Origin of the sequence: Streptomyces sp. NPDC003720, from assembly GCF_042875075.1 — a bacterium.
Classification (GTDB): domain Bacteria; phylum Actinomycetota; class Actinomycetes; order Streptomycetales; family Streptomycetaceae; genus Streptomyces.
In genome coordinates this window covers 1-111059 of record NZ_JBIANZ010000003.1, presented here as the reverse complement: position 1 = coordinate 111059, position 111059 = coordinate 1, and the positions used below count along the sequence as shown (strand labels likewise).

Below are 111059 nucleotides of genomic sequence, written 5' to 3'. Positions count from 1 at the left end.
ACGAGGACGGCGCGTACACGCTCGGCTTCCGCCAGGACGAGCAGGGCAAGGACTTCGAGATCCGCTCCGAGGGCCTGGTGCTGGCCACCGGCTACCACTACCGGCCGCCGGCCTTCCTCGAGCCGCTGCGCGAGCGCCTGCGCTTCGACGGCCACGGCCGCTTCGACGTCGCCCGCAACTACACCGTCGACGTCACCGGACGCGGAGTCTTCCTGCAGAACGCCGGCGTCCACACGCACAGCGTCACCAGTCCCGACCTGGGCATGGGCGCGTACCGGAACGCGTACATCATCCGGGAACTGCTCGGCACGGAGTACTACCCGGTCGAGAAGACCATCGCCTTCCAGGAGTTCGCCGTATGACCAGCGACACCATGACGTTCACCCTCCGGCCGCTCGACCCGCCGGAGGACGCCGGGCTGCTGCACCGCTGGGTCACCCATCCCAAGGCGGCGTTCTGGATGATGCAGGACGCGAAGCCGGAGGACGTCGAGCGGGCCTATCTGGAGATCGCGGCCGACGAGCACCACCACGCGCTCCTCGGGCTGCGCGACGGGGAGCCCGTCTTCCTGATGGAGAAGTACGACCCGGCCCACCGCGAGCTGGTCGGGCTGTACGAGCCGCGGCCGGGCGACGTCGGCATGCACTTCCTCGTCGCCCCCACGGACACCCCCGTGCACGGCTTCACCCGGGCCGTCATCACCGCCGTGATGACGCACCTCTTCGAGGACCCGGCGACCGAGCGGGTCGTGGTCGAGCCCGATGTCCGCAACAAGGCGGTGCACGCCCTGAACGAAGCGGTCGGATTCGTGCCCGAGCGCGAGATCCGGAAGCCGGAGAAGCGGGCCCTGCTGAGCTTCTGCACGCGCGAGCGGTTCCTGAAGGCGGTGTCCGCGTGACCCCCGCCGACGCCGTCGCCCACCTCTCCCCCGAGCGCTGGGAGCGGGCCAACCGGCTGCTCGTGCGCAAGGCGCTCGCGGAGTTCGCCCACGAACGGCTGATCACCCCGCAGGAGGACGGCGACCACTACGTCGTCCGCAGCGACGACGGGCTCACCCGGTACCGGTTCACCGCGGTCCGCCGCGCCCTGGACCACTGGCAGGTCGACGCCGAGTCCATCACCCGGCACCGCGAGGGCGCCGGACTCCCCCTCGACGCGCTGGACTTCTGCATCGAGCTGAGGGACTCCCTGGGGCTGAGCGACGAGATCCTGCCGGTCTACCTGGAGGAGATCTCCTCCACCCTCTCCGGCACCTGCTACAAGCTCGCCAAGCCCCGCGTCACCTCCGCGGAGCTGGCCCGCGGCTCCTTCCAGGACATCGAGACCGGGATGACCGAGGGCCACCCCTGCTTCGTCGCCAACAACGGGCGGCTCGGCTTCGGCGTCCACGAGTACCTGGCGTACGCCCCGGAGACCGCGAGCCCGGTCCGGCTGGTGTGGCTGGCCGCGCACCGGTCGCGGGCCGCGTTCACGGCGGGCGCCGGAATCGAGTACGAGTCCTTCCTGCGGGCCGAGCTGGGCGAGGAGACCCTGGAGCGGTTCCGCGCCACCCTGACCGGCCAGGGCCTCGACCCCGCCGAGTACCTGCTCATCCCGGTGCACCCCTGGCAGTGGTGGAACAAGCTCAGCGTCACCTTCGCCGCCGAGGTGGCCCGCCGGCATCTGGTGTGCCTGGGCGAGGGCGACGACGAGTACCTGGCCCAGCAGTCCATACGGACCTTCTTCAACACCTCCGACCCGCGCCGGCACTACGTGAAGACGGCCCTGTCCGTCCTCAACATGGGCTTCATGCGCGGTCTCTCGGCCGCCTACATGGAGGCGACGCCGGCGATCAACGACTGGCTCGCGAAGCTCGTCGAGAACGATCCGGTGCTGAGGTCCACCGGCCTGTCGATCATCCGGGAGCGGGCGGCCGTCGGCTACCGGCACCTGGAGTACGAGCGGGCCACCGACCGCCACTCGCCCTACCGGAAGATGCTGGCCGCGCTGTGGCGGGAGAGCCCGGTGCCGTCCCTGCGCGAGGGCGAGTCACTGGCCACCATGGCCTCGCTGCTGCACGTCGACGACGCGGGCGCCTCCTTCGCGGGCGCGCTGATCGAACGCTCCGGCCTCCCGGCCGCCGAGTGGCTGCGGCACTACCTGCGGGCCTACCTGACCCCGCTGCTGCACAGCTTCTACGCCTACGACCTGGCGTACATGCCGCACGGCGAGAACGTCATCCTCGTCCTGCGGGACGGGGTGGTGCGGCGGGCGGTCTACAAGGACATCGCCGAGGAGATCGTCGTCATGGACCCCGACGCGGTGCTCCCGCCGGAGGTGGCGCGGATCCGCGTCGAGGTGCCCGAGGACCAGAAGCTGCTGTCGGTCTTCACGGACGTCTTCGACTGCTTCTTCCGGTTCCTCGCGGCGAACCTCGCCACCGAGGGGATCCTGGCGGAGGACGGCTTCTGGCGCACGGTCGCCGAGGTCGCCCGCGAGTACCAGCGCTCGGTGCCCGAACTGGCCGACCGGTTCGAGCGGTACGACCTGTTCGCCCCCGGGTTCGCGCTGTCCTGCCTCAACCGGCTCCAGCTCCGCGACAACCGGCAGATGGTGGACCTCGCCGATCCGTCCGGCGCGCTGCAGCTCGTGGGGCGGCTGGACAACCCCCTCGCCGGGTTCTGACGCCCCGGCGGACGGACGGGCACCCCGCGGTACGGTCCCGCGGGGTGCCCGTCGTGCTGTGCTCAGCCCGCCGGCCAGGGGACCTGGGGCGACTTGTAGTAGCTCATCCCGAGGGCGTCCCAGCGCGGGGCCTGGGCCGCGAGCCGGACCTTGTAGACGTCCCAGTCGTGGGTGGCCGCCGGGGACCAGCCCAGCTCGGCCGCGCCGGGCAGGCGCGGGAAGGCCATGTACTCGATGTCGGAGGACTTGGTGAGGGTCTCCGACCACAGCGGCGCCTCGACTCCCCGGACCGCCGAGGCCGGCGCGCCGGGCAGGTAACTTCCCGGGTTCCAGTCGTAGGAGCGCCGCACCTCCACCAGGCCCGCCCACTTGGTGCCCAGCCTCGTGCCCGCGGTGTACTTCATGTCGAGGTAGACCCGGTCGGCCGGGGACAGGATCAGCCCGGTGCCGTTCTGGGCGGCCTTGGCCACCTGGGCCTTCTCCGTCGCGCTGGTCCCCTCCACGCCCCAGTACTGGGCGAGGGCGCCCGGGGCGGGGGTGGCGCCGGTGATCTGGTGCCAGCCGATGACCGTCTTGCCGTACTTGGCGACGACGGGCTGCACGCGGTTCATGAACGTCACGTAGTCGGCGTGGCTGGTGGAGTGCGCCTCGTCGCCGCCGATGTGCAGATAGCGGCCGGGCGTGATCGCGGCCAGTTCGCGGATCACGTCGTCCACGAAGTCGTACGTCACCTGCTTCGGCACGCACAGCGAGCTGAAGCCGACCTGGGTGCCGGTGTACAGCGGGGGCGCGGTGCCGTCGCAGTTGAGCTGCGCGTAGGAGGCGAGGGCAGCGTTGGTGTGCCCGGGCATGTCGATCTCGGGCACGACCTCCAGATAGCGGGAGGCTGCGTAGCGGACGATGTCCTGGTAGTCGGCCTTGGTGAAGTAGCCGCCCTTGCCGCCGCCGACCTGGGTGGAGCCGCCGTAGGTGGTCAGGCGGGGCCAGGAGTCGACGGCGATGCGCCAGCCCTGGTCGTCGCTGAGGTGCAGGTGCAGGGTGTTGATCTTGTACAGGGCCAGCTCGTCGATGTAGCGCTTGACCTGACCGACGGTGAAGAAGTGCCGGGAGACGTCCAGCATGGCGCTGCGGTAGGCGTAGCGGGGGCGGTCCTCGATGGTGCCGCCGGCGATCCGCCACGGGCCGGGCTGGACGCTCCTGCGCTCGACGGCCGCCGGGAGGAGCTGACGCAGCGTCTGGACACCGTGGAAGAGGCCGGCGGGGGCGCTCGCGGTGACGGTGACGCCGGTGGGCCCGCTGGTCAGCCGGTAGCCCTCGGCGCCGAACCGGTCCCCGGACAGGCGGAGCCGGATGCCGCCGGCGCCCTGGCCGGTGACCGGCACGCGGTAGCCGGTGGACGGGCGCAGGATGCCGGCGAGGTACTCGCCGATCCGGCGGACCTCGTCCGGGCCGTCCACGCGGACGGCGGTGGCCGGGGTGACCCGGTACGGACGCCCGCCGGGCTGGGCCTGGGCGGGCGCCGGGACCACCCGGGCCAGTGGGGTGGCCGCCGCGGCCGCCGCCGGCGCCGGGGCCGCGCCGACGGCGGTCACGCCCGCCGCCGCGACGAGCAGCAGGGACCCGAGGACGCGGGTCAGCCGGGGAGTCGTGCTGTGGTGCCGTCTCACATGCGCTCCCTTCACGAGTGGTAAAGACCACTCTCCCGCAGATCCGCCGAATCAATCCCCGCCCTGCGGAAATCATCCGCACGGACGGCGGTCGGCTCATCAGTGCGGACGTCCGGCCCCTACTCGGCCCGCCGGGCCCTTACTTGGCGGTGCGGGCCACCGTGAAGTGGTCGATGCGGCTGCCGGTCTCGGCGATGCCGGACACCGTCAGCGTGGTCCGGCGGCCCTTCGCCGCGGGCGTGACGTCCACGCGCAGGAAGGAGTAGTCGAGGTAGCGCACCCGGGACCAGGCGACCGTCTCGTTCCGCTTGCCGTCCTTGGTGTTGACGAAGGAGGCGACCGAGTCCACCTCGTGCTCGTGGCCCTCGTAGGAGTCGGGCGCCGAGAAGGCGTACAGGCTGCGGCCCGCCGCGCCGGCCGTGACGTAGACCACGCCGTCGGTTTCGGGATGCGCGGTGCCGCCGATCGGCAGCTTCTTGGTGACCTGGCCGCCCTTGATGACGTCGGTGCGCTCGTACTGGTGGTTGTGGCCGTTGATGACCAGGTCCACGGTGTACTTCTCGAACAGCGGCACCCACTCCTGGCGGACACCGCCCTCCGAGGCGTGCGCGGTGGAGGTGCAGTAGGCGCAGTGGTGGAAGAAGACGACGACGAAGTCGACGTCCTTCGCGGCGCGGAACCTCTTGAGCTGCGCCTCCAGCCAGGTGGTCTGGGTCCCGCCGGAGATGCCCAGGTTCGCGGGGATCTCGAAGGAGATGTCGTTGGCGTCGAGCGAGATGACGGCGGTGTTGCCGTAGACGAAGGAGTAGACGCCGGGCAGGTTCTCGCGGTCCGGGCCGTTGTCGGGGAGCGTCCAGCGGGCGTCCTCGCCGCCGTAGCCGTTGGGCGAGTACCAGGCCTCCATGTCGTGGTTGCCGTAGGCGGGCATCCAGGGGACCTGCTTGGCGACCGACTCGGTCTGGTGCAGGAACTGGTCCCAGGTGCGCGAGTCGAAGCCGGTGTCGCCGGTCTTGCCCTGGCCGGCCGGGTCGCCGTAGGCGATGTCGCCGGCGTGCAGGTGGAAGGCGGGGTTCTGGCCGAGGATCAAAGCGTTGTTGGCCAGGCCGTGGTAGCCGACCCCCTCGTCGCCGAAGGCGGTGAAGGTGAAGGGCGCCTTGTGGGCGGGGGCGGTGGTGAACGTCCCCAGGGTGCCCAGCAGGTGGGGCTCGGCCGGGTCGAAGCCCTCGTGGCCGACGCCGTAGTAGTAGGTCCGGCCCGGACGCAGGTGGGTGAGCTTCGCGTGCAGGTAGTACTGGGTGTGGTCGCCGCTCGCGCCGACGCCGGCCGGGGTGTGGAGGGTGCGGACCTCGGCGTCGATCCGGCGGGAGAGGTCCGTGGGGTGGGCGCCGACGCGGATGAAGGGCTTCTTCACCGCGACCGGGACCTGCCACGAGACGCTGACCTCGGTGCGCGGGTCGTTGCCCCAGGCGAGGTGGCGGCCGAAGGGGGCGACCAGCGAGCCGTCGACCCGCTCGGCCGCCGACGCGGTGCGCTGGGTGGGAACCGTGGCCCCGGCGGTGGCGCCCGGCACGAACGCGCCGCCGGTGACGGCGCCGAGGGTGACGGCGCCGCCCCTGATCAGGGTGCGCCGGGAGAACCTGGAGCGCAGGTACTCGTGCTGTTCGGCCATGCTCAGGCGCGCGGCCAGCTTCTCGGGTACGCCCATACGAGGAATGTCCATGACGTCTGAAACTCGTCCTCTTCGGCAACGAGGCGCGGGACGCAGGATGGACAGCCCGCAAACAGAGCGCCATAAGACTTCCAACAGCGCCTCCACCAGCGCCCTGCCCGGAATCGGGCAGGATTCTTGCGAAACTCGCGCTCTTACCTCAGGATCTACCGGGTGCACGAGGAACTTGTCGATCACCTGACGCGGTCCACGCCCCTCAGCAAAGGCGAGGCGCTGCGGGTGGTGCAGGACGTGCTCGCCTTCTTCGACGAGACGACGCAGGACTACGTCCGTCGCCGCCACCGCGAGCTGCAGGCCCAAGGCCTGACGAACACGGCGATCTTCGACCGGATCGAGGCGGACCTGAAATACCGGGCGGTGGCGCCGCCGGAGCTGACGCTCAGGCAGCTGCGCCGCATGGTCTACGGCTGAGACGCCAGACTGAGAGATACCTGTATATGTGCGGAATTGTCGGATACATCGGCAAGCGTGACGTGGCTCCGCTGCTCCTCGAGGGCCTGCAGCGCCTGGAGTACCGCGGCTACGACTCGGCGGGCATCGTCGTCACGTCCCCGAAGACGGCCGGCCTGCGGATGGTCAAGGCCAAGGGCCGGGTGCGCGACCTCGAGGCCAAGGTCCCGGCGCGCTTCAAGGGCACCACCGGCATAGCCCACACCCGCTGGGCCACCCACGGCGCCCCCTCCGACGTGAACGCTCACCCGCACATGTCGGCCGACAGCAAGGTCGCCGTCGTGCACAACGGCATCATCGACAACGCCGCCGACCTGCGCCGCAAGCTGGAGGCGGACGGTGTCGAGTTCCTCTCCGAGACCGACACCGAGGTCCTCACCCACCTCATCGCCCGCTCCACGGCGGAGAAGCTGGAGGACAAGGTCCGCGAGACCCTCCGGCTGATCGAGGGCACGTACGGCATCGCGGTGATGCACGCCGACTTCAACGACCGCATCGTGGTGGCCCGCAACGGCTCCCCGGTGGTCCTCGGCATCGGCGAGAAGGAGATGTTCGTCGCGTCGGACATCGCCGCCCTGGTCGCCCACACCCGGCAGATCGTCACGCTGGACGACGGCGAGATGGCCACCCTCAAGGCCGACGACTTCCGCACCTACACCACCGAGGGCACCCGTACCAGCGCCGAGCCGACCACCGTGGAGTGGGAGGCGGCGTCGTACGACATGGGCGGCCACGACACGTACATGCACAAGGAGATCCACGAGCAGGCCGACGCCGTGGACCGGGTGCTGCGCGGCCGCATCGACGAGCGGTTCTCCACCGTGCACCTGGGCGGCCTCAACCTGGACGCCCGCGAGGCGCGACGGATCCGCCGCGTGAAGATCCTCGGCTGCGGCACCTCGTACCACGCGGGCATGATCGGCGCCCAGATGATCGAGGAGCTGGCGCGCATCCCCGCCGACGCCGAGCCGGCCTCCGAGTTCCGCTACCGCAACGCGGTCGTGGACCCCGACACGCTGTACGTGGCCGTCTCCCAGTCCGGTGAGACGTACGACGTGCTCGCCGCCGTTCAGGAGCTGAAGCGCAAGGGCGCCCGGGTGCTCGGCGTGGTCAACGTGGTGGGTTCCGCCATCGCCCGCGAGGCCGACGGCGGCATCTACGTGCACGCCGGTCCCGAGGTCTGCGTCGTCTCGACCAAGTGCTTCACCAACACCACGGTCGCCTTCGCCCTGCTCGCCCTGCACCTCGGCCGCACCCGCGACCTCTCGGTGCGCGACGGCAAGCGGATCATCGAGGGCCTGCGCCGGCTGCCGGAGCAGATCACCGAGATCCTCAAGCAGGAGGAGGACATCAGGCAGCTCGCGGAGAGCTACGCCGACGCCCGCTCCATGCTCTTCATCGGCCGCGTCCGGGGCTACCCGGTGGCCCGCGAGGCTTCCCTGAAGCTCAAGGAGGTCTCCTACATCCACGCCGAGGCCTACCCCGCCTCCGAGCTGAAGCACGGCCCGCTGGCGCTGATCGAGCCGGCCCTGCCGACGGTCGCGATCGTCCCCGACGACGACCTGCTGGAGAAGAACCGCGCGGCCCTGGAGGAGATCAAGGCCCGCAGCGGCAAGATCCTCGCGGTGGCCCACCAGGAGCAGGAGAAGGCCGACCGGACCATCGTGGTCCCGAAGAACGAGGACGAGCTGGACCCGATCCTCCTGGGCATCCCGCTCCAGCTCCTCGCCTACCACACGGCGAAGGCCCTCGGCCGGGACATCGACAAGCCGAGGAACCTGGCCAAGTCCGTGACGGTGGAGTAGCCGCCCGGACGCGCGAAGCGGACCCCTGCGTAGCCACCTCGTACGCGGGGGTCCGCTCTCGTGCCGCTGTGCTCGGCCGGCGGCCGTCACCCGCCGGCGCGCGGCACGCCTCGGTGCGATGACCGATGTATGCCCTTCACAAGGGCACAAACACCTCTACGCGCGAGTAGTTTCGCGCTGTGCAAAGGGAATTGACGGGCCGTCGGCAGAAGGAAGCCGTCAGGGGATGACGATGACCGGCCGCCGCGCCCGCTTGGCGAGCCGCCCGGCCACGGAGCCGAAGATCCGGCCCACGATGCCGTGGGTGGTGCCGACCACGATCGCGTCGGCCTCGTACTCGCGTCCCACCTCTTCGAGTTCGTGGCAGATGTCACCGCCGCGCTCGACCAGGATCCAGGGCACCTCGGCCAGGTAGTCCGCGCAGGCCAGTTCGAGACCGAGCACCTCGGTGCGGTGGTCCGGCACGTCGACGAAGACGGGCGGCTCGCAGCCGGCCCACACCGTGGTGGGCAGCCGGTTGGCCACGTGGACGATGATCAGCCCCGAGCCGGAGCGGTGGGCCATGCCGATCGCGTAGGCGAGGGCGCGCTCACTGGACGTCGAGCCGTCGAAGCCGACGACCACACCGTGCAGGAAGGCGGGGTCGCAGGGCGGGCGTGGCTCTGGCACCGCCAGGGGATCGGCCGCCGTGGGATCGGCGACGGGCCGCTTGCGGTCCGCGGGTTCGAAGAATTCGTGACCGGCCATGACTGTCTCGGCGTTGTGATCCTTGTGTGGTGGGAGTGACATCGAGCGGCGGAGCTGTGTCCGGGATTAGTCTTCCCAACCCCATACCCCCAAGGGTACGGCGGCACGCCTCCTCCGCCCATTTCCCGCGCACGCTCCGTAAGCGGGGCCCCCGAATGTCCGTGGGGGTTCCCCGGAGCATGCACGAGCCGCGCCCGTAACGCAATGGTTGCTGCCTCGTACAGGCGGTTTGCACAGCATGAACGGAGCAGCGGCCGGTGACCGACGGACCGGACGGGCGTTGATCTCCGTGAGCCACCGCCCCAGGGAGTACGAGTTGCCCGGACCGAGATCCACCACCGACCCGCGCCCCGCCCCGGACACCACGAGCGACGTGATCCGCTGGGCGGCCTTCAGCTGCGTCCTCGTTCCCGTGGTCCTCCTCTGGTACGGCGCCTCGTTCGCCGGCGCGGCCGGCACCGCCTTCGGGCTCGCCGCCGTCACGGCCGCCTGCCGGGTGCTGTTGCGGCGCTCCGAACGTTGCGCCGCGCAAAGAGGCGGACGTCACACCAGGGGAGAGACACCGGTCGACTGACCGGTTTCCGTACCCTCGAGCGCTTCTTTTCGGCCAACTTCCGGATACCGCCCAAGAGGGGTCCCGACCACCCCCGAACCCCCGTTCCACCTGCACGGAAAGGGTCCGGGCCGGCCTCCGCACCCTACGCGGTTTGGCCACTGCGACAAGGCGCACTTCCCTGCACGCCCCACGAGTGCAACGCTTCGTGATCGAATGCTTCACGCCAAGTTGTCATGTCGACAATGTCCGGCGTGTCGAACTGGCCACCGTCAGACCGCGGTAGCCAGTAGATTCGATCTTGACTGTCTTACGGCGGGGGACTCGTGCAGGACCGAGGGGAAACGTGCAGGAGCGACACAACCGAGGAGCCGCGACCACCGAGGGGGGCTTAGCAGGATGAGCCACGACTCCACTGCCGCGCCGGAAGCCGCGGCCCGGAAACTGTCCGGGCGCCGCCGCAAGGAGATCGTCGCGGTGCTGCTGTTCAGCGGCGGCCCCATCTTCGAGAGTTCCATACCTCTATCGGTGTTCGGGATCGACCGCCAGGACGCCGGAGTGCCGCGGTACCGACTACTGGTGTCCGCCGGCGAGGAGGGCCCGCTGCGGACCACAGGGGGCCTGGAACTCACCGCGCCACATGGGCTCGAGGCGATCTCACGCGCCGGGACGGTCGTCGTGCCGGCCTGGCGCTCGATCACCTCGCCGCCACCGGAGGAGGCGCTCGACGCACTGCGCCGGGCCCACGAGGAGGGCGCCCGCATCGTCGGGCTGTGCACGGGCGCGTTCGTCCTCGCGGCGGCCGGCCTGCTGGACGGCCGCCCGGCGACCACCCACTGGATGTACGCGCCGACGCTGGCCAAGCGCTATCCGTCGGTGCACGTGGATCCGAGAGAGCTGTTCGTCGACGACGGCGACGTCCTGACGTCGGCGGGCACGGCGGCCGGGATCGACCTCTGTCTCCACATCGTGCGGACGGACCACGGCAACGAGGCGGCCGGCGCGCTCGCCCGGCGCCTGGTGGTCCCGCCGCGCCGGTCGGGCGGCCAGGAGCGCTACCTCGACAGGTCTTTACCCGAGGAGATCGGCGCCGACCCGCTCGCCGAGGTCGTCGCCTGGGCGCTGGAACACCTCCACGAGCAGTTCGACGTGGAGACCCTGGCGGCACGCGCCTACATGAGCCGCCGTACGTTCGACCGCCGGTTCCGCTCGCTCACCGGCAGCGCGCCGCTGCAGTGGCTGATCACCCAGCGGGTGCTCCAGGCGCAGCGGCTGCTGGAGACGTCGGACTACTCCGTGGACGAGGTGGCGGGCCGTTGCGGCTTCCGCTCCCCCGTCGCGCTGCGCGGGCACTTCCGCCGCCAGCTCGGCTCGTCCCCGGCCGCCTACCGCGCGGCCTACCGGGCCCGCCGGCCGCAGAGCGAGCGGCCCGGTGAGACGGAGATCCCGTTGCAGCCCGGACCGGGCGGACCCGGCCTGGCCGGCCACGGGCCGGTCGGCCACGCGCCGCCGGTGTTGCACCCGGACCGCGAGAGCGGGGTGCCGATGCAGAGCCGCCGGCAGGCGGCGGGCGCGGTGAGCCTGCTGCCGGGGCCGCGCAGCGGGAGCTGAGCGAGAAGCGCGAGGAGAGGGGCGGAGCACGGCTCCGCCCCTCTTTCGCCGTCGCCCTTCTGTGTGCACACCGACAAGGTCGCCGCACGCCCGGTCCGGCCCGGGGCGGCGCGCCGTAAGGTGAGACACATGAACGATCGCATGGTGTGGATCGACTGCGAGATGACCGGCCTCTCGCTGTCCGACGACGCGCTCATCGAGGTGGCCGCCCTCGTCACCGACTCCGAGCTGAACGTGCTCGGCGAAGGGGTGGACATCGTCATCCGCCCGCCGGACTCGGCACTGGAGACCATGCCGGAGGTGGTGCGCGAGATGCACACCGCGTCCGGGCTGCTGGAGGAGCTGGCTGGCGGCACCACGCTGGCCGACGCCGAGGCGCAGGTCCTCGCCTACGTCCGCGAGCACGTCAAGGAGCCGGGCAAGGCCCCGCTGTGCGGCAACTCCGTCGGCACCGACCGCGGCTTCCTGCTGCGCGACATGCCGACCCTGGAGAACCACCTCCACTACCGCATCGTCGACGTCTCCTCGATCAAGGAGCTGGCCCGCCGCTGGTATCCCCGGGCCTACTTCAACAGCCCGGAGAAGAACGGCAACCACCGCGCCCTCGCCGACATCCGCGAGTCGATCGCCGAACTGCGCTACTACCGCGAGGCCGTCTTCGTCCCGCAGCCCGGCCCGGACTCCGACACCGCCAGGGCGATCGCCGCCAAGCACGTCCTGCCCGCGCAGTAGGCCCCCGGGGCCGACGCCCCGGCGCCCCGGGGTCCGCTCGGGGCCCGCGCGAAAACCTGTGCGCGAGCACCCCTGCGGACCCTGTAGACTTCTTCTCGGCCGGTCGGGGAGAGCCTCCTCGGACCACCGGTCATGGTGGGTGTAGCTCAGCTGGTAGAGCACCTGGTTGTGGTCCAGGATGCCGCGGGTTCGAGTCCCGTCACTCACCCTGGGTAATCAGCCGGTGACTCCGTCGAAAGACGCGGTCACCGGCTGATTCGTTTTGGCGGCCGTCTCCCGGGACCGGGGCGACCGCCGCGGGCGGGCGACAGCCGTCACCCGCCCGCGAGGGCCGTCACGACGACGCCCGTTCCACCAGTTCGGTGGGCAGCACCGTGTGGCGGGGCTGCGGGTCGCGGACGGGAGCCGGGCGGCGGCCGGCGATCTCGCTGAGGAGCAGGTCGATCATGGCGCGGCCCATCTCCTCGATCGGCTGGCGGACGCTGGTCAGCGGCGGGTCCATGTGCCGGGCGACGGCCGAGTCGTCGTAACCGACCAGGGCCACATCACCGGGGATGCTCCGGCCGGCCTCGCGCAGCACCTGCCGGGCGCCCGCCGCCATCACGTCGGAGCCCGCGAAGACCGCGTCCAGGTCCGGGTGGCGTCCGAGCAGGGTCGTCATGGCCCGCCGGCCGCCCTCGTCGGTGAAGTCGCCGGGTTCGATCAGCCCCTCGTCCACGGGCAGGCCCGCGTCGCGCAGGGCGTCGCGGTAGCCGTCGACACGGCGCTGGGCGCCGTAGACGTCGAGGCGGCCGGTGATGTGGGCGATCCGGCGGCGGCCCCGGGACATCAGGTGCTCCACCGCGGAGCGGGCGCCGCCGTAGTTGTCCGAGTCCACCGAGGTCAGCGTCTCGGCGGCGGAGCGGGGGCCGCTGATCACCGCGGGGATCTCCAGCTGGGACAGCATGTCCGGCAGGGGGTCGTCGGCGTGCACCGAGACCAGCAGGACGCCGTCGACGCGGTGGGCGGCCAGGTACTGCGCGAGCCGCTGCCGCTCGCGGTCGCTGCCCGCGAAGATGAGCAGCAACTGCATCTCGCTGTCGGAGAGTTCCGCGCCGACGCCGCGCAGCATGTCGGAGAAGTACGGCTCCGAGAAGAAGCGGGTCTCCGGCTCCGGCACCACCAGCGCGATGGCGTCGGTGCGGTTGGCCGCGAGGGCGCGCGCGGCGGTGTTGGGCACGTAGCCGAGTTCCGCGACGGCCGCCTCCACCGCGGCCCGGGTCGCCTCGCTCACCCGGGGCGAGCCGTTGATCACCCGCGAGACCGTGCCTCTGCCGACACCGGCACGGGCGGCGACCTCTTCCAGCGTCGGCCGCCGACTGCTCCGGCTCCGCTCTCCGTTGACTGGCATGGTCTCCGCCTCCCGCTCACATCCGACCGGCCGGGGGATTGTCCGCTACCGTCCGGCCAGGAATGTAACCGGGATCCCACAGCACCCGCTCTCATCATCCCGCGCCCGCGGTCCCCGCGGTGCCGGGCCCCCGGCGGGCGGCCCGGGGGACGCCGCCATGGCGGGCGTCCCCGGGGCCGGGCGGAGGTCACATCCGCGGGCCGGGCTCCGGCAGCGCGTTGCGGCGGATCACGTCGGCGTACCAGTGGGCGCTGGCCTTGGGGATGCGGCGCTGGGTGCCGTAGTCGACGTAGACGGCGCCGAACCGCTTCGAGTAGCCGTAGGACCACTCGAAGTTGTCCAGCAGGGACCACAGGAAGTAGCCCCGGACGTCGACGCCGTCGGCGATGGCGCGCCGGACCGCCTCCAGGTGGCCGCGGAGGTAGGCGATCCGCTGCGGGTCGTTCACCTTCCCCTCGGGCGAGACGTAGTCGTCGAAGGCGGCGCCGTTCTCGGTGACCATCAGCGGCAGCCCGGGGTGCGCCGCCGCCATGCCGGCCAGCAGGGTGTGCAGGCCGTCCGCGTCGATGGCCCAGTTCATGGCCGTCAGCTCGTCGTTGGCGAGGTGGAAGGAGACGTCCTCGGAGCCGGTCCACGGCGAGTGGTCGCTGGCTCCGTGACCGTCGTTCTTGGTCGCGCCCGCGCCGTCGGCGGGCAGCGAGACCACGGTCGGCGAGTAGTAGTTGACACCGAGCACGTCGATCGGGCGGGAGATCTCGGCGAGGTCGCCGGCGTGCACCAGCTCGTCCCAGTCGACGATGCGGGCGGTGTCCGCGAGGAGGTCCTCCGGGTAGGCGCCGTCGAGGATCGGGCCGGTGAAGATCCGGTTGCCGACCGCGTCGATGCGGCGGGCCGCCTCCGCGTCGCCGGGGGCGTCCGTGAGCGGGCGCACCTGGTGCAGGTTGAGGGTGATGGAGAGCTGCGCGGAGCTGGGCAGGACGGAGCGCAGCGCCCCGACCGCGCGGCCGTGCGCCAGGTTGAGGTGGTGGGCGGCGCGCAGGGTGGCGGCCGGGTCGGTGCGGCCGGGCGCGTGCACGCCGGAGCCGTAGCCGAGGAAGGCCGAGCACCACGGCTCGTTGAGCGTGGTCCACACCCCGACGCGGTCCCCGAGGGCCCGGCCCACGGCCTCGGCGTACTCGGCGAAGCGCTGCGCGGTGTCCCGCTGCGGCCAGCCGCCCGCGTCCTCCAGCTCCTGGGGCAGGTCCCAGTGGTAGAGGGTGGCGACGGGGGTGATGCCGGCCTCGAGCAGCTCGTCGGTGAGCCGGCGGTAGAAGTCCAGGCCGCGTTCGACGGCGGGGCCCCGCCCGGTGGGCTGCACCCGGGACCAGGAGACGGAGAACCGGTACGCCTGCAGGCCGAGGTCCTTCATCAGCGCCACGTCGTCGCGGTACCGGTGGTAGTGGTCGGCGGCGATGTCGCCGGTGTCGCCGTTGCGCACCCTGCCGGGCGTGTGGCTGAAGGTGTCCCAGATGGAGGGCGTGCGTCCGTCCTCGGCGGCCGCGCCCTCGACCTGGTAGGCGGCGGTGGCCGCGCCCCAGACGAAACCGGGCGGGAAGGAGAGGTCCGCGGCCGGCCGGGTCGTCGGCTCGGGTCGTACAGCGGTCATGGTGAGAGCGCTCCCAAAGTGGCGTGTGTAGAGGTCGGTTCGCTTGCCCGGGACGGCTGTGCCGTCAGCCCTTGACGGCGCCCGACATGATGCCCCCGACGATCTGCTTGCCGAAGACCACGAAGACCAGCAGCAGCGGAAGCGTGCTGATCAGCGCGCCGGCCATGACGATGCTCTGGTCGGGGGTGTAGGAGGCGCTGAGCTGGCCGAGCGCCACCTGGATGGTGGGGTTCTGCTGGTTGAGGGCGAGGAAGGGCCAGAAGAAGTCGTTCCACGCCTGCACGAAGGTGAGCATCCCGAGCACCATCATGGCGGGCCGGGCCACGGGCAGGACCACGCTCCACACGATGCGGAAGTTGGTCGCGCCGTCCACCTTGGCCGCCTCGATCAGCTCGTAGGGCAGGGCCTCCAGCAGGTACTGCCGCATGAAGAAGACGCCGAAGGCGCCGACGAGGGTCGGGAAGATCACCGACTCCAGCTTCCCGCCCCACCCGATGTCCGACATCATCATGAACAGCGGGACGACGCTGAGCTGCGGCGGGATGGTCAGCGTGGCGATGACGGCGGTCATCAGGAAGCCGCGGCCGCGGAAGCGCATCTTGGCGAAGGCGTAACCGGCCAGCGTGCAGAAGAACAGGGTCGCCACGGTGATGCAGCCGGCCACGATGACGCTGTTGACGATGGCCTTGCCCAGGTGGGCCTGCTCCCAGGCGGCCTGGAGGTTGCTCCACAGTCTGCCGCCCGGCAGCAGCGGCGGCGGGCTGTCCAGGACCCGCTGCTGGTCGTGCGAGGCGGCCACCAGGGTCCAGTACAGCGGGAAGATCGATCCCAGGCCGACGACGACGAGGGCGACGTAGGTGAAGGGGCCGCCCTTGAGCTGCTGGCCGGCGCCGAGCTTGAGGCGGGCGCGGCCGCCGCTGCCGGGGGCGGACGGGCGGGCCGGGGTGAGGTCGGCCGCGGTCTTGAGGGGACTGGTCGTGGTCATCGAAGTCGCTCCCGTCAGGCCGCGCTCTTGCGCACGAACCGGCCGACGATCCAGTTGATCAGGGCGATCAGCAGCAGCAGGACGAGCATCGCCCAGGCCACGGCGGCGGCCGGACCCAGGTGCCCGAGCTTCCAGCCGTAGTTGAAGAGGTAGATGCTCAGGGTTTCGTACTGGTGCTCGCTGCCGCCGATGGACCCGAGCGTTCCGCCCTGCAGCAGCAGCGGCTCGCCGAACAGCTGCATGGAGCCGATGGTCGAGATGACGATGGTGAACAGGATCGTCGGCCGCAGCGAGGGGATCGTCACCTTGCGGAACTGCTGCCACCGGGAGGCGCCGTCGATCGAGGCGGCCTCGTAGAGATCGGTGGGCACGGCCTGCATGGCCGCGAGATAGATCAGGGCGTTGTAGCCGGTCCAGCGCCAGATCACGATGACCGAGATGGCGATCTTGGACGTCCACTCGCCGTTGCCCCAGTCGATGTTGTCGATGCCGGCGAAGTGCAGCACCCAGTTGAGGATGCCGCCGTCCGCGCGGAAGACGAGGGCGAAGACCAGCGCCGCGGTCGCCACCGAGGTGGCGTACGGGGTGAGGATGAGGGTGCGCCAGAACGTGCTGGCCCGCAGCTTGTAGTTGAGCAGGTGGGCCAGGCCCAGTGCCACGAGGAGCTGGGGAACGGTCGATATGACGCCGATGACGAAGGTGTTGGCGACGGCGGTCCAGAACTCCGAGTCCTGGAGGATCCGGGAGAAGTTGTCCCAGCCGACCCACTCGGACTGGCCGAGGCTGGTCATCTCGACCCGGTGCAGGGCGATCCAGCCGGTGTAGATCAGCGGGTAGAGCCCGAAGGCGCCGAAGATCAGGAAGAAGGGCGCGATGTAGGCGTAGGGCGACGCCAGGTCGTCGAAGCGCCAGAGCCGGCTGCGCCAGGTGCGGGTGCCGGGCCCGTCGGACACGGTGCCGCCGGGCGGCGGGCTGTACGCGCCCCGGGTGGGGGTTGTTGTTGCCACGGAGGAGTCCTTATCTGCAGGGTTTCGGCCGGATACGGGGCGGGCGCGGCGTCCACCGGACCGCGCGCCGGCCCCCGTCCCGCGCGCCACGGCGGCCGGTACGGTACCGAGCCCCCGGCCTCGCGGCCAGAGCCGGCGTCCCGGATCCGGTCCGCCGGGCCCGGTCCGCCGGGTACGGCTCACGGGCCGGGGGGCCGGGGGTGCGGCCCGCCGGCCGGCGCCGCCGGGGCGCCGGACGCCGGGCGCCACCGGGCCGGCGGTGCCGCGTCGCCGCCCGTTCACCGGTGGGCCCTCGCGGTCACGGCACCGGCGCGGCGGGGACCCGGCCGGACGCGCGGGCGCGGGGCGGGCGGTCCGAGGGACCTGCCCGCCCCGGCGCGCGTCAGCCGATCGCCTTGTCGATCGTCTCGGTCGCGGCCTTCCATGCGTCGGCGGGCTTGGTGCCCCGCTGCTCCATGTTGTTGATCTGCGTCGAGATCGTGTCCTTGATGACCGCGTCCTTCGGGCCGAGCACCGCCTCGGGGATGGACTTGGCCTCGTCCGCGTAGATCTCGCCGATCGGGGCGTTGTTGAAGTACGGGAGCTTCGCGCTCTTCACGTCGGCCAGGTCGTAGGCGCCCTTGTTGGACGGGAAGACGCCGATCGCCTTGAACACGGCGGCCTGCTGCTCGGGCGCCGTCAGCCACTTGACCAGCTCGGTGGCCTCCTTGACGTGCTTGCCGCCCTGCGGGACCGCGAGGAAGGAGCCGCCCCAGTTGGCCGCGGTGGAGCCGGGCGCGCGGGAGATGTCCCACTTGCCCTTGTAGGCGTCACCGGAGTTGGTGGAGATCTGGCCGGCCATCCACGCCGGGCACGCCACCGTGGCCACGCTGCCCTTGCGCAGCGCCGCCGTCCAGGCGTCGGTGAACTGCGGCAGACCGTGGGTCAGCTTCTTGGACGCGGCCTCGGCGGAGAGGTCCCAGCCCTGCTGCACGGAGGCGCTGTCCTTGTAGACCGGCTTGCCGGAGGTGTCGTAGTACTGCTTGTCCGAGGAGCTGACGACCGCGTTGAACATGGCGCTCGCGGAGTCCATGAAGTAGGTGCCGGACGGCGCCTTCTTCTTGTACTGCTCGCCGAGCTTCAGGTAGTCCTCCCAGCCGCCGGCTATGGCCTTGGCCACGTCCTCGCGGTCGGTGGGCAGGCCCGCCTTCTCGAACAGGTCGCGGCGGTAGCACAGCGACATCGGGCCGATGTCGGTGCCGGCGCCGACCACCTTGCCGTCCTTCGTGGTGGCCTGCTTCTCCTTCCAGGAGACCCAGTTGTTCACGTCGATCGACTTGCTCAGGTCGGCGAACTTGTCCGCCTGGGTGTCGACGACCTCCTTGATACGGCCGACCTCGATACCGGTGACGTCTCCCAGACCGCTGCCCGTGTTCAGCTGCTGAAGGAGCTTGGGGTAGTAGTCCTGCTCGTTGGCGGTGACCTCTTCCTTCACCGTGATCTTCGGGTGGAGCTCGTGGTACTTGGCGAACAGGCCGGCCTCCTTGTAGCCGAACTGCCCGAAGTCGGCCACGGTGAGCGTGATCGAGCCGTCGGACGAGGCGTCCGAGTCGTCGTCGCTGCTGCAGCCCGTCAACAGCAGGGCCGATGCCGTCAGGACCGTGGTGGCCAGGGCCGCCGCTCTGCGACGGCGACCGCCTCCGCCGTCGGTACCGGTGATGCGCATTCCACTACTCCTTGTTCCGGTGGGAAACGGGACCCCAGGAAGCAGACCGCCAAGGGTCGACGGCCCGGACCTGCCCTCTCGATTTCGAGCAGCAACCGGCTCACCGCACAGGACGTGCGATGCAAAGGCGCTGGTCAACGGTGTGTCATGCGAGGTAGAGGGAAAGGTCATCAGTGCTTCATCCGCGCGGGACGAACCCCGGAGACTTCCCGTGGGACCGCTCCCACGCGGCATGCCGGAAGACTCCTTGCTGCGGGGGCCGGGTGTCAAGACTTGAAAACAGCGTTGTTGCCTGAGCGTGTCCCAGACGTCACGTGAACGTGTCACGAAATCCCCTGCACCACCCTGGACATACGCCCGTCGTCCGATGGATCCACGCTGGTCACAGGGATGATCTTCGTCCGGGTCCGGCGGCCGGCCCGGACGGGGCGGCCGCCGGGGCAACGCGCTGGGACACAATGAAGTGCCCCCCTGCCGCACACCGGAAGGTGAACGATGAGCCACGCCCAGCCGCCCGAAGCACTCGGCGTCCGGCGCCCCACGCTGAACGCCGTGGCCGCTCGGGCCGGTGTCGGCCGTGGCACGGTGTCCCGAGTGCTCAACGGCTCACCCAAGGTGAGCGACCGGTCCCGGGCCGCGGTGGAGAAGGCGATCGCCGAACTCGGCTACGTTCCGAACCGCGCCGCGCGCTCTCTGGCCACGAGCCGTACCGACGCCGTGGCCCTCGTCGTTCCGGAGGCCGAGAGCCGGCTGTTCGCGGAACCGTACTTCTCGGGCATCATCCGGGGCGCCTCCGCCCGGCTCACCCACGCGGGCATGCAGTTGCTGGTGGTGCTCGCGCGCGACGGGAGAAAGCACCGGCGCCTGGCGTCCTACCTGACCGCCCAGCGGGTGGACGGCGTGCTGATGGTGGCGGTCCACCGCGACGACACCCTGCCCGACCTGCTGGACGAGCTGTCGGTGCCCACCGTGCTGGCCGGGCGGCGGGGCGATCCGGAACCGCTCGGCCATGTCCGCGCGGACAACGGCGGCGGCTCCCGCAGCGCGGTCCGGCACCTGCTCGACCGGGGGCGGCGCACCGTCGCCACGATCACCGGGCCCCTGGACATGGACGCGGCCCGGACCCGGCTCGAGGGCTACCGCGAGGCGCTGCGGACCGCGGGGGTCGCGGTGGACGAGGAGCTCATCGAGCCGGGCGACTTCACCGAGGAGGGCGGCCGCGCGGCGATGCGCGAGCTGCTGCGCCGGCGCCCGGGGCTCGACGCGGTGTTCGCGGCCTCCGACGTGATGGCCTCCGGGGCGGTGCTCGAACTGCGCGCCGCGGGCCGGCGGATCCCGGACGACGTGGCCGTCGTCGGCTTCGACGACTCCATCGTGGCCCGGCACATCGACCCTCCGCTGACCAGCGTCCGCCAGCCGATGGAGGAGATGGGGCGCGCGATGGCGGACCTGCTGCTGGACGAGATCGCCGGCCGGGCCGGGCGCCGCGAGGTGGTCCTGCCGACCCGGCTGGTCGTACGCGAGTCGGCTTGATCGACGCCGATACGGGGGGATCCCATATCCGGGAATCGGGCCACGAGTCGGCCTGACCGTCGCCGATACGGGAGGGATCGCGCCGCGAGCCGGGAACGGTGCGAGGACCGTAAGCGGAACGGGGCGTGAGCGGTGAAACGGAACCGGTGGCGGGCCGCAGACCAGGGCCGCGCGCCGACACCGGGGCAGGCCGGGCGCACGGGTGAACCGAACCGGGCGCGAGAGGCGGCCGAGCGCGAGAGGCGGCCGAGCGCGAGAGGCGGCCGGGACAGGCGCACGGCCCAAAGCGGGCGCGAGAGACCGGCCGGGGCAGGCGCACGGCATGCACAGGGCCGACCCCGAGCCGTGAGCCGGGCTCGCCGCACGGTACGGACTGGTCCCACCGCGAGCCGAGGCGGACGCGGACCGGGCGCGCGGCGCGGGTTGAGCGCACGCCGTGGAGCGGGCCGGGCGTACCGCGCGCAGTGGGCATCCCCCCGAGCCGTGGCCGTGATGGACCCGGGCCGGGCGCACGCCGTAGGCCGGGCCGGGCCGCCGTAATCCGGGACGGGCGCAAGCTGTGAATCCGCGTATCGGACGGGGCGGGGGCTTCCGCATGGGAGCGCTCCCATGCACAATGGGCGCAGCCGATCCGGGGAGTCCTTCCATGACAGAGCCCTTGCCGCGCGCGACCTTCCCGCCCGCCTTCCTCTGGGGCGCCGCGACGTCCGCGTACCAGATCGAGGGCGCGGTACGGGAGGACGGCCGCACCCCTTCCATCTGGGACACCTTCAGCCACACCCCCGGCCGGACGGCGGGCGGTGACACCGGTGACATCGCCGTCGACCACTACCACCGCTACCGCGAGGACGTGGCGCTGATGGCGGAGCTGGGCCTGACCGCCTACCGCTTCTCCGTCTCCTGGCCCCGGGTGCAGCCGACCGGCCGGGGACCCGCGGTGCAGGTGGGCCTGGACTTCTACCGCCGTCTGGTCGACGAGCTGCTGGAGCACGGCATCAAGCCGGCGATCACCCTCTACCACTGGGACCTGCCCCAGGAACTGGAGGACGCGGGCGGCTGGCCGGAGCGGGACACCGCCCACCGGTTCGCCGAGTACGCGCGGCTGGTCGGTGAGGCGCTCGGCGACCGGGTGGAGCAGTGGATCACCCTGAACGAGCCGTGGTGCAGCGCCTTCCTGGGCTACGGCTCGGGCGTGCACGCCCCCGGTCGCACCGACCCGGCGGCCGCCCTGCGCGCGGCCCATCACCTCAACCTGGCGCACGGCCTGGGCGCGGCCGCGCTGCGTTCGGTGCTGCCGGCCGGCAACCAGATCGCGCTCAGCCTCAACTCCTCGGTGGTGCGCCCGCTCACCCAGAGCCCGGCCGATCTCGCGGCGGCCCGCCGGATCGACAACCTGGCCAACGGCGTCTTCCACGGCCCGGTCCTGCACGGCGCCTACCCGGAGACCCTGTTCGCCGAGACCGCCTCGGTCACCGACTGGTCGTTCGTGCTCGACGGGGACCTGCGCACGACCAGGTCGCCGCTGGACGCGCTGGGCCTGAACTACTACACCCCGACCCTGGTCTCCGCGTCGGACGGCCGGGTCGCCGGCCCGCGGGCGGACGGGCACGGCGCCGGTGAGCACTCCCCCTGGCCGGCCGCCGACGACGTGCTGTTCCACCAGACGCCCGGCGAGCGGACCGAGATGGGCTGGACCGTCGACCCGTCCGGGCTGCACGAGCTGATCATGCGCTACTCGCGCGAGGCGCCGGGCCTGCCGCTGTACATCACGGAGAACGGCGCGGCCTACGACGACAAGCCCGACGCCGAGGGACGGGTGCACGACCCGGAGCGCATCGCCTATCTGCGCGGCCACCTGGCGGCGGTCCGCCGGGCCGTCGCCGACGGCGCCGACGTGCGCGGCTACTACCTGTGGTCCCTGATGGACAACTTCGAGTGGGCGTACGGCTACGGGAAGCGGTTCGGCGCGGTGTACGTCGACTACTCGACGCTGGAGCGCACCCCGAAGTCGAGCGCCCTCTGGTACGGCGAGGCGGCGCGGACCGGGACGCTGCCGGCGGCGGAGCCGGTGGCCTGAAAGACCGTCCGGTGTCCGGGGGGCCGGACGGCGTGGGCGCGGCGCCCGGATAGGGGGTGCCGCGCCCACGTCATGCCGACGTACCCGGCCGGTGGGCCGATGTAGCCGCTGCGCCCGGTGCGGCCGGGTCAGTTGAAGGCGCCGAAGGCCTTGGCGAAGGCGAACTTGTCCTGGGTGACGGAGCTGCAGGTCGCGTCGGCGGTGGGCTTGGTGCCGCCGTCGCACTGCTTGTCGCGGGTCGCGGACCACATGGAGAGCCAGCCGAGGCCCTTGGACTTGGCGAAGTTCACGAGCTGGGTGGCGTCGTCGACCTTGAAGACCTCGGCGGAGACGTCGTTGACGCCGATCATCGGGGTGACCGCGACCGTCTTCCAGGCGGCCTGGTCGGACAGCCCCAGCACGCTCTTGACCTGGGCCTGCGTGGCGGTGGCGGCCTGCTCGGCGTAGGTGCCCATGTCGCCGTTGTACGCGGGGCCGTAGTCCATCGCCATGATGTTGACGGTGTTGATCCGCACACCGTTGGACTTGGCGTTGGACAGGAGGTTCACGCCGTCCTGGGTCAGGCCCTCGGGCATCACCGGCAGGGTGAAGGAGACGTCCAGGCCGGGGTGCTGGGCCTGGAGCTTGGCGATGGCCTGGGCGCGGCGGGTGTTGGCCGCGGTGTTGGGCAGCGCGCCGCCCTCGACGTCGAAGTCGACCTTGGTCAGCTTGAAGGCGTCCACGGCCTTGCCGTACGCGGCGGCCAGGGCGTCCGCCGAGGAGCAGGTGGTGGCCAGCTCCGAGCCGGAGGCGCCGCCGAAGGAGACCCGGACGTCACCGCCCTTGGCACGCAGGGAGCCTATCTGCGCGGCCACCGCGTCGCCGGTGAGGTCGGTGACGCCGCCCCACTTGGGGGTGCAGCCGCCGCCGTCGGTGACGAAGGCGAGGTTGAAGTTCTTCACGCCGGTCGCGTCGGCGGCGGCGAGGAGGTCGAAGGCGGGGTAGAGGGACGTGTCCACGTAGGGGGCGAAGCCGGCCGAGGCGGTGGTGCCGGTGCCGGTGCTCTGCGTGGGGGTCGGGGTCGCGCTCTGGCCGGGGGTGGCGCTCTGGCTCGGGGTCGCGCTGGGGGCCGGGGTCTGGGTCTGGGACGGGCGGCCGCTCGGCTCGGGGGTGGCGCCGCCGTCCGCGGAACACTGGGCGTCGTCGACCCGGCAGCCCGTCGGGTCGCCCGTGCCGTCGACCACGAAGCCGACGGTGACCGACCTGCCCGCGGCCAGGCCGTCCGTGTCCCACTTCGCGGGCTTCACGGTGACGTGCTGACCGCTGACGGTGGATTCGCCGTTCCACAGGGAGCTGAGCCTGGCGCCCGCCGGGAGGTCGAACTCCAGCGTCCAGGTCTTCTCCGTCCCGCCGCTGTTGTTGGTGACGACGTACTGCGCGGTGTAGCCCGTCGACCAGTCGCTCGTCCTGGTGTACGCGGCGTTGACCCCCGCGGCGTTCGCCGTACCGGTGAGCACGAGGGCGCCGCCGCCGATCACCGCCGCGGCCACCACGGAGCCGATCGCCTTGTTCCTGCCACTGATCCTGCGCCGGTGCGTGCTCATGCGCGTGCCTGCCTTCGCTGTTCACGGGGGGTGGGGTGCGGCAGCACGCTAGCGAGCCGGAATCGGGCAAACGGGCCTATGGGGACGGCGGTCGCGGTCCTTAGGGTGCGCTTAAGGAAGGGATCGGGGGCGGTTAAAGGTCGAGACCAATCCGTGGTCCGGTGCGGACGGAGCGTCAGCGGGCGGTGGCCGTCCGACGGCGTCCGCGCACGCTCCCCCGGTGCCCCCGGCCGGCCGGCTTGCGTCCGTCGAGCTGGAACCAGATGCGCACCTCGGTCCCGCCCAGCACCGAGGAGCCGATGCGCACGTCACCGCCGGTGGCCTCGGCGAGGCGGCGCACGATGTCCAGGCCCAGCCCGGTCGAGCCCGCGCTGCCGGAGCCGCGGCCGCGGGCCATCGCCGCGTCGGGGTCGGGTATGCCGGGGCCCGCGTCGGAGATCAGCACGATCACCGCGTCCTCCGCGTTGTGCACGTCGACCGCGAAGGCGGTGCCCTCGGCGGTGTGCCGGAAGACGTTGCCGAGCAGCGCGTCGAGGGCGGCGGCCAGGTCGGCGCGGGCCACGGGTATGCGCACCGGCCGCTCGACCCCGGCCACCCGCCACTTGCGGCCCTCGTCCTCGGCCAGCGCGGACCAGAACTCCATGCGCTCGCGCACCACTTCGGCCGCGTCGCAGCCGGCGCCCGGCCCGGCGGCCGCCGTCTGCGGCTTGGCCTCCCGTGCGGTGCGGATGATGGTGTCGACCTCGCCCTCCAGTTGGGCGACGGCCGCCCGGGTCTGGTCGGCGGCGGGCCCGGCGCCGAGGGAGGCCGCGTTCAGCCGGAGCACGGTCAGCGGAGTGCGCAGCCGGTGCGACAGGTCGGCCGCCAGCTCGCGCTCGTTGGCGAGCAGTTGGACGACCTGGTCGGCCATGGAGTTGAACGCGACCGCCGCGAGCCGCAGTTCGGTCGGACCGTCCTCCGGCACCCGGGCGCCCAGCTTGCCCTCGCCCAGCTCGTGCGCGCCCTCGACCAGCCGCCTCGCGGGCCGCACCATGCGCACCCCGAGCCGGTCGGCGACGGCGACCGAGCCGACGATCAGCGCGAGTCCGACCGCCGCGAGCACCGCCCAGGCGGTGCCGACCCCGTTGCTCGTCTCGGACTCGGGCACGTAGACCTCGACCACCGCGATTCCGGAGCCGAGCGCGACCGGCTGCAGCAGCGTGGAGCCGCCGGAGACGGAGGTGGTGGAGGCGCGGCCCAGCCTCCGTACGGCCGCGATGTCCTTGTCCGCGGCACGCTGCCGGCCGAGGTCGAGCGCTCCGCGGGCCCCGTCGGCGGGCAGGTGCACGGCCATCCCGGAGTCGTCGCCGGCCGAGGCCACCACCCGTTCCAGCTTGTCCCGGTCGGTGGTGATGGACAGCGCGGGGGCGACCGCGGCGGCCTCCCGCTCGGCGTTGGAGTACGCCCGGTCGCGGGCCATCTCCTTCACGACCAGTCCGAGCGGTACGGCGAAGGCCACCACGACCATGGTGGTGACCGCGAGGCACACCTTGACCAGAGCCCATCTCATCGCGGCGGCTCCCCTCCCCCGGGCGGCTCCAGCTTCACGCCGACACCCCGGAGGGTGTGCAGGTAGCGCGGCCGGGCCGCGGTCTCCCCCAGCTTGCGGCGCAGCCAGGACAGATGGACGTCGATCGTCTGGTCGTCGCCGTAGGACTGCTGCCAGACCTCGGCGAGGAGTTCCCTGCGGGCCACGACGACTCCGGGGCGGCCGGCCAGGAAGGCGAGCAGGTCGAACTCACGGCGGGTCAGGTCCAGTCGCATGCCGTCCAGTTCGGCCTGACGGCGCAGCGGGTCGACGGTGAGCCCGCCGACCCGCAGGACGCTGGAGGGCGGCGCCTCCCCGCCGGTGGCCCGGGCCCGGCGCAGCACGGCCGCCATGCGGGCCGCCAGGTGCTCGACCGAGAACGGCTTGGTCAGGTAGTCGTCCGCCCCCGCGTTGAGCAGGCGGACGATCTCCGCCTCGTCGTCCCGCGCGGTGGCGATGATGACGGGCACGTCGGTGATGCCGCGCAGCATCTTCAGGGCCTCGGAGCCGTCCAGATCGGGCAGTCCGAGGTCCAGGATGACCACGTCGAAACGGAGATGGGCGACCTCGCGCAGCGCCTCCAGCGCCGTACCGACGCTGCGCACGGTGTGGGAGGCGTCGGTCAGGTGCCGGATGAGCGCCGAGCGTACGAACTGGTCGTCCTCGACCACGAGCACACTTGCCATGCGCCGCACCGTACGCCATGCGGCCGATGCCGGTGTCCCGCCTGTGGACAACCGGGGACGCGTGCGCACCGCGGTGCCCCTGGGGCAGTATGGCCCGCGATGCGCAGAGGACTCGTACACGTACTGGCCTGGCTGCTCGCCACGGGCGCGGCGGTCACGCTGTCGTGGTGGGGTGTGCACACGGTCATGGCCGGCACGGCGTACGACCCGCCGCGTGCCCTGCCGATCACGGCGGCCGACACCACCGCCCAGGGCTCGAAGCCGGTGGGTTCGCCGACCGCCCGGCCGCCCCGGTCCCAGAGCCCGTCGGCCGAGCCGCCGGCCCCAACGCCCTCCCGGGCCCCGTCGTCCCGCGCCGCCGCCCCCGGCCCCTCCGCCTCCGCGGGCCCCACCGCCGCCGGCCGGGTCAAGGCGTACGACACCGACGGCGGCCGCGCCGTCTTCGACCTGGGCAAGGCCGACGCGACGCTCGTCTCGGCCACCCCGGGCACCGGCTGGTCGATGCAGGTGTGGAAGACGGAGAGCTGGATCCGGGTGGAGTTCGGCCGGGACGCCGACCGGGTGTCGGTGTTCTGCACCTGGCACGACGGCCCGCCCCGCGTCGAAGTCGGCACCTACTGAGGGCGCTTCGGCGGCGGGCCGGGCAGGCGGTCAGTGGAAGACGGAGGGCGGCGGGGCCGGGGAGGCCACCGCCGCCTCGTCCGTGACGGGGACGGCGCCGCCGGTGAAGTCGGTGAGCTGCCTGCCGTGTTCGACCCGGGCGGAGTGCGGGTCGGAGGCGGCGCGGCGGGTGAGTTCGGCGAGCGGCAGCGGCAGCGCGGAGGCGGCCAGGACGGCGTTGCCGAAGCGCTTGCCGCGCAGCACGGCCGGGTCCGCGATCAGGGCGAGTTCCGGGAAGCGGGCTGCGGCGGTGGCTATCTGGCCGCGCAGGTGGGCGAGCGGCGGGCCGTCGGCGATGTTGGCCGCGTAGACGCCGGAGGGTTTCAGGGCCCGGCGGACCTCGTCCAGGAACTCGGTGGAGGTGAGGTGGGCGGGGGTCCGGGCGCCGCTGAAGACGTCGGCGATGATCAGGTCGGCCCAGCCGTCCGGGACCTTGGCCAGGCCCTCGCGGGCGTCCGCCGACCGCACCCGTATCCGCGCGTTGGGATCCAACGGCAGTTCGCGCCGCACCAGTTGCACGAGGGCCGCGTCCCGCTCGACGACCTGCTGGGTGGAGCGGGGCCGGGTGGCGGCGACGTAACGGGCGAGCGTGAGGGCGCCACCGCCCAGATGCACGGCGTGCACCGGCCGGCCGGACGGCGCGGCGAGGTCGATGACATGGCCGAGCCGGCGCTGGTACTCGAAGGAGAGGTACGCGGGGTCGTCCAGGTCGACGTGCGACTGGGGCGCACCGTCGATCAGCAGGGTCCGGGCGCGGGGGCGGTCGGGGTCGGGCACGAGCTGTGCGAGCCCGCCGTCGACGGTCTCCGTGACGGCCTGCGCGTCGGCCGGTCTGCGCCGGTTGTTCCTGGACCTGCCCATCGGTCCATCTTCGCAGGCGCCCCGGACGGCCGCCTCACCGGCAGTTGTCGGCCGCCTCGATCATCCGGGCCGCCTCCCCGAGGGCCCGGCGCAGCACCGCGGGGTCGGTCGCGAGGTCGGCCCCGCCGGGCGGCAGCAGCCAGTCCGAGCCCTCCACCGGCGGCTCGGGGTTGAGCCTGAGCCCGCGTCCGTCGGTCTCCGTGCAGGTGCTGCCCGGCACGTCCCAGCCGGCGGCGGTGCCGGCGGGGACCAGGAAGCCGAGGGTGTCGCAGCCGTCGTCGTGCAGCACGGGGCCCACGGTCTCGGGCGCGCCGCGCCGGAGGATGTCGACGGCCTCCAGCCCCTGCCGGGCCGGCACCGTCACGAGTTCGCAGGTCGCGTCACCCTCCGCCGCGGACGGTGGCGCGCCCGGTGTACAGGGATCGTTGCTCTGGCTGGTCTCCATGCCGGCCTCCACCACGCTGCACGTTTGCGGTCCGTGCAGTCCAACGCGCGACCGCGTCAACGGCTACGGCGCAAGTGCGCCGCAAAGGATGGCAGTTCATGGCAGATCGTGGATGAGATATCCGTTTTGTAGCTAAACACTGCGTGGCGGGTCCGACACAGCGGGTACGTTCGTGCTCGCCGGAACCAGGGTGTCACATGGACAACTCAGCCCGAATCCACCCCGGATCCGGCATGGTTCGACGGTTCGCACGAGAGGACCCGGCCATGGCGTCGTCAACGGAGACCTCGTCACAGTCCGAACGGCCCGCACGGCCGAACCTCGCCTTCCGGCAGTTGCGCGGCCGGCACTCGCCGGCCGAGTTCGCCGCGCTGGTGCGGCGGGCCGCGCGCGAGATCGGCGAGCGGGTGAGCTGTGACGCGCGCTACGTCGGCAGGGTCGAGGCGGGTGAGATCCGCTGCCCCAACTACGCGTACGAACGGGTGTTCCTGCACATGTTCCCCGGCCGCACGCTCACCGACCTCGGCTTCGCGCCGCGCTCGTCCGTCCGCGGGCGCGCGGCGCGGACGGCCACCGGGGCGCCCTTGGCGTTCGCTGTCACTGAGACGCGAGGGGCCCGTGAGCCGTATGACACGCAGGACCCGTACGACCCGCACGAGCCGTACGAGAACGACCCCCTGAACCACGAGGAGAGCGACGTGCTGCGTCGCGCATTCATGACCGGCGGAGGCGCCACCGTGGCCGCCGCCACGCTGGGCCCGCTGGGGCTCACCATCGACGCGACGGCGGCGGCCCGTCCGCAGCGCCGCGTCGGCACCCCCGAGGCGGCCGCCCTGGAAGAGGCCGTCCGCCGCATCCGGCTGCTGGACGACCGGCACGGCGCGGACGGCCTGTACCAGCGCGCGGCCGCACCGCTGCGTGCCGCCTACGCGCTCCTGGACGCCGGCGCGACCCGGCAGACGACCGCCGAGAGACTGCACTCGGGCGCCGGTGAACTGGCCATCTCGGTGGGCTGGCTGGCCCATGACTCCGGCCGCTTCGACGACGCCCGCTCGCACTACGCCGAAGCGCTGGCCACCGCCCGGATGACCGGGGACCCGGCCCTGGAGGCGCACGCCTTCTGCAACACCGCGTTCCTGGCCCGCGACGCCGGCCGCCCCCGGGAGGCGGTACGCGCCGCGCAGGCCGCGCGCCGGGCCGCCGCTCCCCTGGGCTCGCCCCGGCTGCTGTCGCTGCTCGCGCTGCGCGAGGCGGGCGGCTGGGCGGGGCTCGCCGACCGCACCGGCTGCGCGCAGGCGCTGGCCCGGGCGCAGGCCCTCTTCGAGCGGGGCCACTCGGACGCCGACCCCGAGTGGATGAGCTTCTACGGAGAGGCCGAGCTCGAGGGCCTGGAGGCGCAGTGCTGGTCGACGCTCGGCGACTGGCGGCGCGCGTCCCGGCACGCCCGCCGGGCGGCCCACCTGCAGGACCCGCACTTCACCCGCAACATCGCGCTCTACACCGCCGAACTGGCCGACGACCTGGCCCGCGAGGGCCGGCCCGACGAGGCGGCCGCGGCCGGCCTGCGCGTCCTGGACCTGCTGACCCAGGTCCAGTCCTCCCGCATCCAGACCATGCTGGCGGGCACGGCCCGGGTCCTGCTCCCCCACCGCCGTGCCTCGGGTGTCTCCGACTTCCTGGACCGCCATGCCTCGACCCCGAGAGCGGGCCGGGCGTAGGCGAGGCGGCCGGCCCCGGACCGCGGCACGCGCGCGTCCCGGTGACTCAGGGGCCTGGGGTGACCCGGTCCCCGGCAGGGGCGCCGCGCACCGTCACCCCGCCAGATGCCCCGAGTCGTTCCAGCTCTCGATGGCCGGCTCCCCGTAGGCCCACCCCAGCACCGACAGCGAGGTCGGATTGAGCCGTATCCGCCCCGCGAAGGCCAGCGGCAGCCCCAGCCAGCGCGCGCCGATGGACCGCAGGATGTGCCCGTGCGCGAACACCAGCACGTCCCGGTCCGCCGACCGCGCCCACGCCACCACCTCGTCCGCGCGCGCGGTGACCTCGGCGAGGCTCTCCCCCTCGGGCACCCCGTCGCGCCAGATCAGCCACCCGGGCCGGACGGCCTGGATCTCGGCGGGGGTCATGCCCTCGTAGGCGCCGTAGTCCCACTCCATGAGCGCGTCCCAGACGGCCGCGCGCTCACCGAACCCGGCCAGTTCGCACGTCTCACGCGCGCGTACCAGCGGGCTGGTCCGCACCTCGGCGGCCGGCAGCCCGTCCAGCGGGGCGCGGTGCAGCCGCTCGCCGAGCAGCTTGGCCCCGCGCCGCCCCTCCTCCAGCAGCGGTACGTCGGTCCTGCCGGTGTGCTTGCCGGACAGCGACCATTCCGTCTGTCCGTGCCGGGCCAGCAGGATGCGCGGTGCCATGGGAGACCTTTCGGGTGCTGAACGGATCTTGGGCATCTTGAGCGGAAGACGCGGTACTCCCATCATCGCTCAGCCCGGGCAGGGGCAACCCGGCGGGCGATGCCGGCGTCTTTGAGGGCTGAAGCGCCCGCGTGGCCGTGATGCGGACACCGTAAAGTGGCACGGCCGCCGCCGGGGCGCGCCGCAGCAGAAGGGGGAGGGCGATCGGATGCCGCAGACCGACACACCGGGCACCGAGGTGACCCAGCGGGCCCGGCTGCGGTGGTGGACCGAGCTGCCCCTGATCCTGCTGGTCTACGGCTGCTACTCGGCCGGCCGCCTGCTCGCCCGCGGCGACGTCTCCTCCGCCGTCGACCACGGCCTGGCGATCCTGCGCGTCGAGAAGGCCCTGTACCTGAACGCCGAGCACCCGCTCAACCGGCTGTTCACACGCGAGCCGTGGCTCGGCATACCCGCCGACTTCTGGTACGCCTCACTGCACTACGTCGTCACGCCGGCCATCCTCGTCTGGCTGTTCCGGGCCCGTACCGAGCACTACCGGGCGGCCCGGACCTGGCTGATGTCGTCCACGTTCATCGGTCTGATCGGCTTCACCCTGCTGCCCACCTGCCCGCCCCGGCTGCTCTCCCCGGGCTACGGCTTCGTCGACACGATGGCCCACTACAGCTCGTACGGCTGGTGGGGCGGCGAGGCCAGCGCGCCGCGCGGCATGGGCGGCATGACCAACCAGTACGCGGCGATGCCGAGTCTGCACGTCGGCTGGGCCCTGTGGTGCGGGGTCATGCTGTGGCGGTACGGCGGCACGCGCCTCACCAGGATCCTCGCCGTCGCCTACCCCCTGCTGACCGCCGTGGTGGTCATGGGCACCGCCAACCACTACTTCCTCGACGCGGTCGCGGGCGTCGCCGTGATGGGCGTGGGCCTGCTGCTGGCGCCGCGGGTGACGCGGGGCGCGGACCTGCTCCGGGCCCGCCTGGCCGCCCGGGCGCCCCGGCCGACGACGGCCACCGGTTCCCCGGTTGTCAGTGGCGGATGCCAGACTTCCGCGGGTGAGCGAATTCCACGGCAGCGCGAGTCGCAGCCCGCTTCCGCCGCCGAGCCGGACGCCTCCCCCCGCGACGCGGGAGAAGGGGCTCCGGCAGCGGCTCGCTGAGCTGCGCGGTCCCGACGTTCCGGCCAAGGCCCTGGACGCGCGCGCCCTCGCGGCGCTGGCCGCGAACCCGGGGTGCCGCAGGCGGGCGATCCTGGACGGCGCCGGGGTGGACAAGGCGGCGCTCGCGGCGAGGCTGGGCGCGCCGTCCGGGTTCGGCCAGTCGCAGTTCGCGCTGACCCGGGGCAACGCGTTCGAGGCGAAGGTGAAGGCCGACGGCGGCGCGGAGCTGCTGCGGCTGGTCCACTCGCGGCTCGACCCGGGCGCCGAACCGCCCGCCGGGGCCTCGGTCCCCGACCTGTCCGCGCACGGCCCCGAGGGGCGCACGGCTCGTACGGCGCTGGCCCTGCGCGAGGCCGTGGCCGCGGGCGGCTGGACGCTGCTGGACCATCCGATGCTGGCGCTGGACGTGGCGGGCTCGCTCGCCTTCCTGGAGCCGGACGCGGTGGTGGTGCACCCGGACGGGAGCTGGACGGTCGTGGAGATCAAGTCCTTCCCGATGCTGGACGGCTCGGCCGACCCGGCGAAGGTCGGCGCCGCCGCCCGGCAGTCGGCGGTGTACGTGCTGGCCCTGGAGGACGTCGCCGCACGGCTCGACCCGGCCCCGGCGGTGCGGCACCGGGTGCTGCTGGTCTGCCCCAGGGACTTCTCCAACCTGCCCACCGCGTCCGCCGTCGACGTGCGCAAGCAGCGCGCGGTCACCGCACGGCAGCTCGCCCGGCTCACCCGCGTCGAGGACATCGCGGGCGCCTTGCCCGAGGGCACCTGCTTCGCTCCGGACCGGCCCGCCGAGGAGCTGACGGCGGCCGTCGCGTCGGTCCCGGCCGCGTACGCGCCGGAGTGCCTGTCCGCCTGCGAACTGGCCTTCCACTGCCGCGGCCGGTCCCGCGCGGACGGCGCCGTGACCAGCCTCGGCCGCCCGCTGCGGGCCGAACTCGGCGGTCTGACCACGGTCGAGGACGTCCTCGCGGCGGCCCGCGGCGAGAGCGGCGACCCGGACGATCCGGCGGTCGCCGCCCTGCGCCGGGCGGCCGCCCTGCGCGCGGAGGCGCTCGCCCAGGCGGCCGGCCGGGAGGTGGCGGCCCCGTGTCGCTGATCGCCACCCTGGCCCGCCTCGAGGCCGTCAGCACCGGCCGCGCCCAGCCGGCGGCGACCGTCCGGCACCGCCGGCTGTCCGACCGCCCCCTGGTGTTCGTGCCGCTCACCACCGCCGGTGAGGCCGGCGCCCCGCTGGGCGCGCTGGTCGGCACCGACCGGGACGCGCCGCGGCTGCTGGTCGTACCGCAGCCGCGCGACCGCGACCTGCGCTTCGCGTTCCTCGCCGAACTCGCCGATGTGGTCCTGCCGTACCTCGACTCCTACGCGCAGGACGTCGAGGCGGCCGAGCGCACGGAGACCGACCCGGAGACCGGCAAGCGGGTCAAGGTCGAGGTCGAGCTGTGCGCCGACGCGCCCCAGCTCGTCGTGCCCAGCCGGGCGGGCGTGGACTTCGTACGGCTGCTGGGCCGTTCCATGCGGTTCCGGCGTACCGCCGAGCAGGATCCGGAGGCGCCCCACCCGGCGCCGCCCCGGGTCCCGCTGCTCGGCCGCTGGCTGACCCACTACGGGGAGCGGGCCCGGGTGCCCGGCTCGTCCCTGCTCCTGGCGCTCACCGAGGTGCTGGCCCGGCACTGGGCGACCGGTCAGTCCAGCCTGGAGGACCAGCACCTGGGCGCCCTGCTCGCCTGGATCGACCCGCCCGACGGCGGCACCGGCGCGCAGGCCGCCCAGTGGGCCGAGCTGGCCCGGGACGGCGAGGGACAGCTCCGGTGCCCGCCGGCCGGCCCGGCCACCGACCCGGCGTTCGACAACAAGCTGCTGGCCCCGGCCATCGAGCGCTACGACCGGGCGCGGACCGCGCTCGCCGCCGCCGAGGACGCCGTGGAGGCCGACGACCGGCTGGCCGCGCTCGCCGCGGCCGAGCAGCGGGTGCGGGATCTGGTGGAGAGCCGCGTCCGGCCCACCTGGGACTCGGTGTGGCGGGGCCTGGACCTGCTGCGGGCGCTGCCGGAGGGCGCGCACGTCGAGGAGCGGTGGACGCGGGACCGCTGGTCGTTCACCGGCCACCGCGACCGGGTGCTGGCCGGCGAGCCCCCGCAGCCGCGCCGGGACGACGCGGTGACCGCGGCGAACAAGCTGGCCACGCGCGAGCGCGAGCAGGCCAGGCTGGAGGCCCAGGAGGCGCTGGACGACCCGCTGGTGATGGCCGGGCGGCGGCTGGCCGGGGAGGCCTTCGCGGGCGAGGTCACCGACGCCGTCATGGCGTACAGCGAGGGCAAGCGGCCCAGCCCGCGCCCGCTGGTGACGGTCCGCACGGACGACCGCCCGCATCTGGCGGAGCGCGCGAAGGTGTACCGCTCGCTGGGCGGCAAGCCGCAGGCGGCCGAGTTCGTCGGCTACGAGGGCGCCCCGGAGGACGGGGTGCTCGTCCTGCGCATCGTGGACAGGATGGGCCGGGGCAAGGAGCCCGAGCCGGGTTCGGTGCCGGAGAAGGGCGACCTGGTCTGCTTCACGCTGTTCGAGCACGAGCAGCGCGGCGGCGCGAAGCTGCCCGACCCGGAGGAGACCCCGTGGACGCACGGCGGGCCGCCGGGCGAGGCGGCACCCGAGGCGCCCGACACCGTGACCGAGGAGGACGTGCTGTGACGACCGTCGACTTCGACCCCGGAGCCGCGGCGGCACGGGCCACGGAGGCGATCCTGCACGACACCCTGCACGGCGCCGAGCGGGGCGTGGTCGTCGACTCCCCGCCGGGCGCGGGCAAGTCCACCCTGGTGGTCCGCGCGGCCCTCGAACTCGCCGCCGCGGGGCGTCCGCTGATGGTGGTCGCGCAGACCAACGCGCAGGTGGACGACCTGGTGCTGCGGCTCGCCGAGAAGGATCCCGACCTGCCCGTGGGCCGGCTGCACAGCAGCGACGCCGACCCGTACGACAAGGCGCTGGACGACCTGCCGCGGGTTCGCACGTCGGCGAAGGCGGCCGATCTGAACGGCCTGCCGGTCGTCGTCTCCACCGCCGCGAAGTGGGCGCACGTCAAGGTGGACGAGCCGTGGCGGCACGCGATCGTCGACGAGGCGTACCAGATGCGGTCGGACTCGCTGCTGGCGGTGGCGGGCCTGTTCGAGCGGGCGCTGTTCGTGGGCGACCCGGGGCAGCTCGACCCGTTCTCGATCGTGGGCGGCGAGCAGTGGGCGGGCCTGTCGTACGACCCGTCGGCCTCGGCGGTCACCACTCTGCTGGCCCACAACCCGCAGCTTCCGCAGCACCGGCTGCCGGTGTCCTGGCGGCTGCCGGCGTCGGCGGCCCCGCTGGTCTCGGCCGCCTTCTACCCGTACACCCCGTTCCGCAGCGGAACCGGCCACGGCGACCGCCGGCTGACGTTCGCGGTCCCCTCCGACGGCTCCGGTCCCGACCGGGTGATCGACGAGGCGGCCGCGTCCGGCTGGGGCCTGCTCGAACTGCCCGCCCGCCACACCCCGCGCACGGACCCGGAGGCGGTACGGGCGGTCGCGGCGGTCGTACGGCGCCTGCTGGACCGGGGCGGCGCCGCCGTCTCCGAACGCTCACCGGACGCGACCCCGCTGACCGCCGGCCGCGTCGCCGTCGGCACGGCCCACCGCGACCAGGCCGCGGCGGTCCGCGCGGCCCTGGCCGACCTCGGCGTGCCGGACGTCACGGTGGACACCGCCAACCGCCTCCAGGGCAGGGAGTACGACGTCACGGTCGTCCTGCATCCGCTGTCCGGCCGCCCCGACGCCACGGCCTTCCACCTGGAGACCGGCCGCCTGTGCGTGCTGGCCTCCCGCCACCGCCACGCCTGTGTCGTGGTGTGCCGCGCGGGCGTCGGCGACCTCCTGGACGACTATCCGTCCACGGAACCGGTGCAGCTGGGCACGCTGGTCAAGTTTCCGGATGGATGGGAGGCGAACCACGCGGTCCTGGCCCATCTGGCCGAACACCGGGTGGAATGGCGCCCGTGACCGCTACGCGGCTCGCCCCGCCCACCCGCCGGACGGAGTCCGGCACGCCGCCGCAGGCGGCCGACCCACACAGCCCGGACGGATGGAAGGCGAACCACGCGGTCCTGGCCCATCTGGCCGAACACCGGGTGGAATGGCGCCCGTGACCGCGCCCTCGCGTGGCGGGCCGGGAACACGGTCCGCTCGGCGGCCCGGCACCGTTCGCCGAGGGCCTCTTGCGGGGGCGCGGGACAATGGACGGTGGGCCGCACGAAGGCGGTGCCGAACCGACCGTACGGAGGAGACGAGACATGGCGGAGCCCACGCCGCGCAGGAACCAACCGCGGCTACGCCCCGCGCCCCTGCTCTTCGAGCCCGCGGAGGCGGCCACCGATCCCGAGCACTTCTTCGACCTGGAGTCGGTCGAGGACCCGCGGGAGCTGCTGGCGCGGGCGACGGAGCTGACCCAGGCGTTCCGCGCGGCGGCCGACCGGGCCATGGAGTTCCAGGCCGTGGCCGCGGCCCAGCTCGCCGACCCGCGCCGGTTCGACCGGCTCACCCCGGGGGACATCGCCGAGCGCGCGGAGTGGACCGAGGACTACGCCAAGAAGATGGTCGAGTTCGGCCGTGATCTGATGCGCGGGGCCGACACCGAGGGCCGGCCGTCCGTCGACCCGATCTGATCAACTCCGTCCGGCATATGCCAGGCGGGCAAGATACTCCCCTCCGCCCTCTCCCGTCCCGGATTTCCGCAACTCAGGAGAACCGCGCACTCACGGCCGGTACATCTGGGAGGCATGAGCAGCACGCCGAACGTCACCTGTGCCACGGCCGACGGAGCCTCCTGGCTCGCCTCGGCGGGAACGTACCCGCGCAGCACGCTCGCCCTCTGGCGTGAGCGTCCGGACGCCCCGCTGGTGCTGCCCTGCGGCACCGTGTTCGACGTGGTGAGCGCCCCGGCGATCTTCGGGCGCCGGATGCTGGACCGACTGTGGGACGAGGGGCCGGGCTCCGGGCCGGTGGCGGTGTTCCGGGGCCGCATGCTGCTGTTCACCGCTCCTGGCACCGCCCAGCGCCTGCCCTCCCTGCTGACCTGGGAGGAGTGGGGGTCCAACCGCACCGCGGCGGTCCCGCCGCTGCTCTGCCACGGCACCGGGGACGCGGTGACCGTCCCGGCCCTGAGCGGCGGCGACTCCGCCTCCGGCGGGTCCCGCTGGCTGGTGGCGCCGGACACCCGTCATCCCTGGCTGCCGGGCCCCGAGGTACTCCTCTGGGCGGCGGTACGGGCGGCCCGCGCGGCGGTGCGGATATCGATTTTTCCTCCCGCCGACCATGATGCTAATGTCTACGACGTCAGCAGGCGCCGCTAGCTCAGTTGGTTAGAGCAGCTGACTCTTAATCAGCGGGTCCGGGGTTCGAGTCCCTGGCGGCGCACGATGACGATGGCGAGGAGTGTTCGCGTGAAGCGCGAACCACCTCGCCATCTCTGTTTCGCGCCGCTCCACCGTGCATCAGCCGACCAGCCCCGGTGTGATCTTCACCGTCCAGGCCCCGGACGCGGTCCGCTCCTCCACCTCGACCTTCACTCCCTCGCCGGGCACCGTGAAGCTCTCGCCCAGGGCGACGGGGGCGTCGGCCAGGGGCGGGTAGACCGAGTTCTCCCAGCAGGCCTCGGTGCCGGGATGGGCGTCCACCACCTCGATCGGCCCGCCGCCCGACGCCTCACCGCTGCGCACGCGGTACACCAGGACCCCCTGCCGGCAGGCCGCCCGGTCGTTCCCGGCCGGGCCGCGCGCCTCGAACGCGAGCGCGCTGTCCGGGCCGGTGCGCACCACCGCCAGCTTGGTGCCGTGGCCGAGGCCGAACGCCGGGGCGCCCCCGGCGCCCGCCGAGCCGGAGCCGGCGGCCCCGGGACCGGCGGTCAGCGGCTCCAGGGTCAGCCGGGTCGGACCCGTACCCCGTACGCACGCCACCTGGCGTGGGTCCAGCCAGCCCAGCTTCCACTTGTGCCAGGCGAACAGATCAGGGGCGAGTCCGAACTGGCTGCCCATCAGGTCCCAGTCGCCGACGTAGGTGTCCCAGTCGCCCTTCCCGTCGACGGGACGGTGGTAGAGGTCGGGCAGGTCGAAGACGTGCCCGGTCTCGTGGGCCAGTACCAGGCGGTCCGGCGGGTGCTTCTCGAACACGGTGACGACCCGGCGGACGTCGGTGCCGTCGACCCGCATCGGGGTCGCGAGGTTGACCACCTTCGTCGCGTCCGAGTCGACCCCGGGGGCGTCCGGATCGGCGACGAGGTAGACCACGTCGTAGCGGGAGAAGTCCACCTCGCCGTCGGCCGCCGCGAAGGCGTCGCGCAGGTAGGCGGCCCGGTCGGCGGCGCTCCAGTCACGCCTTATGGCGTACGCGGTCGACGGCCGCGGCATGCGCAGCCAGTGCTTCAGCGGGTGCGGGCGCAGGGTGAACCTGCCGTAGGACGCCTGCTCGTAGAAGCGGCTGGTGGCGGGGAAGTGGTCGGCGGCCAGCTCCTCGGGCGTGGTGTCCGGGCGGGCGTCCGGGAAGGACAGGAAGATCATGACGGCGTCGAGGGTGCCGGCCGGCCGGGGATAGGCCGTGTTCCAGGTGTCCAGGCCCTCCGAGTGGTGGGCCTCGGTCCGGTGCAGCGCGCAGGGGGTCGTCGAGAAGGGCTCGGCGACCGACGGGCCGGTCAGGATCGAGGTGGCGGCGAGCGCCGACATCGTGGTGGCCACGGCGGCGGTGCTGCGCAGCTTGGGCACGGAAATGACCTCCGGAGGCGGTTCACGGGGACACCGAATCCAGAGTGTGGGAGTTTCTTGCGATTCGTCCTGTTTGCCTGAACCAGAAGGGTGAGTGCGCCCGTTTGCGCGGCGCGCGCACCGGCGGTCGACACCCCGAAACACTCACGGAACGTCACAACTGGTCGAGGGGCCTAAGAACCCGTCCAGGTGCGGGCAGAAACGATCTGTCAGAACCTGTGGTCTGTCCGGGACACTGACAAGCGGCTGGAAGGCCCGAGAGCCAGCCTCTATGATCGGCACACTTTCCGGCACGGACCGAGATCGAGTGCACTGCGGGAGCGAGCGGTGAGCGGAACGTCCGAAGGGCCGACGCCCGCGGCAGACCTCGACCGGTCAGCCGTCACAGACAGTGATCACACCATCTACCACCGTGTCTTCACGGCCGCCCCGCTGTCCATGGCCGTCGTCGACCCCGAGGGCCTCGTCGTCAGCGCCAACGCCGCCCTCGGCGAACTCCTCGGCACCGATCCCCGCTCGCTGGCCGGGCGGGCCGCCGCCGACCTGATGGACCTGGCCTCGGACACCCGCACCTGGCACGCCTACCGCGAGGTCCTGTGCGGCCGGCAGGCGAAGCTGCGCTGCACCCGCCGGATCAAGCACCCCGAGGGACACTCGGTGTGGGTGCGGGTCACCGTGACCCCGCTGGCGGACGGCGGACCGGGGGCGCTGGTCTCGGCCACCGACATCAGCGCCCGCCGTGAACTGCAGTCCCGCCTGCGGCACTTGGAGATGCACGACCCGGTGACCCGGCTGCCCAACCGCACCCTGTTCTTCGAGCGCCTGACGGCCGCGCTCGAGACGGAGGCCTACGAGCGCGGCGGCACCGGCCGGATCGGCCTGTGCTACCTGGACATCGACGGCTTCAAGGCCGTCAACGACACCCTCGGCCACCGGGTGGGCGACCGGCTGCTCGCGGCGGTCGCCGAACGCCTGACCCGGGTCGCCGACGAGGCCGGCCACGCCCGCGCGGGCACCCCGCTGGTGGCGCGGCTCGGCGGGGACGAATTCGCCCTGCTGGTCGAGGACTCCACCGGCACCGAGCAGGTCGCCGATCTCGCCGAGTCCGCACTGAAGGCGCTGGAGGAGCCGTTCGACCTGGCCGGGCAGCGGCTGTCGCTGACCGCCTCCATCGGCGTCGTCGAGCGGCACGCGGCCGGCACGACCGCGACCGGTCTGATGCAGGCGGCCGACACGACGCTGTACTGGGCGAAGGCGGACGGCAAGGGCCGCTGGACCCTGTTCGACCCCGAGCGCAACGCGCACCGCATGACCCGCCAGGCCCTCTCCTCCACCCTGCGCCCCGCCATCGAACGCGGTGAATTCGCCCTGGAGTACCAGCCGTTGGTGGGCATGGAGGACGGACGGCTCAGCGGCGTCGAGGCGCTGGTCCGCTGGCACCACCCGCAGTTCGGCACGCTGACGCCGAATCGGTTCATCGCACTGGCCGAGGAGGACGGCTCGATCGTGCAGCTCGGCCGCTGGGCGCTGGCCACCGCCTGCCGGCAGGCCCGCCGCTGGCAGCTCGACCACCCGGACGAGCCGCCGATCTTCGTCAGCGTGAACGTGGCCGTGCGCCAGGTGTGGGACTCCGACCTGGTGGCGGACGTGGCGCAGACCCTCGCCGAGACCGGGCTCGACCCGCACCTGCTCCAGCTGGAGCTGACCGAGTCGGCCGTGATGGGCTCGGCCGGCCGGCCGCTGCAGACCCTTCAGGCGCTCAGCGACATGGGCGTGCGCATCGCCATCGACGACTTCGGCACCGGCTACTCCAACCTGGCGTATCTGAGCCGGCTGCCGGTGAAGGTCCTGAAGCTGGACGGCTCCTTCGTGCGCGGCTTCCAGTACGAGGAGGCGGCCACGGGGGCGACGCAGGCGCCGCCCAACCCGGCCGATGAGGTGATCGTGGAGGCGATGATCCAGCTCGCCCACCGGCTCGGCCTGACCGTCACCGCCGAGTGCGTGGAGACCTCGGCCCAGGCCACCCGGCTGCGCCGGATCGGCTGCGACACCGGACAGGGCTGGCTGTACTCCCGTCCGGTGCCGCCGGACCGCATCTCCGAGCTGCTGGGGACGCAGGACTACGCGGTGGGCAAGCCGTAGGCGTCGGCGATCAGTTCGTAGGAGCGCAGCCGCAGGTCGCCGCGGTGGGCGTGCGTGGTGAGCATCAGCTCGTCGGCGCCGGTGCGCTTGTGCAGGTCGTCGAGGCCGGTGCGGACCTCGTCGGCGGTGCCGTGCACGATGTTGCCGGCCCAGGAGGCCACGAAGTCCTCCTCCATCGGGCTGAACTCGTAGCTCTCGGCCTCGTCCGGGTCGGGGAAGAGACCGGGCCGGCCGGTGCGCAGCCGGATCATGTTCAGCGCGGTCGCGCGCACCTGCCGGCGGGCCTCCCGCTCGTCGTCGGCGGCGAGCGCGGAGACGCCGATGACGGCGTACGGCCGGTCGAGGAGCTCGGAGGGCCGGAAGGTCTGCCGGTAGAGGTCGAGCGCCGGGATGGTGTTCTGCGCGGAGAAGTGGTGGGCGAAGGCGAAGGGCAGTCCGAGCATTCCGGCGAGGCGGGCGCTGAAGCCGGAGGAGCCCAGCAGCCAGACGGGCGGGCGGTGCGCGGACTGCACGCCGCCGGGGGTGCTGCCCTGGACGGGGCCGGGAATCGCGTGGATCCGCCGGTAGGGGTGGCCGTCGGGGAAGTCGTCGTCCAGGAAGCGGATGAGCTCGGCGAGCTGCTGCGGGAAGTCGTCGGCGCCCTCGTTCAGGCCGTCGGTGCGGCGCAGCGCGGCGGCGGTGGCGCCGTCCGTGCCGGGGGCGCGGCCGAGGCCCAGGTCGACCCGCCCGGGGGCCATCGCCTCCAGCGTGCCGAACTGCTCGGCGATCACCAGGGGCGCGTGGTTGGGCAGCATGACGCCGCCCGAGCCGAGCCGGATGCGGTCGGTGTGGGCGGCGAGGTGGGCGAGGATCACCGCGGGCGAGGAGGAGGCGACGCCGGGCATGGAGTGGTGTTCCGCCACCCAGTACCGGTGGAAGCCGCGGGACTCCGCGAACCGGGACAGCTCCACGCTGGTGCGCAGCGCCTCGGTGGCGGTGCTGCCCGCGCCCACGGTCACCAGGTCCAGTACGGAGAGGGGGACGGGGGCGGTGCCGTGCGTCGTGCCCCGGATCTCGTCTGCCGACACGGTGTGTGCCTCCTGTTTCTGGGCCGTGAGCTGTCCAGCGTGGGCCAACAGGAGGCTGTCCCCGTTTATTCCGGGGCCCCGTCCCGGCCCCGCCCTTCCCCGCCCCCGGTCAGGCCTGGACGATCGGCTCGCGGGTGAACAGTGTGCCCAGCTCGGGGGCGTTCACCCGGCGGTCGGCCAGCCGCAGCGCCTCCCACACGGTCACCTGGTTGGCGGTGAGCACCGGCTTGGACAGGGACTTCTCCAGCAGACCGAGGTGGGCGACCGTGCGCAGCGCGGTGTCCGGCAGCAGCACGGCCTCGGCGTCGGCCACGTCCGCGGACCGGGCCAGCGTGAGCACCTCCTCCTCGCCCCAGCCGCCCGCCTCGGCCGCCGTGACGATCCCCGACGACCGGGTCGCGACCACCTCCAGTCCCCCGGCCCGCAGGAAGTCCGTGAACAGCGCGGCCACCTCCTCCGGGTAGGTCGTGCCCACGGCCACCCGCCGCACGCCGATCTCGCGGGCCGCGTGCACGAAGGCGAAGGACGTCGAGGAGGCGGGCATCCCGGCCATCATGGCCAGCGACCGCACCTGGTCCTGGGCGCCGTCCCAGCCGTGCACGAAGCTGCCGCTGGTGCAGGCCCACACCACCGTCTCGGCGCCGGACAGCCGCAGCCGCTCCATGCCGTCGGCGAGCCGCTCGGGCGATCCCAGCGCGCGCAGGGCGTCGACGCGGAGGACGTCCTCCGCCATGTCCGTGTGCACCAGGTCCACCCGGATGTCGCTGCCCAGGAGCTGCTCGATGCGCGGGTAGTCGTCCTCTCCGGAGTGGCCCGGGTAGAGGAATCCGAGTGCTGTCATGTCAGCCCTTCTCCGTGTTCCTGTGTCTCTTCCGGCAGTGCGGGCCGGTCACGCGCGGCCTCGTCGAGCGGCGCCTGACAGGTCCCCCATGGCTCGGGTACCCAGTCGGCGCAGCGCCGCCCACATCGTGACCTGGTTGGCCGAGAGCAGGGGGGTGCGAGCGCCCCGCGGGCCGTCACCGCGACGCCGTCCGGCCGGGCGGGGTCCGGGTTCACCTCGACCGGCACGAGCGGTCCGTGCCGGATGCGGCCGACACCGGTCCGGCGCCCGGCGCCACCGCCGGGGAGACGTCCGCGGCACACCCGCCTCACGCGGGGAGATGAGGGCAACGCTCGGTGGCCACGCCCGTGTTGACGAAGGTGGGCCCTGGTGCGAGCGTGGTCGAACCGCGCATGTCGGACGCTCGGAGCCGCCCCCTATGACGTCGACCCTCCCCACCCTGCTCGTGCTGGACGCCGACCCGCCGCCCCGGCTCGGCCGGCTGACCGGCCGCGCCCGGATCGAGCACACGGACGCGGCCGGCCTCGCGGACCTGCTGCCGGGCGCGGACGTGCTGCTGGTGTGGGACTTCACCTCGCACGCGGTGCGCGGGGCCTGGCCCGGCGAGGGGCCGCGGCCGCGCTGGGTGCACACGGCGAGCGCCGGGGTGGATCATCTGATGTGCCCGGAGCTGGCCGCGTCGGACACCGTGGTGACCAACGCGCGCGGGATCTTCGACCAGCCGGTCGCGGAGTACGTGGCCGCGCTGGTGCTGGCGGTCGCCAAGGACCTGCCGCGCACCCTGGAGCTGCAGCGGGAGCGGACCTGGCGGCACCGGGAGACCCGCCGGGTGGCGGGCACGCGCGCCTGCGTCGTCGGTTCGGGGCCGATCGGCCGGGCGATCGCGCGCACCCTGAAGGCGCTGGACGTGACCACGGCCCTGGTCGGCCGGGTGCCGCGCACCGGCGTGCACGGGCCCGGCGACCTCGACCGGCTGATCGCCCGCGCCGACTGGGTGATCGCCGCCGCGCCGCTGACCGGGCAGACGCGCGGCATGTTCGACGCGCACCGGTTCGGCGTGATGCAGCCCTCGGCGGTCTTCGTGAACGTCGGCCGCGGGCAGCTCGTCGACGAGGACGCGCTCGCGGAGGCGCTGCGCAGGCGCTGGATCGCGGGCGCCGCGCTGGACGTCTTCGCCGCCGAGCCGTTGCCCGGGGACAGTCCGCTGTGGGGTCTTCCCGGACTGGTCGTCTCCCCGCACATGAGCGGCGACACGGTCGGCTGGCGGGACGAACTGGGACTGCAGTTCGTGGAGTTGTACGAGCGGTGGGCGGCGGGCAGGCCGCTGCAGAACGTGGTCGACAAGAAACGCGGATACGTGCCCGGCCACTGACCCGGCGCCGGAGGACGCGAAACGCCACGAGCCGCCGGGAATTCGGGGGGACCGTGGGGTGCTCCGGTGGGGGTTCGGTGGAGGCGAAGGGCAGGACGGGGGCGGAGATCCCGTCGTGCGCGTACGCGGCGCAGTGGGCGTCGTCCGCCAGGGGCGGTGCCTCCCCACACCGCCGCGCAGGTCAGGGGCGCGCGGTCGTCCAGCGGGCGTGACGTGCGGCGCGCGCCCCGCAGGAGCGGCGAGGCGGTGGCGCGTCGTTCGGCCGAAAACCGGGTCGCATGGGACGGATGCGTCTGGGTAGCCGCGCCGCCATGGCTCCACCACTTGGGAAAGACGCGCACATATTCCGGTCAAAACACAGACACAGCAGGCGTTCGTTGCTCACGGGCGTCGCGGCGATCGGCGCGGTGGGCGCGCTCGGCGCCACCGGCTGCACACGAGTGGCCTCGGCGTCGGACGAGAACGGCGGCGAACTGCTCGACCGGTTGCGGGCGCAGGGCGTCGTACGTCTCGGGATCGCCGGCGAGATCCCCTTCGGGTACATCGACCGCAACGGTCATCTCACCGGTGAGGCGCCCGAGCTGGCGAAGGTGATCTTCAAGCGGCTCGGAGTGGACCGGGTGCAGCCGGTGCCGATGGAGTTCGGCTCGCTGATCCCCGGTCTCAACTCCCAGCAGTTCGACGTCGTCGCCGCCGGCATGTACGTCAATCCCGAGCGGTGCGAGCAGGTGATCTTCGCCGACCCGGATTACCAGATGCTGGATTCGTTCATCGTCCGCAAGGGGAACCCGAAGGGGTTGCACTCCTACCGGGACGTGGTGGAGAAGAAGGCGAGGTTCGCCACCGGCACCGGATACGCCGAGATCGCGTACGCGGTGGAGGCCGGTTACAAGGAGAGCGACATCCTGATCGTCCCCGACCAGGTGGCCGGGCTGAACGCCGTGGAGGCCGGGCGGGTCGACGTCTTCGCCGGCACGGCGCTCACCACCCGCGAGGTGGTGAGGAAGTCGAGCAAGGCGGAGGCGACCAAGCCGTTCGCCCCGCTGGTCAAGGGCAAGCCGCACGTCGACGGCGGCGCGTTCGCGTTCCGGCCGACCGAGACGAGGCTGCGCGACGCCTTCAACGCCGAGCTGCGCAAGCTGAAGCGGAGCGGGGAGCTGCTGCGCGTCCTGCGGCCCTTCGGCTTCTCCGAGGCGGAGATGACGGACCTCACCGCGAAGGAGCTGTGCGGCGGATGACCTCAGGCCTCTGGGATCTGGTACTGAAAGGCATATGGGTCACCGTCCAGCTGCTGGTGTTCAGCGCGCTGCTGGCCACCGCGGTGTCCTTCGTCGTCGGCATCGCGCGCACCCACCGGCTGTGGATCGTGCGCTTCCTCGCCGGCTTCTACACCGAGGTGTTCCGCGGTACGTCGGCCCTCGTGATGATCTTCTGGGTGTTCTTCGTGCTGCCCGTCGCCTTCGGCTGGCAGCTCGTCCCCATGTGGGCGGGCACGCTGGCGCTCGGGCTGACGTACGGCGCGTACGGCTCGGAGATCGTGCGCGGCGCGCTGAACGCGGTCGACCCGGCGCAGAAGGAGGGCGGTGTCGCGCTCGGCTTCACGCCCTGGCAGCGACTGCGGCTGATCGTCCTGCCGCAGGCGGTGCCGGAGATGATCCCCTCGTTCTGCAACCTGCTGATCGAGCTGCTCAAGGGCACCGCGCTGGTGTCGGTGATGGGCATGGGCGATCTGACGTTCAGCGCCAACCTGGTGCGGCTCGCGCTGCAGCAGAGCGCGGAGATCTACACGTACGTGCTGCTGATCTACTTCGCGATCGCCTTCGTGCTCACCCGGCTGATGCGCGGTCTCGAGAAGCGGCTGAAGGCCGGGGTCGGCAAGGCCCCGGGGACGGAGTCGGCGGCGCGTGAGCTGAAGCGGGCGCAGACGACCGGTGTCGGCGGGGGTGTCGCATGAAGTGGGACTGGAACGCCGTCGGCGACTTCATGCCGGACTTCTGGCACGGGCTGCTGGTCAGCCTGCAGGCCCTGGCCCTCGGCTCGCTGCTCTCCTTCACCCTGGGCCTGGTGTGGACGCTGCTGATGCGCGCGCCCTCCCGGTGGGTGCGCTGGCCGGTCGGGGTGGTCACGGAGTTCGTGCGCAACACCCCGCTGCTGGTCCAGCTGTTCTTCCTGTTCTACGTGCTGCCCGAGTGGGGCCTCACCTTCTCGGCGCTGGCCACCGGCGTCTTCGCGATCGGGCTGCACTACTCGACGTACACGATGCAGGTCTACCGGGCCGGCATCGAGGCGGTGCCCGTCGGCCAGTGGGAGGCGGCGACGGCGCTGAACCTGCCGCGGCGGCGCACCTGGACCGCGGTGATCCTGCCGCAGGCGATCCGCCGGGTGGTCCCCGCCCTCGGCAACTACGTGATCTCCATGCTGAAGGACACGCCGATGCTGATGGTGATCACCGTGCTGGAGATGCTCGGCCGGGGCCGGCTCTTCTCCCAGCAGCACTTCCAGTTCACCGAGCCGCTCACCGTGATCGGTGTGGCCTTCATCCTCATTTCCTACCTGGCCTCCCTTCTCCTGCGAGCCCTGGAGCGACGTCTTGTCCGCTGACACTCCCCTGACGAAAGAGCCCGACGCGAACGCCGGCCCCCTCACGGCCGGGGGTGAGCTGATCCGGCTGGAGGAGGTCACCAAGCGGTTCGGGACGAACACCGTGCTCGACCGGCTGAACTTCTCCGTCGACCCCGGCAAGCACGTGACGCTGATCGGCCCCTCCGGGTCCGGCAAGACCACGATCCTGCGGCTGCTGATGACCCTCACCAAGCCGGACGAGGGCACCATCACCGTGGACGGGGAGCGCCTGTTCCCGGCCCCGGAGAAGCAGGTCCGCGAGGCCCGCAAGAAGATCGGGATGGTGTTCCAGCAGTTCAACCTGTTCCCGAACATGACCGTGCTGCGCAACCTCACCGAGGCGCCGGTGCAGGTGCTCGGCATGTCCAAGGACGAGGCCGAGGCACGCGCCCGGGAACTGCTGGAGCTGGTGGGGCTCGCCGACAAGTGCGACGCGCGGCCGACCATGCTCTCCGGCGGTCAGCAGCAGCGGGTTGCCATCGCCCGGGCGCTGGCGATGCGGCCGCGGGTGCTGCTGCTGGACGAGGTGACCTCGGCGCTGGACCCGGAGCTGGTCGCGGGCGTGCTCGACCTGCTCCGGGACATCGCCCGCAGCACGGACATCACGATGCTCTGCGTGACCCACGAGATGAACTTCGCCCGGGACATCTCCGACCAGGTGCTCATGTTCGACTCCGGCCGGGTGATCGAGGCGGGGCCGCCGGAGCAGATCTTCGGCGATCCGGAGCAGGAGCGCACCCGGGAATTCCTCGGCGCGGTGCTGTGACCACCCGCCGTGAAAACGGCAACAGCCGAGGTCCCGGCGCTGGGCGATGACCCTGGCATATGCCAGAGGGCCTGAGGCCCAGTTGGGAGGGGCGTGCCGGCGGCAGAATCTCGCCAACACCCTCTCCCCGCCGGGCCTTTGCCCGTTATCGTGGTATCGATCCGACCGACCGGAATCACGGCCACAGAGCGAGCCAGGGGGACACCGTGGCGCTGATGAACGAGCCGACCGCTCCGTACCACTCCGCCCACGACGCGCTGCGCGTACTGGAGACCGTGGCCCGTCACCCCGCCGGCGTCACCGAGGCCGAGCTGTCCCAGCGCACCGCCCTGGACCCCGAGCGGCTGGCCGCGCTGCTGCGCATGCTGCGCCGCGAGGGCTACGTCGAGCAGGTCACCGACGGGGCGTACGTCACCGGCGAGACCCTGCGCCGGCTCACCTCGGCGCACGAGCGCGAGGGCGCCCTGCGCGACAAGCTCCAGCACACCCTGGACCGGCTGCGGGACTCCGTGGGCGCGGCCGTCTACATCAGCCGGTACGTGGACGGCGAGGTCACGGTCACCCAGTACGCCGCCGGCCCAGGCACCCCCGCGGTCAACGAGTGGGTGGACTTCCGCGTCTCCGCCCACGCCACCGCCGTGGGCAAGAGCCTGCTGACCCAGCTCGACCACAACGCCCGCCGCGACCATCTGTCCCGGCACAAGATGGCCCGGCTCACCTCGCGCACCATCACCAGCGACAAGCTGCTGCTCTCCCGGCTGGAGTCGCAGCCCGCGACGGTGCCGGTCCTGGACCTCCAGGAGTACGCGATCGGCACGGTCTGCGCCGCCGTCCCGATCACCGCGGGCTCGACCGTCGGGTGCCTGGCGCTCTCGCTCCCGGTGGAGCACGCGCACCGCCTGAAGCAGGCCGCGGACACCCTCAACCGGAACGCGGCGCCGGTGCTGCTGTCCCTGGCGATCTAGCCGCTCCCGGGTGGTCACGAGCACCCCTCAGGACCAGGTAGTATTTTCTTCGTCGCCGGCCGCGGTAAGCGGAAGGCGAGAGTCATGCGCCGCTAGCTCAGTTGGTTAGAGCAGCTGACTCTTAATCAGCGGGTCCGGGGTTCGAGTCCCTGGCGGCGCACAGAAGAAGGGCCCCTCGCCTCGGCGAGGGGCCCTTCGGCGTGCCGGGGCCCGTGGGCGGTCCGCCTCCGGGCCGCACGGGTCACGGCATCAGATCGCCCGCCTCGCTGAACATCATGTGGGCCACGACGATGAAGACCGAGCAGAAGGCGATGCCCACCCCGAGGAACGTCAGCGCGAAGCCGGTGCCGACGGCGAGCCTGCCACGGGCGGGCGGGAGCGCGGTGGCCCGGTGGGGCTGCTCCGCGAGGTAACGCACGGTGACGAAGTCGCCCTCCAGGACGGTCCCGGGGCCGCCCTCCTCCTCGAAGCGCTGCGTGCGGCCGTCGCGGGTGGTGAACTCGTAGACGTGGTGGACGGCCGTCCGCACGGACGTGTCCCCGCCGCCCCCGCTGGTCGTCGTGTACATCCGCAGGCAGCGCGCCTCGGCGGTCAGTCCGTGCTTCCACGTCCTGCTGATCCGCCGGGCGCGGCGCAGCAGCAGGTACGCGGCGAATCCGAAGCCCGCGATCATGAGGCAGGGCACGGCGTAGAAGAGCGGTTCCATCATGAGGTTCCCCCGAGGTCGGCACACCGCCGTCGGTCGAACGGACGGTGTGGCGGGAACCTACCCGGCGGTAGGGCCGGCCGGCCTCAAGGGAACCTCAGTTTCCGTGCTGTACCGCGCCGGTGCTCAGAAGGTGACGTCGGAGCAGGCGTAGAACGCGTTGCCCGTGTCGGCGATGGTCCACACCGCGAGGATGACGTGGTGGCCGCTCAGGCCGGACGGCAGCGTGCCGCTGTGACTGAGCGTGGCCGGCGGGCGCTGGCCGTTGTACGGCACCGTCAGGAACGGGGTGAGGTTGAGGTCCGAGCGGGACAGGGCGTGGCCCTGGTTCCAGCCCGGCTTGGTGACGTAGTACTTGAAGTCCGTCGTGGCGTGCATGGCGGTGAACTGCCAGCGGAACGTGTACGACTGACCGCCGGTCACCCGGGTGGTGGGCCAGGCCGCGCCGGACGGGGTCTTCGGTGCGCTGAGCTGGGCGAACTGGCCGAGGCCGCCGTTGCAGAGCTGGCCGTCGGCGGGGCCGCCGGCCGGGAAGCCCTTGGGGCCCTCGACGCTCTGCGGCTCCCACTGGATGGAGCCGCAGTTCGTCACGGTGCCGTTCTGGCAGAGCTTCTGCCTGCTGATGGGGAGGTCGGTGTAGCCGTGTCCGCTGGCGCCGCCGGTCGAGAGCGCGAAGGCGCCGGCGGTCGCCGCGCCCAGCACGACCGCGGTCAACTTGGTCTTGGTACGCATGCTGCCGCTCCTGGAGAACGTGGGGGATGTTCGCTGAGCCGAGCTGAGCCGTGCAGTAGGTCTAGACCAAGTCACAGATTATTGCCGTGTCTTGAACATGTCCAGACCAATCCCCAGGTCCGTCACACACGCTCCGAGCGCCCTGAGCAGAACGCCACCGTCAGGTCCCGCACGAGCACCTTGCGCTCGTAGTCGTCGAGTTCGACGAGGCCGCGCATGGTCAGCCGGGTCACCGTGTCCTCCACCGAGTCCACGACCGAGTTGAGCATCCCGGCCCGCTCCCGGGCGTCCAGCGCCGCGATCCGGCGCCGGTCCATCGCGGCGGCGACCTCGGGGGCGTACTCCACCCGGACCGGCTGCGCCGAGTAGACCTCCAGGCCGACCGGCGCCGAGTCCGCCACCACCAGCCGGGTCAGCGCCTCCCCGGCCGCCGCCACGCCGCCGCCCGCACCCGCGGGCATCTCCACCGGCACCCGGGCCAGCGCCGCCTCCACGCACTCCCGCAGATAGGTCTCGTGGTCGTCGATGCCGAGCACGGCCCGCGCGGTGTCCCGCACCCGCCACACCACCAGCACCACCACGCGCAGCGCCACCCCGTTGGCGTCCGCCGCCGGCATCACCTCGCTGCGCCAGTGCCGCAGCCGCACGTCCACCCGGCGGCGGCGCAGCAGCGGGTTCACCCAGAGCAGGCCGGTGCGCCGCACCGTGCCGCGGTAGCGGCCGAACAGCCCGAGCAGCCGGGCCTGTCCGGTGCGGCCCCGGGCCAGTCCGCCGAAGCCGAGCACACCGAGCGCCCCGGACCCGGCGAACGCCGCCCACTGAGCCGGACCGAGTCCGGCGCCCCCGTACGGCGGCAGGCGCAGCGCCCCCGAGGCGAGCGGCGGCAGGACACCCGCCCACCACGAGGTGACCAGGCCGCCCACCAGCCCGCCCGCGCCGGCCAGCACCCCGGCCAGACCGGGCAGCACCCGTGCCGGACGCTCCGCCAGCTCCGGGTCGAGCCGCGGCGCCGTCCGGCAGCGGGCCGGGACGGGGCGCCTGAGCCGCGGCTGCTCGCCGGTGCCCTGCCGGCGGGCCACCACCGCCGGCCGCACCGGCACCGACGCCGCCTCCGGTTCGTCGCGGAACAGCAGGTGGACGGGGATCTCGGTGGTCGTCTCGTTCTGGATCAGCCGGGCCGGCCGGGTGGCCGTGCCGCCCGCCGGGCGCCCGCTCTCCGGCTGCTCCTCGGACTCCGACGTGTGTGACGTGGTCGTACTCATGCGTGCTCCAGCCTCCGCGCCAGATGCGTCATGACAGTGAGAAAGGGGGAACGGGAACGGTCGGGACGGGCCGCGGGGACGTGCGGGCCGGGACGGGGGGAGCGGCGCCTACGAGAACAGGCGGCGCCAGGTCTCCGGGCCCGGGTAGCCGTCCGCGGCTCCGCCGCGCCAGCCCTGGCCGCGCTGGAAGGCCTCCACGGCCCGCCGGTCCGCGTCGCCCCAGCGCGGACCGGGCCCCGTGGGATAGAAGCGGCCGAACCCCTTCCGCACCAGCCGCTCCCCCAGCTCGGTCACGTGGGCGTTGACCTCGCCCGGGCGGAACCGGGCCCGGCCGGGGTAGCCGGGCACCCCGTGCGAGGCCGGCCCGGACGGGCCCGCCCGGCCGGTGACCGGACGCGGCGCCTTGCCGTCGCTCGCCGCCTGCGAGCCCGCGGTGTCCGCGACGACGCCCTTGTAGCGGTAGGGGACGTACTTGGAGGCGTTGCTCCAGTACGGGTAGGGGGTGGCCTGGGTGCGGGCGTGCGGGGGCGTCTGCTCGTAGACCGTGTAGTAGGTGTGCGTGTGGTCCGTCCAGCCGCCGAAGATCACGACGTGGGAGCCGCGTTCGGGGTCGTCCGGGTTGTGGAAGAGCAGGATGTCGCCGGCGAGCAGCTCGTCCTTGGTGATCTTCACGCCGTACTGGTCGAGGCTGCCCGTCCACTCGTTGGAGCCCAGCCCCCACGCCATGGACACATAGCCCGAGCAGTCCTGCCGGTAACCGTCCGTCCAGTAGTCCTCCATGCTGTACGGCACCTTCGCGGCCACCCAGACCTTCGCCCGGTTGATGATCTGGGTCCGGGTGGCGGGGGGCGGGGCGGCCGGAGGCGTGGTGGCCGGGTCGGGCAGGGGCCCGGCCGGGCCGTGCAGCGGCGACTTGACGCCCTGCGGGGTGGCCGGCTCACCGTCCCCGGGGTCGCCGGGGCGGTGCGGGGACTCGGGCGCGGTGAGGGCGGCGGCCGGGGTGAGCGCGCCGAGGGCGGCGGACGCGGCGGCCGCCACGATCACCACTCCCCGGGCCGCCAGGTGGCCGCCGGAGCGCCCGGACAGCGGGCGGGAGCCGGCCCGCCGCGCGTGGACGCAGGACGGGCAGTCGCACTCGCGCCCGGGGTCGACCTCTTCGAACGCCGGAGCGGTCATGCGATCTGCCTCACATTCGGGGTGGATATGTCCGCCTCTGTGCACGATGCCCAGTCTCACAACTGTCGTCACGGTGCGCATGCTGACGGTCCGAATGATGTACATCCCGTATGACCGGCTCCCCCGTGCGCAGCACATGGTCGGGAGCACCCGCGCCGGTCGGGTAGAGTTCTCTCGTCAGCAGGCGCCGCTAGCTCAGTTGGTTAGAGCAGCTGACTCTTAATCAGCGGGTCCGGGGTTCGAGTCCCTGGCGGCGCACGATGACGATGGCGAGGAGTGTTCGCGTGAAGCGCGAACCACCTCGCCATCTCTGTTTCGCGCGGCTCCACCGCGCGTCGTGGGGGCTTCGCCACTCGCACCCCCTGGCCGCGGCGACCGGCGCCTCGGGCCGGAACCGGGCCCTCCCCCCCCGATCGGCCGGATACCCTCTCGCCATGGCGGCCCGGGACCTGCAGGAGCGGATCAAGAAGCTCATCGTCGACCGACGACTGCCCCCGGGCGCCCCGCTGCCGACCGAGCCCGAGCTGATGGAGCACCTCGGGGCGAGCCGGAACTCGGTGCGCGAGGCGCTGAAGGCACTGCAGGCGATGGGCATCGTCGAGATCAGGCACGGCTTCGGCACCTACGTGGGCCCGATGTCGCTCGCCCCGATGATCGAGGGGCTCGCCTTCCGCACGGTCGCCGGGCACTACCGGGGCGAGGACTCCCTGCTGCAGCTCCTGGAGCTGCGCGAGGCCGTCGAGACCGGACTGGTGTCCCGGCTGGCCGGGCGGCTGCCCGAGTCCGACCTCGTTGAACTGGACGCCCTCGTCACCCGTATGGAACAGGAGGCCGCCGACGGGGCGGACCTCGCCGAGACCGACCGCGCCTTTCACGCCACCCTCTACCGGGGGCTGGACAACGTGCTGCTGAGCGAGGTGCTGGAGGCGTTCTGGGACGCCTTCCACCGCGTCCGGCGGGATCTGCTGGAGGGGCCGCAGGACCCGCGGGTCACCTGGCGGCAGCACCGGGAGATCCTGGACGCGGTCGGGTCCGGCGACTCCCTGCGGGCGGAGGAGGCCATACGGGACCACTTCGGCCATGTCCGCGCCCGGCTCTCCCCCGCCGGCGCACCGGAGTCCCCCGAACACCACCCGCGCCACAATCAACGGGTTTGACCGGTAAACTCCACGTTTCCCGTCTTGCGATCACGCTGGACGGCGTAGAACCCTGGATGCCACGAAGCCGCGCCTTCGCGGCAGTTGGGGGTAAGCAACCGGTTGCCGGCCGGCGGGGAGGGGGCCCTGCTCAGCGAGCGGATGCCGAGGGGGGCATCATGCAACCGGAAGGCCGCGATCCCGTGTCTATAAGGTGTGCAGGACATGGTGACCGCGACCACCACTGTGTCCGCCTGTGACGGCCGAGGGGACCCCGACCGGGCGGTATAAGACCGACGAAACACGCGGTGACTCGCGTGTGGGGGGATGACTCATGACGTCGACGCCGACGGGCGCCGGACAGAGCCACGAACAACACGACGACCCGTCACAGACCACACAGCTGCGTGCGGTGACGCATCGGACCGGCCAGTTCCGCCGAATAAAGAAGAGCCTGCCCAGATACGACTACGAGCACTACAGCCGCCTCTCGGGTCCCCTCACCCAGCCCGACCCGGCGAAGCCCTACCAGGTGCAGTACCGTTCGCTGCTCTCGCAGGAGCCGCACCGTCTGCGGGCCGCGCTCATGCTCGGCGCGGCCCCGGTGCTCTCGCTGGTGCTGCTGTTCTGGCTGCTGCAGCCGGAGCACTGGACCGAACGCGACTACCCGGCCTACGACTTCCTGCCCGCGCTGGACGTCGTGATGCTGGTCGCGATCGGCCTGATCGAGTTCTTCCGCTGCATGAACGTGCTGTCCAACGCGCACGCCACCCTGGTCGCCCGCGACCCGGTCCCGGTGGTGCCGGAGACCGGCACGCGCGTCGCGTTCCTCACCTCCTTCGTGCCCGGCAAGGAGCCGCTGGAGATGGTGACCAAGACGCTGGAGGCGGCCGTGAAGCTCCGTCACCGGGGCCTGATGCACGTCTGGCTGCTCGACGAGGGCGACGACCCGGCCGTCAAGGAGGTCTGCGCCCGGCTCGGCGTCCACCACTTCTCCCGCAAGGGCGTCGCCCGGTGGAACCAGGCCAAGGGCCCGCACCGCGCCAAGACCAAGCACGGCAACTACAACGCCTGGCTGGAGGCGCACGGCGGCGACTACGACTTCTTCGCCTCCGTCGACACCGACCACGTGCCGCTGCTCAACTACCTGGAGCGGATGCTCGGTTACTTCCGCGACCCGGACGTCGGCTTCGTCATCGGCCCGCAGGTCTACGGCAACTACGACACGTTCGTCACCAAGGCCGCCGAGTCGCAGCAGTTCCTCTTCCACGCGCTCATCCAGCGGGCCGGCAACCGGTACGGCGCCCCGATGTTCGTGGGCACCTCGAACGCCGTGCGCATCAGGGCGATCAAGCAGATCGGCGGCCTGTACGACTCGATCACCGAGGACATGGCCACCGGGTTCGAGATGCACCGCGCCAAGAACCCGGCCACCGGCCGCAAGTGGAAGTCCGTGTACACCCCGGACGTGCTCGCGGTCGGCGAGGGCCCCAACGCCTGGACCGACTTCTTCACCCAGCAGATGCGCTGGTCGCGGGGCACCTACGAGACGATCCTCAAGCAGTACTGGAAGGGCTTCTTCACCCTGCCGCCCGGCAAGCTCTTCAACTACACGATGATGATCATCTTCTACCCGATGTCCGCCCTGAACTGGATCCTCGCGGCCCTGAGCTGTGCCCTGTTCCTGGGCCTGGGCGCCTCGGGTGTGAACATCGACCCGACCGTGTGGCTGATGCTCTACGGCAACGCCTCCGCGCTCCAGATCGGCCTGTACATCTGGAACCGCCGGCACAACGTCTCCCCGCACGAACCGGAGGGCTCCGGCGGTGTGGCCGGCATGGTGATGTCGGCGCTGTCCGCGCCGCTGTACGCCAAGGCCCTGATCGACTCGGTGCTGCGCCGCAAGAGCAAGTTCGTGGTCACGCCCAAGGGCGACTCGGCGAGCCCGGACACCTGGTTCGGCACCTTCCGGTACCACTGGTACTTCATCGCGATCTTCGGCGCCTCGATCGCCGCCGGTCTCGTCCTCGGGCACGCCCACCCGGCGATGATCACCTGGGCCTCGTTCGCCCTGCTCATTACCGCGACACCGGTCTTCGTCTGGCGCCACGAGCTGCGGCAGCAGAAGAAGCGGCCCCGGCACGCCGCCGGTGCGCCCGCGCCCGTCCCGGCGCCCGCGCCCGTCCCGGCGGCCGGGCCGCAGGACGCGGTGCCCGCCGGCTACGCGGCCCAGGCGCCGCAGGTCCCGCAGCAGTGGACCGGCCACGCCGGCCCGGCCGCGGGCAACGACCAGACCATGCAGATCGCCCTTGGTGGACTTGGGGGACGTAAGGAATGAAGGACCAGGCCGGCCGCCGCCGTGCTCGCCGACTCGCGATAGGCACGGCGGTGGTAGTCGCGCTGGCCGGGATGAACGGGCCGTGGCTCTACCGCTTCGGAACCGAGCAGTACCACCAGTACAAGATCAACAAGCCGGAGTACAAGGCCTCCAACGGCAAGTGGGACATCGTCGAGTTCCCACCGGAGTACCGGCAGGACACCATCCACGCGGCGCTGCTGCACACCGGCAAGGTGCTGCTGGTCGCGGGGTCGGGCAACAACCAGGACAACTTCGACAGGAAGCAGTTCGACACCCGGATCTGGGACCCGGTGAAGGGCACGATCAAGAAGATCCCCACGCCCACCGACCTGTTCTGCACCGGGCACACCCAGCTCGCCAACGGCAACCTGTTGATCGCGGGCGGCACCAAGCGGTACGAGAAGCTCAAGGGCGACGTCACCAAGGCCGGCGGCCTGATGATCGTCCACAACGAGAACCCGGACAAGCCGATCACGCTGCCCGCGGGCACCCGGTTCACCGGCAGGACCAACGGCAGGACGTTCGTCTCCAAGGACCCGGTGCTGGTGCCCCGCGCGAAGAAGGTGTTCGACCCGCAGACCGGCGCCTTCCTGCGCAACGACCCCGGTCTCGGCCGCATCTACGTCGAGGCGCAGCGCAGCGGCGCCAAGTACGAGACGGGCACCCAGGACAACTACCGGATCCAGGGCCTGAGCGGCGCCGACGCGCGCAACACCTACGGCATCGCGCAGAAGCTCGCGCTGGACAAGAAGGACTTCCAGGGCATCCGCGACGCCTACGAGTTCGACCCGGTCGCCGAGCGATACATCAAGGTCGACCCGATGAACGAGGCCCGCTGGTACCCGACGCTCACCACTCTGTCGGACGGCAAGGTCCTCAGCGTCTCCGGGCTGGACGACATCGGCCAGCTCGTGCCGGGCAAGAACGAGGTCTTCGACCCGAAGACCAAGAAGTGGACCTACACGAAGAAGCTCCGGCAGTTCCCGACCTACCCGGCGCTGTTCCTGATGCAGAACGGGAAGGTCTTCTACTCGGGCTCCAACGCGGGCTACGGACCGGACAACGTGGGCCGCAAGCCCGGCGTCTGGGACGTGGAGACCAACAAGTTCACCAAGCTGCCGGGGCTCGGCGACGCCGACCTGATGGAGACGTCCGGCACGGTGCTGCTGCCGCCGGCCCAGGACGAGAAGTTCATGGTGGTCGGCGGCGGCGGGGTCGGCGAGTCCAAGCTGTCCAGCAGGAAGACCCGGCTGATCGACCTCAAGGCGAAGAACCCCCGGTTCGTGGACGGGCCGGAGCTGGAGAAGGGCACCCGGTACCCGCAGACCTCGATCCTGCCCGACGACACCGTGCTGGTGTCCGGCGGTTCCGAGGACTACCGCGGGCGCGGCGACTCCAACATCCTGCAGGCCCGGATGTACCACCCGGACAGCAACAGCTTCACCGAGGTCGCCGACCCGCTGGTGGGCCGCAACTACCACTCCGGGTCGATCCTGCTGCCGGACGGGCGGGTGATGTTCTTCGGGTCCGACTCGCTGTACGCGGACGCGGCCGACACCCGGCCCGGCAAGTTCGAGCAGCGGATCGAGATCTACACCCCGCCGTACCTGTACCGGGGTTCGCGGCCATCGCTCGGCGGAGGGCCGCAGACCATCGCCCGGGGCGCCTCGGGGACGTTCACCTCGGCGCAGGCCTCCGGCATCAGGAAGGTGCGGCTGATCCGGCCGAGCGCCTCGACCCATGTGACGGACGTGGACCAGCGTTCCATCGCGCTGGACTTCACCACGTCGGGAGACAAGATCACCGTGACCGTGCCGAAGAACCGGAACCTGGTGCAGTCCGGCTGGTACATGCTGTTCGTGGACGACGCCCAGGGGACGCCCAGCAAGGCGCAGTGGGTCAAGGTCCCCTGAGCCGGCCTGCGCCGGGCCCGCTGGGGGACGGCCGGGTTCAGCGGGCCGGAAGGGGCGCCCTCCGCACGGGAGGGCGCCCCTTCCGTTCCTACCGCGCGGCCGACTTGGCCAGCCCGAGGGCGTAACCGGCCCACCACTCGCCCGCCTTGGGACCGCCCTTGCAGGTGCCGTCCGACTCCCCCGGGCGCTTGACCCACAGGTAGGCGTCGACCAGCGGGTCGTCCGTCCTGATCGTCGGGGCCTGCCCCAGCGCCCGGCCGGGCGGGTTGCACCACCGCTGGGCGGGGTCGCCGCCCGTGTAGGGGCCGTTGCCGTTGCGGCTGGTGTCCACGACGAAGTGCTTGCCGCCCACCTTCGCCGAGAGCTCCTCGCCGTAGGCGATGGAGTCCTCGGTGGAGTAGAAGTTCGAGACGTTGACGGCGAACCCGTCGGCCTGGTCGACGCCGGCCTGGCGGAGGGGTTCGAAGATCTGGTCGGGGTGGTCCCAGCCGGCGTTGCCCGCGTCCAGGTAGACCTTGGTGTTCTTCAGCGACTTCAGTCTGGCGACGGCGCCCTTGAGCAGGTCGTAGCGCTCCTCGTGGAACTCGTCCGGGGTGCAGCCGTCGACGAGGTGCAGTACGGCGTCGGGTTCGAGGACGACGGTGGCGGCACGGTCGCCGATGCCCCGGGCCACGCCGTCGATCCAGGCGCGGTAGCCGTCGCCGTCGGCGGCGCCGCCCTGCGAGTACTGGCCGCAGTCGCGGTGCGGGATGTTGTAGAGGACCAGCAGTGCCGTGCGGTCGGCCTTCTCGGCGGCCTCGGTGAAGCCGCGGGCCTCCTGCTCGGGGTTCTCGGAGCCGATCCACTCCCCGGTCGGCTGCTCGGCGATCCGGCGGATCCGCTCGGCCTCGGTCTTCTTGCCGGCCTTCTCGTAGGCGGCGAGCTGGCGGGCCGCGTTGCCGTCCGGGTTCACCCAGTACGGGTCGGCGGACTTGGGCCGCTGGCCGATGTCCGCCTTCGCGTCGTCCGCTCCGTCCCCGCCGGACGAGCAGCCGGCGAGCAGCAACGCCGCCCCCAGCACCGCCGCGGACGCCCGTACCCGTGCCGCGGTGCGGGCCCCCCTGCTGTCGTGCATGCGATTCCCCCTGGGCGCATCGTTCCGGGTGCCAATCGTGGCACACCGACCGGGCCGGTCACGAGGTCGCTCGGGGGCTGCGAGCGGGGGTTCCGGGGGGCGCTCGAACGGGGTGAAAGCGGCCTCGGGGGTGGCGCTCGGGTGGGCTGGGGTCGCTTTCGGGGGTGGCGTCCGCGGGTGCCTGAAGGCGGCTCAGGTGGTCGTTCCGGCGGTCAGGGGCCGGTGCCGGTCAGGTACGCGGAGACGATCACGTTGGCCGTGTAGCTGTGGCTCGCCCGGTCGAAGGTGCCGCCGCAGGTGATCAGTTTGAGTTCGGCGCGGCCCGGCTTCCGGGGGCCGTAGGCCGTCCTCGCGTCGAAGTCGTCGCGGGGCAGGACGCGTACGTCGTCGACCGTGAAGCGGGCGACCCGGCCGTCGGCGCGGACCACCCGGACGGTGTCGCCGGCCCTGAGCGTGCTGAGCTTGTAGAACACGGCGGGCCGGGTCTCCGTGTCGACGTGCCCGACCAGCAGCGCGGCCCCCGCCGCGCCGGGCTTCGTACCGGAGGCGTACCAGCCGACCACTCCCGGCTGGTCGAACGGGGGCGGCTCGATGGCGCCCCGCGCGTCCAGCCCCCGGGCCACGACCGGCGCGGTGACGGCCAGTTGAGGGATGTCGAGGCGCTGCGGGACCGCGGCCGCGAGCGGCTGGGCCGCCGGCGGCAGCCGGACCGCCTCGGCGCGGCCGATCCCGGCCACGTCGCCCGTCGCGGGCTCCGCCGGGCTCTGCGGCACTCCGGTGACGCCCCGTCCCCACAGCCACAGCCCGAACAGCAGCAGCGTCCAGGCCAGGACGGTGACCAGGCGTCCGGTGGCGGAGCTGTGCCCGTACTCGTCGGACATGTGCCGCTGCCCGCGCTCAGTCCGTGCCCTGGCTCCGGCGGGCCCTGCGCAGCCCGACGGCGGCCGCGGCGATCCCGGCGAGGGCGAGCCCGGTCACCGCCTGGCCGGCGCCCGGGCCGGACCCGTCGGTGGCCACCGTGGCGAAGTGCGCGGTGCCGCCACCACCAGCGGCGACCGGCGCGACGGGCGAGGCGGCCGTGATGAGCGTGCCGGACGCGTCGTCGGCCTGCACCGTGCCGCCGGTGGCGTCACCCGGCTGCTGCGGCCGGGTCACGCCCGCGCGCCCGACGGTGATCTTGCTGTCCAGCGCCACGTCGGCGCAGGTGACCCGCACGTCGTAGACACCGGGCGCGACGGAGGCACGCACGCGGGTGTCGCCGCTCAGGACGCCCATGTCGGACGTCAGCCGGGCGTCGGCGACGAAGACCTTCGAGGCGGCGACGGCCCGCGCCGCGCTGCACCCACGCACCCGAAGGGACACGTCGGTGCCGGGCGCCGGGGAGACCGGGGTCACGGAGACTCCTCGCTCGCCGTCGTTCGCGCAGGCGGCCGTGGTGAGGGCGGTGACGGCGAGCAGTCCGGCGCAGAGTGTCCCGGTACAGAGAGTGAGGCGTTGTGAGCCCATCGTGAACCTCCAGACACTGGGAGGCTCCCCCGTACCGCGCGCCTCCGCATCCTCGGGAGGCGCGCGATTACTCCGAACGGGTGGGACTCGGTCGGGGACTCCCTGTTCAGGGCGGTCCCCCGGTCCACAGCCGGGGACCGGCCTCAGACGAGGTCGACCACGTCCGCGATGGAGTCGACGACCTCCGAGGGACGGAAGGGGTAGCGGTCCACGTCGTCCGGCTGCGTGACACCGGTGAGCACCAGGAAGGTCCGCATCCCGGCCTCCAGGCCCGCCAGGACGTCGGTGTCCATCCGGTCGCCGATCATCGCGGAGGTCTCCGAGTGGGCGCCGATCGCGTTGAGCCCGGCGCGCATCATCAGCGGGTTGGGCTTGCCGACGAAGTACGGCTTCTTGCCGGTCGCCGCGGTGATCAGGGCGGCGACCGAGCCGGTGGCGGGCAGGTCGCCCTCGGTGGAGGGGCCCACGTTGTCGGGGTTGGTGGCGATGAACCGCGCACCGTTGTTGATCAGCCGCACGGCCTTGGTCAGGGCCTCGAAGGAGTACGTGCGGGTCTCACCGAGGATCACGAAGTCGGGCTCGTGGTCGGTCAGGATGTAGCCGATGTCGTGCAGCGCGGTGGTCAGACCGGCCTCGCCGATGACGTAGGCGCTGCCGCCGGGCCGCTGGTCGTCCAGGAACTGCGCGGTGGCCAGGGCGGAGGTCCAGATGTTCTCCACCGGCACGTCCAGGCCCATCCGCCGGAGCCGGGCGTGCAGGTCGCGGGCGGTGTAGATGGAGTTGTTGGTGAGCACCAGGAAGGGCCGCCCCGAGTCGCGCAGCTTCTTCAGGAAGGCGTCGGCACCGGGGATCGGGACCCCTTCGTGGATCAGGACGCCGTCCATGTCGGTGAGCCATGACTCTATGGGCTTGCGGTCTGCCATGCGTTTGCGTCTCCTGACATGCGTACGGCCAAGAACGGGGGCGCCGGAACCACGGCGTACCGACGCCACCAGCCTAATCAGGTGCCCGGGATCTTGACCCGGGCACGTCGCAGGTCAGTGAGGCGCGGGGCGGAGCCGCTCTCAGCGGCGTCGGCGGGCCAGCAGGAAGGCGCCGCCGGCGACGACCAGGAGCGAGGTGACGGCGGCGAGCAGCCCGCGGGCGACGCCGATCCCGGTGCGGGCGAGCTCCCGGTCCCGCTCCCCGGCCTGCTGCGCGGCCTCGGTGAAGGGCAGCGAGCTGGTGCCCGGATCGGCGCCGCCGGCCGTGGGCCGGGGCCCGGTCCCGGGGTCCGTCGAGCTGGCCGGGGTCGCGGCTCCGGGACTTGCGCTGCCGCCCGGACTCGCCGTACCACCCGGACTGGGGCTGCCGTCCGGGCCGGCGGTCCCGGTGCCGTCCTCGGGCGTCCGCGTCCCGTCTCCTTCCTCCTCCGGCTCCTGCTTCTGCCTCTGCTTCTGCTCCTGGTCCTCACCCTGCTCCCGCCCGTTCCCCCCGCCGCTGATCGCGAAGCGGTAGTCGTTGGACTGACCCACCCAGTCGCCGTCCTCACCCCGGCGCTGGACGACGGCGGCGTTCGCGGTGACCTGGTCGGACACGGCGTCGGAGGTGAGGGAGAGCCTGAGCTTGACGGTGACGGTCCTGCCGGGCGGCACGGTGAAACCGCCGAACCCGTCCGCGTCCAGCACACCGACCAGTTCCTGGGCGTCGGTGCTCTCGAAGCCGACGGGCAGGGTGCGGGCGCCGTCGTAGAACTCCAGCTTGGGCTGGGACGGCTTCAGGGCGCGCTTGTCGTCGACGAGCACGACGACGGGGTGGAGGTCGGTGCAGGTCCGGGTGGTCGAGTTGGTGAGGTCGAGGTACCAGGTGCCGAATCCACCGCCCGCCTCGTAGGCGCCGGGCCCGCCGTGGATGCGGGTGGCCAGCGGGAAGGCACGGTCGCCGGACGCCGCACACGTCGCGTCCGCCTGGGCAGCGGCCGACGGAACGGGCCCGAACGCGGCGCCTGCGGCAAGACCCAGGGACAGGGACACGCACGCACACAGTCGCATAAACACATGACCATCCCGGAACCCCCCACCAACCCCGCCCCGCCACACCGCACACCCACCGAATTCCCACCGATCAGCGCAAGGCCGGCGGCCGTGGGCCGTGAGTGCGCGCAGCCCTGGGTACTGGGCACGTGCAGCCCTGAGCACTGGGCACGTGCAGCCCGGGGCGCAGAGCCCGTCCAGCCCTGGGCACTGGGCACTGGGCACGTGCAGCCTTGGGCAGTGGGCGCGTGCAGCCTTGGGCACTGGGCACGTGCAGCCCGAGGCACTGGGCGCGTGCACCCCTGAGCACTGGGCACGTGCAGCCCGGGGCGCAGAGCCCGTCCAGCCCCGGACTCCGGCTCCGCTGCGAGCGCCGAGCCCGCCTGACTGCGGGCATGCGTGCCGCTAGGGGCGGCACGGGCGGGCGGTGGCGTCCCCCCGCTCGAGCGAAGCCGAGAGTGGGGGAGGCACCCCGCAAGCGCGGGTGAGCGAAACGCCCTGGGCCAGCACCGACGCTGAGCACCTGACAAGCACCGGCACGCGAAACACCCACCAGCCGGCACCAACACCGCGCACCCGACAAGCACGGGCAAGCGCATCACCGCCGGCCGAGCGCCAGTACCGCGCCCCCGGCAAGCACGGGCAAGCACGTCACCGCCGACCGAGCACCAACACCGCAGCACCGCCAAGACAAGGCACCGCCAACCACGACACCCCAGCCGCCCCCCTATCCCCCCGCCCGCCCAAACACCGGCGCCAACAACAACTGCGCAGCCCCCTCAGCGACAACCCGCTCCCCACCCACGACCCGCACCGGCACACACCCCCCATCCCCCGACCGCCGATCCCGAGCCCGAGCAGCCAGCACCTCCGAGACCCCCGCCACGAACACCTCCGGCGCTCCCGCCACCGTCCGCCCCCCGAGCAGCACCAGATCGATGTCGAGCAGCCCGGCCAGATTCCCCGCCCCCACCCCGAGCACCCGCGCCGCCTCCCGCACGTCGCCGCGCGCCACGGCCCCCAGGCACAGCACCTCGACACACCCCCGGTTCCCGCACTCGCACGGAGGCCCGTCGAGCTGCACGACCTGGTGCCCGAACTCCCCCGCCCCGGTACGCGCCCCCCGGTGCACGTTCCCGCCGATCACCAGCCCCGCCCCCAGCCCCGTACCGAGATGCAGATAGGCGAACGACCCATCACCGCCGCCGTCACCACCGTCACCACCAGACCCCTCCCGGCCGCCCCCCGCACCACCGCACACCCCCACCGACAACGCCAGAGCCGCCGCGTTCGTGTCCTTGTCCACCACCACCGGCACCCCCAGCCGCTCCACCAGCGCGTCCCGCAGCGGAAACCCGTCCCACTCCGGAAAGCCGGTGACCCGGTGCAGCACCCCCCGCGCGTGATCGAGCGGCCCGGGAAGCGCCACTCCCACACCGAGCAGCGAGCCGACACCGGAAAGCCCACCCGAGAGGCCATCCGGAAGGCCGCCCGAGAGGCCGCCGGAGGTGTCACCAGATGTGCCACCGGCCCCCAGCACCTCCCCCACCAGCCCCGACACCTCGCCCGCGACCATCCCCAGCACGGCCTGCGCCCCACCCCCGAGATCCAGCGCCGCGCACCGCTCGCCCACGACGGCCCCGTCGAGATCCACCAGCACCGCCCGCAACTCGTCCCGGTCCAGGTGCACCCCCACCGCGTGCCCGGCCGACGGCACCAGCCGCAGCACGGTGCGCGGCTTGCCCCCGGTGGACGCCCGGCGCCCGGCCTCCGCCGCGAACCCCGCCTCCCGCAGCCGCGCGGTGATCTTGCTGACGGCCTGCGGGGTCAGCCCGGTCCGCTCGGCCAGCTCCAGCCTGCTGATCCCCGCCGCCCCGGCGCCGCGCAGCAGATCCAGCACCAGCGCGGTGTTGTGGGACCGCACCGCGAACAGATTCGCTCCGACCGGCCCGCTCTTCGTCCTGCTCACGCTGCTCACGTTGTCGACGCCGCCCATCCCCCCATTGTCCCCGCCGCTTGCACTTTGGCAACAGCGTTGCGAAAGTAGAAGGCATGACTGCTACCCCCCTCCGCGTCGGCCTGATCGGCTACGGCCTCGCAGGCTCCGTCTTCCATGCCCCGCTGATCGCGGCCACCGAGGGCCTGACCCTGGACACGGTGGTCACCTCGAACCCCGAGCGGCAGGAGCAGGCCCGCGCCGAGTTCCCGGACGTCCGCTGCGTCGGCACCCCCGAGGAACTGTTCGGCCGGGCGGACGAGCTGGACCTGATCGTCATCGCCTCCCCGAACAAGACGCACGTCCCGCTCGCGACCGCCGCCCTGGAGGCCGGTCTGCCGGTGGTCGTGGACAAGCCGGTCGCGGGCACGGCGGCCGAGGCCCGGCAGCTGGCCGCCCTCGCCGAGGAGCGCGGTCTGCTGCTGTCGGTCTTCCAGAACCGCCGCTGGGACAACGACTTCCTGACCCTGCGCGCCCTGCTGGAGAAGGGGGAGCTGGGCGACGTCTGGCGCTTCGAGTCCCGCTTCGAGCGGTGGCGCCCGCACCCGAAGGGCGGCTGGCGCGAGTCCGGTGACCCGGCGGAGATCGGCGGCCTGCTCTACGACCTCGGCAGCCATGTCGTCGACCAGGCACTGGTCCTCTTCGGCCCGGTCACCGAGGTGTACGCCGAGACGGACATCCGCCGCCCGGGTGCGGAGACCGACGACGACACCTTCATCGCGCTCACCCACGCGAGCGGTGTCCGCTCCCACCTCTACGTCTCCGCGACCACGGCCCAGCTCGGCCCGCGCTTCCGGGTCCTCGGCTCGCAGGCCGGCTTCGTCAAGTACGGCCTGGACCCCCAGGAGGCGGCCCTGCGCGCGGGCGAGCGCCCCGGCACCAGCGCCGACTGGGGCACGGAACCCGAGTCGCTGTGGGGCCGGCTCGGCGTTGGGGGTCCCCCCTCTGGGGGAGAGTCCCCGGTGACCGGCGGCGGCCGCCCCGTACCGACCCTCGCCGGCGACTACCCCGCCTACTACGCGGCCGTCGCCGCGGCCCTCACCGGCGCGGGCCCCAACCCGGTGCCCGCCCTCGAGGCGGCCGCCGCCCTCGACGTACTCGAAGCGGCCCGCCGGTCCGCCCGCGACAAGGTGACGGTGACCCTCTGATGCACAGCCCCAAGATCACCCCGAAGTTCGCCCCGGAGATCACCCCGAGCGTGGAGGAGCTGGAGGCGCAGGAACGCCGCCTGGTCTTCCGGCAGTTCACATACGACGACGCGTGGACGCTCGGCTCGCTGCTGGTCGAGCTGGCCCGGGACCGACAGGCCCCGGTCGCCATCGACATCCACCGCGCCGGCCAGCAGCTCTTCCACGCGGCCCTGCCCGGCTCCACTCCCGACAACGACGCCTGGATCCTGCGCAAGCGCAGGGTGGTGGAACGCTACGGCGCCTCGTCGTACCTGGTCGGCGCCCGTTTCCGGGCCAAGGGCACGACGTTCGAGGAGTCCTCCCGCCTGGACGCCGACGCCTACGCGGCACACGGCGGCGCCTTCCCCATCCACGTCGAGAACGTGGGCGTCATCGGCACGGTGACGGTCTCCGGGCTGCCCCAGCTCCAGGACCACCGGCTCGTCGTGGAGGCGCTGGAGCGGTTCCTCGGCCAATAGCCCGCGGGCGGGATTACCGCGCGGCTCCCTCCGGTTGGGACCGACGTGCACGATGATCACGGCACGCCACCCATCCGGAGGGAAGTGACCCGATGAGCGAGTCGACGAACGACGGGAACACCGCCAAGGAGACCGTCGGCCGGTACGGCGTCTGGAGCGTGGGACTGCGCTCGGAGGAGCCCGCCCTGCGCGGCGAGATCGCCGAGGCCGCCGCGGAACTGGAGCAGCTCGGATACGGCGCGGCCTGGCTGGGCGGCAGCAGCTCGGCCCGGCACGCCCTCCCGCTCCTGGCGGCGACGTCCCGGCTGGCCGTCGGCACGAGCATCCAGAGCATCTGGCAGTACGACGCCGAGGAGAGCGCGGCCGCCTTCGCCGAGGTGGAGTCGGCCCACCCCGGCCGCTTCCTGCTCGGCCTCGGCGTGAGCCACGCCAAGCTCGCCGAGCAGTACCGGCGCCCGTACTCCGCGCTGGTCGCCTACCTCGACGCGCTGGACAAGGCCGGCGTCCCGGCCGGGCGCCGGGTCCTCGCGGCCCTCGGCCCGAAGACGCTGGAGCTGTCCCGCGACCGGGCGGCGGGCTCGGTCCCCTACCTCGTCACCCCCGAGCACACCGCCCGGGCCCGCGAGATCCTGGGCGAGCAGCCGCTGCTGGCGCCGGAGTTCAAGGTGGTCCTGGAGACGGACCCGGCCACGGCTCGCGCCCTGGCCCGCGAACACCTGGCGATGTACCTGGCGCTGCCCAACTACACCAACAACTTCCAGCGCCTGGGCTTCACCGAGGACGACCTGTCGGCGGGCGGCAGCGACCGCCTGATCGACGCCCTCTACGCCTGGGGCCCCGAAGACCGCATCCGCGCCCGGATCACCGCCTTCCACGAGGCAGGCGCCGACCACGTCGCCCTCCAGGTCATCGACGACGGCGACCGGAACTCCCTCCCCCGCGATTCCTGGCGCCGCCTGTCCGACCTACTCCACTGACCAAAGCCCCCCGCGCCCCGCCAGGGGCGCGGGGAACTGCGCGCTCAACCCCAACCAACCCGCAGCCGAACCCCCGACCGCAGCACCCCAAAAGGGGCGCGGGGAACTGCGCGCTCAACCCCAACCCACCCGCAGCCAACCCCACGACCGCAGCACCCCAAAAGGGGCGCGGGGAACCGCGCGCGCTCAGCCACAGCCCACCCGCAGCCGAACCCCTTACCGGAGCCGCCCCCACCCCCAGCGGAGCGCCTACGCGTGCTTCAGCTCCTGCCGCTGCCGCCCCAGCCCCTCGACCTCCAGCTCGACCACATCCCCGGCCCGCAGATACGGCTTCGGGTCGGGCCGGCCCATGGCGACCCCGGCCGGCGTACCGGTGTTGATGACGTCCCCGGGATACAGGGTCATGAACTGGCTGACGTACCGCACCACTTCCCCCACCGGGAAGATCTGCTCGGCCGTGGTCCCGTCCTGCTTCAGCTCCCCGTTGACCCACAGCCTCAGCGCGAGCGCCTGCGGGTCGGGGACCTCGTCCGCCGTCACCAGCCAGGGACCCAGCGGGTTGAACGTCTCGCAGTTCTTCCCCTTGTCCCAGGTGCCGCCCCGCTCGATCTGGAACTCCCGCTCGGACACGTCGTGCGCCACCGCGTACCCGGCGACATGCGCGAGCCCCTCCTCGGCCGACTCCAGATAGCGGGCCGTACGCCCGACGACGACGGCCAGCTCCACCTCCCAGTCGGTCTTGCCGGACCCGCGCGGCACCAGCACGGTGTCGTACGGCCCGACGACCGTGTCCGGGGCCTTGAAGAAGATCACGGGCTCGGTGGGCGGCTCGGCGCCGGTCTCCCGGGCGTGGTCGTGGTAGTTGAGCCCGATGCACACGATCTTGCCGATGCGGCCGATGGGAGGCCCGATCCGCAGCCCCGCCGCCTCCAGCGCGGGCAGTTCACCGGCGTCGGCCGCCGCCCGGACGCGACCGAGCGCGCCGTCGTCGGCGAGCAGCGCGCCGTCGATGTCGTCCACGATCCCCGACAGGTCGCGCAGGGTTCCCTGGGCGTCGAGCAGCGCCGGGCGCTCCGCTCCGGCAGTACCGACTCGCAGCAGCTTCATGGTCACCATCTCCCTCTATAGCGGGCGCCCGGCGGATGGGTGCAGCCATCGCAGGACTGGTCGATCCTCCAAGTCGCCTGTCCAGTCCACAAGACCCTGTTCAGGTACTGGACCGTAACCCGGCCCCGCAGCGCGCCCCGGCTCACCGGTACAGCGCGGCCCGCTCCAGCGCGCTCCAGGTCGTGCTGGTGACGACGTACAGCGCCGCCGCGAGCGGTATGACCGCCACGGTGACGAGCGTGAAGAAGGACATGAACGGCATCACCTTGCCGACCGCCGCGAGCCCGGGCACGTGACCGCCGTCCCCCGCGGGCACCGCGACGGGGTTCTTCGCCGCCATCAGCTTGGTGCGTCGGTAGTTGAAGGCGGCGACGGCCGCGACGAGGACGAAGAGAACGACGTAGACGAGCCCGGCCGGTCCGAACAACCCGCCGTCGGCGAGGGCGTCGGCCCAGCGGCCGCCGAGCGGCGCGGCGAGCAGGGAGTGCGTCAGCAATCCGTTGCTCGCGCCGCCGATCGAGGTGTTCGAGAACAGGTGGTAAAGGAGGAAGAAGGCCGGAAGCTGGAGCAGGCCGGGCAGGCAGCCGGAGAGCGGCGACACCTTCTCCTCGGCGTGCAGCTCCAGTACCGCCTTCTGCAGCCGCTGCGGATCCTTGCCGTGCTTCTCACGCAGCTCCGCGATCCGCGGCTGGAGTTCGGCGCGGGCGCGCTGGCCACGGGCGGCGGCCCGGGACAGGGGGTGCACGAGCAGCCGTACGAGCGCGGTGAACAGGACGATCGCCGCGGCCGCCGCGGAGGCGTGGAAGAGCGGCTGGAGCAGGTCGGCGAGCTGCTCGACGAGGTGCGCGAAGACGGACATGGGGGTGGACATGGGTGAGCCCTTCGGGACGGGGTGCGTCGGCGCCGGTGTGACCGGAGTGGACAGGACGGCACGACGACCCGCGCGAGGGCACCGGTGAGGACCGGCGGTCTCGTCGGTGAAGGCGAGGAGAGGGGTGCCCTACGCGCGGATCGTCGCGAGGGCGTGTCCGGGCGCCCGGGGCCGGCGGCGTCCCGGGGCGTCGGGGTCGCGCTGGGGCAGGAAGGCCGTACGGCGGGCCCGGTCGCGTATCGCGGTGCGCACCCGGTGGGGCGGGACGGCGGGCGCGCAGCGGGCGGCCAGCAGCGAGCAGGCGGCGAGGGCGGACCCGGCGGCGGCCGTCGCGGCCAGGGCGACGGCGGCGGAGAGGCCGCCGGTGTCGAGGAGCACGGCCTGGAGCACGAGCAGGTGCACCAGCACCAGAAGGAAGGCGGCAGGCGCGAGAGGACGCGCGACGCGGCTGCGGCCGATCACGGCACCCCCCTCTCTCTTCCCCTGCCGGGACCGGTTCCCGGCCCCCTCGTTCCTACAACGCCCGGACTCCCCGCGATGGTTCCACATCCACGGCACAGACCTCCCGGCCGCCGGCCTCCGGGGCTCCGCTCCCCGGGCCGCCGGCGGACCTGCGGGGCGGGCGCCCCCGGGAATAGCCTGGGAGCAGAGCGGCATCGCGAGCGATCGGGCCCTTCCGAAGCGGTCCACGGGTGACGTGGACCGAGGGGGACGCAGAACCGCGGGGGACGTGACGAGGGAGGCGAAAGCCGTGCCCTGGAATCTGAACGGCACGTATCTGGAGAGCTGCAACTGCGACGTGGTGTGCCCCTGCACCACCTCGGGCCTCACCGCACCGGCCGACCACGAGCGCTGCCAGGTGACCTTCGCCTTCCACGTGGACAGCGGGACCGTGGACGGCGTGGACGTCGCCGGCCGCAACGTCGCCGTCTTCATCGACGCGCCCCGGGTCATGGCCGACGGCGGCTGGCAGGTGGCGCTGTACCTGGACGCCTCGGCCGACGACGGCCAGGCGGACGCGCTCGGCAAGGTCTTCTCCGGCCAGGCCGGCGGGCCCATGGCGGCGCTCGCCCCGCTCATCGGCGAGGTCCTCGGGGTGGAGCGCGTCCCCATCGACTACCGCGACGACGGCCGCCGCCACTCCGCGCGGGTGGGCGACGCCATCGACATCGAGATCGAGGACCAGGTCGCACCGCAGTACGGCGAGGACGGTCCGGTCATGGGCCTCACCGGCATGTTCCACCCGGTGAACAGCACGTTGACGATCGCCAGATCCAGCCGCGCTACCGGCGCCGGCGTCCACGGCCGGTCCTGGGACTTCTCCGGCGGCAACGCCCACTCGGCGCCCTTCACGTGGTCGGCGTGACCGGCCGGTCGGTCGCCGTCGGCCGCGGGGCGGCCGCCCCCTCCGCACTGCTGCTGGTCGCGGCGGCCGCCGCCTGGGTGTGGATGGTCGCGCGTTGGGGCGGCACGCCGGCGACGACCGGGACCATGGGGCTGGGCCTGCCCGCCTTCCTGGCCGTGTGGACGCTGATGATGGCGGCCATGATGCTGCCCGCGACGGCGCCCGTCGCCGGGCTGTACGCCCGCACGATCGCCGTTCACCGGGTGCCGCGCATGGTGGTCTTCACCGTCGCCTACCTGCTGGTGTGGGCCGCCGCCGGGCTGCCGGCCTACGGACTGGCGGCCGCCCTGGGCCGGGTGACGAGCCTGCCCGTCGTGGCCGGGACCGCGGTGGCCGCCGCCGTCTTCGCCGTCAACGGCGTGTACCAGCTCACCCCCCTGAAGGACCGCTGCCTGGCGAAGTGCCGCTCGCCGGTCGGGACGATGCTGCGCTACGCCTCCTACCCGGCGCCCTGGCGCGATCCGCGTGCCGGCCTCCACCACGGGGCCTTCTGCCTGGGGTGCTGCTGGTCGCTGATGGTGGTGCTGGCGGCCTTCGGCGTGATGAACCTGTGGGCCATGGTGGTCCTCGCCGCCGTGATCTCCGTGGAGAAACTGGCTCCGGCCGGCCACCTGGTGGCCCGTGCCGTGGGCATCGCCTCGCTCGCACTGGCCGTCGCCGTCTTCTGGGTCCCGGCGCTGGCCCCGGCCCTCACCGGCGGCGGCATGACCGGAATGTGAGGACCGGGGGCCGCACCCCGGGAAACCACGTACTCCACCTGTGTCACCGGTCGGCAGTACGGTGTCACCCATGCGCCCCGACACGCCTGCCGAGAACGTCGACCACACCGCCGAAGCGGCACGCCTGGAGCGGACCGCCGGCCTGTACCCCGAGGACGCCGAAGCCCTGCTCCTGCGCGCCGCGGCCCATCTGGAACTGTCCGGCGACCGCCCCGCCGCGACGACGCTCTACGACCGCCTGCTGTCCTCCGCCGACGGCCTGGATGACCCCCACCTCGTCCGCGCCCTGAAGGCCTCGAACCTGTGGGAGTACGACCACGAGGCGGAGGCCAGGGCGATCATCGACGGCATCCGCGCGTCCGCGCCCCGCGACCCGGCCCCCTGGGTGATCGTCGCCGAGTCCCTGGAGTCGCACGACGAGCTGGAGGCGGCGGAGCAGACCTTCACGCAGGCGGCCACCCTCCTCCTGCCGGACGGCACGGAGCCCTCGTACGGCACGCACCCCCTCCTCTACGGCCGCCACCGCGTCCGCCGCATGCTGGGCCTGCCCCACGACCACTGGGACACCCTCGCGGACAGCCTCCATACCTCCCCGGTCTCCCTGGACGAACTCCACGACCCGAAGCGGGTCTGGTCCCTGGGCTCGGACAACCCGGCGGAGCTGGCCGCGGAGATCTCCCGCCTCAACGCCGAACTGGGCGCCTACCGGGAGGCCCTCTCCCGCCCGTTCCCGGTGGCGGTCCTGCACTGGCCGGCGGCCGAACTGGCGGAACTGCTCGCGGCCTACGCCGACCTGGCCACCGAGTACCCCTCCCACGACGCCCACCTGGCGACCATAGAGGCCTCCCTCCGCGAACTGGCCTCCTCGGGCACCCCCAACCTGGGCATCGTCACCGGCACGGTCCCGTCCTACGAGGCCTTCGCCGCCTCGGAGAGCTCGAGCCCGTCCGACCCGACCCTGCTCCCCCAGTACGCCACCACCCTCGCGGCCCGCGGCCGAGCCGTCGCCTGGCCCCCGCAGCGGACGGCGCACTGCTGGTGCGGTTCGGGGCGGGCGTACGGCGAGTGCCACGGAACCCCGGACGCCGCGGTAGCCGTCTAGAGAGCTGGTCCCAGCGGAACGAGGCGGAGGGGGCGGACCCGGCCGTGCCCCAACCCTGGCTCGCCCTCTCCCTCCTCTGCGCCGCCCTCTGCACGTCCGTCGGCGCCCACGGCACCCACGCCGCCCTGCGCGCCCGCCGGTCCCTGGGCCGACTCGGCGTGCGGGGCGTCCAGACCCGGGGCGAGGTGGCCAACTCCCCGCGCCGCGTCGGCACGTCCTACCACCCACCCCAGATCCGCTACGAGGCCCCACCTCCGGGCCACCCCTCAGCCCCCGCCACCCAGACCTACCGCCAGGTCCCCCTGAACCCCGACGCCCCCAACGCCCTGTACCGCGGCACCCCGGTGACCCTTCGCTACGACCCGGCGGACCCAAGACGCGCGGTGGTGGTCCGCACGGCGAAGTCGTACTCACCCACCGCGAACTTGGTGTGGTGCGCGCTTTTCACGGCCTTCGGGGTCGGGTTGGCGGTTTTCTCCCTCCTGTAGCTGCGGACGCCTGTCAGTGCCTCCTGTTAAAACAGATGCACATTGAAAGTGGTCGAGGGGGGCAAGGTGGCGGAGCCGGGGGAACAGGTGCAGCCGGTCGCCGGCGTGTACGAGCAGCTGATCACCGAGGACGTGAGCAAGGCGCTGGGACAGCTCGAGGCCGAGGGGTGGAAGGCCGTCGACGCGGAGGTCAGCGCGGAGTCGGCGCCCCATGTGCTGGCCCGTCACATCGGTGAGGTGGTCGCCCGCAGGCTCCATCAGCTGCCGCCCGCCCAGCAGGTTCGGTTCGCCAACCAGATCCTCACGTCGCTGAGTACCGCTTCTCCCGAGCTCGGCGAAGCCTCGCCGGTCAGCACGGTCGCAGAAGGCCCGCGGCAGTTGCTCGCCCTGGCGAAGCAGGAGGCACCCGGGGCCTACGCGATCCGGCCCCTCACCCCGCTCTCCGAGACGTCGCTGCTCACGAACTCGCCGGAAGACCTCAGCCTGGGCTCGGAACTGCGGGCAGAACTCGCCACGGCCGACCGCATCGACCTGCTCTGCGCCTTCGTGAAGTGGTACGGCATCCGGGTCCTCGAGGAGGCTCTGCGCGCCGCCAAGGAGCGGGGCGTACCGATCCGGGTCATCACGACCACCTACATGGGCGCCACCGACCGCCACGCGCTCGACCGCCTGGTGCGCGACTTCGGTGCCACCGTCAAGGTCAACTACGAGATCCGCTCCACCCGCCTGCACGCCAAGGCGTGGCTCTTCCGGCGCAAGACGGGCTTCGACACGGCGTACGTCGGCAGCTCGAACCTCTCCAGAGCCGCACTGCTCGACGGCCTGGAGTGGAACGTCCGGCTGTCCTCGATCGCGACTCCCGCGGTGCTGGACAAGTTCGAGGCCACCTTCGACGCGTACTGGAACGACACGGCGTTCGAGACGTACGACCCCGAACTGCACGGTGAGCGCCTCGACGGAGCACTGGCCCAGGCAGGCGGCGGCACGTCCGCCACCGATCTGAAGATCAACCTCTCCGGTCTCGAGGTGCGGCCCTTCCCGCATCAGCGGGACATGCTGGAACGGCTCCGCGTCGAACGGGAGGTCCGAGGACGCCGCCGAAACCTGCTGGTCGCCGCGACGGGCACCGGCAAGACCGTGATGGCGGCGCTGGATTACCGAAGCCTGTGCGGACCGTCGAAAAGCAACCGGCCGAAGCTGTTGTTCGTGGCCCATCGCAAGGAGATTCTCCGGCAGTCGCTGCGCACATACCGGGAGGTCCTCGACGATGCCTCGTTCGGCGAGCTGCTGCACGCCGGTACGGAACCCCGGTCCTGGGAGCACGTGTTCGCCAGCGTCCAGTCACTCAACGTCTCGAGACTCGAGCGACTGGCACCCGAGCACTTCGACATCATCGTCATCGACGAGTTCCACCACGCCACCGCGACCACGTACCGGCGGGTCATCGACCACTTCACTCCGCGGGAGCTACTGGGCCTCACCGCGACCCCAGAGCGGATGGACGGGCGAAACGTCCAGGACGAGTTCTTCGACGGCCGGATCGCCGCCGAACTGCGGCTGTGGGAGGCCCTGGAGAACGACCTCCTCTGCCCCTTCCACTACTTCGGCATTCCGGACGGTACGGATCTGACGAACCTCGGCTGGCAGAAGGGCGCGTACGCCGACCAGGAACTCGGCAACCTCTACACGGGCAACCACGCTCGTGCCCGGATCGTGGTGAAGCAGATCCGGGACAAGGTGTCCAACCCAGGCGCGATGAGAGCACTCGGTTTCTGCGTCACCAAGGCCCACGCCCACTTCATGGCGGACTTCTTCCGCCAGGCCGGTTTCCAGGCCATAGCGCTCGACAGCGACTCTCCGACCGAACTGCGCGCCCGGGCCCTCTCCGAGCTGGGCGACGGGAAACTTCAGGTCATCTTCTCGGTCGACCTGTTCAACGAGGGGCTGGACATCCCCGACGTGGACACTCTGCTCCTCCTGCGCCCCACCAACAGTGCCACCGTCTTCCTTCAGCAGCTGGGGCGAGGACTGCGGCGCACCGAGACGAAGCCCGTACTCACCGTGCTCGACTTCATCGGGCAGCACCGCGCGGAGTTTCGCTTCGAGGAGCAGTTCCGGGCTCTGACCAACCTCTCGCGGAACCGGCTCGTCGATCACATCGAGCACGACTTCCCGCAGCTGCCGTCCGGCTGTCAGATCATCCTGGAGGGCAAGTCCAAGGACCTCGTCCTGGACAACATCCGTACGCAGTTGGGCGCCACCGTGAAGACGCTGGTGAACGAGGTCAAGGCATACAACACCCCTCGTCTCGCCGACTACCTTCGCGAGAGTCGCCGGGACATCAAGGAGCTCTACAAGAGTGACAACTCCTGGACTTCCGTGCTGCGGCGAGCCGGTCTGACCGAGGAGGCCCCGGCTCCGGGCGAGGCGGCGCTACTCAAGCGGGTCCACGCGTTCCTCCATGTCGACGACCCGGAGCGGGCCGCGGCCTATCTCCGGCTACTCGAGGAAGGCGCTCCGGTCTACGAGGATCTGACTCCGGGCGACCAGTCGTACGCCCGCATGCTGTTCTTCAACCTGTGGGACAACGCGGGCGGGTTCACCAGCTTCCAGGAGGGCCTTGAGTCACTGCGCGTTCAGCGGGCGCTCCGCGACGAGCTGCGGCAGGTGCTGTCACATGTCATGGAACAGGCGGACCACTTCCCGATCCCGCTGACCGGCCGGCTCAGCCATGTCCCACTGAGAGTCCACAGCGCGTACAACCGTTCCGAGATCCTCGCCGCCCTCGGAGTGGCCCGCTTCGGCGGGCAGATGCCGCGATCCTTCGCGCAGGGCGTGCAGTGGGTCGATGAGCTGAAGACGGATGCCCTGCTCATCACGCTGGAGAAGAACGAGAAGGACTTCTCACCCACCGTCCGCTACAAGGACTATGCCCTGAGTCCGACGCTCTTCCACTGGGAGTCCCAGAACTCGACAGCGGAGAACTCCCCTACCGGCATGCGGTACCGGCAGCACAAACAGCGTGGGAGCCACGTCCTGCTGTTCATGCGCCGCTACAGGAACACCGACATAGGTAAGTCTCAGCCGTGGATGCTCCTCGGCCCGGCCACCTACGAGAGCCACACCGGCAGCAAGCCGATGGCGATCACCTGGCGTCTGGATCACCAGCTCCCAGCGGACGTGTGGACCTACTCAGCGATCACCGCGAGCTGAGCGCGTGAGGCGGAGGACCTGACGGCCCTGCCTCACTCTTCGCCCTCTTCGCCCTCCGACGTAGCGGACGGCGACGGCTCGTTGCTCTGGCCCGGGGGGCTCGGGGTGGCCTGGGGCGGGTGGGCCGTGTTGCCGGGGTGGTGGGTGGAGGGGTCCTGGGGGCGGGCGCCGTTGTTGCCGTGGGTGGTGTGGGGCGTGGGGGCCGCCGGGGAGGACGGGGGCAGGGTCCTGGAGATGGGCTGGGCGTGGGGGGTGGCCGGGGTGGCGGCCTGAGCGCGGGGGCCGGATGTGCCGGACGTGGGCTGGGTGCGCGTCGGTCCGGAGCCGGGCTGGGTGCGGGGGGCGGCCGGTGGGGCGGTGCTGGGCCCGTTGCCGGGTGTCGCCTTGTGGGACGCCGGGTGATCGGGGGTCGTGGCGGTGGAGCTCGCCTCGGCCCGGTCGTCGCTGGTTCCGCTGGTGTCCGGGGAGACGGCGAAGGCCGTGCCCAGGGCCACGGAGATGGCGGCCAGGGCGGTGCCCACCGCCAGGCGGCGGCCGTGCCGGCGGCCGTCCGCGGGCCGCGCGGGGCCCGGTCCGACGGCGGCGTCCGCGGTGGTCGGGCGGAGCGCTGCCGGCGTTTTCAGACCCTCCGTACGGGCGGGGCGGGTTGCCGTCGGTCGCCGCGTCATCGCCATTCCCGTGGCAGGGTTGGCCGCGGTACCGGGCGCGTTCAGGGCGGCCAGGGTCCGCGCGCACTGTTCGGCGTCGGGGCGGGCCTCGGGGTCCTTGGCGGTCATGGCGCGGAGCAGGGTCGCCAGGTCCGGGGAGATCCAGGGAGGGAGCTCCGGTGCGCGCAGGAGGCGGGCGACCGCGGCCTCCAGCGCGGTGCCCGGGTATTCCAGTTCCCCTTTGAGGCACTCCAGCAGGACCAGGCCGAGCGCGTAGACGTCGGCGGGCGGTCCGACGTAGCCGCCCTCGACCTGCTCCGGCGCCAGATACGCGGCCGTGCCCGTCAGCACGTCGGGGGCCGTCTGGCGGGTGGCGTCCGTCAGGCGCGCTATGCCGAAGTCGGCCAGGTGGGGGTCGCCGGCCGGGTCGAGCAGGACGTTCGACGGTTTGACGTCGCGGTGCACTATGTCGGCGCGGTGGACGTGGGCGAGCGCCCGGGCGAGGGCGGCGCCGAGGGCCGTCACGCGTCGCTCGGGCAGCGGGCCGCTCTCCAGGAGGCTGTGCAGCGTGGGGCCTTCGACCAGTTGCATGACCAGGTACGTGTGGTCGTCCTCGCGGCCGGAGTCGTAGACCGTGACCAGTCCGGGGTGCTGCAGGCCGGCGAGCAGCACGGCCTCCGCCGTGAGACGGTCCTCGGTCTGCGGGCCCGGGCCAGGCCGGAACACCTTGACGGCGACGGGCCGTCCGAGGCGTGTGTCCACGCCCTCGTAGACGTCGGCCATGCCTCCCGATCCGATTCTCGCGCCCAGCCGGTAGCGTCCGGCGAGGACGCGCGTGGAGCTAGCATCCGCTGCGACCGGCGCGGGGGCCGTCGGGACTGCCGTTCGGCTGGCCTTCATCTAAGTCTCCGTTGCTGTCACCTCGTGCCGGGCTCGGCCATGGGCCGTACTCCGAGCCGGGTACCCGAGCCCGTGTCAGGTATCCGGACCAAGTCGCCGGTTCGAGGGGCGTCGGGACCGTGGCGCGGGGTCCGGTCGGGGGGACGGGGCGTGAAGTACGCCCAGCGGGCGGGCGGTCGGGCGGCCGGGACCGCCGCTACGCTCTCGGTGGATTCTGCGACGAAGAGCCGACACGGGGGTCTGCGATGAGCGCGACTGTCACTGCCGTCAGCAGCAACGGCGAGTACTCCTTCACCAAGCCCAACCGGGAGCGGATCACCCTGCTCGCCGGGCTCGGGGTCGAGGGGGACGTGCATGCCGGGGTGACCGTGAAGCACCGGTCACGTGTAGCCCAGGACCCGACCCGGCCGAACCTCCGGCAGGTGCACCTCATCCATGAGGAACTGTTCGAGGAGGTCGCGGCGAGCGGGTTCCGGGTGGCCGCCGGGGAACTGGGCGAGAACATCACCACCCGGGGGATCGATCTGCTGGGGCTGCCGACGGGGGCGCTGCTCCGGATCGGGGACGAGGCCGTCGTGGAGGTGACCGGGCTGCGCAATCCGTGCCTCCAGATCGACGGCTTCCAGCGGGGGCTGCTGAAGCAGGTGGTGGGACGCGATGCGGACGGGCGCGTCCGCTACCGGGCCGGGGTGATGGGTGTGGTGAGGGTGGGCGGCGTCGTGCGCGCCGGGGACGCGATCTCCGTGGAGCTGCCCGACGGGCCGCACCGGGAGCTCGAGCGGGTCTGACCACACGGGTTCATGTGGTCCGTCCGGTCCGTGCGCTCCACGCCGTCCGCTCCGTGCGCTCCACTCGGTCCGCGCGGTCGGTTCGGTTCCGGGCGCCGCCGTCGGCCGTCGGCCATCAGCCGTCGGCGGTCGCCGAGGGACGACGGCGGTTCGTGCGGCGCCCGGGAGAGCGGGGTGGAGGACCGGGGCGGCGGCGGGGACTACGCCGTCGCCGCCAGGTCGGCGCGGCCGAACAGCAGGGCGTAGCCCGCCGGGAGTTGGGTCAGGACCCGGGTCGTCAGGGGCTCGCCGACGGTGTCCGCGAGGACGCCGAGGACCGAGGTGACGTCCCAGCGGGCCGTGGCCGGGGTGGCGTCCTCGTCGAGGTGGCTCGCCACGGACTCGACGAACTCGCGCGCGGACAGCGGGGCGTTCGCGGGGATCTGGGAGGCGACCAGGGTGCCCGCCTGCCTGGGCAGGGCCTGGGCGAGGGCGACGCGCTCCTCGCCGGTCACGTGGCCGCCCAGGGCGGTCAGGACGGTGCGGGTGACGTGTTCGGCCTCGGCCGCGGTCGAGTACCGACCGGCCTCGCGCACCGCGTCGACGAGTTCCTCCCAGCGCGCGGTGTCGGCTCCGGCCTCGGGGGCGATCGGGCGCAGCGCCGGGGTCACGGCGGGGGCGATGGGGGCGGGGGCGGGGATGGTCGTTCTCGGCTGCGGGGTCGTCACGGTCATCGGGGTGGATCCTCCTACGGGACACTTCGGGACACCGGGGAGCCCGGTACCCCGGAATGCGGCGTGCATGAGGCGGAATTCAGCCAAAGTGCGGTATGTGGTGGCATGCGGTCCGTGCGACCAGTGCGGCTCGGGGGCCGGCGCCCGGCACGACGGGCGGGTCGACGGCGGCGCTCCGCGGCCCCCGGTCGGGGCCACGGAGCGCGGGGTGATGCGACCGGGGGCGGTCAGCCGGTGATCTGCCTGCGGCCGCTGTCTCCGCCGCTGATCTGGATGCGGCGCGGCTTGGCCTGTTCGGCCACCGGGATGCGCAGGGTCAGGACGCCCGCCTCGTACGAGGCGTCGATGCGCTCGGTGTCGAGGGTCTCGCCGAGGAAGAGCTGACGGGTGAAGGTGCCCGTGGGGCGCTCGGCGACGATCATCTCGGCGCCCTCCGGCGCGGGGCCGCGGCGCTCGGCGCGGACGTTGAGGACGTTGCGTTCGACGTCCAGCTCGATCGTCTCCGGGTCGATGCCGGGGAGGTCGAAGTGGACCAGGAAGTCGTCGCCGGAACGGTAGGCGTCCATCGGCATGGCCGACGGGCGGCCGGCGGCGGCGTTCGCGGGACCGAAGACCTGCTGCGCGAGTCGGTCGAATTCGCGGAACGGGTCCGTACGCATGAGCATCACGGCTCACTCCTCTCACCAGGTGCTGGGTGCGATGCCCTACGCCTTCTTATATAGCTCGGAGCCGGAAAGTTGACAAGCCACGACTCAGCTTGTTGGAGCCGTATGGGCGCGCGCTAGCCTCGGAGCAGGTGGTGAAGCCACCCGAAGCACACCAAGACGTGACGACTAGATGGAGGCAGCTCATGGCCAGGGTTCCCAGCGCGGTGGTCGCCGCGACCGGACTCGTCGGCGGGTACGGCGTCGCACGCTGGACCGGGAAGCGGCAGCTCGGCGGGGTCGTGCTGGCCGCCGCGGGGACCGCCGCCGCGCAGCAGTGGCGCAGGCGGGCGGGCGGTAGGGCCGCAGGGGCGCTGACCGCCGGGTACGTCGCCGCGTTCGCCGGATCGCATCCGCTGGCCAAGAAGGTCGGCGCCTGGCCGTCCGTCCTCGGCGTCGCGGGCGCGGTCGCCCTGGCCTCCTGGGCCGTCGCCGACCGACGCGGCTGAGCGGAGCGGCTGAGCGGAGCGGCTGAGCGGAGCGGCTGAGCGGAGCGGCGCGGCGGAGTCACGCATCCGGCCGACGCGGCTGAGCGGCGCGGCCGAGTTGCGCGTCCGGCCGTCGCGGCTGAGCGAGGCGGCTGAGCGACGCGGCCGAGTCGCGCGTCCGGCCGACGCGGCTGAGCGGCGCGGCCGAGCCCCAGAGCGCTGGACGGCGTCGACGCCCCACGGTGTCAGGCCGTCGGGCCGTCCACCGCCACCCGCGCACCCGGCGCCACCCGCTCCCCCTCCGCCCGGAACGACCGCCGGTACGCCTGCGGGCTGGTCCCCACCACCCGGCGGAAGCGTTCGCGGAAGGCCGTCGGGGAGCCGAAGCCCACCTGCACGGCGATCCGCTCCACCGGATGCGGCGTCGTCTCCAGCAGGTACTGGGCCCGCCGCACCCGCGCCCGGTGCAGCCACTGCAGCGGCGTCGTGCCGGTCTGCTCGCGGAAGCGGCGGTTCAGCGTGCGGCTGCTCATGCGGGCCCGGGCGGCGATCTCGTCCAGGGCGAGATCGCGGTCGCAGTTGTCCTCCAGCCAGGCCAGCAGCGGCTCCAGGGTCGCGCCGGCCGGCGCCGGCGGCAGGTCGTGCACGATGAACTGGGCCTGCCCGCCCTCCCGCTCCAGCGGCATCACCGACATCCGGGCCACGTGCGCGGCGACCGCAGAGCCGTGGTCCCGGCGGACCATGTGCAGGCACATGTCCAGAGCCGCGGCCGCGCCCGCCGAGGTCAGGAACTGGCCGTTGTCGACGTAGAGGACGTTCGGGTCGACCGTGACCGCCGGGTACCGCTCCGCCAGTTCCCGCGCCGCCCGCCAGTGCGTCGTCGCGCGCAGCCCGTCCAGCAGTCCGGTGGCCGCGAGGACGAACGCGCCCACGCAGATCGACGCCACGCGCGTGCCGTTCGCCGCCGCCGCGCGCACCGCCTCCGCGACGCCCGGCGGAAGCGGCAGCGCCGGATCGGCGACGCCCGGCAGGACGATCGTGTCCGCGTCCGCCAGCGCCTCAAGGCCGTACGGCGCCCGCACCGCGAAGACGCCCCCGGCCGCGCTCACCTCCCCCGGCCCCGGTCCGGCTCCCGGGGAGCAGACCCGCACGCGGTAGGCGGGGCGGCCGTCGGGCAGCCGGGCCCAGCCGAAGGTGTCGATCGGGACGGAGAGGTCGAACGGGATCACCTGGTCCAGCGCCAGGACGGCCACGGTGTGCATGGCGGGAAAGTAGCCGTACGACGGGTTACCGCCAAGCGGCGGGGGCGGCAACCGCTCCCCTGCACCCTGAGGGAGGGCGGCGGCGAGAATCCGTCGGGTGCTGGCAATCCGGCCACTGCCGCGTGATCGTTGCGCCGCCTAGCCTCCTGCCGTGACCAAGTTCCTCCTCGCCGTCCACGTCATCGCCGCCATCGTCGCCATCGGGCCCGTCACGGTCGCCGCGAGCATGTTCCCGCCCGCCGCCCGCCGCGCCCTGAGCGCACCGGACGACGACCGGGCCGCGGAGACGCAGGCGCTGCTGCACCGGATCTGCCGGGTGTACGCCGTCGTCGGCGTCGTCGTCCCCGTCTTCGGGTTCGCCACGGCAAGCGGCATGCACGTGCTCGGCAGCGCCTGGCTGATCGCGTCCATCGGCCTCACGGCGCTGGCCGCCGTCGTGCTGGGAGCGCTGGTGCTGCCCGCCCAGGCCGCGCTGGTGGAGGGGGCCGGCAGCCACCGCAGCACCGCTCGGCTGGCCATGTTCACCGGCGTGTTCAACCTGCTGTGGGCGGCCGTGACCGTGCTGATGATCGTGCGGCCCGGCTCCACGACGGGCGCGTGAGGCCGCACCCGCCGTACCGGCACCGCCCCCGTCGCCGTCGACGGCCGTCCGCCGGTACGGCCCACCGAGACGGACCGGCGCCTTACAGCTCCGCCTGACCCGCGCCCTTCAGCGCGCCCAGGTCGAAGACGTCGCCCATCCTGGCGAAGCCCAGGTCGCTGGGGTGCAGATGATCGCCGGAGTCGTACGCGGGCCGCAGTCGCCGCGCGTCGTACGGGTCCCGCAGGGCCTGGTCGAAGTCGACGACCGAGTCGTAGACCCGGCCGGACCGGATCTCCGCGTTGACCTGCTGCCGCACCGCCTCACGGGCCGGCGTCCAGCCGCGGTGGCCGCGGAACGGCATCAGGGTCGCGCCCACCACCCGGAGCCCGCGGGCGTGCGCCTGGCGGACCAGGGTGCGCAGGCCTTCGGTGATCCTGTGCGGGTCGGCGAGATCCGGGTTGCGGATGATGTCGTTGATGCCGAGGTCGATGACGACGACCTTCACATTGGTCCGGGACAGCGCGTCCCGGCCGAAGCGGCCGAGGCCGCTCTGGTTCTCCGCCGGCCGGCCCAGCCCGTCCGCGAGGACCTGGTTGCCGCTGATGCCCTCGTTGACGACGCCGTAGCGCGGCAGGGCGCCACCGGCCGCCACCGCCGTGTGCAGCCGGCCCGCGAGGACGTCGGTCCAGCGGCGGTTGGCGCCGACCGTGGACGTTATGCCGTCGGTGATCGAGTCGCCGAAGACGACCGCCGTGCCCGTCGCCTCGTTGCTCAGCACGTCAAGGGCCGTCAGATAGCGCCAGTACGGCGTCTGTTCGGTGTACGCGGCGCCCGTCGCGTCCTCCGTGCGGTCGCCCTGGGCCACGTACGACATCTGCTGCGCGTGCGGGTGGTAGGTGACCGGGCCCGACGGGGTCGGCGAGTACGTGGTGACCAGCACGTCGGAGTCGTGCGGGACGACGACGCGCACGGCGTCGCTGAGCACCTGGCCGCCGGCCGGGATCACGACGCTCGCGGCGCCGTTGAACGTCAGCCGCCGCATCGTCGCCGCGTCGGCCTCGGCCGTGTCGTGGCCCACCGCCACCGCCAGGGAGGCGTGCGAGACGGTCAGCGGGGACTGCCCGTAGAGGTTGGACAGCGTGATGCGGGCACTCGTACCCGCGGTGCTCGCGTGCACGACGTTGCGCACCGAACGGCCGGCGAGACCGGTGGTCTCGGTGCCCGGCTCGCCGCCCACGGGCGCCGTGGACCAGGCGCCGACCCAGGTGCCGGTCGACGCGGGAGCGACGGAGGAACCATGACGCGGGCGGCTGCCGGCGAAAGTGCCACTGGGGGTGCCGTCGTCCGCGGCCACCGCGACGTAGACGGCTGCACACACGGCCACGATCAGCGCGACCAGCGCGCTGAGCACGGCATAACCATGACGCTTGGTCATGCTTGCGTTGTTCTCCTCGGGAGATGGGAGCCCGAGGCTCCGATCTTGATGAACCCATGATGCGTCATGGGCTCGGGAGACCTGACAGGACCCTGCCCGAAACCCCCTACAGACAGACGCCGGGAACTCCTGTTTCGTTCCGGGAGTCGGTCAGGAAGGGACAATTGTGCGCGGGATCACCGCACGCGCCGAGCACGGGTGGAGCTGATGGAACAGACCGAGACACGAACAGCGGACCGGACCACGACGCAGCAGACCGCGTCGCACCGGACCATGAACGCCTTCACCCCCGCCGACGAGGAACGGCGGCGGGGCGTACGGCGCATGAAACTCACCGCGACCGGACTGCTGCTGTTCGTCGCCCTCGTCTACGTGCTCTCCCGGCTCGCCGCACACCAGGGCGCGGGCCCCTGGGCGGGCTACGTGGCCGCCGCCGCCGAGGCCGGCATGGTCGGCGCGCTCGCCGACTGGTTCGCCGTCACCGCCCTCTTCCGGCACCCCCTCGGGCTGCCCATCCCGCACACCGCGATCATCCCCACCAAGAAGGACCAGCTCGGCATCTCCCTCGGCGAGTTCGTCGGCGAGAACTTCCTCTCCCAGGACGTCGTACGGCAGCGGCTGCGCGCCGTCGGCATCGGCAGCCGGCTCGGCGCCTGGCTCGCCCTGCCCGAACACGCCGACCGGGTCACCGCCGAACTCGCCACCGCGCTCCGCGGCGCCCTCACCGTCATGCGCGACCGGGACGTCCAGGCCGTCGTCACCGAGGCCGTCACCCGGCGCGCCGACATCCAGGAGATCGCCCCCGGCCTCGGCAAGATGCTCGAGCGGATCGTCGCCGACGGCGGCCACAAACGCGTCGTCGACCTCGTCGTCGCCCGCGCCCACGACTGGCTCGAACTGCACCGCGCCGACGTCATGAGCGCCGTCGAGGGCGGAGCACCCGGCTGGACCCCGCGCTTCGTCGACAAGAAGGTCGGCGACCGCGTCTACAAGGAACTGCTGCGCTTCGTCACCGAGATGCGCGACATGCCCTCCCACCCGGCCCGCGGCGCCCTCGACCGCTTCCTCACCGACTTCGCCTCCGACCTGCAGTCCGACACCGACACCCGCGGCCGGGTGGAACGGCTCAAGGGCGACATCCTCGGCCGCGCCGAGGTGCAGGACCTGATCGCCTCCGCCTGGACCGCCGTGCGCTCCATGGTCGTCGCGGCGGCCGAGGACGAGCGCAGCGAACTGCGGACGCGGGTACGGGCCGCCCTGCTGTCACTCGGCAACCGGATGGCGAGCGAGCCCAAGGTGCAGCAGAAGGTCGACCACTGGGTCGAGGGCGCGGCCGTGCACGTCGTCACCACCTACCGCAAGGAGATCACCTCCCTGATCACCGACACCGTCGCCGGCTGGGACGCCGAGCACACCACCCGCAAGATCGAGGCGCACATCGGCCGCGACCTGCAGTTCATCCGCATCAACGGCACCGTCGTCGGCTCGCTGGCCGGCCTGCTCATCTACGTCGTCACCCGCGCCGTGGGCGCCTGAGCCGGGCCCGGCCGGCGCCCCCCGTCGTCCCCGCGCCGGGCCCGCCGCCGAGCGCCCCGGGCCTACTCCGGCGACGCCAGGGCACCCGTACCCCGTCCTTCGGCGTTGAGGGGAGCCCATGAGCACAGCCGCAGCACCGGCACCGCAGAGCGGCCGGACCATCACCACGAACATCCCCGCCCGGCTCGACCGCCTGCCCTGGTCCAGGTGGCACTGGTCGATCGTCATCGGCCTGGGCACCGTATGGATCCTCGACGGCCTCGAGGTCACCGTCGTCGGCAACATCGCCAGCCGCCTGTCCGAACCCGGCAGCGGCCTGAGCATCAGCTCCGGGCAGATCACCGGCGTCGCCGCCGCGCTCTACGTCGCCGGCGCCTGCGTCGGGGCGCTGTTCTGGGGCCGGCTGACCGACCGCTTCGGCCGCAAGAAGCTGTTCATGATCACCCTCGCGGTGTACCTCGCGGCCACCGCGCTCACCGCGGTCTCCACCGAGGCCTGGTGGTTCTTCGTCTTCCGGTTCCTCACCGGCTTCGGCATCGGCGGCGAGTACGCCGCCATCAACAGCGCCATCGACGAACTCATCCCCGCGAAGTACCGGGGCCGCGTCGACCTCATCATCAACGGCAGCTTCTGGCTCGGCGCCGTCGGCGGCTCCCTGCTCTCCATCCTCGCCCTCAACACCGACCTCCTCCCCGCCGACATCGGCTGGCGCCTCACCTTCGCGCTCGGCGCCGTCCTCGCCCTCGTCATCCTGCTGGTCCGCCGGCACGTCCCCGAGAGCCCGCGGTGGCTGCTCATCCACGGCCGCGACCGCGAGGCGGAGGAGATCGTCACCGGCATCGAACGCCAGGTGCAGGACGAGAAGGGCGAACCGCTCGCCCGGCCCGAGGGCGAACTCGAGATCCACCAGCGCAAGAACGTCACCTTCATGGAGATCGCGCGCACCGTCTTCGGCCAGTACCGCAAGCGCGCCGTCCTCGGCTTCTCCCTCTTCATCGGCCAGGCGTTCCTCTACAACGCCATCACCTTCGGCTTCGGCGCCATCCTCACCAAGTTCTTCGACGTGCCGGCCGACCACACGGGCTACTACTTCGCCGTCATCGCCATCGGCAACTTCTTCGGCCCGCTGCTGCTCGGCCACCTCTTCGACACCGTCGGCCGCCGGGTGATGATCTCCTCGACCTACCTGCTGTCCGGCCTGCTGCTGTTCGGCACCGCCTGGCTCTTCGACCGCGGCTCCCTCAGCGCCGGCACCCTCACCGCCTGCTGGTGCGCGGTGCTCTTCTTCGCCTCCGCCGGCGCCTCCAGCGCCTACCTGACCGTCTCCGAGATCTTCCCGATGGAGACCCGGGCCATGTCCATCGCCTTCTTCTACGCCCTCGGCACCGCCGCCGGCGGCATCAGCGGCCCGCTGCTCTTCGCCGACCTCACCAGCACCGGCAAGGTCGGCGACACCGTCCTGGCCTTCCAGATCGGCGCCGGGCTGATGTGCGCGGCCGGTCTCGTCGCCGCGTTCCTCGCCGTGAACGCCGAACGCCGGTCCCTGGAGGACATCGCCCGCCCGCTGACCGCGGCCGCGGGCAAGGCCAAGGCGGCGGCCCGTCCCGCCCGCGGCCCGCAGGGGCCCTCGGCGCCGCCGGCGGCCACAGGGCCCTGACGAGCGTTCCGTTCGCGGGCCGGCGCCCGCGACGGAGGAGCCCCCGGAGTCCGGCGCCCTTGCGGCCGGTCGCCGGGGGCTTCGGCCGTCAAGGGATACTGGCCCTCATGACCCGCCTGATCCTCGCCACCCGCAACGCCGGAAAGATCACCGAACTGAGGGCCATCCTCGCCGAAGCAGGCCTCCCCCACGAGCTGATCGGCGCCGACGCCTACCCCGAGATCCCCGACGTCCGGGAGACCGGCGTCACCTTCGCCGAGAACGCCCTGCTCAAGGCCCACGCGCTCGCCCAGGCCACCGGCATCCCCGCCGTCGCCGACGACTCCGGCCTCTGCGTCGACGTCCTGAACGGCGCCCCCGGCATCTTCTCCGCCCGCTGGGCGGGCGCCCACGGCGACGACAAGGCCAACCTGGACCTCCTGCTGGCCCAGATCTCCGACATCGCGGAGGAACACCGGGGCGCGCACTTCGCCTGCGCGGCGGCGCTGGCCCTGCCGGACGGCACGGAGCGGGTGGTCGAGGGACAGCTGAGGGGCATCCTGCGGCACGCCCCGGCCGGCACGAACGGCTTCGGCTACGACCCGATCCTCCAGCCGGACGGCGAGAGCCGCACCTGCGCCGAGCTGAGCGCCGACGAGAAGAACGCGATCAGCCACCGGGGCAAGGCGTTCCGGGCACTGGTGCCGGTGGTGCGGGAGCTGCTGGGCTGACATGCGAAACGCCCCTCACCTTCGATCCGAAGGCGAGGGGCGGTGCGGCCGGTGGGATTCGAACCCACACGGGTGTGAACCCACTGGGACCTAAACCCAGCATGACTGCCAGTTCCATCACGGCCGCCTGAGGCGCGGCCTACTTTACTGTGCCGCTCCGTTCGCCGTCCGCTCCCCGCAGGAGAGGCGGCACGACCGCGGCGGCACGAGCGGGGTCAGATCCCCAGATCCTTGATGATCTTGGCGACGTGGCCCGTGGCGCGGACGTTGTAGAGGGCTCGGTCGACCTTGCCCTGCTCGTCGACGATGATCGTGGAGCGGATGACGCCCATGTACGTCTTGCCGTAGTTCTTCTTCTCGCCGTAGGCGCCGTAGGCCTCGGTGGTCTTCTTGTCGGGGTCGGCGAGCAGCGTGATCTTCAGGGACTCCTTCTCGCGGAACTTGGCCAGCTTCTCCGGCTGGTCCGGGGAGATGCCGATGACGTCGTAGCCGGCGTCGGCCAGGAGGGAGAGGTTGTCCGTGAAGTCGCAGGCCTGCTTGGTGCAGCCGGGGGTCAGCGCCGCGGGGTAGAAGTAGACGATGACCTTGCGGCCCTTGTGGTCCGACAGGGACACCTGGTTGCCGTCGGCGTCGGGGAGGGTGAAGGCGGGGGCCACGTCGCCGGGCTGGAGTCGCTCGCTCATCGGTCCAGCGTAACGGGGGGCGTTGCGGTGCGGCCGTACTGGGAACTGACAGACTGTCCAGGACAGCATCAGGAGACTTCGGAGGCCGTACGGTGGCGGACACGTCGGACACCAGAACCCCGGCAGAGATCGAGGCGGACATCAGGCGCCGCCGCGAAGTGCTGGCCGAGACGCTCGACGAGATCGGGGTGCGGGTGCACCCGAAGACGATCGTCGGGGATGCCAAGGCCAAGGTGGTCGCCAATCTCGATCACACGGTTGGACGGGCGTATGTCCAGGTCAACCGGGTGGTGAGCGACGTCAGGGCACAGTTCGTGGACGAGGAGGGCGCCCCGCGTCTGGAGCGGGTGGTGCCGGTGGCGCTGGTCGCGGTCGGGCTGGTGGGGCTGCTCGCGCTGGGTGTGCGGCGGCGCGGCCGCTGAGCGGCTCGGCGACCCGGGCTCGTACGGGCGTGCAGAAGGCAGGTAGGTTCGGAGCGTGAGCGCCAACAGAAACGTGCAGAGCACCCCCCATCACGACAAGCTGCCCATTCGGATGCTGCATGACCGGGTGCTGGTCAAGCAGGAGACGGGTGAGGGCGAGCGGCGTTCGGGCGGCGGCATCCTGATCCCCGCCACGGCGGCGGTCGGGCGCCGGCTGGCCTGGGCCGAGGTGGTCGCGGTGGGTCAGAACGTGCGGACCGTGGAGACGGGCGACCGGGTGCTGTTCGACCCGGAGGACCGGGCCGAGGTCGAGGTGCGGGGCGTGGCGTACGTGCTGATGCGGGAGCGGGATCTGCACGCGGTGGCCGCCGACCGGTTCGAGGGCGCGGAGGACTCCACGGGCCTGTACCTCTGAGGCGGCCGGGAGTCCCGGAGAGCGACGGCGGAGGGGCCGGTGACCGTGGTCACCGGCCCCTCCGCCGTCGCTTTGCTATGTTCGAGGGAGCCCGACGAGACGCGCCGTACCGGGATGCAGGCAAAGACGACGCACCAGAAATGGGTTCGTCTGCCGGAGGTGTGTCGTCGTGGCGTGGGTTCTGCTGATCGTCGCCGGTCTGCTCGAGGTGGCCTGGTCGGTGGGGATGAAGTACACCGACGGGTTCACCCGGCTCGTGCCGAGTGTGTTCACGGGTGCCGGGATCGTGGCGAGCATGGTGCTGCTGTCGTACGCCGCCAGGTCGCTGCCGATCGGTACGGCGTACGGCGTGTGGGTGGGCATCGGGGCGGCCGGGGCGGCGGTGCTCGGCATGGTGGTGCTGGGTGAGCCGGTCACCGCCGCCCGTGTCTTCTTCGTCTGCCTGCTGCTGGTCGCCGTGGTGGGGCTCAAGGCGACCGGCGGTCACTGACGGGCGCTTCTTCCTACGGCTGGCCTGCGGTGGCTCCGCTGTCGGTGCCTCCGCCCGTGTCGACGCCTCCGGTGCCGCCGCCCGGTGTGCCGCCGCCGGTGTCCGTGCCGCCGCCCGTGGTCAGGCCGCCGTTCGTGTCCCCGCCGGTGGTGGTGCCGCCGCCGTCGGCGGTTCCGCCGGTGGTGGTGCCACCTCCGTCGGTCGTGGCGCCGCCGTCGGTGGCGCCCCCGTCGGTGGTGGGGGTGCTGCCGGTGCCGCCGTCGGTGCTGGGGGTGCTGCCGGTGGTGCCGCCGTCGGTGGTGCTCCCGTCCGTGGTGACGCCGTCGTCCGGGCCGCCGGTGCTCGGGTCGGCGGAGGGGTCGACGGGGGCCTGGGTCTTGTCGGCGCCCGGCTGGAGCTGGAGGTCGAAGTCGCTGACCGGCTTCCCCTTCAGCGCGTCGCGGGTGTACTGGGCCCAGATGGCGGTGGGCGGGCCGCCGCCGTTCATCCGGGGCTGGCCGAGGGCGTAGTACAGGGACTTGTGCGCCGCGGTGACCGGGTCCTGTCCCATGACGGAGACGACGGTGGCGAGTTCGGGGGTGTAGCCCGCGAACCAGGCGGCGGTGTCCTCCTCGGCGGTGCCGGTCTTGCCGGCCGCGGGCCGGCCGGCGGCCTGGGCGGCGACGGCGGTGCCGTTGTCGACGACGCTCTGCAGGATCGAGGTGGTGGTGTCGGCGGCCTCGCGGGTGACGGCCCGCCTGGTCTGCCGCTGGGGCAGGTCGACCTGCTGGGTGCCGTCCTTGGTGACCTTCTCGACCATGGTGTACGTGGCGCGCTGGCCGTGGTTGGCGAGCGTGGCGTAGGCCTCCGCCATGTCGAGGACGCTGGCGGTGGCGGTGCCGAGGGCGATGGACGGGTAGGGCTGGAGGTCCTTGGTGTGCTCGGGGATGCCGAGGTCGACGGCGGTCTGCTTGACCCTGTCGGGGCCGACGTCGACGGCCATCTGCGCGTAGACGGCGTTGACGGAGAGGTCGGTGGCCTTGCGGACGGGGATGTCGCCGTAGGACTTCTCGTCCTCGTTGGCGGGGTTGTAGGCGCCGCCGGGCCAGCCCTGCACGGGGCGCCTGGTGGTGCCGTCGTAGATGGTGTTCGGGGTGATGGGCCGGCCGTCCTGCGTGGTGGAGCTGTTCTGTACGGCCGAGGTGAACACGAAGGGCTTGAAGGTGGAGCCGACCTGGAAGTCGCCCCGGGTCGCGCCGTTGGTGAACTGCTTCACGTAGTCGATGCCGCCGTACATGGCGACGATCTTGCCGGTCTTGGGGTCGACGGAGGCGCCGCCGGCGCGGACGTAGTTGTCGGCCTTGCGGTTCTTCTTGTCGAGCTTGGAGATCAGCTGGTCGTCGACGGCCTTGACGAAGGCGTTCTGCCGGTTCTTCTGGATGGTGGTGGTGATGCGGTAGCCGCCGGCCGCGAGCTGGTCGGCGGTGACGATGTCGTTGCTGATCAGGTACTGCCGCACGGCGTCGACGAGGTAGCCGCGCTGGCCGGACAGGCCGTTGGGCACGGTCTGGTCCTTGGGCGTGGGGAACTTCAGGCCCGCGCGCTCGCCCTTGCCGAGCCAGCCTTCCTTGACCATGCCGTCCAGGACGTAGTTCCAGCGGGCGACGGCGGCGGGCTTGTTCTCGGGGTGCGCGACGACGTCGTACTCGCTGGGGGCGTTGACGAGGGCGGCGAGGTAGGCGGCGCGGGCCGGGTCGAGGTCTGTCGCGTCCTTGCCGTAGTAGGCCTGGGCGGCGGCCTGGATGCCGTAGGCGCTGCGGCCGAAGTAGCTGGTGTTGAGGTAGCCCTCGAGGATCTCGTCCTTGGACTTCTCGCGGTCCAGCTTGATCGAGATGAAGAACTCCTTGGCCTTGCGGGTGACGGTCTGCTCCTGGCCCAGGTAGTAGTTCTTCACGTACTGCTGGGTGATCGTCGAACCGGACTGCTTGCCCTTGCCCAGGGCCGTGTTCCAGCCGGCGCGGAGCATGGCCTTGGGGTCGACCGCGGACTCGGAGTAGAAGTCCCGGTCCTCGGCGGCGAGCACGGCGTGCTGGGCGGCCTTGGAGACCTGGGCGAGGCTGACGTTCTCGCGGTTGACCTTGCTGTCGCGGGTGTCGCGGGCGAGCTGGGAGCCGTCGGAGTAGAGGTAGACGTTGCTCTGCTTGGTGGCCAGGGCGTTGGCGGACGGGATCTGCACGAGCGAGTAGCCGAGGAAGAGCAGGCCGATGATCAGCATGACGCCGATCACGAAGGTGCTGAGCAGCATGCGCCAGGTGGGGACGAGGCGGCGCCAGCCGGTCCGCTTGGGGCGCTTGGGCTTCTTGCCCTTGCCGCCTCCGCCGCCGGTGCCGCCGCTGTCCGCGTTGGCGGTGTCGGCGGTCGTGTTCCCGGCGCCGGCCGCGGCGGTCCCCGCCTTGGCGGCGCCGGCACCGCCCGTCGCGGCCTGGGCGCCCTTGGCCGCGCCACTTCCGGCGGCGGCCTGAGCCGCTGCTGCGGCGCCGCCGGCCATGGCTGCCCGGGGTCCGTTCTTCGTGCCGCCGCTCTTCGCGCCGGTGGTGGCGTCGCCCGGCCGGGCCGGCCCGGACGTGGTGGGGGCCTTGACGTTGCGGAGGACCTGGGTCGTCTCGGCCGCCTGGGCGTCCCCGGCTCCCTGCGGGCCGCCGGCCGCCTTTCCGCCGTCGCCCTTGCGGGCCGCTTCGGCTCCCTGGGCGGCGGTGGAGGTACGGGACGTGTTGACGCGCCGCAGCACCTGGGTGCTCTCGGCCGCGTCGGCGTCCTGGGCGCCGGGCTTCCGCGGGCCCTTGGCGGACGCGGGTGACTGCGCTGCCTGGCCGGGCACTCCGGGGCGCCGGCCGGTCGCGGACCGCTCGGCCGCCGGGTTCCCGGTGCCGCCGGACCGCGCGGAGCCCTGCGGCTCGCCCGCCTGACCGGGCACCCCGGGCCGCCGAGGCGCGCCGGAACGCCCGGCCGCCTGCTGATCGGAGCCCGCGGACTTCTCCGAGCCCTTTGACTGCTGCGGCACACCGGAGCCCTGGGCCCCGGCCGACCGCTCGCCGGCCCGCCCCTCGAAGTCCCCGGACTTCCCCGAGCCCTGCGACTGCTGCGGCACACCGGGGCGCTGAGCGCCCTCGGCGCGACCGGCCCCCGACTCCTTGGAGCCCTCGCCCTTCCCGGGCGCCTGCGGAGGCACCCCGGGACGCCGGGGCCCGGCCGGCCGCTCGGACGTCGGCGCCCCGGAGTCGGAAGACATCGCCGTGGGCGTCTGCGGCGACTGCCCCGGCCGGCCCGGCTGCCCCGGCGTCTTCGGCTGCTCCGGCTGCCGGGACGCGCCGGAGCCCTTGACCTCGGCCGACCGCTCGCCGGCCGAGCCCTCGGAACCCCCGGATTTCGCGGAGCCCTGCGGCTGTCCCGACTGCTGGGGAACCGCGGAACCCTGGGACCCCGCCGACCGCTCACCGGACGACCCGTCGAGCCCTCCGGACTTCGCGGACCCCTGCGACTTCCCCGACTGCGGAGGAACCCCGGTGCTTGCGTCGCCCGCGCGGCCGGCCCGGCCCATCTGGGCGGCCAGGGCCGCACGGCGGGCCCGGGCGGCCTGGTCCACACCGGTACCCGGCGACGACTGGCCGCCGGAGGCGCCGTCGGCCGGAGCCGCGGACTTCTCCTCCCGGCCGCCCCGGGCCGGTCCGGCGCCCGAGCCCTCCCGGCCCTGTCCCTGCGCCTGCCCCTGTTCCCGGCCCCGGCCCTGCGCGCGGCCCTCGGCCCGGTCCGGGCCGGGCCGGTCCTTGCCGCCCTCCCGGTCGCGGTCGTGGCCGCCGTCTCCGGGGCGGGTGTCTCCGGTGGCACCGCCGGCGGCCTCACCGGATCGTGCGGGCCCTGCAGTCGGCAGCGGTTGTTCCGGTGCCCCGCCCTTGTTCGGCTGCTGCGGCTGCGGCTCGTCGCTCATGTCGTGCACGGACTCCTGTTTCGCGTCGTACGTTTCCCGTACGCCTCGTACGCCTTCTGCGCCCCCGGATTGAAGACTCTCGCACCTGGCGATCCGTTCCCGGATTCCGGCACGCTTCCGGAACGAAAATGCGTCGCCGGTCGCCGGGCCTCCGGACTAGGCTCCTGCGCTTCGGTGTCGAGCGGTCCGGGAGGTTGACTGACGTGGGCGCTGGACGGTTGTACGCCGCCGTCGCGGCGGGGGGATTCAGACGGTACGCGACGTATCGGGCGGCCACTGCGGCAGGGGTGTTCACGAACACGGCCTTCGGCCTGATCCTCGTCTACACCTACCTGGCGTTGTGGGAGGCGAAACCGCACCTCGGGGGCTACGACCAGGCCCAGGCCGTCACGTTCGTCTGGCTGGGACAGGCGCTGTACGCGACGCTGGCGATCCAGGGTGGCGGCTTCGAGACCGAGTTCATGGAACGCATCCGTACGGGTGAGGTCGCGATCGACCTGTACCGGCCGGCGGACCTGCAAGTGTGGTGGCTGGCGAACGATTTGGGCCGGGCGCTGTTCCAGCTCCTCGGCCGCGGGGTGGTCCCGTTCGCGTTCGGCGCGCTGGTGTTCCCCACGGCGCTGCCCGGCGACGCGGGGACGTGGCTGGCGTTCCTGGTCTCCGTGGCGCTGGCGATGGTCGTCAGCTTCGGTATCCGCTACCTGGTGGCGCTGACAGGGTTCTGGCTGATGGACGGCACGGGGGCGCTGCAGGCGCTGATGGTCACCGGCATCTTCTGCTCGGGCATGACGCTGCCGCTGAACGCCTTCCCCGGGACGCTCGGCGAGGTCGTACGGGCGCTGCCGTGGGCGGCGCAGGTGCAGGTGCCGGCGGACGTGCTGATGGGGACGGCCGATCCGCTGCCGTCGTTCCTCTTCCAGGCGGGGTGGGCGGTGGTGCTGCTGGCGGTGGGGCGGCTGGTGCAGACGGCGGCGGCCCGGCGGGTGGTGGTCCAGGGTGGGTGACTACAGGCAGGGCGAGTACCGGCCGGGTCAGTACCGGGGTGAGTACCGGCCGCTGGCCGAGGGACTGCGCGCCTACCGGCTGATCGCCGGGATGTGGATCCGCTCCACGCTGACCTACCGGGCCTCCTTCGCGATGACGGCGTTCGGCGGGCTGGTGGTGACCGGCCTCGACTTCGTGACGATCATGCTGATGTTCTCCAGGGTCGACGTCCTCGGCGGCTACTCGCTGCCCGAGGTGGCGTTCCTGTACGGGCTGTCGGCGACGTCCTTCGGTCTCGCCGACCTGGCGATCGGTTCGGCCGACCGGCTGGGCCGCCGGGTGCGCGACGGCACGCTGGACACCCTGCTGGTGCGGCCCGCGCCGGTGCTGGCGCAGGTCGCCGCCGACCGGTTCGCGCTGCGCCGGGTCGGGCGGATCAGCCAGGGGGCGCTGGTGCTGGGCTACTCGCTGGTCGCGTCGGACATCGCCTGGACGCCGGTCAAGGTGCTGATGGTGCCGGGGATGCTGGTCTGCGGCGGGGTGATCTTCTCCGCGGTGTTCGTGGCGGGGGCGGCCTTCCAGTTCGTGGCGCAGGACGCGTCCGAGGTGCAGCACGCGTTCACGTACGGCGGCCAGACGCTGCTGCAGTACCCGCCGACGGTGTTCGGCAAGGAGCTGGTGCGGGGCGTGACGTTCATGTTCCCGCTGGCCTTCGTCAACTGGGTGCCGGCCGCCTATGTGCTGGGGCGGCCGTACCCGCTGGGCGGGCTGCCGGGGTGGGCGGCCTTCGCGCCGCCGCTGGTGGCGGTGGTGTGCTGCGCGGCGGCGGGGCTGGCGTGGCGGGCGGGGCTTCGGTCGTATCGGAGTACAGGGAGTTAGCGGTGGACGCGTTCATCGAGGTGGACAGGGTCGAGAAGGTCTTCGAGGTGCGCCGGAAGACCGGGTTCATGAAGCGGGAGCGGCGGCAGGTGCGGGCGGTGGACTCGATCTCGTTCACCGTGGCGCGCGGCGAGATGGTCGGCTACATCGGCCCGAACGGCGCCGGGAAGTCGACGACGATCAAGATGCTGACCGGGATCCTCACGCCGAGCGCCGGCCGGCTGCGGGTGGCGGGGATCGATCCGTCGCGGGAGCGGACCCGGCTGGCGCACCGGATCGGCGTGGTGTTCGGGCAGCGGACGACGCTGTGGTGGGACCTGCCGCTGATCGACTCCTACCGGCTGGCGCACCGCATGTACCGCATCCCGGACGGCCGTTACCGGGAGAACCTGGACCGCTGTGTCGAACTGCTGGAACTGGGCGAGCTGTTGGACGTGCCGGTGCGGCAGCTGTCGCTGGGGCAGCGGATGCGCGGGGACATCGCGGCGGCCCTGCTGCACGATCCCGAGGTGCTGTACCTGGACGAGCCGACGATCGGTCTGGACGTGGTGTCCAAGGCCAAGGTGCGGGGGTTCCTGAAGGAGCTGAACGCCGGGGGCGGTACGACGGTGCTGCTGACGACGCACGACCTGCAGGACATCGAGCAGTTGTGCTCGCGGGTGATGGTGATCGACCACGGGCGGCTGATGTACGACGGCGCCCTGGCCGGGCTGCACGAGGCCGGGGAGGGCGAGCGGACGCTGGTGGTGGACCTGGAGCGGGAGTTGCCGCCGATCGAGGCGCCGTCGTGCCGGGTGGTGCGGGTGTCGGGGCCGCGGCAGTGGCTGGCGTTCCCCGCCGGGCAGTCGGCGGCGCCGCTGGTGGCGCACATCGCGGCCGAGTACCCGCTGGTGGACCTGTCGGTGCGGGAGCCGGACATCGAGGCGGTCATCGCGAAGATGTACGCGGAGAAGGCGGTCTCGTAGTCTGCTGCCATGACCGACGACGCAAGTCCGGACCTCCGGGCGTCCGACGCCGACCGTGAGCGGGTCGCCGAGGTCCTGCGGGACGCCCTCGCCGAAGGGCGCCTGGACATGGGGGAGTTCGAGGAGCGGCTGGAGGCGGCGTACAAGGCGCGTACGTACGGTGAGCTGACGCCGATCACCCGCGATCTGCCGGCCGGGGCCGTGGCGGCGCCCGTGCCCGTCTCCTTCTCGAAGGAGCCCGCGGAGCGGGGTGGCTGGGCGGGCCGGATCGTCGGGGGCGAGGGTTCCTCGGCGGGCGGGTTCGCGGTGCTGTCGGGGTTCGAGCGCAGGGGCCGCTGGACGGTGCCGAAGCGGTTCAACTGCCTCGCCTTCATGGGCGGCGGGGAGATCGACCTGCGGGAGGCTAACTTCGCGGACCGCGAGGTCGAGATCAACTGCGTGGCGATCATGGGCGGGGTGCAGGTGATCGTGCCGCCGGGCGTCGAGGTGGTGGTGCGGGGCATCGGCGTGATGGGCGGCTTCGAGCACCCGAGGGACGACGGTCCGCCGGAGCCGGGCGCCCCGCGGGTCGTCGTCGGCGGCTTCGCCTTCTGGGGCGGGGTGGGCGTTGAGCGCAAGGTGACGCGGGCCGAGCGGCAGCGGCTGAAGGAGCAGCGCCGGCAGGAGCGGCTGGAGCGCAGGGAGGCCCGGCACGAACTGCAGCGGGCGCGGCGCGAGGAGCGCCGGCGGGACTAGGTCCGGTCCGCGAGGTCGCGTCGTTCGCCCGTAAAGGCCGGCGTCGCGGCGTCCGGGTGCGGCGAGAGTGCGTGCCGGGCGCCGCGACGCAGGCGCGACTTCGCGAACACGGCCCAGGGCCTGCCCGACGGCCCCGCTCTGCCAGGGGCGGGCGGCGGCGTGCCGGGCCGGGAGTGCCGAGCGCCGCGACGCAGGCGCCACTTCGCGAACACGGCCCAGGGCCTGCCCGACGGCCCCGCTCTGCCAGGGGCGGGCGGCGGCGTGCCGGCCCGGGAGTGCCGAGCGCCGCGACGCAGGCGCCACTTCGCGAACACGGCCCAGGGCCTGCCCGACGGCCCCGCTCTGCCAGGGGCGGCGTGCCGGCCGCTGCGGCGAGAGTGCGTGCCGGGCGGCGCGGCGGCGTGCCGGTGCCGGGCGCGCCGCCCGGCCCCGGCGGTCCGCGGCTACGAGGTGCAGACCTTGGTCAGTTCGCCGGCGGCGTCCGTGACGGGGCTGACGTCGGGGGCCGGGTCGCCGTTCCTGATGGCGGTACGGACGTTGCCGACCGCCTTGGAGAGGTCGTCGACGGCCTTGTTGACGTCGGCGTCGTCGGTCTTGTCGCCGATCTTGTCCAGGTTCTTCTCGATGGAGTCGAGGGAGGCGTCGGCCTGCGTGGGGTCGTCGCCGGCGTTCTCCACGGCCTGCTGGAGGTCGGTGACGCTGTCGGCGATGGAGTCGGCGGTCTGCACGCAGTCCAGGGCCTTGTTCACGGCGTCGCAGCCGGTGGTGAGGCCGGCGGTGAGCGCGGCGGTCGCTAGGGCGGCGGCGACGGCGGTGAGCCGGCTTCGGCGTCGGCTGGCGGCCATGGTGTGGTGTCCCTCCCCTGGTACGGCTGGCCGGGCGCACGGTGATGAGCCGCGCGCCCGTACCCATACGGACGTCGGGAAGGATGCGGGGGTTGCCCTCGCGTACCGGCTTTTTTGGCGGTCCCTTTACTTTGCGAGGGTGGCCTCGAGGGCCGCCCGCTGGGCCGCCGCGAGCTGGTCGCAGCCGGCCACGGCGAGGTCGAGCAGGGCGTTGAGCTCGTCGCGGGCGAAGGGCTCGGCCTCGGCGGTGCCCTGGACCTCGACGAAGCGGCCGTCGCCGGTGCAGACGACGTTCATGTCGGTCTCGGCGCGCACGTCCTCCTCGTAGCAGAGGTCGAGCAGGGGCACCCCGCCGACGATGCCGACGGAGACGGCGCTGACGGTCCCGGTGAGCGGCTGCCGGCCGGCCTTGATCAGCTTGCGGCCCTGGGCCCAGGCGACGGCGTCGGCGAGGGCGACGTAGGCGCCGGTGATGGCGGCGGTGCGGGTGCCGCCGTCGGCCTGGAGGACGTCGCAGTCGAGGACGATGGTGTTCTCGCCGAGCGCCTTGTAGTCGATGACGGCGCGCAGGGAGCGGCCGATGAGCCGGGAGATCTCGTGGGTGCGGCCGCCGATCCGGCCCTTGACGGACTCGCGGTCGCCGCGGGTGTTGGTGGCGCGGGGCAGCATGGCGTACTCCGCGGTGACCCAGCCCTCGCCGCTGCCCTTGCGCCAGCGCGGGACGCCTTCGGTGACGGAGGCGGTGCAGAAGACCTTGGTGTCGCCGAAGGAGACGAGGACGGAGCCCTCGGCGTGCTTGCTCCAGCCGCGTTGGATGGTGACCGGGCGGAGCTGTTCGGGCGTGCGGCCGTCGATTCGAGACATGCTCCCGAGCCTAGCCGTACGCGCGGAAGGGGCTCCTCCCGCGTCGGGAAGTGCCCCTTCCAGGTGAACCGGGAGGCTCACATCATGTCTTCGATCTCCGCGGCGATCGGGTCGGCGTCGGTGCCGATGACGACCTGGATGGCGGTGCCCATCTTGACGACGCCGTGGGCGCCCGCGGCCTTCAGGGCGGTGTCGTCGACGAGCGAGGGGTCGGCGACCTCGGTGCGGAGCCGGGTGATGCAGCCCTCGATCTCCTCGATGTTCTCGATGCCGCCGAGGCCGGCGACGATCTTCTCAGCCTTGCTGGCCATGTTGCTTCTCCCTGATCCGAACCGCTTTGTCGCAGTAACCCACAGTTGGCCCATCTTCGCGAGCGGCCGTGCGGTACGTGCCCAATGATGGCGATCACCACAGCGGAACCGTCCGCCGACTGGTCTACACCACCGGAGGGACGGTAGCCAAACCGGCTTGTGCGCCGAGGGGTTCGGCCGCCGGGCCGGGTCCGGGCCGAGGGGATCAGGAAGGACGCCGATGAGCGCCGACAGCGCCGAGAGCACGGCCGGCCCCGGGCGCGTCCGGCTGCACCGGTTCTACCAGGGCCTGCAGAAGATGGGCCGGAGCCTGCAGCTGCCGATCGCGGTGCTGCCGGCCGCGGGCATCCTGATCGGGCTGGCGCAGCCGGGCGTGGTCGGCGAGGGCGGCCTCGGGTGGACCGCGGTCTCGAAGGTGATGCTGGGCGCGGGCGGCGCGCTGCTCGACGGTTCGCTGGGGCTGCCGCTGCTGTTCTGCGTGGGCGTGGCGATCGGCATGGCCAAGAAGGCCGACGGCTCGACGGCGCTCGCGGCGGTGGCGGGCTTCCTCGTGTACTACGGCGTGCTGCACGAGTTCCCGCAGGACTGCCCGGCCGGCTCGAAGCCGGTCGAGCACATCGGCTGCCAGGTGGCGGACGGGTCGGTGACGGCCTTCACCTTCCAGAACCCGGGCGTCTTCGGCGGCATCGTCATGGGGCTGCTGGCCGCCTTCTTCTGGGCCCGCTTCCACCGCACCCGGCTGGTGGACTGGCTGGGCTTCTTCAACGGCCGCCGGCTGGTGCCGATCATCATGTCGTTCGTCGCCATCGTCTTCGCCGGCCTGTGCCTGTGGGTGTGGCCGCCGATCGGCAGCGGCCTGGAGAGCTTCGGCCAGTGGCTGCGCGACGCGGGACCGTGGGGCGCGGGGCTGTTCGGCGTCGCCAACCGGGCGCTGCTGGTGGTCGGGCTGCACCAGTTCCTGAACGTGCCCCTGTGGTTCCAGTTCGGCAGCTACACCAAGCCGGACGGCACGGTGGTGCACGGCGACATCAACATGTTCCTGTCGGGCGACCCGAACGCGGGGCAGTTCACCTCGGGGTTCTTCCCGATCATGATGTTCGCGCTGCCGGCGGCGGCGCTGGCCATCACGCACTGCGCGCGGCCGGAGCGGCGCAAGGAGGTCGGCGGGCTCATGCTGTCGGTGGCGCTGACGTCGTTCGTGACGGGCATCACCGAGCCGATCGAGTACTCCTTCCTCTTCATCGCGCCGGCGCTGTACGCGGTCCACGCGGTCCTGACGGGGATCTCGATGGCGGTGACGTGGGCGCTGGGCGTGCACGACGGCTTCGCCTTCTCCGCGGGCCTGATCGACTACGTCATCAACTGGCACCTGGCGACGAAACCGTGGCTGATCATCCCGATCGGCCTGTGCTTCGCGGCGGTGTACTACGCGGTCTTCCGCTTCGCGATCACCAGGTTCGACCTGCGGACACCGGGGCGGGAGCGGGCGGAGGAGCTGGAGGACGTCACCAAGGCGTAGCGGCCTCACGGGGGCACGGCGCGTAGCGCGGCGGTGACGGGAATCGCGGGTTCCTTACACCGCCTTCATCGTGCTACAACAGGTCTACACCACTGGGTGGTGTAGACCAGAGACGCCGCCGTCCTCCCTCCCCCACGTTCGGGCGGCGCCATGCCCACATGGAGGAAGTTGTGACCACGGCCAGCGCCGCTCCCGCGGCCGAGAAGAAGAAGGGCGCCGGCACGATGGCTGTGCTGCAGCGCATCGGCCGCAGCCTCATGCTGCCGGTGGCGGTGCTGCCGGCCGCCGCCCTCCTGGTGCGCCTCGGCAACACCGACATGCTGGGACGCCCGTCGTTCCCCACGTTCCTGACGAAGATAGCGGGCTTCATGGCCGCCGGCGGGAACGCGATCCTCGACAACATGGCGCTGCTGTTCGCCGTGGGCATCGCCATCGGCTTCGCCAAGAAGTCGGACGGCTCGACCGCGCTCGCGGCGGTCGTCGGCTACCTGGTCTTCAAGAACGTGCTGGGCACGTTCACCGACAAGAACCTGCCGAAGGTGGCGACGGCCGTCGACGGCAAGGTCGTCATGGTGGACGCGCCGGTGGACGCCAAGGTCCTCGGCGGTGTCGTGATGGGCATCGTGGTGGCCCTGATCTACCAGCGCTTTTACCGCACCAAGCTGCCCGACTGGGCGGGCTTCTTCGGCAGCCGGCGCCTGGTCCCGATCCTGTCGGCCTTCGCGGGTCTGCTGCTCGGCATCGTGTTCGGCTACATCTGGCCGGTCCTCGGCACGGGTCTGCACAACTTCGGTGAGTGGCTGGTGGGGTCGGGCGCCGTCGGCGCCGGCATCTTCGGTGTCGCCAACCGGGCGCTGATCCCGATCGGCATGCACCACCTGCTGAACTCCTTCCCCTGGTTCCAGGCCGGCGACTACCACGGCAAGAGCGGCGACATCGCCCGCTTCCTGGCCGGCGACCCGTCCGCCGGGCAGTTCATGACCGGCTTCTTCCCGATCATGATGTTCGGTCTCCCGGCGGCCTGCCTGGCCATCGTGCACTGCGCCCGCCCGGAGCGCCGCAAGGTCGTCGGCGGCATGATGTTCTCGATCGCGCTGACCTCGTTCGTGACCGGTGTGACCGAGCCGATCGAGTTCACCTTCATGTTCATCGCGCCGGTCCTGTACGCCATCCACGCGGTCCTCACCGGCGTCTCGCTGGCGCTGACCTGGGCGCTGGGCATGAAGGACGGGTTCGGGTTCTCGGCCGGCGTGGTCGACTTCGGCCTCAACCTGGGCATCGCGACCAACCCCTGGGGCCTGGTCCTGGTCGGCCTGTGCTTCGCGGTCGTCTACTACGTGATCTTCCGTTTCGCGATCATCAGGTTCAACCTGCCGACGCCGGGCCGTGAGTCCGACGAGGAGCTGGCGGAGCTGCAGAAGGCGGAGGCCAAGTAGCCCTCCCCCGCACGACGAAGGCCCCCGGAGCCGCTCGGCTCCGGGGGCCTTCGTGTGTGCCGTGGGGTCAGATCTCGTACGTCGTCCCCGGCGCCGCCAGGTCCACCGGGCCGGTGAAGACCTCGCGGGCGTGGGCCGCGTTGAGCTGGGGGTCGGTCCACGGCGGGATGTGGGTGAGGACCAGGCGGCGGGCGTTCGCGCGGGCCGCCGTCTCGCCGGCCTCGCGGCCGTTGAGGTGCAGGTCCGGGATGTCTTCCTTGCCGTACGTGAACGCGGCCTCGCACAGGAACAGGTCCGCGTCCCGGGCCAGCTCGTCCAGCGTCGCCGTGACACCCGTGTCGCCGGAGTACGTCAGCACCTTGCCGCCGTGCTCGATCCGGATGCCGTACGCCTCCACGGGGTGCCGCACCCGCTCGGTGTGCACGGTGAACGGGCCGATCTCGAACGTGGACGGCTTGACCGTGTGGAAGTCGAAGACCTCGCTCATGGAGGAGGCCGAGGGCGTGTCGGCGTAGGCCGTGGTCAGGCGGTGCTCGGTGCCCTCGGGACCGTGGACCGGAAGGGGGGCGCAGCGGCCGCCGTCGTGGCGGTAGTAGCGCGCGACGAAGTAGGCGCACATGTCGATGCAGTGGTCGACGTGCAGATGGCTCAGGAAGATCGCGTCGAGGTCGTAGAGACCGCAGTGGCGCTGCAGCTCGCCGAGGGCGCCGTTGCCCATGTCGAGGAGCAGCCGGAAGCCGTCGGCCTCGACGAGGTAGCTCGAGCAGGCCGATTCCGCGGATGGGAACGACCCCGAGCAGCCGACGACGGTGAGCTTCATGAAGCAGAGACCTCCGTTGGCAGAAAGCGGCGGGCGGGGAGCCGGCACAGCGGGCCGGGGCATGGCAAAGGGGGGTCGTGCGGTCCGTCGAGCGTAAGGCGCAAAAGCACGGGTCGCTCCTCCGCCAGGGGCTGTTGTGGGCGAACTCACCTGTGCTGTCACCGGTTCGGCTGGTCCGGGAGCGCACAAGTACAGAGGAGGGCGCGCGATGCCGGGCGCGCGCCGGTAACGTCGTCCTCATGGACACGTCCTGGTGGCTGGCGCTCGCGGCGGTGGTACTGCTCGCCCTGGTCGCCACGCTCGTCGACGGCTGGGGGCGGGGCCGGCGGCCCGGCGGGCGCAGACTGCGGCCGCCCGGACGGCCGGGGACCCGGGGCCGGGCCCCGACCCGTCCGCACCCCGGGGACATCTGGTGGGCGAACGTGCCCTACGAGGACCGGGCGGAGTCCAAGGACCGCCCCTGTCTGGTGCTGGCCGTGCGCGGCAACCGGGCCACGGTCGCGAAGATCACCAGCAAGTACCACGACGAGCGCGCCGGGGTCATCCCGCTGCCGCCCGGCGCGGTCGGCGACGCGCACGGGCGGCCCAGCTTCCTGCAGACCGACGAGCTGCGGGAGGTGCCGGTGGGGGAGTTCAGGCGCCGGGTGGGCGTGGTCGACCCGGTCCTGTGGGACCAGGTCCGGCACCTGGCGGGCTGAGCGGCCGAACGGCTACCGGCGGACCGTCACCGTGACCGCCCACTCCTCGACGCCCTTGCAGGAGACCTGGCCGGAGGCCGTGGGCTCGGGGCACATGGGCCGGGAGGACGTCAGCTTCGTGGTGCCGGCGGCCTTCGCCCGGTAGGCGGCGGTGGCGTCGCCCGGCTGGATGACGAAGCCCGAGTTGATCGCCTCCAGGGCGGGGCCGCTCGCCGAGACCGGCTTCCAGGGGCGGTCCTTGGTGCCGTCGAGGGTGAGCCGCAGTTCGCCGCCCTCGGTCAGGCAGAGGGTGTGGCCGTTGTCGGCGGCCGTCAGCTCGGCGTGGGGGACGCATCCGCCGGAGGACGGTGAGCCGCTCGCCGACGGGGACACCTTGCCGCTGCCGCCCCCGGTGTCGTCCCCGCCGTCCCCGCCGCTCTGCGAGCCGCAGCCCGCGAGGAGCAGCGCGGCTGCCGCGAGGGCGAGGGTCGTGGTTCGACGCATGGGTCCGCCTTTCGTCCGTGGCCGGCCGTCCGGCCGCTGGTACGGATGTGACGTACCACCGGCGCGGACGGATCCCGCCTACGGAGGACGGAATTCCCCGTCAGGTGGGCGGACCGTCGCGACGCAGGCGCGACTTCGCGGACACGGCCTAGGTCGTGTCCGCGAAGTCGCGTCGTTCGCCCGCAGGGCGGGCGTCGCGGCGTCCGGTGCGTGCTCTGGGGGTCCCCCCGGCCGAAGGCTGGGGGAGTGCCGACCGGATGCCCTCGTACTGGGTGTACTCGGGCTCTCGGCCGGTGCGGCGAGAGTGCGTGCCGGGCGTCGTGACGCAGGCGCGACTTCGCGGACACGGCCTAGGCCCAGAGCTGGCCGTGCAGGGTCTCGATGGCCTCTTCGGTGGTGGCGGCGGTGTAGACGCCGGTGGAGAGGTACTTCCAGCCGCCGTCGGCCACGACGAAGACGATGTCGGCGCTCTCGCCGGCCCGGACGGCCTTGTTGCCGACGCCGATCGCCGCGTGCAGGGCGGCGCCGGTGGAGACGCCCGCGAAGATGCCCTCCTGCTGGAGCAGTTCCCGGGTGCGGGTGACCGCGTCGGCGGAGCCGACCGAGAAGCGGGTGGTGAGCACGGAGGCGTCGTACAGCTCCGGGACGAAGCCCTCGTCGAGGTTGCGCAGGCCGTAGACCAGGTCGTCGTAGCGCGGTTCGGCGGCGACGATCCGCACGTCCGGCTTGTGCTCGCGCAGGTAGCGGCCGACGCCCATGAGGGTGCCGGTGGTGCCGAGGCCCGCGACGAAGTGGGTGACGGAGGGCAGGTCGGCGAGGATCTCCGGGCCGGTCGTGGCGTAGTGGGCGCCCGCGTTGTCCGGGTTGCCGTACTGGTAGAGCATCACCCAGTCGGGGTGCTCGGCGGAGAGCTCCTTGGCGACGCGCACGGCGGTGTTGGAGCCGCCCGCCGCCGGGGACGAGATGATCTCGGCGCCCCACATGCCGAGCAGGTCCCGGCGCTCCTGCGAGGTGTTCTCCGGCATCACGCACACCATGCGGTAGCCCTTGAGCTTGGCGGCCATGGCGAGGGAGATGCCGGTGTTGCCCGAGGTGGGCTCGAGGATGGTGCAGCCCGGGGTCAGCCGGCCGTCCTTCTCCGCCTGCTCGATCATGTGCAGGGCCGGGCGGTCCTTGACCGAGCCGGTCGGGTTGCGGTCCTCCAGCTTGGCCCAGATGCGGACGTCGTCGGACGGCGACAGCCGCGGCAGGCGCACCAGAGGGGTGTTGCCCACCGCGGCCAGCGGGGAGTCGTAGCGCATGGGGGATCAGACCATCCCGCCGGCCACGGCCGGCAGGATCGTCACGCTGTCGCCGTCGGCCAGCTTGGTGGAGATGCCGTCGAGGAAGCGCACGTCCTCGTCGTTCAGGTAGACGTTCACGAACCGGCGGAGCTGCTCGCCGTCCACGATGCGGGCCTGGATGCCCGGGTGGCGGGACTCGAGGTCGGCGAAGAGTTCGGCGAGAGTGTCCCCGTTGCCCTCCACGGCCTTCTGGCCGTCGGTGTACGTGCGGAGGATGGTCGGGATGCGGACCTCGATGGCCATGGCGTCAGGGCTCCTGTCGGAATGAGTCAGGTCGGTGGGCGCGACAGCGCGGGCGTCTCGTGTACGCGGGGGTGGAGCGCCGTCGGCTCACGGCCGTACGGCGGCAGGACGGTGGTGCGTCAACAGATGGCGCTGGCCAGCCTGCACAGGTCGACGTGCAGCCGCGCCACGAGCAGCATGCCCGGCGTCTTGTCGCTCACGTCTCGGATAACCATGAGGTCATCGTATCGATTCCCGCCCCCGCACCCGGAGTGTCGTCCCACACTTCGGATGGCCGTCGGCCACCTGCTGAGACCTCCGAGATCAGCGGGCCCGCCGGGGCGCCTGCCGGCGCCCGTCGGCACGGCCGTCAGTACGCCTGCACGACCTTGACCTCCTCCTCCGTGACCTCGCCCTCGAGGATGCGGAAGGAGCGGAACTGGAAGTCGCCGAGGCCGTCGGCGTCGGCGGTGGAGACGAGGACGTAGTGGGCGCCGGGCTCGTTGGCGTAGCCGATGTCGGTGCGGGAGGGGTAGGCCTCGGTCGCGGTGTGGGAGTGGTAGATGATCACCGGCTCCTCGTCGCGGTCGTCCATCTCGCGGTAGAGCTTGAGCAGGTCCTGCGAGTCGAACTCGTAGAAGGTGGGCGAGCGGGCCGCGTTCAGCATCGGGATGAAGCGCTCGGGGCGGCCGGCGCCCACCGGGCCCGCGACGACGCCGCACGCCTCGTCGGGGTGGTCCTCGCGGGCGTGGGCCACGATCTGGTCGTACAGGGCCTGGGTGATGGTCAGCATGGGGGTCAGGATAAGCAGAGGGGCCGCTCCGTACCGGGGAGTGGTACGGAGCGGCCCACATGCTGGACGCCCTGAGCGGTGGCCGCCGGGACTGCCACGAGTACTCCCGGCGGCCGGACGTCCTGGGGGAAGGTTTCTGCGGTGGTCAGCCGACCTTCTCGTACGCCTGCTCGTCGCGGTCCGCGATCTGCGGGGCGCGGGACTTCATGACCATCCAGCCGGCGCCCAGCGCGACCGCCCAGCCCGCCATCACGTACAGGCAGACGCGGGAGTCGGCGTCGTACGCGATCAGGCCGGTGACGAAGAGCAGGAACGCGATGGCGATGTACGAGCACACCGCGCCGCCCGGCGCCGGGAAGGAGGACGCGGGCAGCCGGCCCGCGTCGACCGCGCGGCGGTAGAGGACGTGGCTGACCAGGATCATCAGCCAGGTCCAGATGCCGGCCGCGGTGGCGACGGAGGTGACGTAGCCGAAGGCCTTCTCCGGGACGACGTAGTTCAGGACTACGCCGATGCCCATGAACAGCACGGAGACGGTGATGCCGAGCGCGGGGGTCTTGGTGGTCGACAGCTTCGCGAAGACGCGCGGGGCCTCGCCGTTGTCGGCCAGGGTGCGCAGCATGCGGCCGGTGGAGTACATGCCCGAGTTGCACGAGGACAGGGCGGCGGTGAGCACCACGAAGTTGACGATGCCGGCGCCGGCCGGGATGCCGATGACCGCGAACGCCTTCACGAAGGGGCTGACGCCTTCGGCGAACTCGGTCCACTTGACCACGCACAGGATGACCGTGAGGGCGCCCACGTAGAACAGGGCGATGCGCCACGGCAGGGTGTTGATCGCCTTCGGGAGGGTCTTCTCCGGGTTCTCGGACTCGCCCGCGGTGACGCCGACCAGCTCGACGGCGAGGTAGGCGAACATCACGCCCTGCAGGGTCATCAGCGAGGAGCCGACGCCCTTGGGGAAGAAGCCGTCGAACTGCCAGAGGTTGGCCACGTGCGCGGTGTCACCGGCGGCGCTGAAGCCGAAGGTGAGCACGCCGAGGCCGATCACGATCATGCCGATCAGGGCGGTGACCTTGACCATGGAGAACCAGAACTCGATCTCGCCAAACAGCTTGACCGAGATCAGGTTGGCCACGAAGAGGACCACGAGGAAGACCAGGGCCGTGACCCACTGCGGGACGGCCGGGAACCAGTAGTTGACGTAGATGGCGGCGGCCGTGAGCTCGGCCATGCCGGTGACCACCCACATCAGCCAGTACGTCCAGCCGGTGAAGTAGCCGAAGAACGGGCCGAGGAACTCACGGGAGTACTCGGCGAAGGAGCCGGAGACGGGACGGTAGAGCAGCAGCTCGCCCAGGGCCCGCATGATGAAGAAGATGATCACGCCGGCGAGGGCGTACATGAGGATGAGGCTGGGGCCGGCCTTGGCGATGTTCGCCCCGGCTCCCAGGAACAGGCCGACGCCGATGGCACCGCCGATGGCGATCATCTGGACCTGACGGCTGCCGAGCCCGCGCTCGTACCCCTCTTCGGGGGTTTCGGTGACCCTCTCGGAGGCCATGTGTGGTGCGCCTTTCTCCATGCCGACCCAGGCCTTTCGTCGGCCTCGGATCGGGTTTCGATCCCCCCGGATTGATGGAGCTGGGCAGGGCTCAGGGAGCCCGCCCGTGCCTGGCCGGAGGTTGCCGGCTCGGTGGCGCACCCGGCCGGACATGGGTGGTGTCGGCCGGGCGGTCGTGAAGATTTATCACGGCCGCAATATTGAGCACGAGAGGAGGTTGTGACGCACCACACAGGGAGAAGCGGACAAAGAGCGCTCGAACGCGTGAAATCGGACCGCAGTGGTGACGCGATCGTTATCCGGATTTGAGTGTCCTTTGAGCGAACACCGAATCGGGACGATCAGGGCATCAAGGTCGTCACGAGGGTTTCCTGGAGCCCGCCGAGCCACAGATAGGCCATCACCATCGGCTTGCGCGGGTCCTCGTCCGGCAGCCGGTAGAGCAGCTCGGTGTCGTCCTCGTCGGTGATCTCCAGCCGGGCGCCGATCGCCAGCCGGAGGTCGTTGAGGGCCCCGAGCCACCAGCGCGACTCGTCCGGGGACAGCTTGAGGACCGCCGCGCCCGCGTCCGACGCGTGCAGCGCGTCCAGGGTGCGGATCACCGCCAGCGCGTTCTCCCGCTTGCCGGCGCGCAGGTCGTTCTCGGTGTAGCGGCGGAACTCGGCGGAGTGCGCCTGCCGCTCCTCCGCCTCGGCCGGCGAGGCGGGCTCCCGCTCGGGGTCGCTGTACGCGTCGGGGAAGAGCCTTCTGAGGACCGGGTCGGCGGGCGGCTCGCTCGGCCCGTCGGCGAACAGCTCGGCCAGCGGGTCGGCGGCTTCCTCGGCGGGGCCGGGGCCGATGAGCTCCAGGAGCTGCACGGCCAGCGACCGGATGATGGAGATCTCGACGTCGTCGAGCGCGACGGCAGCGCCGCCACCGGGAATCGGTTCGAAGGTTCCGGGCATGGAGGAGATCGCTACTTCCGGTCCTGCTGGAGGGTGGCCCACAGTCCGTAGCCGTGCATCGCCTGCACGTCGCGCTCCATCTCCTCGCGGCTTCCGCTGGAGACGACCGCCCGGCCCTTGTGGTGGACGTCGAGCATGAGCTTGGTGGCCTTTTCCTTCGGGTAGCCGAAGTAGGACTGGAAGACGTAGGTCACGTAGCTCATGAGGTTGACCGGGTCGTTGTGCACGATCGTGACCCAGGGGACGTCGGGCTCGGGTACGGCGAAGACCTCCTCCGCCGACTCGGTGCGTTCGATCTCTACGGGCGCGGGTGACGTCACACAGCCCATGCTGCCACGCGGGGCAGTATTCGTCACACTGACGAAATGGGGGTACGATCCTCGTCATGCTGCACACACCGGGGGACAACCCCCGGGCCCCCGGCATGTCCTGGGGCGGCCAGGCAGTCACGAGCTGACGGAGGTAGTGGTGGACGTGGCGGACCTTGGGCTGCCGGTGGACGTTCCCTCGACGGCGCTCTTCACGGACCAGTACGAGCTGACCATGCTGCAGGCCGCCCTGAAGGGCGGGACGGCCGAGCGGCGCAGCGTCTTCGAGGTCTTCACCCGGCGGCTGCCCCACGGGCGCCGGTACGGCGTGGTGGCGGGCACCGGACGGGTGCTGGACGCGGTCGAGAACTTCCGTTTCGACGAGGGCGTCCTCGGCTTCCTGCGCGAGCGCGGGATCGTCGACGAGGAGACCCTGAAGTGGCTCGCCGGCTACCGCTTCCGCGGTGACGTGTGGGGCTACCCCGAGGGGGAGGTGTACTTCCCGGGCTCGCCGATCCTGCGGGTCGAGGGCTCCTTCGCCGAGTGCGTGCTGCTGGAGACCGTGATCCTCTCCATCCTCAACCACGACTCGGCGATCGCGGCCGCCGCGTCCCGGATGGCCTCGGCGGCCGGCGACCGGCCCCTGATCGAGATGGGCGCCCGCCGCACCCACGAGCTGGCCGCCGTGGCCGCCTCCCGGGCCGCGTACGTCGGCGGCTTCGCGACCACCTCCGACCTCGCGGCCGGCTTCCGGTACGGCATCCCGACCGTGGGCACCTCCGCGCACGCCTTCACCCTGCTGCACGACCGGGAGCGGGACGCCTTCCAGGCCCAGGTGGAGTCCCTCGGCCGGGGCACCACCCTGCTCGTGGACACCTACGACGTCGCCGAGGCCGTCCGCACGGCGGTGGAGGTGGCCGGTCCCGAGCTGGGCGCGGTGCGCATCGACTCCGGGGACCTGCTGCTGGTCGCGCACCGGGTGCGGCAGCAGCTCGACGAGCTGGGCGCGACCGGCACCAAGATCGTCGTCACCTCCGACCTGGACGAGTACGCCATCGCCTCGCTCGCGGCGGCGCCCGTGGACGCGTACGGCGTCGGCACCCAGCTCGTGACCGGCTCCGGGCACCCCACCTGCTCGATGGTCTACAAGCTGGTCGCGCGGGCCGATTCCGCCGACCCGGCGGCGCCGCTGGTGCCGGTGGCGAAGAAGTCCAGCGGGGGCAAGTCCTCCGTCGGCGGCCGCAAGTGGGCGGCGCGCCGGCTGGACCGGGACGGTGTCGCGGAGGCCGAGGTCGTGGGCACCGGGCCGGTCCCCGACGAGCTGGCCGGACGGCAGCTTCTGGTGCGGCTGGTCGAGGCCGGCGAGGTGGTCGCGCGCGAGCCGCTGGACGTGGCCCGCGACCGGCACATCGCGGCGCGCGCCGCCCTGCCGCTGTCCGCCACGCAGCTCTCCCGGGGCGAGCCCGTCCTCCCGACGGAGTACACGCGGGACGTCTCGGGTAGCTAAAGCAGGACGCCACCGCTCCCCCCGTCCGTCGGCCCCCTCCCGCGGGGACCGTGAAATCTCCAGGCTCAGTCAGTCACCCGGACAGTCGAAGGACACCCATCATGCGCCGCGCCTTGATCGTCGTAGACGTGCAGAACGACTTCTGCGAGGGAGGCAGCCTGGCGGTGGCCGGCGGCGCCGACGTGGCCGCCGCCGTCACCGAGCTGATCGGCCAGGCGGGGGGCACCGGGTACCGCCATGTGGTGGCCACCCGCGACCACCACATCGCGCCCGGCGGCCACTTCGCCGACGACCCCGACTTCGTCCGCTCCTGGCCCGCGCACTGCGTCGCGGGGACCGAGGGGGTGGGCTTCCACCCGAACTTCGCGCCGGCCGTCGCCTCGGGGGCGGTGGACGCGGTGTTCGACAAGGGCGCGTACTCGGCGGCCTACAGCGGCTTCGAGGGCGCCGACGAGAACGGCGTCCCGCTGGCCGAGTGGCTGCGCGACCGGCACATCGACGAGGTGGACGTGGTCGGCATAGCCACCGACCACTGCGTACGGGCCACCGCGCTGGACGCGGTCCGCGAGGGCTTCCGCACGCAGATCCTCCTGGACCTGACCGCGGGCGTCGCCCCGGAGACGACGGAGCGGGCCCTGGAGGAGCTGCGCGGGGCCGGGGTGGAGCTCACCGGCAAGCCGGTGGTCGGCGGCTAGGTCGTGTCCGCAAAGTCGCGTCGTTCGCCCGCAGGGCGGGCGTCGCGGCGTCCGGTGCGTGCCCTGGGGGTCCCCCCGGCCGAAGGCTGGGGGAGTGCCGGCCGGATGCCCTCGTACTGGGTGTACTCGGGCTTTCGGCCGGTGCGGCGAGAGTGCGT

The 111059-nt window shown here is 72.3% G+C and carries 104 protein-coding genes, 5 tRNA genes, 1 pseudogene and 1 riboswitch (1 of these 111 running past the window's edge); of the genes and pseudogenes, 59 read left to right on the top strand and 51 right to left on the bottom strand.

Going from position 1 to position 111059, the window contains the following annotated elements; translation table 11 throughout:
* The 3 genes in view from ACFYU0_RS09430 to ACFYU0_RS09420 are tightly spaced (each overlapping or abutting the next) and all read left to right on the top strand, a layout consistent with a single transcriptional unit that may run on beyond the window.
* Positions 1-362 carry the 3' portion of a lysine N(6)-hydroxylase/L-ornithine N(5)-oxygenase family protein gene (locus tag ACFYU0_RS09430; protein ID WP_351665115.1) on the top strand. It extends 925 nt beyond the left edge of the window, so 362 of the gene's 1287 nt are visible here — the last part of the coding sequence; its start codon lies beyond the left edge, outside the window; its stop codon occupies positions 360-362.
* On the top strand, positions 359-898 hold the full coding sequence (locus tag ACFYU0_RS09425; RefSeq protein ID WP_389299151.1) for a GNAT family N-acetyltransferase: 540 nt from the start codon (positions 359-361) through the stop codon (positions 896-898). The genes ACFYU0_RS09430 and ACFYU0_RS09425 overlap by 4 nt, the downstream gene beginning before the upstream one ends.
* Positions 895-2664 carry an IucA/IucC family protein gene (locus ACFYU0_RS09420; protein WP_389299148.1) on the top strand — a complete coding sequence of 590 codons (1770 nt, stop codon included), beginning with the start codon at positions 895-897 and terminating at the stop codon, positions 2662-2664. Before ACFYU0_RS09425 ends, ACFYU0_RS09420 begins: the two co-directional genes overlap by 4 nt.
* A 62-nt stretch (positions 2665-2726) precedes the next feature.
* On the opposite strand, the gene ACFYU0_RS09415 is transcribed toward ACFYU0_RS09420, so the two are convergent.
* Both ACFYU0_RS09415 and ACFYU0_RS09410 read right to left on the bottom strand, forming a co-directional pair.
* Positions 2727-4331 carry a beta-N-acetylhexosaminidase gene (locus ACFYU0_RS09415; protein ID WP_389299145.1) on the bottom strand — a complete coding sequence of 535 codons (1605 nt, stop codon included), beginning with the start codon at positions 4329-4331 and terminating at the stop codon, positions 2727-2729.
* Positions 4332-4470: 139 nt separating this feature from the next.
* On the bottom strand, positions 4471-6036 hold the full coding sequence (locus ACFYU0_RS09410) for a purple acid phosphatase family protein (RefSeq protein ID WP_389299916.1): 1566 nt from the start codon (positions 6034-6036) through the stop codon (positions 4471-4473).
* Between the two features lie 177 nt (positions 6037-6213).
* On the opposite strand from ACFYU0_RS09410, the gene ACFYU0_RS09405 reads away from it, so the two are divergent.
* Together ACFYU0_RS09405 and glmS are read left to right on the top strand one after the other, a co-directional pair.
* Positions 6214-6471, top strand: coding sequence for a hypothetical protein (locus tag ACFYU0_RS09405; protein ID WP_389299142.1), 258 nt, complete (start codon positions 6214-6216; stop codon positions 6469-6471).
* 26 nt (positions 6472-6497) lie between these two features.
* Positions 6498-8315 carry a glutamine--fructose-6-phosphate transaminase (isomerizing) gene (gene glmS, locus ACFYU0_RS09400; RefSeq protein ID WP_389299139.1) on the top strand — a complete coding sequence of 606 codons (1818 nt, stop codon included), beginning with the start codon at positions 6498-6500 and terminating at the stop codon, positions 8313-8315.
* A gap of 219 nt (positions 8316-8534) precedes the next feature.
* Here the strand turns inward: glmS and ACFYU0_RS09395 are convergent, their stop codons facing one another.
* The gene (locus ACFYU0_RS09395; RefSeq protein ID WP_351665129.1) at positions 8535-9062 is read right to left on the bottom strand and encodes a universal stress protein; all 528 of its coding nucleotides are present in this window, start codon (positions 9060-9062) and stop codon (positions 8535-8537) included.
* A gap of 316 nt (positions 9063-9378) precedes the next feature.
* Between ACFYU0_RS09395 and ACFYU0_RS09390 the strand changes: the two genes are divergently transcribed.
* The 4 genes from ACFYU0_RS09390 (at position 9379) to ACFYU0_RS09375 (ending at position 12166) form a co-directional block, all read left to right on the top strand.
* Positions 9379-9636, top strand: a complete 258-nt coding sequence (locus ACFYU0_RS09390; protein ID WP_389299136.1) for a hypothetical protein — start codon at positions 9379-9381, stop codon at positions 9634-9636.
* 378 nt (positions 9637-10014) lie between these two features.
* Positions 10015-11226 (top strand): helix-turn-helix domain-containing protein, encoded by a 1212-nt coding sequence (locus tag ACFYU0_RS09385; protein WP_351665133.1) that lies wholly within the window; start codon positions 10015-10017, stop codon positions 11224-11226.
* A gap of 129 nt (positions 11227-11355) precedes the next feature.
* Positions 11356-11958, top strand: coding sequence for an oligoribonuclease (orn, locus tag ACFYU0_RS09380; RefSeq protein ID WP_351665135.1), 603 nt, complete (start codon positions 11356-11358; stop codon positions 11956-11958).
* A 135-nt stretch (positions 11959-12093) separates the two neighbouring features.
* Positions 12094-12166 (top strand) — tRNA-His (locus ACFYU0_RS09375).
* A 126-nt stretch (positions 12167-12292) separates the two neighbouring features.
* Here ACFYU0_RS09375 and ACFYU0_RS09370 read toward each other — a convergent pair.
* The 5 genes from ACFYU0_RS09370 to ACFYU0_RS09350 form a co-directional block, all read right to left on the bottom strand.
* Entirely contained in the window at positions 12293-13348 is a 1056-nt protein-coding gene (locus ACFYU0_RS09370) for a LacI family DNA-binding transcriptional regulator (protein ID WP_351665136.1), read from the bottom strand.
* Between the two features lie 187 nt (positions 13349-13535).
* The gene (locus tag ACFYU0_RS09365; protein ID WP_389299131.1) at positions 13536-14993 is read right to left on the bottom strand and encodes a GH1 family beta-glucosidase; all 1458 of its coding nucleotides are present in this window, start codon (positions 14991-14993) and stop codon (positions 13536-13538) included.
* Between the two features lie 64 nt (positions 14994-15057).
* A complete protein-coding gene (locus tag ACFYU0_RS09360; RefSeq protein WP_351665138.1) occupies positions 15058-15978 on the bottom strand; it encodes a carbohydrate ABC transporter permease in 921 nt (306 codons plus the stop codon).
* Between the two features lie 14 nt (positions 15979-15992).
* The gene (locus ACFYU0_RS09355) at positions 15993-16985 is read right to left on the bottom strand and encodes a sugar ABC transporter permease (protein WP_351665139.1); all 993 of its coding nucleotides are present in this window, start codon (positions 16983-16985) and stop codon (positions 15993-15995) included.
* 382 nt (positions 16986-17367) lie between these two features.
* Positions 17368-18690 (bottom strand): ABC transporter substrate-binding protein, encoded by a 1323-nt coding sequence (locus tag ACFYU0_RS09350; protein WP_351665140.1) that lies wholly within the window; start codon positions 18688-18690, stop codon positions 17368-17370.
* Positions 18691-19185: 495 nt separating this feature from the next.
* Between ACFYU0_RS09350 and ACFYU0_RS09345 the strand changes: the two genes are divergently transcribed.
* Positions 19186-20223 (top strand): LacI family DNA-binding transcriptional regulator, encoded by a 1038-nt coding sequence (locus ACFYU0_RS09345; RefSeq protein WP_389299127.1) that lies wholly within the window; start codon positions 19186-19188, stop codon positions 20221-20223.
* 646 nt (positions 20224-20869) lie between these two features.
* Positions 20870-22300, top strand: coding sequence for a GH1 family beta-glucosidase (locus ACFYU0_RS09340; protein WP_389299124.1), 1431 nt, complete (start codon positions 20870-20872; stop codon positions 22298-22300).
* A gap of 128 nt (positions 22301-22428) precedes the next feature.
* Here ACFYU0_RS09340 and ACFYU0_RS09335 read toward each other — a convergent pair whose 3' ends face one another.
* The 3 genes from ACFYU0_RS09335 to ACFYU0_RS09325 form a co-directional block, all read right to left on the bottom strand.
* On the bottom strand, positions 22429-23883 hold the full coding sequence (locus ACFYU0_RS09335) for a cellulose binding domain-containing protein (protein WP_389299121.1): 1455 nt from the start codon (positions 23881-23883) through the stop codon (positions 22429-22431).
* Between the two features lie 175 nt (positions 23884-24058).
* A complete protein-coding gene (locus tag ACFYU0_RS09330) occupies positions 24059-25432 on the bottom strand; it encodes a sensor histidine kinase (RefSeq protein ID WP_389299118.1) in 1374 nt (457 codons plus the stop codon).
* The gene (locus ACFYU0_RS09325) at positions 25429-26136 is read right to left on the bottom strand and encodes a response regulator transcription factor (protein WP_389299116.1); all 708 of its coding nucleotides are present in this window, start codon (positions 26134-26136) and stop codon (positions 25429-25431) included. The genes ACFYU0_RS09330 and ACFYU0_RS09325 overlap by 4 nt, the downstream gene beginning before the upstream one ends.
* A 99-nt stretch (positions 26137-26235) precedes the next feature.
* Here ACFYU0_RS09325 and ACFYU0_RS09320 point away from each other — a divergent pair, with 99 nt between their 5' ends.
* Positions 26236-26757, top strand: coding sequence for a hypothetical protein (locus ACFYU0_RS09320; protein ID WP_351665146.1), 522 nt, complete (start codon positions 26236-26238; stop codon positions 26755-26757).
* Between the two features lie 30 nt (positions 26758-26787).
* On the opposite strand, the gene ACFYU0_RS09315 is transcribed toward ACFYU0_RS09320, so the two are convergent.
* On the bottom strand, positions 26788-27657 hold the full coding sequence (locus tag ACFYU0_RS09315; RefSeq protein WP_351665147.1) for a fused MFS/spermidine synthase: 870 nt from the start codon (positions 27655-27657) through the stop codon (positions 26788-26790).
* A 34-nt stretch (positions 27658-27691) separates the two neighbouring features.
* Positions 27692-28102 carry a hypothetical protein gene (locus tag ACFYU0_RS09310; RefSeq protein WP_351665148.1) on the bottom strand — a complete coding sequence of 137 codons (411 nt, stop codon included), beginning with the start codon at positions 28100-28102 and terminating at the stop codon, positions 27692-27694.
* 266 nt (positions 28103-28368) lie between these two features.
* On the opposite strand from ACFYU0_RS09310, the gene ACFYU0_RS09305 reads away from it, so the two are divergent.
* A complete protein-coding gene (locus ACFYU0_RS09305) occupies positions 28369-29820 on the top strand; it encodes a hypothetical protein (RefSeq protein ID WP_389299113.1) in 1452 nt (483 codons plus the stop codon).
* A 93-nt stretch (positions 29821-29913) separates the two neighbouring features.
* Here the strand turns inward: ACFYU0_RS09305 and ACFYU0_RS09300 are convergent, their stop codons facing one another.
* Positions 29914-30510: a histidine phosphatase family protein gene (locus ACFYU0_RS09300; RefSeq protein WP_351665150.1), complete on the bottom strand. Its 597-nt coding sequence runs from the start codon at positions 30508-30510 to the stop codon at positions 29914-29916.
* Between the two features lie 208 nt (positions 30511-30718).
* Between ACFYU0_RS09300 and ACFYU0_RS09295 the strand changes: the two genes are divergently transcribed.
* From ACFYU0_RS09295 to ACFYU0_RS09260, 8 genes are all read left to right on the top strand, one after another.
* On the top strand, positions 30719-31663 hold the full coding sequence (locus ACFYU0_RS09295; RefSeq protein ID WP_351665151.1) for a phosphatase PAP2 family protein: 945 nt from the start codon (positions 30719-30721) through the stop codon (positions 31661-31663).
* Positions 31560-32756 (top strand): hypothetical protein, encoded by a 1197-nt coding sequence (locus ACFYU0_RS09290; protein WP_389299109.1) that lies wholly within the window; start codon positions 31560-31562, stop codon positions 32754-32756. Before ACFYU0_RS09295 ends, ACFYU0_RS09290 begins: the two co-directional genes overlap by 104 nt.
* Positions 32747-34345 carry a hypothetical protein gene (locus ACFYU0_RS09285; protein ID WP_389299106.1) on the top strand — a complete coding sequence of 533 codons (1599 nt, stop codon included), beginning with the start codon at positions 32747-32749 and terminating at the stop codon, positions 34343-34345. Before ACFYU0_RS09290 ends, ACFYU0_RS09285 begins: the two co-directional genes overlap by 10 nt.
* Positions 34342-35679 (top strand): AAA family ATPase, encoded by a 1338-nt coding sequence (locus ACFYU0_RS09280; RefSeq protein ID WP_389299103.1) that lies wholly within the window; start codon positions 34342-34344, stop codon positions 35677-35679. Before ACFYU0_RS09285 ends, ACFYU0_RS09280 begins: the two co-directional genes overlap by 4 nt.
* A complete protein-coding gene (locus ACFYU0_RS09275) occupies positions 35676-35825 on the top strand; it encodes a hypothetical protein (protein ID WP_389299100.1) in 150 nt (49 codons plus the stop codon). Before ACFYU0_RS09280 ends, ACFYU0_RS09275 begins: the two co-directional genes overlap by 4 nt.
* A 144-nt stretch (positions 35826-35969) precedes the next feature.
* Entirely contained in the window at positions 35970-36341 is a 372-nt protein-coding gene (locus ACFYU0_RS09270; protein ID WP_389299097.1) for a hypothetical protein, read from the top strand.
* A 114-nt stretch (positions 36342-36455) separates the two neighbouring features.
* The gene (locus ACFYU0_RS09265; RefSeq protein ID WP_351665156.1) at positions 36456-37028 is read left to right on the top strand and encodes a bifunctional DNA primase/polymerase; all 573 of its coding nucleotides are present in this window, start codon (positions 36456-36458) and stop codon (positions 37026-37028) included.
* A tRNA-Lys gene (locus ACFYU0_RS09260) sits at positions 37019-37092 on the top strand. The genes ACFYU0_RS09265 and ACFYU0_RS09260 overlap by 10 nt, the downstream gene beginning before the upstream one ends.
* A gap of 77 nt (positions 37093-37169) precedes the next feature.
* Here the strand turns inward: ACFYU0_RS09260 and ACFYU0_RS09255 are convergent.
* A complete protein-coding gene (locus ACFYU0_RS09255) occupies positions 37170-38393 on the bottom strand; it encodes a M6 family metalloprotease domain-containing protein (RefSeq protein ID WP_389299913.1) in 1224 nt (407 codons plus the stop codon).
* A 366-nt stretch (positions 38394-38759) separates the two neighbouring features.
* Between ACFYU0_RS09255 and ACFYU0_RS09250 the strand changes: the two genes are divergently transcribed.
* Positions 38760-40574, top strand: a complete 1815-nt coding sequence (locus tag ACFYU0_RS09250; RefSeq protein WP_389299093.1) for a putative bifunctional diguanylate cyclase/phosphodiesterase — start codon at positions 38760-38762, stop codon at positions 40572-40574.
* Here ACFYU0_RS09250 and ACFYU0_RS09245 read toward each other — a convergent pair.
* The 3 genes and pseudogenes from ACFYU0_RS09245 to ACFYU0_RS09235 all read right to left on the bottom strand — a co-directional run.
* Positions 40553-41641: an LLM class flavin-dependent oxidoreductase gene (locus ACFYU0_RS09245; protein WP_351665158.1), complete on the bottom strand. Its 1089-nt coding sequence runs from the start codon at positions 41639-41641 to the stop codon at positions 40553-40555. The two genes, ACFYU0_RS09250 and ACFYU0_RS09245, sit on opposite strands and share 22 nt — an antisense overlap.
* A gap of 109 nt (positions 41642-41750) precedes the next feature.
* Entirely contained in the window at positions 41751-42482 is a 732-nt protein-coding gene (locus ACFYU0_RS09240; protein WP_389299089.1) for an aspartate/glutamate racemase family protein, read from the bottom strand.
* Positions 42479-42641: pseudogene (locus ACFYU0_RS09235) on the bottom strand (decarboxylase); the annotation flags it as partial. The gene ACFYU0_RS09240 and the pseudogene ACFYU0_RS09235, both read right to left, overlap by 4 nt.
* A 259-nt stretch (positions 42642-42900) precedes the next feature.
* Here ACFYU0_RS09235 and ACFYU0_RS09230 point away from each other — a divergent pair.
* From ACFYU0_RS09230 to ACFYU0_RS09200, 7 genes are all read left to right on the top strand, one after another.
* On the top strand, positions 42901-43854 hold the full coding sequence (locus ACFYU0_RS09230; RefSeq protein ID WP_351665160.1) for a D-2-hydroxyacid dehydrogenase: 954 nt from the start codon (positions 42901-42903) through the stop codon (positions 43852-43854).
* A gap of 311 nt (positions 43855-44165) precedes the next feature.
* Positions 44166-45092 (top strand): ectoine/hydroxyectoine ABC transporter substrate-binding protein EhuB, encoded by a 927-nt coding sequence (gene ehuB, locus ACFYU0_RS09225; RefSeq protein WP_389299087.1) that lies wholly within the window; start codon positions 44166-44168, stop codon positions 45090-45092.
* Positions 45089-45808 (top strand): ectoine/hydroxyectoine ABC transporter permease subunit EhuC, encoded by a 720-nt coding sequence (gene ehuC / locus ACFYU0_RS09220; protein ID WP_351665162.1) that lies wholly within the window; start codon positions 45089-45091, stop codon positions 45806-45808. Before ehuB ends, ehuC begins: the two co-directional genes overlap by 4 nt.
* Positions 45805-46455, top strand: coding sequence for an ectoine/hydroxyectoine ABC transporter permease subunit EhuD (ehuD, locus tag ACFYU0_RS09215; protein WP_389299084.1), 651 nt, complete (start codon positions 45805-45807; stop codon positions 46453-46455). The genes ehuC and ehuD overlap by 4 nt, the downstream gene beginning before the upstream one ends.
* Entirely contained in the window at positions 46445-47242 is a 798-nt protein-coding gene (gene ehuA, locus ACFYU0_RS09210) for an ectoine/hydroxyectoine ABC transporter ATP-binding protein EhuA (protein ID WP_389299081.1), read from the top strand. The genes ehuD and ehuA overlap by 11 nt, the downstream gene beginning before the upstream one ends.
* Positions 47243-47448: 206 nt before the next feature.
* Positions 47449-48207, top strand: a complete 759-nt coding sequence (locus ACFYU0_RS09205; protein ID WP_351665164.1) for an IclR family transcriptional regulator C-terminal domain-containing protein — start codon at positions 47449-47451, stop codon at positions 48205-48207.
* Between the two features lie 86 nt (positions 48208-48293).
* Positions 48294-48367 (top strand) — tRNA-Lys (locus ACFYU0_RS09200).
* 81 nt (positions 48368-48448) lie between these two features.
* Here ACFYU0_RS09200 and ACFYU0_RS09195 read toward each other — a convergent pair.
* The 4 genes from ACFYU0_RS09195 to ACFYU0_RS09180 all read right to left on the bottom strand — a co-directional run bounded on the left by ACFYU0_RS09195 (position 48449) and on the right by ACFYU0_RS09180 (position 52083).
* Positions 48449-48913, bottom strand: coding sequence for a DUF3592 domain-containing protein (locus tag ACFYU0_RS09195; protein ID WP_389299910.1), 465 nt, complete (start codon positions 48911-48913; stop codon positions 48449-48451).
* 126 nt (positions 48914-49039) lie between these two features.
* Positions 49040-49645 carry a lytic polysaccharide monooxygenase gene (locus ACFYU0_RS09190; protein ID WP_351665165.1) on the bottom strand — a complete coding sequence of 202 codons (606 nt, stop codon included), beginning with the start codon at positions 49643-49645 and terminating at the stop codon, positions 49040-49042.
* A gap of 122 nt (positions 49646-49767) precedes the next feature.
* Positions 49768-50907: an SPFH domain-containing protein gene (locus ACFYU0_RS09185; RefSeq protein ID WP_389299077.1), complete on the bottom strand. Its 1140-nt coding sequence runs from the start codon at positions 50905-50907 to the stop codon at positions 49768-49770.
* Between the two features lie 108 nt (positions 50908-51015).
* Complete coding sequence (locus tag ACFYU0_RS09180) at positions 51016-52083, bottom strand: peptidoglycan-binding protein (RefSeq protein WP_389299075.1); 1068 nt, start codon at positions 52081-52083, stop codon at positions 51016-51018.
* A 184-nt stretch (positions 52084-52267) separates the two neighbouring features.
* Between ACFYU0_RS09180 and ACFYU0_RS09175 the strand changes: the two genes are divergently transcribed.
* The 4 genes from ACFYU0_RS09175 (at position 52268) to ACFYU0_RS09160 (ending at position 57491) form a co-directional block, all read left to right on the top strand.
* A tRNA-Lys gene (locus ACFYU0_RS09175) sits at positions 52268-52341 on the top strand.
* Between the two features lie 176 nt (positions 52342-52517).
* Positions 52518-53240 carry a FadR/GntR family transcriptional regulator gene (locus ACFYU0_RS09170; protein ID WP_389299073.1) on the top strand — a complete coding sequence of 241 codons (723 nt, stop codon included), beginning with the start codon at positions 52518-52520 and terminating at the stop codon, positions 53238-53240.
* Between the two features lie 313 nt (positions 53241-53553).
* The gene (locus tag ACFYU0_RS09165; RefSeq protein WP_389299071.1) at positions 53554-55557 is read left to right on the top strand and encodes a glycosyltransferase family 2 protein; all 2004 of its coding nucleotides are present in this window, start codon (positions 53554-53556) and stop codon (positions 55555-55557) included.
* The gene (locus ACFYU0_RS09160) at positions 55554-57491 is read left to right on the top strand and encodes a galactose oxidase-like domain-containing protein (RefSeq protein ID WP_389299068.1); all 1938 of its coding nucleotides are present in this window, start codon (positions 55554-55556) and stop codon (positions 57489-57491) included. Before ACFYU0_RS09165 ends, ACFYU0_RS09160 begins: the two co-directional genes overlap by 4 nt.
* 88 nt (positions 57492-57579) lie before the next feature.
* Here ACFYU0_RS09160 and ACFYU0_RS09155 read toward each other — a convergent pair whose 3' ends face one another.
* The 6 genes from ACFYU0_RS09155 to ACFYU0_RS09130 form a co-directional block, all read right to left on the bottom strand.
* A complete protein-coding gene (locus ACFYU0_RS09155; protein ID WP_389299065.1) occupies positions 57580-58605 on the bottom strand; it encodes a glycoside hydrolase family 6 protein in 1026 nt (341 codons plus the stop codon).
* Between the two features lie 212 nt (positions 58606-58817).
* Positions 58818-59486, bottom strand: coding sequence for a class F sortase (locus tag ACFYU0_RS09150; protein WP_389299062.1), 669 nt, complete (start codon positions 59484-59486; stop codon positions 58818-58820).
* 16 nt (positions 59487-59502) lie between these two features.
* On the bottom strand, positions 59503-60000 hold the full coding sequence (locus ACFYU0_RS09145) for a hypothetical protein (protein ID WP_389299059.1): 498 nt from the start codon (positions 59998-60000) through the stop codon (positions 59503-59505).
* Positions 60001-60254: 254 nt separating this feature from the next.
* Complete coding sequence (locus ACFYU0_RS09140) at positions 60255-61034, bottom strand: HAD-IIA family hydrolase (RefSeq protein WP_389299056.1); 780 nt, start codon at positions 61032-61034, stop codon at positions 60255-60257.
* A gap of 141 nt (positions 61035-61175) precedes the next feature.
* Positions 61176-62123 (bottom strand): hypothetical protein, encoded by a 948-nt coding sequence (locus ACFYU0_RS09135; protein ID WP_389299054.1) that lies wholly within the window; start codon positions 62121-62123, stop codon positions 61176-61178.
* Between the two features lie 727 nt (positions 62124-62850).
* Entirely contained in the window at positions 62851-64119 is a 1269-nt protein-coding gene (locus ACFYU0_RS09130) for an ROK family protein (RefSeq protein WP_389299051.1), read from the bottom strand.
* Positions 64120-64175: 56 nt separating this feature from the next.
* On the opposite strand from ACFYU0_RS09130, the gene ACFYU0_RS09125 reads away from it, so the two are divergent.
* From ACFYU0_RS09125 to ACFYU0_RS09115, 3 genes are all read left to right on the top strand, one after another.
* Positions 64176-65267: a Gfo/Idh/MocA family oxidoreductase gene (locus tag ACFYU0_RS09125; RefSeq protein ID WP_389299048.1), complete on the top strand. Its 1092-nt coding sequence runs from the start codon at positions 64176-64178 to the stop codon at positions 65265-65267.
* Complete coding sequence (locus ACFYU0_RS09120) at positions 65267-65767, top strand: heme-degrading domain-containing protein (protein ID WP_389299045.1); 501 nt, start codon at positions 65267-65269, stop codon at positions 65765-65767. Before ACFYU0_RS09125 ends, ACFYU0_RS09120 begins: the two co-directional genes overlap by 1 nt.
* 92 nt (positions 65768-65859) lie before the next feature.
* The gene (locus ACFYU0_RS09115) at positions 65860-66744 is read left to right on the top strand and encodes an LLM class F420-dependent oxidoreductase (RefSeq protein ID WP_389299042.1); all 885 of its coding nucleotides are present in this window, start codon (positions 65860-65862) and stop codon (positions 66742-66744) included.
* Positions 66745-66993: 249 nt separating this feature from the next.
* Here ACFYU0_RS09115 and ACFYU0_RS09110 read toward each other — a convergent pair whose 3' ends face one another.
* From ACFYU0_RS09110 to ACFYU0_RS09100, 3 genes are all read right to left on the bottom strand, one after another.
* A complete protein-coding gene (locus ACFYU0_RS09110) occupies positions 66994-67851 on the bottom strand; it encodes a fumarylacetoacetate hydrolase family protein (RefSeq protein ID WP_389299039.1) in 858 nt (285 codons plus the stop codon).
* Positions 67852-67993: 142 nt separating this feature from the next.
* Positions 67994-68710 (bottom strand): YidC/Oxa1 family membrane protein insertase, encoded by a 717-nt coding sequence (locus ACFYU0_RS09105; protein ID WP_389299908.1) that lies wholly within the window; start codon positions 68708-68710, stop codon positions 67994-67996.
* Positions 68711-68851: 141 nt separating this feature from the next.
* Positions 68852-69184: a DUF6412 domain-containing protein gene (locus tag ACFYU0_RS09100; protein ID WP_351665194.1), complete on the bottom strand. Its 333-nt coding sequence runs from the start codon at positions 69182-69184 to the stop codon at positions 68852-68854.
* Between the two features lie 289 nt (positions 69185-69473).
* Here ACFYU0_RS09100 and ACFYU0_RS09095 point away from each other — a divergent pair, with 289 nt between their 5' ends.
* From ACFYU0_RS09095 to ACFYU0_RS09075, 5 genes are all read left to right on the top strand, one after another.
* Positions 69474-70088: a DUF1326 domain-containing protein gene (locus tag ACFYU0_RS09095; RefSeq protein WP_351665196.1), complete on the top strand. Its 615-nt coding sequence runs from the start codon at positions 69474-69476 to the stop codon at positions 70086-70088.
* A complete protein-coding gene (locus ACFYU0_RS09090) occupies positions 70085-70846 on the top strand; it encodes a DUF2182 domain-containing protein (RefSeq protein WP_389299035.1) in 762 nt (253 codons plus the stop codon). Before ACFYU0_RS09095 ends, ACFYU0_RS09090 begins: the two co-directional genes overlap by 4 nt.
* Before the next feature lie 70 nt (positions 70847-70916).
* The gene (locus tag ACFYU0_RS09085) at positions 70917-71948 is read left to right on the top strand and encodes an SEC-C domain-containing protein (protein WP_389299032.1); all 1032 of its coding nucleotides are present in this window, start codon (positions 70917-70919) and stop codon (positions 71946-71948) included.
* A complete protein-coding gene (locus ACFYU0_RS09080) occupies positions 71885-72436 on the top strand; it encodes a DUF3592 domain-containing protein (RefSeq protein ID WP_389299029.1) in 552 nt (183 codons plus the stop codon). Before ACFYU0_RS09085 ends, ACFYU0_RS09080 begins: the two co-directional genes overlap by 64 nt.
* 66 nt (positions 72437-72502) lie before the next feature.
* Positions 72503-75649 (top strand): DUF3427 domain-containing protein, encoded by a 3147-nt coding sequence (locus ACFYU0_RS09075; RefSeq protein ID WP_389299027.1) that lies wholly within the window; start codon positions 72503-72505, stop codon positions 75647-75649.
* Positions 75650-75681: 32 nt separating this feature from the next.
* On the opposite strand, the gene ACFYU0_RS09070 is transcribed toward ACFYU0_RS09075, so the two are convergent.
* Positions 75682-77079 (bottom strand): protein kinase, encoded by a 1398-nt coding sequence (locus ACFYU0_RS09070; RefSeq protein WP_389299024.1) that lies wholly within the window; start codon positions 77077-77079, stop codon positions 75682-75684.
* 362 nt (positions 77080-77441) lie between these two features.
* On the opposite strand from ACFYU0_RS09070, the gene ACFYU0_RS09065 reads away from it, so the two are divergent.
* On the top strand, positions 77442-77984 hold the full coding sequence (locus ACFYU0_RS09065; RefSeq protein WP_351665208.1) for an MOSC domain-containing protein: 543 nt from the start codon (positions 77442-77444) through the stop codon (positions 77982-77984).
* Between the two features lie 200 nt (positions 77985-78184).
* On the opposite strand, the gene ACFYU0_RS09060 is transcribed toward ACFYU0_RS09065, so the two are convergent.
* Together ACFYU0_RS09060 and ACFYU0_RS09055 are read right to left on the bottom strand one after the other, a co-directional pair.
* Complete coding sequence (locus tag ACFYU0_RS09060) at positions 78185-78697, bottom strand: DUF2267 domain-containing protein (RefSeq protein WP_389299020.1); 513 nt, start codon at positions 78695-78697, stop codon at positions 78185-78187.
* A gap of 227 nt (positions 78698-78924) precedes the next feature.
* The gene (locus tag ACFYU0_RS09055; RefSeq protein WP_351665212.1) at positions 78925-79362 is read right to left on the bottom strand and encodes an Hsp20/alpha crystallin family protein; all 438 of its coding nucleotides are present in this window, start codon (positions 79360-79362) and stop codon (positions 78925-78927) included.
* A gap of 185 nt (positions 79363-79547) precedes the next feature.
* On the opposite strand from ACFYU0_RS09055, the gene ACFYU0_RS09050 reads away from it, so the two are divergent.
* Positions 79548-79850 carry a hypothetical protein gene (locus ACFYU0_RS09050; protein ID WP_351665214.1) on the top strand — a complete coding sequence of 101 codons (303 nt, stop codon included), beginning with the start codon at positions 79548-79550 and terminating at the stop codon, positions 79848-79850.
* 224 nt (positions 79851-80074) lie between these two features.
* Here ACFYU0_RS09050 and ACFYU0_RS09045 read toward each other — a convergent pair whose 3' ends face one another.
* Positions 80075-81091: a GlxA family transcriptional regulator gene (locus ACFYU0_RS09045; protein ID WP_389299017.1), complete on the bottom strand. Its 1017-nt coding sequence runs from the start codon at positions 81089-81091 to the stop codon at positions 80075-80077.
* 151 nt (positions 81092-81242) lie between these two features.
* On the opposite strand from ACFYU0_RS09045, the gene ACFYU0_RS09040 reads away from it, so the two are divergent.
* On the top strand, positions 81243-81692 hold the full coding sequence (locus ACFYU0_RS09040) for a hypothetical protein (RefSeq protein WP_389299015.1): 450 nt from the start codon (positions 81243-81245) through the stop codon (positions 81690-81692).
* Between the two features lie 82 nt (positions 81693-81774).
* Here ACFYU0_RS09040 and ACFYU0_RS09035 read toward each other — a convergent pair whose 3' ends face one another.
* On the bottom strand, positions 81775-83109 hold the full coding sequence (locus ACFYU0_RS09035; RefSeq protein ID WP_389299012.1) for an SGNH/GDSL hydrolase family protein: 1335 nt from the start codon (positions 83107-83109) through the stop codon (positions 81775-81777).
* Positions 83110-83316: 207 nt separating this feature from the next.
* On the opposite strand from ACFYU0_RS09035, the gene ACFYU0_RS09030 reads away from it, so the two are divergent.
* From ACFYU0_RS09030 to rdgB, 3 genes are all read left to right on the top strand, one after another.
* Complete coding sequence (locus tag ACFYU0_RS09030) at positions 83317-84645, top strand: DUF445 domain-containing protein (RefSeq protein ID WP_389299009.1); 1329 nt, start codon at positions 83317-83319, stop codon at positions 84643-84645.
* A 118-nt stretch (positions 84646-84763) separates the two neighbouring features.
* The gene (locus ACFYU0_RS09025) at positions 84764-86302 is read left to right on the top strand and encodes an MFS transporter (RefSeq protein ID WP_389299006.1); all 1539 of its coding nucleotides are present in this window, start codon (positions 84764-84766) and stop codon (positions 86300-86302) included.
* Between the two features lie 107 nt (positions 86303-86409).
* Positions 86410-87012, top strand: a complete 603-nt coding sequence (gene rdgB / locus ACFYU0_RS09020) for an RdgB/HAM1 family non-canonical purine NTP pyrophosphatase (RefSeq protein WP_389299002.1) — start codon at positions 86410-86412, stop codon at positions 87010-87012.
* A 43-nt stretch (positions 87013-87055) separates the two neighbouring features.
* Here rdgB and ACFYU0_RS09015 read toward each other — a convergent pair.
* A tRNA-Leu gene (locus ACFYU0_RS09015) sits at positions 87056-87139 on the bottom strand.
* A gap of 88 nt (positions 87140-87227) precedes the next feature.
* Positions 87228-87695, bottom strand: coding sequence for a thioredoxin-dependent thiol peroxidase (gene bcp / locus ACFYU0_RS09010; RefSeq protein WP_351665228.1), 468 nt, complete (start codon positions 87693-87695; stop codon positions 87228-87230).
* 92 nt (positions 87696-87787) lie between these two features.
* On the opposite strand from bcp, the gene ACFYU0_RS09005 reads away from it, so the two are divergent.
* The 3 genes from ACFYU0_RS09005 (at position 87788) to ACFYU0_RS08995 (ending at position 89022) form a co-directional block, all read left to right on the top strand.
* Complete coding sequence (locus ACFYU0_RS09005) at positions 87788-88117, top strand: DUF3618 domain-containing protein (RefSeq protein ID WP_199210710.1); 330 nt, start codon at positions 87788-87790, stop codon at positions 88115-88117.
* A 55-nt stretch (positions 88118-88172) separates the two neighbouring features.
* The gene (locus tag ACFYU0_RS09000; RefSeq protein ID WP_351665232.1) at positions 88173-88532 is read left to right on the top strand and encodes a co-chaperone GroES; all 360 of its coding nucleotides are present in this window, start codon (positions 88173-88175) and stop codon (positions 88530-88532) included.
* Between the two features lie 65 nt (positions 88533-88597).
* A riboswitch (guanidine-III (ykkC-III) riboswitch) is annotated at positions 88598-88668 on the top strand.
* A 33-nt stretch (positions 88669-88701) separates the two neighbouring features.
* Positions 88702-89022 carry a DMT family transporter gene (locus ACFYU0_RS08995; RefSeq protein ID WP_389298997.1) on the top strand — a complete coding sequence of 107 codons (321 nt, stop codon included), beginning with the start codon at positions 88702-88704 and terminating at the stop codon, positions 89020-89022.
* 13 nt (positions 89023-89035) lie between these two features.
* Here the strand turns inward: ACFYU0_RS08995 and ACFYU0_RS08990 are convergent, their stop codons facing one another.
* A complete protein-coding gene (locus ACFYU0_RS08990; RefSeq protein ID WP_389299906.1) occupies positions 89036-91549 on the bottom strand; it encodes a transglycosylase domain-containing protein in 2514 nt (837 codons plus the stop codon).
* Between the two features lie 1640 nt (positions 91550-93189).
* Between ACFYU0_RS08990 and ACFYU0_RS08985 the strand changes: the two genes are divergently transcribed.
* From ACFYU0_RS08985 to ACFYU0_RS08970, 4 genes are all read left to right on the top strand, one after another.
* A complete protein-coding gene (locus ACFYU0_RS08985) occupies positions 93190-93990 on the top strand; it encodes an ABC transporter permease (RefSeq protein ID WP_389298994.1) in 801 nt (266 codons plus the stop codon).
* A gap of 91 nt (positions 93991-94081) precedes the next feature.
* A complete protein-coding gene (locus tag ACFYU0_RS08980; RefSeq protein WP_389299903.1) occupies positions 94082-94849 on the top strand; it encodes an ABC transporter permease in 768 nt (255 codons plus the stop codon).
* Complete coding sequence (locus tag ACFYU0_RS08975; RefSeq protein ID WP_351665416.1) at positions 94807-95814, top strand: ATP-binding cassette domain-containing protein; 1008 nt, start codon at positions 94807-94809, stop codon at positions 95812-95814. Before ACFYU0_RS08980 ends, ACFYU0_RS08975 begins: the two co-directional genes overlap by 43 nt.
* A 9-nt stretch (positions 95815-95823) precedes the next feature.
* Positions 95824-96549, top strand: coding sequence for a DUF1707 domain-containing protein (locus ACFYU0_RS08970; RefSeq protein ID WP_389298991.1), 726 nt, complete (start codon positions 95824-95826; stop codon positions 96547-96549).
* 443 nt (positions 96550-96992) lie between these two features.
* Here the strand turns inward: ACFYU0_RS08970 and ACFYU0_RS08965 are convergent, their stop codons facing one another.
* The 3 genes from ACFYU0_RS08965 to ACFYU0_RS08955 all read right to left on the bottom strand — a co-directional run bounded on the left by ACFYU0_RS08965 (position 96993) and on the right by ACFYU0_RS08955 (position 98569).
* On the bottom strand, positions 96993-97394 hold the full coding sequence (locus ACFYU0_RS08965) for a hypothetical protein (RefSeq protein WP_351665242.1): 402 nt from the start codon (positions 97392-97394) through the stop codon (positions 96993-96995).
* 126 nt (positions 97395-97520) lie between these two features.
* Positions 97521-98258, bottom strand: coding sequence for a ribonuclease PH (gene rph, locus ACFYU0_RS08960; protein WP_351665244.1), 738 nt, complete (start codon positions 98256-98258; stop codon positions 97521-97523).
* Between the two features lie 77 nt (positions 98259-98335).
* Entirely contained in the window at positions 98336-98569 is a 234-nt protein-coding gene (locus ACFYU0_RS08955) for a PTS glucose/sucrose transporter subunit IIB (RefSeq protein ID WP_351665246.1), read from the bottom strand.
* Between the two features lie 220 nt (positions 98570-98789).
* Between ACFYU0_RS08955 and ACFYU0_RS08950 the strand changes: the two genes are divergently transcribed.
* Positions 98790-100088 (top strand): PTS transporter subunit EIIC, encoded by a 1299-nt coding sequence (locus ACFYU0_RS08950; RefSeq protein WP_389298987.1) that lies wholly within the window; start codon positions 98790-98792, stop codon positions 100086-100088.
* A 170-nt stretch (positions 100089-100258) separates the two neighbouring features.
* Positions 100259-101524, top strand: a complete 1266-nt coding sequence (locus ACFYU0_RS08945; protein ID WP_389298985.1) for a PTS transporter subunit EIIC — start codon at positions 100259-100261, stop codon at positions 101522-101524.
* Positions 101525-101591: 67 nt separating this feature from the next.
* On the opposite strand, the gene ACFYU0_RS08940 is transcribed toward ACFYU0_RS08945, so the two are convergent.
* Positions 101592-102344, bottom strand: a complete 753-nt coding sequence (locus ACFYU0_RS08940; RefSeq protein WP_389298982.1) for an MBL fold metallo-hydrolase — start codon at positions 102342-102344, stop codon at positions 101592-101594.
* Positions 102345-102583: 239 nt separating this feature from the next.
* Between ACFYU0_RS08940 and ACFYU0_RS08935 the strand changes: the two genes are divergently transcribed.
* Entirely contained in the window at positions 102584-103042 is a 459-nt protein-coding gene (locus tag ACFYU0_RS08935) for a type II toxin-antitoxin system PemK/MazF family toxin (RefSeq protein WP_389298979.1), read from the top strand.
* 12 nt (positions 103043-103054) lie between these two features.
* Here ACFYU0_RS08935 and ACFYU0_RS08930 read toward each other — a convergent pair whose 3' ends face one another.
* From ACFYU0_RS08930 to clpS, 8 genes are all read right to left on the bottom strand, one after another.
* The gene (locus ACFYU0_RS08930; protein ID WP_389298977.1) at positions 103055-103525 is read right to left on the bottom strand and encodes a hypothetical protein; all 471 of its coding nucleotides are present in this window, start codon (positions 103523-103525) and stop codon (positions 103055-103057) included.
* A 350-nt stretch (positions 103526-103875) separates the two neighbouring features.
* Complete coding sequence (locus ACFYU0_RS08925; protein WP_389298975.1) at positions 103876-104826, bottom strand: PLP-dependent cysteine synthase family protein; 951 nt, start codon at positions 104824-104826, stop codon at positions 103876-103878.
* A gap of 6 nt (positions 104827-104832) precedes the next feature.
* Positions 104833-105111 carry a MoaD/ThiS family protein gene (locus ACFYU0_RS08920; RefSeq protein WP_351665260.1) on the bottom strand — a complete coding sequence of 93 codons (279 nt, stop codon included), beginning with the start codon at positions 105109-105111 and terminating at the stop codon, positions 104833-104835.
* A 119-nt stretch (positions 105112-105230) separates the two neighbouring features.
* A complete protein-coding gene (locus ACFYU0_RS08915; protein WP_351665262.1) occupies positions 105231-105326 on the bottom strand; it encodes a putative leader peptide in 96 nt (31 codons plus the stop codon).
* Between the two features lie 134 nt (positions 105327-105460).
* A complete protein-coding gene (locus tag ACFYU0_RS08910; protein WP_351665264.1) occupies positions 105461-105883 on the bottom strand; it encodes a M67 family metallopeptidase in 423 nt (140 codons plus the stop codon).
* Between the two features lie 145 nt (positions 105884-106028).
* A complete protein-coding gene (locus ACFYU0_RS08905) occupies positions 106029-107447 on the bottom strand; it encodes an amino acid permease (RefSeq protein WP_389298970.1) in 1419 nt (472 codons plus the stop codon).
* 341 nt (positions 107448-107788) lie between these two features.
* Positions 107789-108391: a DUF2017 domain-containing protein gene (locus ACFYU0_RS08900; protein WP_351665268.1), complete on the bottom strand. Its 603-nt coding sequence runs from the start codon at positions 108389-108391 to the stop codon at positions 107789-107791.
* Between the two features lie 11 nt (positions 108392-108402).
* On the bottom strand, positions 108403-108720 hold the full coding sequence (clpS, locus tag ACFYU0_RS08895) for an ATP-dependent Clp protease adapter ClpS (RefSeq protein WP_389299900.1): 318 nt from the start codon (positions 108718-108720) through the stop codon (positions 108403-108405).
* 139 nt (positions 108721-108859) lie between these two features.
* On the opposite strand from clpS, the gene ACFYU0_RS08890 reads away from it, so the two are divergent.
* Entirely contained in the window at positions 108860-110206 is a 1347-nt protein-coding gene (locus ACFYU0_RS08890; protein WP_389298968.1) for a nicotinate phosphoribosyltransferase, read from the top strand.
* 101 nt (positions 110207-110307) lie between these two features.
* Positions 110308-110901, top strand: coding sequence for an isochorismatase family protein (locus tag ACFYU0_RS08885; protein ID WP_351665272.1), 594 nt, complete (start codon positions 110308-110310; stop codon positions 110899-110901).
* The last annotated feature ends 158 nt before the right edge of the window (positions 110902-111059 follow it).

Coding starts and splice junctions, on each gene's coding strand:
- ACFYU0_RS09185 (WP_389299077.1), bottom strand. CDS start 50,907: ATGAGTACGACCACGTCACACACGTCGGAGTCCGAGGAGCAGCCGGAG.
- ACFYU0_RS09150 (WP_389299062.1), bottom strand. CDS start 59,486: ATGTCCGACGAGTACGGGCACAGCTCCGCCACCGGACGCCTGGTCACC.
- ACFYU0_RS08965 (WP_351665242.1), bottom strand. CDS start 97,394: ATGGCCGCCAGCCGACGCCGAAGCCGGCTCACCGCCGTCGCCGCCGCC.
- ACFYU0_RS09085 (WP_389299032.1), top strand. CDS start 70,917: ATGCGCCCCGACACGCCTGCCGAGAACGTCGACCACACCGCCGAAGCG.
- ACFYU0_RS08930 (WP_389298977.1), bottom strand. CDS start 103,525: ATGCGTCGAACCACGACCCTCGCCCTCGCGGCAGCCGCGCTGCTCCTC.
- ACFYU0_RS09045 (WP_389299017.1), bottom strand. CDS start 81,091: ATGCACACCGTGGCCGTCCTGGCGCTGGACCAGGTGATCCCGTTCGAC.
- rph (WP_351665244.1), bottom strand. CDS start 98,258: ATGTCTCGAATCGACGGCCGCACGCCCGAACAGCTCCGCCCGGTCACC.
- ACFYU0_RS09350 (WP_351665140.1), bottom strand. CDS start 18,690: ATGCGCATCACCGGTACCGACGGCGGAGGCGGTCGCCGTCGCAGAGCG.
- ACFYU0_RS09025 (WP_389299006.1), top strand. CDS start 84,764: ATGAGCACAGCCGCAGCACCGGCACCGCAGAGCGGCCGGACCATCACC.
- ACFYU0_RS09240 (WP_389299089.1), bottom strand. CDS start 42,482: ATGACAGCACTCGGATTCCTCTACCCGGGCCACTCCGGAGAGGACGAC.
- ACFYU0_RS09255 (WP_389299913.1), bottom strand. CDS start 38,393: ATGTCGGCGCTCGCCGCCACCTCGATCCTGACCGGCCCGTCGGTCGCC.
- ACFYU0_RS09055 (WP_351665212.1), bottom strand. CDS start 79,362: ATGCTCATGCGTACGGACCCGTTCCGCGAATTCGACCGACTCGCGCAG.
- bcp (WP_351665228.1), bottom strand. CDS start 87,695: ATGAGCGAGCGACTCCAGCCCGGCGACGTGGCCCCCGCCTTCACCCTC.
- ACFYU0_RS09155 (WP_389299065.1), bottom strand. CDS start 58,605: ATGCACGACAGCAGGGGGGCCCGCACCGCGGCACGGGTACGGGCGTCC.
- ACFYU0_RS09065 (WP_351665208.1), top strand. CDS start 77,442: ATGAGCGCGACTGTCACTGCCGTCAGCAGCAACGGCGAGTACTCCTTC.
- ehuB (WP_389299087.1), top strand. CDS start 44,166: ATGGCTCCACCACTTGGGAAAGACGCGCACATATTCCGGTCAAAACAC.
- ACFYU0_RS08980 (WP_389299903.1), top strand. CDS start 94,082: ATGTGGATCCGCTCCACGCTGACCTACCGGGCCTCCTTCGCGATGACG.
- ACFYU0_RS09365 (WP_389299131.1), bottom strand. CDS start 14,993: ATGACCGCTGTACGACCCGAGCCGACGACCCGGCCGGCCGCGGACCTC.
- ACFYU0_RS09395 (WP_351665129.1), bottom strand. CDS start 9,062: ATGGCCGGTCACGAATTCTTCGAACCCGCGGACCGCAAGCGGCCCGTC.
- ACFYU0_RS09050 (WP_351665214.1), top strand. CDS start 79,548: ATGGCCAGGGTTCCCAGCGCGGTGGTCGCCGCGACCGGACTCGTCGGC.
- ACFYU0_RS09315 (WP_351665147.1), bottom strand. CDS start 27,657: ATGGGCAGGTCCAGGAACAACCGGCGCAGACCGGCCGACGCGCAGGCC.
- ACFYU0_RS09035 (WP_389299012.1), bottom strand. CDS start 83,109: ATGACCAAGCGTCATGGTTATGCCGTGCTCAGCGCGCTGGTCGCGCTG.
- ACFYU0_RS09140 (WP_389299056.1), bottom strand. CDS start 61,034: ATGGCAGACCGCAAGCCCATAGAGTCATGGCTCACCGACATGGACGGC.
- ACFYU0_RS09410 (WP_389299916.1), bottom strand. CDS start 6,036: ATGGGCGTACCCGAGAAGCTGGCCGCGCGCCTGAGCATGGCCGAACAG.
- ACFYU0_RS08950 (WP_389298987.1), top strand. CDS start 98,790: ATGAGCGCCGACAGCGCCGAGAGCACGGCCGGCCCCGGGCGCGTCCGG.
- ACFYU0_RS09265 (WP_351665156.1), top strand. CDS start 36,456: ATGAGCAGCACGCCGAACGTCACCTGTGCCACGGCCGACGGAGCCTCC.
- ACFYU0_RS09310 (WP_351665148.1), bottom strand. CDS start 28,102: ATGGAGACCAGCCAGAGCAACGATCCCTGTACACCGGGCGCGCCACCG.
- ehuD (WP_389299084.1), top strand. CDS start 45,805: ATGAAGTGGGACTGGAACGCCGTCGGCGACTTCATGCCGGACTTCTGG.
- ACFYU0_RS09300 (WP_351665150.1), bottom strand. CDS start 30,510: ATGGCACCGCGCATCCTGCTGGCCCGGCACGGACAGACGGAATGGTCG.
- ACFYU0_RS09230 (WP_351665160.1), top strand. CDS start 42,901: ATGACGTCGACCCTCCCCACCCTGCTCGTGCTGGACGCCGACCCGCCG.
- ACFYU0_RS09070 (WP_389299024.1), bottom strand. CDS start 77,079: ATGGCCGACGTCTACGAGGGCGTGGACACACGCCTCGGACGGCCCGTC.
- ACFYU0_RS08940 (WP_389298982.1), bottom strand. CDS start 102,344: ATGAAGCTCACCGTCGTCGGCTGCTCGGGGTCGTTCCCATCCGCGGAA.
- ACFYU0_RS09340 (WP_389299124.1), top strand. CDS start 20,870: ATGACAGAGCCCTTGCCGCGCGCGACCTTCCCGCCCGCCTTCCTCTGG.
- ACFYU0_RS08925 (WP_389298975.1), bottom strand. CDS start 104,826: ATGCGCTACGACTCCCCGCTGGCCGCGGTGGGCAACACCCCTCTGGTG.
- ACFYU0_RS08920 (WP_351665260.1), bottom strand. CDS start 105,111: ATGGCCATCGAGGTCCGCATCCCGACCATCCTCCGCACGTACACCGAC.
- ACFYU0_RS09060 (WP_389299020.1), bottom strand. CDS start 78,697: ATGACCGTGACGACCCCGCAGCCGAGAACGACCATCCCCGCCCCCGCC.
- ACFYU0_RS09120 (WP_389299045.1), top strand. CDS start 65,267: ATGCACAGCCCCAAGATCACCCCGAAGTTCGCCCCGGAGATCACCCCG.
- ACFYU0_RS09330 (WP_389299118.1), bottom strand. CDS start 25,432: ATGAGATGGGCTCTGGTCAAGGTGTGCCTCGCGGTCACCACCATGGTC.
- ACFYU0_RS09195 (WP_389299910.1), bottom strand. CDS start 48,913: ATGGAACCGCTCTTCTACGCCGTGCCCTGCCTCATGATCGCGGGCTTC.
- ACFYU0_RS08885 (WP_351665272.1), top strand. CDS start 110,308: ATGCGCCGCGCCTTGATCGTCGTAGACGTGCAGAACGACTTCTGCGAG.
- ehuC (WP_351665162.1), top strand. CDS start 45,089: ATGACCTCAGGCCTCTGGGATCTGGTACTGAAAGGCATATGGGTCACC.
- ACFYU0_RS08970 (WP_389298991.1), top strand. CDS start 95,824: ATGACCGACGACGCAAGTCCGGACCTCCGGGCGTCCGACGCCGACCGT.
- ACFYU0_RS09180 (WP_389299075.1), bottom strand. CDS start 52,083: ATGACCGCTCCGGCGTTCGAAGAGGTCGACCCCGGGCGCGAGTGCGAC.
- ACFYU0_RS08955 (WP_351665246.1), bottom strand. CDS start 98,569: ATGGCCAGCAAGGCTGAGAAGATCGTCGCCGGCCTCGGCGGCATCGAG.
- ACFYU0_RS09125 (WP_389299048.1), top strand. CDS start 64,176: ATGACTGCTACCCCCCTCCGCGTCGGCCTGATCGGCTACGGCCTCGCA.
- ACFYU0_RS09385 (WP_351665133.1), top strand. CDS start 10,015: ATGAGCCACGACTCCACTGCCGCGCCGGAAGCCGCGGCCCGGAAACTG.
- ACFYU0_RS08915 (WP_351665262.1), bottom strand. CDS start 105,326: ATGGTTATCCGAGACGTGAGCGACAAGACGCCGGGCATGCTGCTCGTG.
- ACFYU0_RS09170 (WP_389299073.1), top strand. CDS start 52,518: ATGGCGGCCCGGGACCTGCAGGAGCGGATCAAGAAGCTCATCGTCGAC.
- ACFYU0_RS09105 (WP_389299908.1), bottom strand. CDS start 68,710: ATGTCCGTCTTCGCGCACCTCGTCGAGCAGCTCGCCGACCTGCTCCAG.
- ACFYU0_RS08990 (WP_389299906.1), bottom strand. CDS start 91,549: ATGGCCGGCGGCGCCGCAGCAGCGGCTCAGGCCGCCGCCGGAAGTGGC.
- ACFYU0_RS09295 (WP_351665151.1), top strand. CDS start 30,719: ATGCCGCAGACCGACACACCGGGCACCGAGGTGACCCAGCGGGCCCGG.
- ACFYU0_RS09360 (WP_351665138.1), bottom strand. CDS start 15,978: ATGACCACGACCAGTCCCCTCAAGACCGCGGCCGACCTCACCCCGGCC.
- ACFYU0_RS08905 (WP_389298970.1), bottom strand. CDS start 107,447: ATGGCCTCCGAGAGGGTCACCGAAACCCCCGAAGAGGGGTACGAGCGC.
- ACFYU0_RS08900 (WP_351665268.1), bottom strand. CDS start 108,391: ATGCCCGGAACCTTCGAACCGATTCCCGGTGGCGGCGCTGCCGTCGCG.
- ACFYU0_RS09320 (WP_351665146.1), top strand. CDS start 26,236: ATGCGCAGAGGACTCGTACACGTACTGGCCTGGCTGCTCGCCACGGGC.
- ACFYU0_RS09110 (WP_389299039.1), bottom strand. CDS start 67,851: ATGAAGCTGCTGCGAGTCGGTACTGCCGGAGCGGAGCGCCCGGCGCTG.
- glmS (WP_389299139.1), top strand. CDS start 6,498: ATGTGCGGAATTGTCGGATACATCGGCAAGCGTGACGTGGCTCCGCTG.
- orn (WP_351665135.1), top strand. CDS start 11,356: ATGAACGATCGCATGGTGTGGATCGACTGCGAGATGACCGGCCTCTCG.
- ACFYU0_RS09370 (WP_351665136.1), bottom strand. CDS start 13,348: ATGCCAGTCAACGGAGAGCGGAGCCGGAGCAGTCGGCGGCCGACGCTG.
- ACFYU0_RS09165 (WP_389299071.1), top strand. CDS start 53,554: ATGACGTCGACGCCGACGGGCGCCGGACAGAGCCACGAACAACACGAC.
- ACFYU0_RS08935 (WP_389298979.1), top strand. CDS start 102,584: ATGGACACGTCCTGGTGGCTGGCGCTCGCGGCGGTGGTACTGCTCGCC.
- ACFYU0_RS08910 (WP_351665264.1), bottom strand. CDS start 105,883: ATGCTGACCATCACCCAGGCCCTGTACGACCAGATCGTGGCCCACGCC.
- ACFYU0_RS09425 (WP_389299151.1), top strand. CDS start 359: ATGACCAGCGACACCATGACGTTCACCCTCCGGCCGCTCGACCCGCCG.
- clpS (WP_389299900.1), bottom strand. CDS start 108,720: ATGGGCTGTGTGACGTCACCCGCGCCCGTAGAGATCGAACGCACCGAG.
- ACFYU0_RS09190 (WP_351665165.1), bottom strand. CDS start 49,645: ATGCGTACCAAGACCAAGTTGACCGCGGTCGTGCTGGGCGCGGCGACC.
- ACFYU0_RS09305 (WP_389299113.1), top strand. CDS start 28,369: ATGGCGTCGTCAACGGAGACCTCGTCACAGTCCGAACGGCCCGCACGG.
- rdgB (WP_389299002.1), top strand. CDS start 86,410: ATGACCCGCCTGATCCTCGCCACCCGCAACGCCGGAAAGATCACCGAA.
- ACFYU0_RS09030 (WP_389299009.1), top strand. CDS start 83,317: ATGGAACAGACCGAGACACGAACAGCGGACCGGACCACGACGCAGCAG.
- ACFYU0_RS09115 (WP_389299042.1), top strand. CDS start 65,860: ATGAGCGAGTCGACGAACGACGGGAACACCGCCAAGGAGACCGTCGGC.
- ACFYU0_RS09270 (WP_389299097.1), top strand. CDS start 35,970: ATGGCGGAGCCCACGCCGCGCAGGAACCAACCGCGGCTACGCCCCGCG.
- ACFYU0_RS09130 (WP_389299051.1), bottom strand. CDS start 64,119: ATGGGCGGCGTCGACAACGTGAGCAGCGTGAGCAGGACGAAGAGCGGG.
- ACFYU0_RS09345 (WP_389299127.1), top strand. CDS start 19,186: ATGAGCCACGCCCAGCCGCCCGAAGCACTCGGCGTCCGGCGCCCCACG.
- ACFYU0_RS09325 (WP_389299116.1), bottom strand. CDS start 26,136: ATGGCAAGTGTGCTCGTGGTCGAGGACGACCAGTTCGTACGCTCGGCG.
- ACFYU0_RS09160 (WP_389299068.1), top strand. CDS start 55,554: ATGAAGGACCAGGCCGGCCGCCGCCGTGCTCGCCGACTCGCGATAGGC.
- ACFYU0_RS09335 (WP_389299121.1), bottom strand. CDS start 23,883: ATGAGCACGCACCGGCGCAGGATCAGTGGCAGGAACAAGGCGATCGGC.